The sequence below is a fragment of the Myxococcus qinghaiensis genome, assembly GCF_024198215.1.
Classification (GTDB): Bacteria; Myxococcota; Myxococcia; order Myxococcales; family Myxococcaceae; genus Myxococcus; species Myxococcus qinghaiensis.
Map to the genome: position 1 here is coordinate 56092 of NZ_JAKCFA010000028.1, position 93060 is coordinate 149151.

Consider the following 93060-nt stretch of genomic DNA (forward strand, 5'->3'; position numbering starts at 1 on the left):
GCACGCCGCCGGCCTCCACCACCTCGTTGGCGTCGATCTGCTCCAGCACGCGCATCGACGGCCAGGCGAAGCGCGGTGCACCGGGTGGCGACTCCGCGCCCGTGGGCGTCGGCGTAGCACTCGAAGGGGCGGGCTTCGAACTCGCCGCGGGCTTGCCGCGCGTGGAAACCGAGCCGGACTTGGGGGCGGGACTCACACCAGCCTCCACCTTCGGGCTCGACTTCGCGGCGCTCGCACCACCCTCGGGCACGGCGGACACGGGGGCCGCGCACAACAGCAACAGCGCGGCGAACACGGACCTCACCGCACCCGCACTCCACCCAGCCACCGGTTCTGCCGGGGCGTGTTGTACGGACGCCCCAGGTTCGGCGCGCTGAAGGGCGTCGTCTCCCAGACCGACTGGCCGCCCGCGTGCGTCCCGCCGATGTTCTCCTGGTAGCGGTCCTCCTCGCCCCGGAAGCTCATGAAGAACTGGTCCTCGTTCACCGACTCCGAGCCCACCAGCCCCGCGAGCGCCGAGCCCGCGCCACCACCGCCACCGTTCGTCCGATACACGCGCTCCGCCCAGAGGTAGTAGTCCCGGTTGCCGCAGACCGTCCCGCTGTTCACGCTCAACGGACAGGCCCGTCCCTCTTCCACTGTCGACAGGCCCCAGTCATCCAGGAGCAACCCGAACCGCCCCTGGCACTGGCCTCCCGACGCACGCCCCGCCGCGCAGACCCGGAAGGTCGCCGCCGCGCGCCGCTGTGACGCCTGGAAGAAGCTCGGCTCCATGAAGCGACCGATGCGCTCGGCGCGCAGCTGCGTGGAGGCCGTGCACCGCATGCCCTCCGTCAGCACCCGCATCGACGCCAGCGGCCCCTGCGCATCCGCCGGCCTCAGCGTGGGCACCCCCGCGGGCAGCTCCGCCTCGCAGTCCACCTGGATGGGCTGCGCGCGCGCAATCGCCAGCTGGAGCGGTACCCCACCCGAGCCATCCATGCGGCTGCGGCCGTCGTAGTCCACGTAGCGGCCGTTCGCCTCCGCCAGCGCTCCCGTCACCGCCGAGGCCCGCTGCCACTCCTGCTGCTCCGGGTCATGCATCACACGGCCCGTCGCGTTCCACATCGCGAAGTTCGCGGCCTCCTGCACCTTCAACGTCAGCGCCCCCACCTCCGCGAAGTAGATGCCGAACATGAGGATGGTGATGAACACCATCAACCCCAGCGACGTCTCGATGAGGGACTGTCCTCGTGCCGCTCGCGAGCGCATGTCAGTACCCTCCTCCCCGCCGACTGCCACCGCGATAGCCCGCCTGCTCCAGCTCCCGCAGCGTCCGGCCGTGCTCGGAGAAGCCCGCCGCCTCCAGGTTCGCCGCGGGCCTGTCATCCGTGGAGCCCTCCGGACTCACCAGCGTGGCGCGCCAGAAGGGGTTGAGGAAGTTGGGCGGCTCACGCCAGCCTCCACCCTGCCCCGCCGCGCGAGGCCGGTGGTAGTAGACGATGCCCGCCGACAGCGCGACCTGGTTGCGCTGCACGCTCTCACGCCCCGTGGGACGCGAGCGCCCCAGCGGAATCGCGAGGTCGAACTCCGTCGTGTTCTCCGCGGAGAAGCGGAAGCGGAAGAAGAGGTTCCACGGATCCGGGTTCCTCCGCCGCGCATCGCTGCCGTAGTCGCGGTGCAGCACCGAGTACAGCTTCGGCTGGCCATAGTGGTTGTTCGGCCCCTGCTGCAGCAGGTCCACGTTGTAGCTCATGGCGAACGGCCAGATGCCCGGGCACGACACGCACATTCCCAACGTGTGCCGCTCGAACAGCGGCTCGCCGGCCTCCGGCGCCTGTCCCGGCGGAAGGCGCAGGCCGTACACGTGCTGGTCCTCGGGCGTCTGCCGCTCGTCGGACATCACCCACGCGTCCGTCACCGGCACCGGGGCGGGGGGCGCATTGCTGGCGCACCGCGTGGGGACAATGGCCGTCGCGTGGTCATGCGCGGAGGAGTTGCGGCCCGACACCGTGGTGTACGTCGAGGAGTCCATCTCCGCGGACGCGCCGTAGCGCCGGAAGCCCGCGGACCGGGCGGCCCCACCCGTGCCAAACCCCGCGCTGCCCGTGGGCCGGTTGTGCACCCACGTCCACCCCATGCTGCCCATGGTGGCGTTGAGGTGCGCGGACGTGGTGCCACCCACCGGGCACACCGCGCCAGCGCTGCACCCTCCACCGCCCCGTCGCACCGCGTTCATCAGGTCTTCGTGGTTCGGCACCTCGTCGGCGCCGTTGAGCTCCTTGAAGCTCTTGCCCGCGCCGTCCGGCGTCGCCTCCAGCTCCGGGTTGGCCCCCCGGGCGATGCGCAGCGCCAGCCGCTGGTCGGCGATGTGCTCGCGCAGCAGGTGGCCGTAGATGTTCAGCCCCGCCCGGTAGAGGTTGCCCGCGCTGCCCTGGAGCACCTGCACCTGCGTGGCGGCGGCCTTGTCCATCACCTCCCACACCACCGGCGTGAAGGCGGGCGTACAGACGAGATGCGCCGCGTACACCTGGCTGCTGCGGCTGATGAGCGCCTGGGTGCCGGCCATGGCCACCATGTGGGCCACCTGCGCGCGGTTCATCACCGAAATCGCGTTGAACGTGCGCGCCGTCGCCACCGCCTGGCTGTACGCCGCCGCGTCCGCGGCCATCTGGATTTCGACGCGCTCCTTGGCGCGCATGCCGAAGCCCAGCGTCATCAACACCATCAACGCGAGCAGCAGCAGCGTCAGCGCGAAGAGGACCAGGGCCTGCCCTCGCGAGGACTTCAGAAGCCGGTGACGGGACATTCGGCGCCTCGCGAGAAGTTGTCGGCCATCACCGGCGTCATCATCCGCATCGCCGCGTGGACCTGGATGGGAAAGACGAAGTGGCCCCGGTTGCTCCACGTCACCATGCGCTCGTCCAGCGCGCCCCCCGGCCAGTCATTCGGCCCGAGCGGCGGCGCCTCGTCGTTCCACCAGTCCGAGCGCTTCTGCGCCGGCATCAGCGGATTGGTGGCCGTGTAGTTTCGCAACCCGAAGTGGGCCAGGAACATCCGGCTCATCACCCAGTTCGCGAAGGGGATGCGCATGTAGTACCAGGCCACCATGCGGATCTCCAACGTGCGGTTGTCGAGCGCCGCGTCGTTGTCCGTGGGCTGGTCGAAGAGCAGATCCTCGTTGCCCGCCAGCGCGTTCACCCACGCCGGATCCGGCGAGTCGCGGACAATCTCCACCATGGGCCCGTTGAAGAGGTTCCCGTAGGAGCTCATCACCCGGTACTCGTTGTCCCGCCGCAGCCGGAACGCTTCCGCCAGAATCTGCGGGCTGTCCGTGCGGACGATGGACGGCAGCATCGTCACCATCGCCGCGTGCATCATCGGCAGGCAGTCACCGTGGTTGAGGCTGCCCGCCCGAACCGCCCGGTACACCGCCACCTGAGCGAGGATGCGCGCCTGCAACATCATGAAGAGCTGCAGCGTCCCCAACACCAGGAACACCACCAGCGGGAGCGTCAAAGCCGCTTCCACCGCCGCCTGTCCGGACTGCTTGGATGTGGGTAACGTGGCGGGGGGAACCATACATCAATCAATTCCCTGAATCTTGTTGATTGAGGAATCGGTCAAGTGGACCGTAGCCAAAGTCAGCACCCAGTCCCACCGTGTGCGCCACAGTAGGACTGTCCGTCACAACTGGATGACACTCCGCGTCACGACTTCTCTTCCGCTGAGAGGCGTCTCAGCGGTTGATGACGAACCCGCAGGCGGAGTCGAGCGTCACCTTGGCCCCGTCCAGGGCCCGGAGCAAGCGCTCGTAGTGTGAGTGCTCCGCACCCAGCTGGGCCGCCAGGGCCTCGTCGGGCAGACCCAGGTGGTCCAGGGACAGGCGCAGGCGCTCCAGGGCGGCGTCCCGCTCGGCTTCAATGGCCTCGCGGGCGGAGGTGGTGAGCTTCTTCAGCGCGGCCTCCGCGGCGCGCTGGCCCACGGGCACCCCTGCGTCCACGAAGGCGTCGAAGCCCGGGAAGGCGCGCCCCACCTCGTCGCCCTTGAGCGACTTGCCGTCGGCCTCCAGCGCGGGGAGCAGGGAGTCGTCCGCCTTGGGGCCGCCCGCACCGCCCTCCACCACGGCCACGTGCAGCAGCGTGCGCTCCAGGAAGCGCGCCAGCTGGCGGCTGGGCACGCGCGCGCCCGGGGAGGTGTCCTCCGGCTCCGGGAGCTGCACGTGGTAGAGCAGCTCCAGCCCCCGCGCCTTCAGCGGCCCGCGCTTCTCGATGAAGCGGAAGGCGCTGCGGCCATAGGGCCCGTCGCGCAGGAAGCCGAAGAGGGCCTCCACCAGCGGGTGGCCGGTGGCGAAGTACTCCAGCTCCTCCGCCTCCACCGCCGTGTCGCGCCAGAAGGTGCCCAGGCGCGTGTGGTCCTCCGTGACGTCCAGCCCCGGCAGCCCGTCCACCTTCAGCGCGTGGCCGAACTGGAAGGCCACCTGGAAGGCCTCCACCTGCTCGTCGATGTCCACGCCGATGCCCACCCGGCGCGCCAGCTCGGCGACAGTCTCTTCCAGCCGCTCGTCCAAATCCCGGGCGATGCTCCACAGGCCGTCCTCCACGCCGGGCGCCTCGCCGTCCTCGTCCTCGTCGGGCTCCAGGCCCATCCGCTCCTGCGCGCGCTTCACCAGCCGCTCCACCGCGGGCCGGTCGAAGCTGCGCACGTCCAGCAGCGGGTCATACGCGCGCTTCACCTGCTCGCGCGCCGCTTCGACCTTCGCCTTCAGCTCGGCGGCGTAGGACACGCGCGCCTCGCGCGGCAGCAGCGCCAGCTCCGCGAGCCGGTCCTCCACCTCCTCCAGCACCGCGTCCAGGCCGCCCACCGTCTCGCCGAAGACGCCGACAGCGTCCGCCAGCAGCGTCAGCACGTCCGACGCCAGCGTGCCCACCGGGTCGAAGACGTGAATCTCCACCGGGTGCGTCTGGCCGATGCGGTCCAACCGGCCGATGCGCTGCTCCACCGTGGACGGGCTCCAGGGCAAGTCGTAGTGGACCAGGTGGTGCGCGAACTGGAAGTTGCGGCCCTCGCCGCCCACCTCCGTGCACAGCAGTACCTTCGGGCCCTCGGGTCCCCGGAAGCGCGCCACCTGCCTGTCGCGCTCCACCAGCGGCAGGTCACCGTGGTAGCCCAGCGCCTCCACGCCCTCGCGCCCCAGCTCCGCCTGGAGCATCTCCAGCGTGTCCCGGCTCTCCGTGAAGACGAGCACCTTCGCCGCCGGCTCCGCCTTCCACACGTTCCGCAGCACGCCCAGGAAGGCGCCGAACTTCGCGTCGCGCGAGGGCAGCTTCAAGTCCTCTGCCTGGGCCTTCAGCACCGGATTGGAGCGCACCGCGCCCGCGAAGGCCGCCGGGCTCGACTCCAGCCGCCGCAGCACGTTGCCCAGCGGCGCGCCTCGCAACGTCCCCGCCGCCAGCGTCGCCAGCGCCGCGTCGCGAATCTTGAGCTCCTCCGCGGGCAGCGTCACCGGATGGCGATGCAGCCTGCGCTTGGAGAAACCACCCACCACCGCACGCCGGTTACGCACCAGCCTGTCGCTCAGGCTGTACGTCTCCGCCAGGTGCTGGAGCAGGGCCTCCGGCTCCTTGAGTGTCTTGAGCCGCGCGTCCTCGGGGAAGCGCTTCGCCAGCGCCTTCACCGCCGCGTCGGGCTTGCCCTTGCCGCCCTCCATCAATGCGCGCACCGCGGCGGACAGCTCCTCCTGGCGCGCCAGGCGCTCCTCGAAGCCCGCCACGCTGGGCGCGGTGGCCGCGTCAATCAGCGTGAGCAGCCCGTGGTACTCGGCCGGGTCCAGCTGCATGGGCGTGGCGGTGAGCAGCAAGAGGCCCCAGGAGTTCTTCGCCAGGACGTCGGCCGCCTCGAAGGCCCGCTCACCCTTGAGGTGGTGCGCCTCGTCGATGATGACCAAATCCCAGAACGCATCCTCGGCGCCGAGCTCCTGGCGGTGCTCCTCGCTGCGGGAGAGCAGCTCCAGGCTCGTCACGACCAACGGGAAGCGCGCCCACGGGGAGACGTCCGGCGCCTCCTTGAGCGACTGCGCGTAGCGGTCCGAGTCCATCAGCGTGAAGAGCTGGTTGAACTTGTGGAACAGCTCCACCAGCCACTGCACCGTGAGGTGACTGGGCGCCACCACCAGACACCTGCGCACGAGCCCCGACAGGCGCAGCGCGCTGAACACCATGCCCGCTTCAATCGTCTTGCCCAGGCCCACCTCGTCGGCGAGCACGAAGCGCGGACGGCGCGCGGACAGCACGCGCTGCACCACGCCCACCTGGTGCGGCTTCACCATGATGCGGCTGGCCAGGAGCGCCCCCAGCGCGTCACAGCGGCGCTCGTCATCCAGGACCAGCGCCTGCTTGCGCAGCGTGAAGGCGCGGGCCTCACCCACCCGCCCCTCGCGCAGCGTGGACAGGAGGTCGGAGCGAGGGGGCAGCGCGCGCACCTCCGACTCCGGCAGCTCGTCCTCCTCGCCCGTGTCCGCGTAGCGCAGCACGTAGCGGCGCAGGCCGCGCGCGCCCGGCTCCTCGGCCACGACGAGGGCCAGCCGCCCCTTGTACGTCAGCACCGGCTCCCCCGGTGGCAGCGGATACGACACCAGGGCACCGCCCTTGGTGGACACCAGAATCGGGGCGTCCTCCCGCGCGGGGAAGACCACGAGCGCCTTGGCGCCTTCCTCGTGGAGCGACAGCAGGTGTCCCACACCCCATTCGGGCTGCGGGAGGTAGCGGACCTTCAGACCTTCGACGAGGGACATAGGCGGTGCGGGACGACCCGAGCAAAGAGGGGGCCCGCCTCATAACTCCCAGCCCCGGCGATGGCCACGGTTGATGAGGCGCCCCGCCCGTCACGCAACACCCCCAGTTGCCGCGCCCGACTCGCGCGGGCCCGCGAAACCCGGCGGAGCGTGGTCCAACTTCCACCCTGGGAGAGTCACGAAGCGCCCCCTGGGGCGACTCCGACTTTGTCCAACCGGGCAATGTTCTCGTCTCCTCGTATCAGGGATGCTGGCGGTCGCCTTCCTGATGCGGGTTCCCGCTAGGGATGGGGGGGAGTGCCACATGATGCGACGTTGGACGTTCGCTCAGCGAGTCGGGGCGGGTGTGTCCGCCTGCATGCTCGCCGGTCTGCTGCTCCTCGCGACTCTCCTGTCCGCGGCGCATGGACTGCTCAATCACACGGAGGCCGCGCGCGTCGCGCTGCAGCAGACGCTCCTGGCCGGCTGCGTGGGCCTGGCCGGAGTGGGCGCGCTGGGCTTCGTGCTGCACCACGCGCTGGCCCCGCTGCACGCCCGGCACGAGCACAGCGAGCAGCGCCTGCTGCTCTTGATGGAGGCCGTGACGGACTACGCGCTGTGCTTTTTGGACCTGCACGGCCGCGTCACCGCGTGGAACGCCGGCGCGGAGCGCCTCACCGGCTGGGCCGCGACGGACGTCACCGGCCGCACGCTGGAGCACCTGCACCCCGAGGACGCGGTGGCCGCGGGCGTCCCCCAGGCCCACCTGGAGCGCGCCGCGCGCGAGGGGCGCCTGTTGTCCGAGGGCTGGCTCGTGCGCCGCGACGGCACGCGCTTCTGGGCGGAGACGCTGCTCACCGCGCTGTGGGACTCGCGCGGCAGGCTGCGCGGCTTCGCCGAGGTGACGCGCGACATCACCGAGCGCCGCCGCATGGAGCGCGCCCAGGCCCTCTTCGCCGAGGCGGGCCGCGTCCTCCAGCCGCTCTCTGGAGCCCGCGAAGTCGGCGAGGCCCTCACGCGCCTGTGCGTGCCCGAGGTCGCCGACGCGTGCATCCTCTTCCTTCCCTCCGAGGACGGCCAGGTGCGTCCCCAGGCCGTCGCCTGCGCGGACGCGCAAGCCGCCAGCCGCCTGTGGGAGCCGCTGCTCCGAAGCCCGCACGGCGACGAGGTGGGGCCCAGCCACGTGGTGTGCACCGGCCGCGCGGAGCTCCTGCCGGAGGTGGACCTGGAGCGACTGCCCCTGGCCCTGGAGCACACCGCGCACGGCGAGCTCTTGCGCGTGCTGGGCGTGACGTCCGCGCTCACCGTGCCGCTGGCGGTGGGCCCGCGCGTGCTGGGCGCGCTGTGCCTGCTGTCCACCGGCGCGCGGCGCTACGGCCAGGTGGACCGGGCCTTCATGGAGGAGCTGGCCGCCAGGGCCGCCCTCGCCCTGGACAACGCGCGCCTGCTCGCCGAGGCGCAGGGAGCGCTGGAGCTCATCGGCGTGGCCGCGCACGATTTGGGCAACCCCCTGGCCTCGCTCCAGCTGCGGCTGCGACGGCTGCGCCTGCTGGACGTCACCGCGCACGAGCCCCGCATGCGCGAGGGCCTGGCGGGCGTGGAGGGCGAGGCGCGCCGCATGGGGCGGCTGCTGCACAACCTGCTGGACTTGTCGCGCCTGTCCGCCGGCCACATGACGCTGGACCGCGAGGACGTGGACCTGGCCGCGCTGGTGCGCGAGGTGGCCGAGCGCCACGCGGAGCAGGCCACCGCCGCCGGCTGCGCCCTCACCGTGCGCGTCCAGGAGGACGACGACGCCACCGGGAAGTGGGACCGGCTGCGCCTGGACCGCGTGGTGACGAACCTCCTGAGCAACGCGCTCAAGTTCGGCCACGGCCAGCCCGTGGACCTGAGCGTCCACGGCGATGCCACCCACGTGCGCGTCACCGTGAAGGACGCGGGCCTGGGCATCGCCCTTGGAGATCAACAGCGCCTCTTCCGCCGCTTCGAGCGCGTCCATGGCGACGGCCCGCACCACCCCGGCACCGGCCTGGGCCTCTACATCACCCACCAGCTCGTCGAGGCCCACGGCGGCTCCATCCACCTCCGGAGCCGAATCGGGGAAGGCGCGGAATTCACCATCGAACTTCCAAGGACCCTCCAGGGCAGGTCCTGCCTCGCCTTACAAGTCAGTGTCTAACCCCCTGGAATTCCTCCAGTGAATCAGGAAAATTCCGACAGTTGACACCTCCTGGGTTTGAGGGCAGCGGATTATTTTCCTAGAAGTTGAAGACATCTGTTCACTCCAGATATTCTTCGTACGGCTAAAAAGGCTCGAACCGGGGAAACCCGGAAACGGGAGAGACCCGGCCCACATCGTCCCCCCGACGACGGGCTACAGGGTCCGCTGGCCGGGGCGCCAATGGCGGTGCCCGAAACCACACGTACGAGGAGATTCACCCATGGGTGGACTTGGAGCACCCTGGTCCCAGCGCGAGGCGTGTGTATCCCGCTCGCTCGGTTACCCCACGACCAGCCGGAGGTTGCTGCTGGCCGCGGTGACGGGGTTGCTGGTGGCCTGCGGAGGACCGGACCTGGGCTCGGAAGAAGCTTTCGCGGTGGACTCGCTGGAGTCGGAGGCCCAGGCGTTGTCGGGGCTGGACGACTCGCGCCGCCCGCGTCCCCAAGAGCCCGTGGGTCTGGCGCTCGAGGTGGACAATGGCGTGGGCAAGCCCGTGCGCGTGCGCGCGGGTGGCACCTTCTTCATCAGCCAGATTGATATCCGCGCCGCCGTCATGGCCTTCGTCGACAACAAGGACATGAAGGCGCTGCGCACCACCAGCGACTTCGCCGGGCTGGGCTGGACGGGCCTGCGCGCGGTGGACGAGGAGCCGGTGCTGCTGGGCAGCCCTGGTGCGTATACCCGCCGCCGCTTCTACCGGGGCGCGGCGTGGATGGACGTGCCCAGCGTCTTCACCGTGGAGCCGGTGGACTCGCGCGGCCGCCTCACCGGCCTGCCCGTGCTCCTGAACATCGGCTCCGAGCACCAGCGCCGGGACCGCAGCGACGACTTCTTCATCCGCCGCCTGCGCGCCATCCACACCACGAGGGACTGCAGGACGCCCACCGACTGCACGGGCGCCAAGGACTTCGAGGAGGAGGCGATTGTCGAGGTCCGCAACGCGTACGAGCACGCCAAAGAGCGCGCCCTCACGCTGTCCTCCGGCACCACCGCCCTGCGCCTGCGCTGGAGCCTGCGCCCCTTCGCCCCGTACTCCATCCCCGTCGAGCAGGTGAAGAACCCGGACTATGCGTACGGCTTCGGCATCGATATCGCCGCGCTCACCCCGCCGCGCCGGGATGGCACGTACGCGCCCGGGTCCGAAATCACCTTCCAGGTCACCCTGCGGGACGGGGAGGGAAAACGCCTCCACCCCTCGGGGAGTCTGCCGGCCTACAATGAGGTCGCTCCCGTTGGCGGAAACGCGGCGGGCATCCAGTACTATCGGGCCTTCTTCGATGCGACGACGACGTACTACCGGCGCAAGCACCGGGAGCGGATGCTGATGACGCAAATCATCGGGCCCGCACAGAACATCCAGCCCATCCGCTCCATCATCGACATCGACGCGTTCCTGGACCCGGAGGTCGACGAGCAGGTGGTGGCCACCGAGGCGCGCGACGGAGTGTTCTCCCAGTTCGCGATCCTGCCCTTCGCCAACATCGTCTTCCGCGGCGCCTTCTTCCCTGGGGAGGGCCTCTGGGACCGTCCCAACACGGACACCTGGCAGTACACGATTCCCGCCAACGCCACGCCGGGCACCTATCTCGTGACGGTGAAGGGCCGCCGCGTGTACCTGGGCGAGGACATCCCCGGCTCGCGCACCATCGAAATCCAGGTGGGCTCCAAGAAGCGCACCGAGGCGAAGCTGACGACGGGCCCGTGCAACAGCTGCCACAGCGAGGGCGGAGAGCTGTCCGAAGTCCTCCACGCCAACGACAACCGCGCCGCGTGCAACGGGTGCCATGCGCCGCTGGGCTTCGAATTGGAAGGCCCCATCTTCGTGCGCACGCACTTCATCCACTCGCGCTCCAACCGCTTTGATGCGCCCCTGGAGAAGTGCTCCTCCTGTCACCTGACGAAGGAGAGCATCCAGCGCACCAGCAAGGCCGCGTGCCTGTCGTGCCACAAGAGCTACCCGGACAACCACGTGGCGAAGTTCGGGCCCATCGAGAGCATGTACGTCGGGGGAGGCAGAGAGTCCTTCCAGCAGTGCACCGGCGCCTGTCATACCCAGCATCCGCGCGCCGGCCTCTAGCCGCCGCCAGCCCCCCGGAGGTCCTTCATGGCACAAGTGAAGATGCAGACGGCTCGCACCACGCTGAAGGAGCCCGAAGCCGCCGCGGAGGACCTGTTGAGCCAGCTGGGCGCCATCAAGCCCGTGCTGGTGACGATGTTCGCCTCGCGGGACAGGGACCCCTACGCCCTGAACCGCGCGGTGCGCGCGCGGCTGCCACCGGGCACCCGGCTGGTGGGCGCCACGACGGCGGGCGAGCTGGACAACACCGGCATCCACGAGGGCAGCGTGGTGCTGTCCGCGCTCTCGGGTGATTTGGAGGTCGGCCTGGGCCTGGGCACCGGGCTCTCCCTGGATGCCATCAGCGCGGGACAGGTGGCCATCAAGCGCGCCTGCGAGGACCTGGGCGTGCGGCAGCAGGACCTGGACCCGCGCCGGTATGTCGGCCTCGTCATCGACGACGGCTTCCGCTACAAGAAAGAAGAGCTGCTGCTGGGCATCCTGGAGCGCAGCCAGACGCTGGTGCTCGTGGGCGGCGGCGCCAGCGACGACAACCGGGACCCGGCCAGGCAGTCCGCGCTGGTGCACGTGGACGGAGAGGTCGCCACCGACGCGGTGCTGGTGGCCCTGTTCCGCACCAGTGCGCCGTGGGCCGCGCTGCGCTCGCACTGGTACGTGCCCACCGGCGAGAAGCTCACCATCACCAAGGTGGACGAGAGCCACACGCGCGCGCTCGAAATCGACGGCCGCCCGGCCGCGAAGCGCTACGCCGAAATCCTGGGCGTGGAGGACGTGAGGGACTTGGAGTTCGGCACGCCCCAGGGCTTCGCGGTGCGCCCCACGGCGCTGCGCGTGGGCCGCGAGTACTTCATCCGCGCGGCGTGGAGGCCCCAGGAGGACGGCTCCATCCTCTTCGCCAACCTGCTGGAGGAGGGCACCGAGCTGGAGCTGATGAAGCTGGGTGACATGGCGGGGATGACGAAGAGCTTCTTCACGGACGAGATGCCCCGCCGGGTACAGAACCCCCAGGCCGCTCTCCTGTTCCACTGCGGCGGGCGCATGTGGTACGCGCATGCGACCAACACGGTTTCCCAGCTCGCGGAGACTTTGAAGGCCGCACCCACCGCCGCTGGGATGAACGTGCACTTCGAAATCTACTCGGGGTTCCACATCAACACCACGCTGACCACGCTGGTGTTCGGGGCGAACTGAGCCATGGCCACCTCCCTCACCTCCTCCGTCCCGACGGCGGCCACCGCCACCCTGCTGCTGGTGGCGAGCGAGCGCGAGTGCCAGCGCGTGGAAGAAGCGCTCGCCCAGGCAGGCGTCGTCTCCCAGGCGGAGCGGGCCACCAGCGCCGAGTCCCTGACGGCCGCGCTGGCGCGCCCCTGGTCGCTCGTCGTGTGTGGCTCGGAAGTGCCGGGCCTGGGCTTCGCGGAGGCACAGGCGCTGTGGCGCAAGCACTCGCGCGAGCTGCCCTTCGTCGTGCTGTCGCGCGAGTGGAGCGACGACACGCTGGAGGCCAGCACCCGGGCGGGCGCTCGCGACTACGTCAGCGAGGACCGCTTCAACCGCATGGCGCCCGTGCTGCGCCGCGAGCTGCCCCTGGCCGGAGACAGGCTCCGCCACGACGCCACCGCGGAGGAGCTGCACCGCACCAACTGGATTCTGGGCAACATCATCGACGCCCTGCCCTTCGTCCTCTTCGTGAAGGACGCGGCGACGCGCCGGCTCGTCGTCGCCAACAAGACCTTCGCTGACGCGTTCGGCGTCACCAAGGAGTGGCTGCTCGGCAAGCTGGACCACGACTACTTCCCGCAGGAGCAGGCGGACTCGTTCGTCGCCATCGACTCCGACATCCTCGCCAGCAAGAAGATGCGCTCCTTCGAGGAGGTGGCGCGCGCGAGCGGCGTGGACCGCATCTTCGCCACGCGCAAGCTGCCGCTGATGGACGACAGCGGCGAGGCCCGCTACGTGCTGGGCGTCACCGAGGACATCACCGAGCGCAAGCAGAACGAGGAGATGCTGCGCGCGTCCAAGGCGGAGCTGGAGGCGGCCAACAAGCAGCTCGCCGCCAGCCTGGAGGAGATCAAGCGCACGCGCGCCGTGTCCGCCCGCTCGCTGGCGTCCTACCAGCAGCGCGCGCTGCAGATGGAGATCATCCGCCAGCAGAACGAGGACCTGGACCGGCTGGCCCAGGAGCTGGCGCTGGCCAAGCGCAACGAGGAGGAGCGCGCCCGCGAGGCCGAGGCCGCCGTCCGCCTCAAGAGCGAGTTCCTGGCCAACTTCAGCCATGAAATCCGCACGCCGCTCAACGGCATCATCGGCTACTGCGACCTCTTGATGCGCGAGGAGGGCTCGCGCCTGACGGCCCATGGCCGCCGCGACCTCAACGTCGTCAAGACGAACGCGAAGACGTTGCTCGCGCTCATCAACGACATCCTGGACCTGTCCAAGATTGAAGCGGGCAAGGTGGACGTCGTCACCGAGCCGGTGGACGTGCAGGAGCTGGCCGACGAGTGCATGGCCACGGTGAAGGAGTACCTCAAGGGCAAGGACGTGACGCTGACGACGCACATCGACGGGCAGGCAAGCATGCTGCGCACCGATGCGCTGAAGCTGCGGCAGATCATGCTCAACCTCCTGAGCAACGCCGCCAAGTTCACCGACACGGGCGAGGTCGCCCTGAGCATGGTGCCCTCCGGCGACGAAGTGGTGATGACGGTGGAGGACACCGGCGTCGGCATCCCCGCGGACCAGCTCCCCTTCATCTTCGAGAAGTTCCGTCAGGTGGACGGCTCCACGACGCGCAAGGTGGGCGGCACGGGCCTGGGGCTGGCGATTGTCCGCGAGCTGTCACGCGTGCTCGGCGGCACCGTCAACGTGGTGTCCACGCTGGGCCGGGGCACCACCTTCACCGTGCGCCTGCCCAACACGGGGAACGCACACGCGCAGGTCGCGGTCCACGAGCGCGGCGTGCCGGTGGCGGAGGTCGCCCAGCACGTGAGCACGCTGGCGCAGCCCGGCAGCACGGTGCTGGTGGTGGATGATGATCCGCTCATCCAGCAGCTCGTCACCGGCCAGTTGGAGCCCGCGGGCTTCAAGGTGGTGGTGGCCGAGGACGGCATCGCCGCCCTCAAGCGCGCCCGGGAGCTCCGGCCGCAGGCCATCCTGCTGGACATCCACCTGCCCAAGCTGGACGGCTGGTCCGTGCTCAGCCAGCTCAAGGGCGACCAGTCGCTGGCCACCATCCCCGTCATCCTCATCTCCGTGGAGGAGCAGCGCGCGCGGGGCTTCTCGCTGGGCGCGTGCGAGTACCTGGTCAAGCCGGTGGAGCCCGAGCGCCTGGTCGAAGTCGTGCAGCGCTGCCTGGGCCAGCCGTCCGGCACCTCCGCGGGCGACGTGCTGGTGGTGGACGACGACTCCGCCACGCGGGAGCTGGTCAGCCGCAACCTGCGCCGCGCGGGCTTCTCCACCGCCGAGGCTCGCAACGGCGAGGACGCGCTGCTCAAGGCGCGCGTCTCACCGCCGTCCCTCGTCGTGCTCGACTTGATGATGCCCAACCTGGATGGCTTCGAGGTGCTGCGGCGGCTGCGCGCGGAGAAGCTCCAGGTGCCCGTCGTCGTGCTCACCGGAAAGTCGCTCACCCACGAGGAGGAGTCGCTCTTGCGCGATGGCTTCGCCGGCTTCGTGAAGAAGGGCGGCCACGCGCTGGAGGACGTCATCGCCCAGGCCAAGGGCCTGCTGTTGTCGCAGCGCGCCGCCACGGCCGGCAGGCTGCCTCGCATCCTGTATGTGGAGGACAGTGCCCAGAATCGGGATATCGTCCGCCGCTACCTGGGCGGACTGTTCGAAGTCATCGAGGCGGAGGACGGAGAGCACGGACTGGAGCGCGCGACGCGCGACAATCCGGACCTCATCCTGATGGACCTTTCCCTGCCACGGCTGGATGGTTGGGAGGCAACACGTCGCTTGCGTGCGGTACCCTCCGTGGCCAACGTGCCGGTCATCGCGGTGACGGCTCACGCGGGGCGGGAGTACCAGGACAAGGCACACGCGGCGGGCTGCACCGCGTACCTCACCAAGCCCCTTGATCGTGACCAGTTGCTCGAGATGATCCGCAAGCATCTAGGGAGAAGCCATGGCTGAAGAAAAAGCACGCGTCCTGGTGGTGGACGATGACCCGGACCTGCTCGACCTCGTCCAGCGCTCGCTGAGCTCCTATGGCTTCGAGGTGCTCACACACACCTCGGCGCTGGGCGTGTCGAACCTGGTGAGCGCGTCCGAGCCGGACTTCGTCCTCATCGACGTCAACTTCCCCGCCCTCAAGGGCGACAAGGTCGTCAACCTCGCGCGCCAGTACGCGTCCGCGAAGACGAAGTTCATCCTCTACTCGGCCTCGGACGAGTCGAAGCTGCGCTCGCTCGCGCTCGCCTCCGGCGCGGACGGCTACATCTCCAAGAGCGTCCAGGGGGAGGAGCTGGCCAACCGGCTGCGCACCTTCCGCCTCAAGCCGCGCCCGCCCTCGGGCACCTGAGCCGTTGTCTCTCCGTGCTCCGGGCCACCCAACGGCCCGGGGCACGGGCACCCGAAGCACCCACCGTCGTAGCGAGCCACGTCCGCTGTCCCAAGCAGGGCACGTCTCCTTCGCGCTCCCACCTCTGAATGCCCAACCTCTCCCTTCGGAGGGCACCATGCACACGCCACATGGTTACAGTTATGCGGAAAAGTTGCGGCAGGAACTGGATGAGCCTCTCTTCAACCCGATGCTGAAGAAGTGGGTGGGCCGCGGAGAGCTGGACTACGAGGTGTACCTCAAGACGCCGCAGCTCCTGGCGTTGCAGGCCCCGGAGGAGCAGCGCGTCTCGCATGACGAGCTGATGTTCCAGGTGGTGCACCAGGCGCAGGAGCTGTGGCTGAAGCTGGCCTCGCGCGAGGCGGTGGAGGTGGTGGCGGAGTTGGACCGCGACGCGCTGTGGGCGGCGTCCGCGCGGCTGGAGCGCCTGTCGCGCATCGTCCAGGGCCTGAAGACGGAGCTGGCCGTGCTGGAGACGATGACGCCGGACACCTATCAGGTCATCCGTCGCAGCCTGGGCAACGGCAGCGGGCAGGAGTCCCCCGGCTACAACATGCTGCGCAAGGCGGCGGAGGGACTGGAGCAGGCCCTGGAGCGGCTCCTCGCGCGCCGCGCGCGGACGTTGCTGGAGGTGTACCAGGGCGGCCCGGATGACCTGAAGCGGCTGTGCGAGCAGCTGGTGGACGTGGACGAGGCCTTCCAGGGTTGGTTGCACGCGCACTTCCAGCTCGTGCGGCGCACCATCGGCGTGGACCGCTCCGTGAAGGCGCTGGACGGGCTGCCCACGCAGGTGCTGGCGGGGCGGATGACGCTTCCCCTGTTCCGCCAGCTCTGGGACGTGCGCGTGGAGCTGACGGCCGGGTGGCGGCGCGAGGGCGGCCATGTGCCAGGCGCCCGTCGCGAGGGCTGCATGGAGGGCGCGATGGGGGCCTTCGCCACCGCGCCGAGGGGAGCGAGCGGGTGCCCGGTGCATCCGGGCTTCCCTCCTCGGGGCGAGTCGTGACGTCGGGGCAGCGCCCCCTGGCCGAGTCACCTCGCGCGCTGCTGCACCTGCTCTACAACGGCGCCAGGGCGGTGGACGTGGTGGAGGCGTCTCTCCAGCTGGGGCTGCTCGAGTCGCTGGAGGGCCCCGCCCCCGTGTCGCTGGCGGAGCTGGCGGCGAAGCATGGCCTGGTGCCAGGCCGGCTCTACAAGCTGCTGGACTGCCTGGAGAGCCTGGGCCTGGTGACGCGGGTGCAGGACACGGACGCGCTCGCGTCCGCGCGCTACCACGCGGTGCCGGGGCTGCGCGAGGCGGCCATCGCCGTGGCGGGCCGGGAGAAGGACCGCGAGAAGTTCCCCTGGCGCGCGCTGCACGGGCGGCTGGGCGACGTGCTGCGCGGACAGCACTCCATCTCCCCGGACGACTTCGACTGGCCGCTGCGCACGCAGGAGCAGTTGGAGGGCTTCGAGACGAGCATGGCCGCGGGCCTGCCGCCCATCCTGGAGTCGCTGCGCCCGCACTCAGCGCGGCTGTGGAAGGGCGACGTGCGCGTGCTGGACGTGGGAGGCGGCGACGGCAGCCTCGCGGCGCTGCTCACGCGCGAGCACCCCACCCTGCGCACGGACGTCTACAACCTGCCGGCGACGCGCGCGCTGGTGGAGCGCACGCGCGAGCGCTTCGGCCTGACGCCCTCCCAGCTGGGCTTCGTGGGCGGCGACTTCCTCACCGAGCCCCTGCCCCAGGGCTACGACGTGATGACGTTCGTCCGCGTGCTGCACGACTGGTCCGCGCAGACGGCGCAGTCGCTGCTGAAGGCCGCGTGGGCGGCGCTCCCGTCCGGGGGCCGCGTGGTCATCTGCGAGGAGTTCCGCACGCCGGAGCGCCTGGCCGCGCAGTTCTTCTGGACGTACTTCCTCATCGGCGTGGACTCGTGCGTCAGCCGGCTGCGCGAGGTGGAGCTGTACCTCCAGATGCTCCAGGACGCGGGCTTCCACGAGCGGGAGGTGCTCCGCGGCGGGCCCTTCGAGCTGGTGACGGCCGTGAAGCGCTGAAGACAGCACGGGCCAGGGCAGGCACTGCGCTCTTCCTCTGCCCTGGCCCGCTGGGGACCTTCCTCGCGACGACCCGTGCGCTGGGGGGAGGGGAGGAGCGCCAGGGTCTTCGCACCCTGACACGCCCGCGCGTGCCCGCCCATTGCCTGCAAGTGCCGGCCCCGGGGACTCAGACTCCTGCTGGCCGGTGAACACCCAGCTGACAGCCGAGCACCGCCAGCTGCGTGCGGTTCTCCGAGCCCAGCTTCTTGTAGATGCTGGTGATGTGCGCCTTCACCGTGCGCTCGGTGATGCTCAGGCACGCGGCGATTTTCAGGTTGTCCGCGCCCGCGGCCACGTAGCCCAGCACCTCCCGCTCGCGCGGCGTCAGGAGCCCCAGCTCCACGCCGCCCATGGGCACCTCCTCCTGCTGCACGAAGCCCGGCACGGAAGGCACCCAGGACAGCCCCGTGGGCATCAGCCGCTCTCCGCGCGCGACACGCGTCACCGCTTCGACAACCTCCGCGCAGCCCACGTTGTGCTTCCACAGATAGCCCGCGGCGCCCGCCTGCAGGCACTGCTCCACCACCTCCGGCTCGTGGTGGCTCGACAGCACCAGCGCCTTCACCGACGGATAGAAGTCATGCAGACACTGCAGCGCCGTCATGCCCGTGGCCGTTCCGTCCTGGTCCGGGGGTTCCAACCGCAAGTCCAGCACGGCCACGTGCGGCATCTGCTCCCGCACTCTCGCCAGGAAAGGCGGTGTCTGTGCGCAGCGCGCCACCACATCCATCCCGGCGCTCTCCAACACCAACACCAGACTCTCCCTGAAGACCTGCTGGTCTTCCAAGAGGGCCACTCGGATTCGCTCATTGGAAATGTCTGTCGTCATCACCACTCCAAATGTCACCAGCGCCTCCGCGATTCAGCACGGCGAGCGCCACACCAGCAGCCTTGTTCATCAGAGGATGTTCAAAGAGTGTTCAGGGAACGTTCAAGGTGAGCAGTGCCATCGCTCCAGGGGACCTCCATTCACAGGACGAAGCTGGGGGTGTTTCTTCACCCATATTCCAGACATCCAGACTCCTGGCAGCGCGGATTGGACACGCAGTCCACACAAGGCATACCCGTGCGGGCAAGACGTCCGCGCTGGTGGGTCCCCCTCTCTTGTCGCCGCTGGCGGCGTGGGTTACAGCTCAAGGCATGTCTCCCGCGTCTTCACCTGAGAATGAGCTCCAGGCCATCCTCGAAAAGGTAAGAAAGACACACGGCCCTGACTTCGAGCACGAGCCCCTGACCCCCGCCAGACATTCCTGGGCCCTGGAAGGCATCGCGGGCGCGCTCGCGGTGCTGCGGGGTGACGTGGTGCAGTGGGTGAACCTGCGCTGGCAATCCCTGACACTGGCGCGGGGCCCGTGGCGTCGGCTGACGGACAGCGGGCAGGAGGAGGGGCCCGCGCTGCTCACGTTGCGCAGCGTCGTCGCGGCGGAGGCTCGCGCGCTCGAGGGGGCTTCGGCGGAGGAGATCGCCCGCACCGCGCGCTACAGCTACGCGGGAGGTCACCAGCAGATGGAGGTGCGGGTCTGTCGCGTCAGCCCCGACGGGCCCGTGGTGCTGGTGCTCGCCCAGGATGTGACCGAGCAGGTTCGCGTGGAGGAGACGCTGGAGCGCGAGCGCCGAGCGCTGGCCGAGCGGGAGCACCTGCGCATGCTGAGCGAGCAGGCCTCCGGCATCGCACATGACCTGAGCAGTCTGCTGGTGGCGATGAAGCTCCGGCTGGAGATGCTCCAGCTGAGCGACGCCAGGCAGCCTCAGCAGGCCCCCGCCGCGGCGCCGCCCGCGCACGTGGACACGCTCTTGCGCATCGTCGCGGACGCCACCACCCGGCTGTCACGCCTGCGGGACTTCGCGCGCCAGCGGCCGGAGTCTCCGGTGGAGCCCGTGCAATTGGCGGACGTGGTGCGCGACTCGGTGGAGATCGCCCGCGACGAGCTGGAGTCCCGGGCGGCGCGGCAAGGACTGACGCTGCTGCTGGACGTGGACGTGCCCCGGCTGCCGCTGGTGGAGAGCTCCGCGGCGGACCTGCGCTGCGTCGTCCTCAACCTGCTGCGCAACGCGCGCGACGCCATGGCCCAGGGCGGCACCCTGCGCGTGCGCGGACGCCTGGCGCTGGGCCACGCCATCCTCACCGTGGAGGACGAGGGCACCGGCATCCCCGAGGAGCACCTGCTCTCCATCTTCCAGCCCTTCTTCACCACCAAGGGCCAGCACGGCACCGGGCTGGGGCTGTCCATGGCCCATGACGTGGTGACGCGCGCGCGGGGCACCCTCAACGCCGCCAACCGCCCGGAGGGAGGCGCCATCTTCACCATCACCCTGCCCTCCCTGCAGCGAAAGGCCCCCGCCCGGGAGCGCCCCGCCTCCTGGCGCTCCGGCTGACCGTCCCGTCCGAGTCCGGAGTTCCCGGGCGGGTGGAGTCCCACCCGGACCACCCGTCACGTCGTGCCGCCGTCACGTGAAAGTCGGGCCCCGCGAGGAAGGGGGGTGGCGACAGGGACGCGCACCTAGGTGATAATCCGTAGGCCACCCGGCCTGGTGGCGATATCCGGTGGGCGGCGGCACCCAATCCGCGCTCTCAAGGGGGAGGCGTCATGTCGGAGATGAAGATCCGCGTGCTGGTGGTGGATGATGACCAGGAGCAGCTCGACCTGGCGGAGCGCTCGCTGTCCGCGTTCGGCTTCGATGTTCGCACACACCGCTCGTCGTTGGGCGTCTCCAACCTGGTGCGCACGACGCTGCCGGACCTGGTGCTGCTGGACGTCAACATCCCCGCGCTCACCGGGGACAAGGTGCTGACGCTGGCGCGTGGACAGGCTCCGGCCGGGACGCGCTTCGTGCTGTTCTCCGCCTCCGACGAGGCCAAGCTGCGCGCGCTGGCCATTGCCTCGGGCGCGGACGGCTACATCACCAAGAGCACCCAGGGCGAGGAGCTGGCCAAGAAGCTCCACGCCATCCACGCCAAGGGCCGCACCGGCGTGGCCGCGCCGGCCCCGTAGGGCCCGGGCCGCCTCGCTTCAGCTCAGCAGCTCCGCCATCTCCAGGAAGACGCCGCGGAAGTCACCCCGCGCGCCGATGAGCCGCAGGTTCTGCGCGAGTCCCCCGGTGGAGCGGAAGAACATCACCGCTTCCGGCGGCGGCTTGATTTTGAGGAAGCGCGCCGCGTTGCGGGTGAAGTGGTTGCGCATGTCGCGGGTGATTTCGCAGGTCATGTAGTCGTACGGCGTCAGCCGCATGGGCCTGCCGGCGATGTGCAGCACCTCGCGAATCAACTCCGCGGCCTCCTCGCCGGGCAGCTCCACGGTGAAGCCCACCTCCTGGCTCAGCCGGAGGATGTCCATGGGCTCCAGCCGCATGGAGTGCAGGAACATGCGCCGGTTGGCGTCCACGAAGCGCGGGCTGAAGCGCTTGATGGAGCCGAAGTCCAACAGCCCCAGCCGCCCGTCCGGCATCACCATGAAGTTGCCCGGGTGCGGGTCCGCGTGGATTTCGCCCGAGCCGAAGAAGGGCCCGTACGTCGCGCGGATGAGCTGCCGCGAGACACGGAAGCGCTCATCGTTGGAGTCGACGGTGGTCACCCAGTCCTTCAGGGTGGGCCCCTCCAACAACTCCAGCGTCAGCACGCGCTCGGCGCTGTGGCTGGCGATGACCTTCGGGACGTACAAGTCCTTCAGGTCCGCCACCCCGCGCGCGAAGCCCTCCGCCAGCGAGGCCTCGCGGCGGTAGTCCAGCTCCAGCAGCAGCTCGTCGCGGAACTCGTTGAAGTAGGCGGAGCCGTCCATCAGCCGCGACGCCATCGAGACGGTCTTCACGACGAGGCCCAGGTTCTCCATGTCGTGGGTGAGCGACTCGGCGATGCCCGGGTACTGCACCTTCACGGCGACGACGCGGCCGTCCTCCAGCACCGCGCGGTGCACCTGGCCCAGCGACGCGGCGGCCAGCGGCTCCTTGCTGAACTCGCGGAAGGCGTCCTCGGGAGAAGCCCCCAGCTCCTGGCGCACCACGCGCGTCACCATGTCGTAGGACATGGCGGGCGCCTGGTTCTGCAGCCGCGCCAGCACCTGCCGCACCTCCGGGGTGAGCAGGTCCGGGTCCATGGAGATGGCCTGGCCCAGCTTCATGGCCGCGCCCTTGAGCTCTCCCAGGGTGGCGACGAGCTTCTCCGCGGAGCTCTTGCTGAGCAGCTCCGGCGTGCCGCCAGCCAGGCGCTTCGCGCTGCTCTTGAGCACGTCGGTGCCCACCTGCATGGAGAGGCCCGCCAGCTTGCGCAGCCGGGTGAAGCGCCCTTGAGGAGGAAGCGAGTCGTCGGAGTCGGAGGCCATGGGTCCCCTTGGATTAACGAGGAGGCCCCTCCGGGACGCAAGACACCGCCGTGCTTCCGTCAACGCCCGGCCGCCCGCCTAACGCGGTGTGGGCGTGTTGCGCAGCCGGGCCCGCATGGCGCGCCAGCGCTTGAGGCCCTCCAAATCCAGCGGATCCATCCTCACGGCCTGCTCGTAGGCGGCGAGCGCCTCCTGGAGCCTGCCCACCGAGGAGAGCGCGTCACCGGACAGCCGCTGCACGGCCGCTCGGCCGTCGCGGCCGGGGAACTCCGTGAGGAAGCGGCGGCGGCAGTGCTCCAGCGCGGTGGCGGTGAGGCCCGCGGCGAGGCAGCGCTCCACGCCCTCCACGTTGCCCAGCCTCGCGTCGTATTCGACCCGCCGCTCCACATGCCCCAGCACGTGGAGCGCGGTGGCCACCCGCTCGCCCACCCGCTCCAGCTGGGCGCGCTGGCCCAGGGACAGGTTGCGGCTCTTGAGCGGCTCCAGCGCGGCGCGCGCGCGGCTTGCTCCCGCGCGCAGCGTCTCCGGGGTGGCGTCGCGAGGCACCTCCAGCACCGCGTAGTGGTCACCCGCCAGGCGGGCCCGGAAGCCCTGGAGCACCCGCTCCGCCACGGCGTCCTCCTGCATGGGGGACGGCGGAGGCGTGGGCGGCTCCAGCCGCACGCCAGACTTCACCCGCGCCAGCGCTTCATGGAAGGCCGGCGAGTTGTCGCGAAGCTGCACGCCGAAGCCCGGCGTCATGCGCCACGCCCGGGCCTGCTCCTCCGTCACGTGACGCACCACCTGGCCCGTGCAGGCCAGCTCACCGCCGGGCAGCCGCAGGAGCAGGCCCACGTCGGACAGGAGCGGCGGCGGTGACGCGTGGGTGTGGAGGAAGATGCCGGCGCGGCCCACCCACTCGCAGCGCAGCTCCGTCGAGTGCGGCGTGCCCGCCATGCGCACCCGCGCGGTGAAGCCGGGGACGGTGGGCTCGGGTTCCGGCGCGAGCGCGGTGGCCAGCGCGGCGCGCAGGTCCGCGGCCTGGGCGAAGCGGTCCGCCGGGCGCTTGGCCAGCGCGCGCAGGAGCACGCGGGACAGCGCGGGCGGCACCCCGGGGCGAACCTCGTGCGGCGGCACCGGCTGCTTCTGGAGGTGACCGATGAGCACCTCCGCCGCCGTGCGCCCCGCGAAGGGCACGCGCCCGGTGAGCAGGAAGTAGCCCAGCACGCCCACCGCGTAGATATCCGTGCGCGCGTCCACCACGTCGTCGCCGCACTGCTCGGGCGCCATGAACTCCGGCGTCCCCAGGAGCACTCCCACTTCCGTGGTGTGCAGCCCCGCGGGACGCGACAGCAGCTTGGCGATGCCGAAGTCCAACAGCTTCACGCGCTGGCGGCCCAGCAGGCCCGGCACCAGGAAGACGTTGGCGGGCTTCAAGTCGCGGTGGACGATGCCGTGCGCGTGCGCGGCGCCCAGCGCGTCACACACCTGCGACAGCAGGTCCACGACGACCGGAGGAGCCAGGGGCCCCTGCGCGAAGGCCGCCAGGCTCTGCCCCTCCAGGTACTCCATGACGAGGTAGGGGCGCCCGTCGCGCACGTCCAGGTCATAGAGCGCGACGACATTCTCGTGCTGCACCACCGTCAGCGTGCGCGCCTCTGACAGGAAGCGGGCGACGAGGTCCGGGTCCTGCGCCAGGTGCGAGTGCAGCACCTTGATGGCCACGCGCTTCTGGATGAGCGCGTGCTCGGCCAGCATCACCGTGCCCATGCCGCCCCGGCCCAGCTCCTTCAAGAGCTTGAAGTGCCCCAGCTGCTGCCCCACCAGCGAATTGGCGGGCGTGGCGGGCACTGGCGTGGGCTCCACCAACATCGGCGGCGGAGTCCCCGCGTACAGCATCGTGTTGCCCTCCGCGGGCGTGGGCCGATGAGGACGCACCCAGGTCGGGCAGTCACTCGGGTCGGAGTGCGAAGGCACGCAAGAGCAGGTGGCGTTCTGGAGGAACACGGGGAGCGGGATGAAGCCGGCGGGGACAGGGGTCTATTGCGGCGAGTATCTGCGAGCCATGTGCCACCCGGAATTCAACCGCGCTGGCACCGGATCTTCATGCGGAAGGCCTTGAAGGACTTCGGGTTCCGAACAGTGGCGGGAGAACACCTCCCGTCTGGCTGAAATTGTCCCCTTCTCTCTCCGCAGAAACTACAGCCATTCGGTTGAAAACATTACCGCCAGCCTCGCTTTCGGCGGCCTCGTTACAGGGAATCCTTTTCTCTCTGTCGCACTGTCGTGTTTTCCGGAAGACGTTCCTCGCCTTTCCGGAGTCCGCCCCCCTCGCCCCTCGAAAAGACGCACGGGGTTGGGTTCCTTGAGTCGAAAGATGTGACGAGGGTGCACGAGCCGACGGAAGGCACCGCGCGACAGTTCACAGGGTGCGGTGCGGCGCGAACCTGGAAACGGGAAGTGCCTCCGAGCGGGAGCCCTTGGGGGCATCGCTCGGAGGACCTCGACCGGGAGTCCACGGCCCGATGAAGACGGCACACGCGAGGCGCGTGCTCACGCCCTGTCACCACGGAGGGAGGGCCGTCCCACCCGGGATGAGCAGGACGGACTCCTCAAGACACCTCAGCCGATCTGCGGCTCGCAGACACCCCTCGACGTGCAGGTCAGGTCCTCGCAGCACTCGGCGCTCGAGCCGCAAGCGCCCTCGGTGGGGACACACGCGGGGCCCGCGTCCGGCTCACCGCCAGGCCCCGCGTCCGGCTCGCCGCCGGGGCCCGCGTCCTGCGCGCCGCCACATGCGCCCAGCGTGTCGCCGTGCTTGAGGTGGGCCTTCACGGCGGGCGCGCCCACGACAATCGTGTGCGCGTTGGCCGGATTGCCCGGAGGAATGTGGCAGACAGCCAGTCTGGCCAGGCCGGGCACACCGTCCTCGGAGCCCGATGCGCCTTCCAGTCCGCCCGTCTGGGGGTCTCCCGGTGCAGCATCACCTTCGGGCCGGGGCGAGCCACCGCACCCGCTCACCAGCAGCGTGCACAAGGCCGCGACGAGCGCGGGCGTCGCAAGGATATCCAGACTTCGCATGAGCGTTCTCCAGTTCCGGGTGTACGGGCGTCGAGCGTCGCGTGCGTGAAACATCCGAGACAGGCGACAGTCCTTTCGCGCGCTCGTGCTCCACGGCCATTGCCGGGACCTGCACGTGCGTCACGTCTGGAACCAGGGCTCCGGCCCTCTCAACCGCCTGCCCCCGCGAGCACATCCACCACGCGAAAGAGACCCGCGACCGCGGCTCGCGGCCACGCCATCCAGGAGGCGCGGACAGTTCCGGACAGGGTGTGGGCGGACGAGTCCAGATGTCACCGCGCGTCCGTGGGAACCTTTCTCGCGGAGAGGGTGTCTGGCGCGCGGCAGGGGCCGTCATCGAGAGGTGGACGTGGAACACGCGCGAGGCTGGCGGCCGCCAGTCGTCTGGATGGGTTGTGTCTTCGGAGTGCTGCTGGGCCTGGGTGTCTCGGGGCGTGCACACGCCGCGGAGCCACCCGCCGCGCGCGTGAAGCCCGATGCGGCCCTGGAGAACGCCGCCGTCCTGGGGCGCGTCTGGGGCACGGTGAAGTACGCGCACCCCGCGCTCGCCTTCCGCGCGGTGGACTGGGACGCGGCCCTGGTGGAGTCACTCCCGGGCGCGCTCGCTTCGAGCACTCCGGAGGCGCTCGCCGCGTCGGTGGGCACGCTGTTGCGCCGGATGGAGGACCCGCTCACCCGCGTCGAGCCCGAGCCCTCCGCGCCGCCCGCGCCCCATGAGCCCTCAGGCCCGCTCTCCCGCTGGTCCGGTGACGTGCTGGTGTTGGACTTGGATCGGCGCTTCACGAACTTCAACGCGCTGTATCCCGCGATGACGGCGGTGGGGCCGGAGCTCGCCCGCGCGCGCCGCGTCGTCGTGGACCTGCGCGCCAGCGGGCCCGACGAGGCCGTCTGGATGGAGCTGGCGCTGGGCTTCCTGGAGCGCTCGCTCCCCTCCGACGTGGTGACAGCTCCGGCGGAGCGCTTCCGCGTGTACTCGGGCTTTCCCGTGCAGGTGGGGCCGAGCTCCGGGGGCTACAGCGCCTCGGTGGAGACGCGGCTGGCGCGGACCTTCACGCCCGCGCCCCAGACGCCGAAGCGCTCGCTGGTCCTCCTCGTCAACGGCCGCACGCCCCTGTCGCCCCTGCTGCTCGCCCTGCTCTCCTCCCCGCGCACGCGGCTCGTCACCCAAGGCGCGCTGGATGAGACCTCCGCCGTGAAGACGCGCACCCTGTCCCTGCCCGGAGGCCAGCGCGCGGTGGTGCGCGCCTCGGAGCTGGTGTTCCCCTCCGGCTCGTCGGGGCTGCGCGCGGACGTCACCGTGCCCGCCAGCGCGGACGAGGGCGACACCGGCCCCGCGTTCCAGGCCGCGCTCCGACTGCTGCGCACAGGCACACCGAAGGCCTCCGCGCGCGTCGCGGCGAAGGACTCGGGACTCCCCGTGGGCGGACCCGATGACGCGTACGCCGCCATGACGTACCCGTCCGAGCCCTACCGGATGCTCGCGGTCATCCGCTTCTGGAACGTGATGCGCTTCTTCCACCCGGACCCCAAGGCCCTGCGAGATTGGGACGCGGTGCTGCCGGAGTTCCTCGGCCAGGCCCGCGCGGCCCGGGACGCGCGCGCGTACACGCAGGTGCTCTACGCGCTGTCCGCGCGCGTCTCCGACGGCCACGTCTTCGTCGCGGAGAACGGCCAGCCCCTGCGCTCGCTCGCCGAGGCCACCGCGCCGCTCGTCCTGCGCGCGGTGGAGGGGCGCTTCCTGGTGGCGGAGCTGCCCGTGCCCGAGGCCGCGCGCGCCGCCGGCATCAGCGTGGGTGACGAGGTGTTGACCATCGACGGGGAGCCAGCGGCCACGCGCGCCTCGCGCTTCTCCGCCCTGCTTGGCGCCTCGCACGACGCGGCCCGCGCCGCCCGCGTGGCCAGCCTGCTGCTCGCGGGCGCGGACGGGAAGCCCGTGGAGGTGATGACCCAGGGCGTGGATGGACGCATGAAGGAATCGCGGCTGCCCCGCTCGCGTGACTTCCTCCCGTTCCTCCGCCCTCCCATCCAGGACGACGCGCCATGGAGGCAGCTCGACGGCGGCGTGGGCTACGTGGACCTGAGACGGCTGCGCGCCGACTCGGTGGACGGGATGTTCGAGGCGATGAAGGACACGCGCGCCCTCGTGCTCGACTTGCGCGGCTATCCCCAGGGCAGCGCCTGGGCGCTGACGCCTCGCCTCAACACCCGGGGCGCCACGGCGTCCGCGTTCATCGCCCGCCCGCTGCTGTCCGCGGGGGAGGTGCGGGAGGTGCGCCACCCGGACACGCTGCCCGCAGGCGACAAGCCGCGCTATGCCGGCCGCGTCGTCGTGCTCGTGGACGAGCGGACGCTGAGCCAGGGCGAGTACACGGCCATGATGATTCAAGCGGCCTCCGGCGCGCGACTGGTGGGCAGCGCCACGGCGGGCGCGGTGGGCGACACCACCAACGTCTGCCTGCCCGGCGACGTCTGCGTGCTCTTCACCGGTCAGCGCTTCGAGACACCCGACGGCCGCGCGGTGCAGGGCGTGGGGCTGCGCCCGGACGTGGAGGTCCACCCCACCGTGCGCGGCCTGCGCGCGGGACGCGACGAGGTGCTGGAGCGCGCCCTCACCCTGCTGCGCGAGGCAGGTGCACGGTGAAGACGGAGCCCACGCCCTCGCGGCTCTCCACCTCGATGCGACCGCCCATCGCCTCGACAATCTGCCGGCTGATGTAGAGCCCCAGGCCCAGCCCTCCGTAGTGCCGCTCCGACACCGCGCGCTCGAAGCGACCGAAGAGCCTCGGCAGCGCCGTCTCGGAGATGCCGATGCCCTCGTCCCGCACCGACAGCCGCACCTGGTCCTCGCCCTCCGCCGCGGCCGTCACCTGCACGGGCCTGCCGGCGCCGTACTTGGCCGCGTTGGTGAGCAGGTTCACCAGCACCTGGTCCAACCGCAGCGAGTCCCACCGGCCCTGGAGCGGCGCCGGAATGTCCACGCTCACCGAGCACCCCGCCACCGCGAACACCTCCTCCATCCGCTCCACCGCGTCGCGCACCGCCTGGCCCAGGTCCACCTCCGTGGGCTCCAGCGCCAGCCGTCCCAGCGACACGCGGCTGACGTCCAGCAGGTGGTCCACCAGCGAGGCCAGCCGCTGCACCTGACGCATCGCCGTGGACAACCGGGGCGCCACCTTCTCGCGCGACTCCACGCCGAGCGCCCGGTCGATGAGCCCATGCTGGAGCTTGAGGCTCGTCAGCGGCGTCTTCAGCTCGTGGCTCGCCACCGACAGGAACTCGTCCCGCAGCCGCACGGCCGCCTGCGCGTCCCGGTACAGCGACGCGTTCTCCAGCGCCACCGCCACCCGCCGCGCCAGCTCCTCCATCATCGACACGTCCGACATGGCCAGGGGCCGCTGCGGCGGCGACGTGCCCAGCGTGATGACGCCCAGCGTGCGCCCGCGCGTGCGCACCGGCACCACCAGGAGCGACGCGGGCCTCAAGGCCTCCAGGAGCGCGCGCTGGTGCTCGGAGCTCTCCGACAGCCGCTCGCACAGCGCCGCGTCCACGTCCGGCACGAAGCGCGGCTCTCCCGACTGGAAGCACTCGCGCGACAGGGACAGCGCGCCCTCTCCGCCCAGCACGGAGAGCACGGAGGCATCGCGTGAAGGCTCCTGGTGCGCGGACGCCACGCACCGCAGGGAGCCATCCGGCCCCACCAGCTCCACCAGACAACTGGAGGCCACGCTGCTCGCGGCCACGCGGGCCACGTGCTCCAGCGTCCACTCCACATCGTCCAGGTGCTCCGCCAGCGCGCGGCTCGCCTCCAGCAGGAAGAAGAGCCGCTCCTCGGCCTCCTTGCCCATCTGCAGCGCGTGGTGGAGCCGCTCGCCGCGCTCGCGCAGCGTCCCGTACAGCGCCGCGCGCTCCAGCGCCTGCGAGCACTGGTGGGCCATCGCCTCCAGGAAGGAGCGCTCCAGCGGGGCGAACGCGCGCGGCGCGCTCCACGCCAGCCCCACGAACCCCAGGAGGCCCCGCTCCGTCAGCAGCGGGAGGATGGAGCTCGCCCCCTCGCCCAGCGCCGACAGGTCCTCTCCGACGATGCCCGCGAAAGGAAGGATGTCCTCCAGCCGGGAGAACCACTGCGCCTCGCGCCGCTCCATCGCCAGCGCCAGCATGGGCAGGCCCGACACCCGCTGCCCGTCGATGGCGTCCATCCAGTCCCGCGAGTAGCCGATGGCGCCGAGCGCGCGCAGACAGCCCTCATCGGTCAGCGCAAGGACGACGACGCGCGTCGCGCCCGAGGCCTCCAGTCCGTCGCGCACCAGCACCCGCGCCACGTCCTCGGCGGTGGCCGCGCGGGACAGCGCCGCCGTCACCATCTGCAGCCGCGAGGAGAAGGACTGGGACGCGCGCGCCTCCTCGTACAGGAGCGCGTTGTCCATGGACAGGCTGGCGCGGCGGGCCAGCTCCATCGCCACGTCCACGTCCGGCGCATCGAAGGAGGCCACCCTGTCACCTCGCACCAGGGACAGGGCGCCGAGCACCCGCCCTCGCGCCACCAACGGCAGGATGAGCGCCGCCCGGCTGCCCAGGCTCCGGACGTTGTCGAGTGGGGCCCTGGCTCGCACCAGCCCCGGCAGTGGCTCGTCCGTCACCACCGGCAGCACCACCGGACGGCCGGTGCGCAGGGCCTCGGAGATGCCACCCGGTGACACCAGGTCCACGGGCCACAGCCGGGCCAGCTCGTGCACCAGCGCCACCTGCTCCGGCTCCCGGTGCGCCGCGGCCACGCGCTCCACGCGCCCGTCCTCGGAGATGACGTCCACCGCGCACCAGTCCGCCAGCACCGGCACCGCCAGCTCCGCCAGCCGGTGGAGCACCGTGCGCCACTCCAGCGACGTGCCCAACAGCTCGCCCGCGCGGGCCAGGAAGACCAGGCGCGCGTCCTCCGGGGAAATCGGCGGCTGCGCGTGGAGCTCGGGGGAGGGCTCGATGCGGCGGAGGTTCCCGGCGTCATCGGAGGAGGCGTCAGGGGACGAACCGGACTCGGCGGACATGGAGGCAGACCACGCTGGAAGAGAAGCGCCGCGCGACATCGGACCCCGAGGCTAGAGACGTCCCGGAGGTGTCAACAATGCTGTCTGTCTTCGCGGACAGGGAGACTGTCCAGTGTCGGACCGGTGAGTCGTTGAGTCCCGTTCGCGAGCCCCGCTTCGGACACCGCGCGTACGGAATGACTCGGGACTGGGAGGACGCGGACTCAGCGCGCGGCGGCGGCCGTCGGCGGGTTCCACCACACGCCGCCCTTGCCCTCCATGGCGGCCTTCGCGCGCTCGCGCACGTCGGTGAGCTCCTCCCTGGACAAGGGACGCGCCGAGTGGGCCGCGCCGAGCGCCGCGTCCTGCTCGTTGGGGTGGCTCATCCCCATCAACATGACGTCCGGGTCCAACGACAGCGTGTAGTGCACGCACTCCTCCACGCTCAGGTGCGGCAGGAGCGGCGCGTCCCGGTCCTCGCGTCCGCCGGAGCCCACCTTGCCGCGCGGCCGGAGCTCCAGCGGCCGGCCATACCCCTCCGTGTCGCCCAGGAGCTTGCCCGCGCCGAACGTCTTGAACGACACCACGCCCACGCCGCGCGAGCGCGCCAGCGGCAGCACGTCCTCCACGTAGCGCGCGTCCACGAAGGGCCCCAGCGGGAACATCACCACGTCGCACAGCCCGGAGCTCACCGCCGCGCGCAGCACGTCCGGGTGGTGGCTGGAGATGCCCCGGAAGCGCGCCTGCCCCGCGCTCACGCACCGGCCCAGCTGCGCAAGGCCTCCGCCCGGCGCGGCCAGTTGCTCCCACGCGGCCAGCTCCGACACGGCGTGGAAGGCGAACAGGTCCACCGTCGCGTGGCCCAGCCGCTTCAAGCTGGCCTCCACCTGCGGCGCCACCGGCGCGTCGAGCACGTCCACCTTGTCGATGAGGAACACGTGCTCGCGCCGGCCGCGCAGCGCCTCGCCCACCACCTCCTCGCTCAGCCCCTCCTCGTAGTTGGGCGCGGTGTCGATGACGTTCAGCCCCGCGTCCAGGGCGCGGCGCAGCGTGGCGACGAGCACCTCGCGAGGCGCCGAGCGGTCGGCGATGTCACCGATGCCCACCGCCGTGGCGACGAAGCCGGTGCGGCCCAGCGCGCGGCGGGGCGTGAAGCGGGGAAGTGGAGTCACGGACATGCCTCCGGTTGTGCAAGAGGCCCTCCCTCGTCGTCAAGGCACGCGGCGCGGGAAGGTTCAGCGGAAGGGCCCGGAGACCTCGAACGTCACGCCCGCGTTGATGGAGTTCGTCGTCCCGCGCTGCGAGCTGAAGTACAGCCTGCGTCCATCCGGGCTGAAGGCCAGCCCCGTCAGCTCCGAGCCCGCGTGGCCCCGCACGCGCAGGAAGCTGGCGACGATGCGCTGGGGGCCCGGGGTGATGAGACAGATTTCCAGGTTGCCGCCGTCCTCCGCGACGAAGAGGTCACCCGAGCGGGACACCACCACGTTGTCCACGCCGGACAGCGGCGAGCCCGGGTGCAGGGACGCGGCGTAGAGGACCTCCAGCTTCCCCGTGGCCGGCGTGTGGGCCCACACGCGGTTGTCCCCCTTGGTGGTGAAGTAGACGACGCCGCTGTCGTACCAGCATCCCTCGCCGCCGTTGAACCCCGTCGTCCGCGCCGCCACGTCGGGCTGGAGCGACGCGGACCTGTCCGTCGCGCACCGCACCCAGCGCACCATCGCCGCGCCCGTCAGCGCATCGCCCGTCACGTGGGCCGCCTCCAGCGTGCCCGCCGCCAGCACCGGCCACGCGGACGGAGTGAAGCGGTACAGCCGCCCGCTCGGGTGGTCCTCCGTCAGGTAGAGCCGGCCACCGTCCGGGTCCACCGCCACCGCCTCGTGGGGGAACGTCCCCAGCGCGTCGCGCACCACGCCCTGCGAGGCCTTGACCGGGTTGCACTCCCAGACGCGCCCGCCGCCGTGCTCCTCGCACGACAGCCACGTGCCCCAGGGCGTCGGCCCCCCCGCGCAGTTCATCCGCGTGCCGGCCAGGATGCGGTACGCCGCCACCACGCTCCCACCGCCGTTGAAGCGCAGCGCTCCGACACCTCCGGGGTTGCCCTCGCTGTTGGACACGTACACCCAGCCGCCGTCGGGCCGGGGGAAGCAGGCGCCGCCATCCGGCGCGGGGTGCCACACGTAGCCGGTGTTCCCCACCGCCTGTCCCGAGCGGGCCACGATTCGCGAGGTGAAGCCCGCCGGCAGTCGCAGCCCGTTGACGTCAGGGCTCCCGGACATCGCCCCATAGGGACTGGCGCCCGGCTGGGCCGGCGCCGCATAGGCGTCCCTCCAGAACGACGGGCCCCAGGCGAGCGCTCCACTTCCGAGCGCGGAGAGACGAAGGAAGCCACGGCGACTCAGACGCATGTGCGGGTTCTCCTGTGCGAGCAGGAAAACCACCCACGCCGCCCCTCACCACTGAACGCGGCGCGAGCGTGAGGCCCGCGACATCAGCCGCGTCGACCCGCGCGGTTCTTGTCCCAGATGGCGTAGAGGATGATGAGGAAGGCGACAAGCCGCGCCACGTAGAGGTAGTAGCGGCGCTCGTCCATCGACTCCATCAGCGCGGACGCCACCGAGTTCGCCCCCAGCAGCGTGAACGCCAGCGCGAAGAAGCCGAACAGGCGCTCGTGCGACTGCTTCCAGAAGCGCAGGAAGAACAAGGCGCACGCCATCCACCCCATCGCCGCCGCGCCGTTGAGCATGGACCTGAGCATGGGCGAGCTACCTCACGAGGCGTCCCAGATGAGGCCGTACAGCAGGACGGAGACACTGGCCAGCCCGGTCAGCAGGCGCGGCATGTACAGGTCGATGGTGGTGGGCAGAATCACCAGGTCCACGAAGAGCAGCACGTTGCTGACCGCCAGCCCCACGAAGCACAGCCCGCTCCACAACAGGAGCCGGGACTGGCTGCTCTTCCACGCGCGCAGGAGCAGCACCGCGCACGCCACGCTGGTCAAGGCACAGAGGATGTAGACCGCCTCAGCCATTGTCGCCGTCCTTGTCCTTCTTCAGCACGAAGGCTTCAGCGAAGCCCCGGACCTTGTCCAACGGCCGGGAGAAGATGAAGGAGATGACACTCACCCGCCGCGCACCGTACACCGCCGCCAGCTCCGTCACCGCCTGCGCGTCTTCCGAGCTCGCGGGACTGAAACGATAGACGGGCGCGGCTCCGCCGTCGCTCACCAACAGCTTGCGCGCGGTGAGGTCCGTCAGCCTCGCGGCCGCGGAGAGTTCTGTGATGCGCAGCTCCAGGCTCACCGATGACGCGGTCCACTCCCGTCCCGGATGGGCGCGGAGCAGGAGAAGCACCTCCAGCTTCTCCAGGGAGTCGATATGCGTCGTGATGAAGCGCTGGACCCGCGGGGGGAGTCCGGCGTCGCTCACCTGGCCAACATGCGCCCATTATTTTGTGCGTCAACCTTTTCCCGCACGAGGGTGTTCAGCTTCGGGTGAAGGGAGGTCCTCCGGTGGGTCGCGGAGCCTCGCGGGGAGGCCCTGCCCGGCTCCCTGCTCCGCTGGGGTCATGCCGAGGGGGACCAGGTGTCGCAGGCCCTCGACGAGCTGCTGGGTGGCGCTGGGGCCCGTCACGTCGAGCAGCGCCAGCAGCACCGTCTCCGGGCGCCCGTACATCTTCGGCAAGAGCGTGCTGAAGGCGCGCACCGAGCCGCGCTGCTCACCCAGCTCCCAGTCCACCTGGAGGCCCTGGAGCGTCTCGCCCCGGGCCGCGCGCATCAGCGGCTGCGCCTCCTGCGGCAGGGGGCTGCCATCCTGTCCCCGGACGATGACGTCCGCGTGGAGGCCCTGCGCCTCGCGATATGCCAGACACCCACCGGCCAGTCCCTGGGCGGCCCGGTTGGCCAGCAGGGTGTGGCCGCTGCCCGGCTCCACCAGGGCCAGGGGCGTGGGCAGCGCCGTCAAGACGGCCTCCAGCCAGCGCTGCTGGTTGCGGTGCGACTCCATCTCCCGGCGCAGGTGCTCCTCGCGCGCGCGGGAGCGCTCCGCCTCCATGCGCCGGTGGGCCTCCGCCAGCTCGCTCTCGTGCTCGCGCCGCTGCGTCTCGCGCAGCGCCTCCGCCTGGCGCCGCACCAGCTCCGTCTTGCGGAACAGGTCCACGAAGACGCCCACCTTCGAGCGGAGGATTTCCGGCTCGTAGGGCTTGAGCAGGTAGTCCACCGCGCCCACCGCGTAGGCGCGCAGCTCCGGGAGCTGCCCGCGCGACAGGGCGGTGAGGAAGAGGATGGGGGTGTTGCGGCTGCGCTCGCGCTCGCGGATGAGGCTGGCCGTCTCGAAGCCGTCCATGCCCGGCATGACGACGTCCAGGAGGATGGCGGCGAAGTCCTGGGTGAGCAGGTGGCGCAGCGCCTCGCGGCCGCTCTTCGCGGTGATGAGCTTCTGTCCCAGCGGCGCCAGCGTCGCCTCCAGCGCCAACAGTCCCTCCGGCTGGTCGTCCACGAGGAGGATGCAGGCGGGCTCCAGGGAGAGCACCGGGCCGCGAGCGGACGCGGAGCTCATGGCTGCACCCGGCCGCGCGCCGCATAGGCCAGCCGCGTCAGCCACCCTCCCACGTCGGCGAGCGACAGGCGCTCCACCTCGCCCTCCTGTCCCTCGCCGCTCTCGGACTCGCCCCGCACCACGGCCACGCGTCCGCCCCGCGCCTGGAGGAGCCCCAGTCCCTCCTGGCCGTCGTCATGGCCGGCGAAGAGCAGGCCGGCCGCGGCCGCGCCGTAGCTGTCCGCCGCGGACTCGAAGAGGGCGTCGATGGCGGGACGGCAGCCGTGCTCGGGGGGCTCCACGGACAGGGCCACGCTGCCCCGGTCCACCAGCAGGTGGTAGCCGCCCGGCGCCAGGTACACGCGGCCGGGCACCAGGTCGTCCTTGTCGTCCGGCTCCACCACCGGCAGCGCGCAGCGGCGGCCCAGCGGCGGGGCCAGCACGTCATGCGGCCCCCGGTGCAGCACGACGACGACGGGCGCGGGCAGGTGCGCCGGCAGCATGGACAGCAGCGTCTCCACGTCCGCCCCCGCGCTCCGGGGCGCCCCCACCACCAGCAGGCCCACGCTCATGTCACCCTCCGGAAGATGTGGCCACTGCCCTCCAGCTCTTCGTAGGCGGCGGCGTGCGGCGTGCGCGCGAGCGACTCCTTGCGCCCCAGGCACAGGAAGCCGAAGCGGGCCAGGCTCTCGTACAGCCGCGCGTGCACGCGGTTGTGCAGGGCGCGGTTGAAGGACAACAGCGTGTCCCGGCACAGGATGACGTGGAACTCGTTGAACGAGCCGTCGATGGTCAGGTTGTGCTGGGTGAAGAAGATGCCGTCGCGCAGCTTCGGCTGGAGCAGCGCCCAGTTGCCGTCGCGCGTGTAGTAGTCCGACAGCGAGCCCCTCCCGCCCGACTCGGCGTGGCGGCGCGCGTCGTCCTCGCCGGGCAGCGGCAGCACTCCGGTGCGCGCGTCCGCCAGGAGCCCCTCGCTGGCATCCGACGCGTAGAGCCGGCAGCGGCCCCACAGGCCCTCCTCGTGCAGCAGGATGGCCAGGGCATAGGTGTCCTCTCCGGTGCCGCAGCCCGCGTGCCAGACGCGCACGGACGGCCAGGTGCGCAGCACGGGGACGACGCGCGCGCGGAAGTCGCGGAAGAAGGCCGCGTCCGCGAAGAGGCTGGTGGGCGTGCTGGACAGCGCGCGCAGGAGGCCCTCCAGCGCCTCGCTGTCGTGCAGCACGCGGGCCTGGAGCGCGGAGAAGGACTCCAGGCGCTCCTCGCGCAGGTGGCGCCGCAGCCGCCGCAGCAACTGCGGCCGGGAGTGGCTGCGCAGGTCGAAGCCCCAGTGGCGGGCCACGCCCTCCAGGAGCAGGTCCGCCTCCAGCGCCTCCAGGGCCGCCGCCGACGCCGCCGCGCTCACCCGGAGACCTCCGTGCGCGGGCCTCGCACCGAAACGCCTCGCGGCGCGTGCAGCCACACGCGCAGCAGGCTGAGCAGCTTTTCGATGTCCACCGGCTTGGTGATGTAGTCGGACGCGCCCGCCTCCAGGCACTTCTCGCGGTCCCCCTTCATCGCCTTGGCGGTGAGGGCGAGAATCGGCAGGTGCGCCACGCGCTCCATGCGGCGGATGGCGCGCATGGCCTGGTAGCCGTCCATCTCCGGCATCATCACGTCCATCAGCACCAGCTCGATGTCCGGGTCCGTCTCCAGCTGCGCCAGCCCCTCGCGCGCGCTCTCCGCGAAGGCCACCTTCATGCCGTAGCGCTCCAGCACGGTGTTGAGGGCGAAGATGTTGCGCACGTCGTCGTCCACCACCAGCACCTTGCGGTTGACGAGCAGCGGGTCTCTCTCGCGCGCCTTCTCCAGCATGCGGCGCTTGGACTCGGACAGGTTGGCCGGCGAGCGGTGCAGGAAGAGGCTCGTCTCCTCCAAGAGGCGCTCGGGGCTCTGCGCGTCCTTGACGACGATGGCCTCCGCCACCCGGCGCAGCTCCGTCTCCTGGGCGCGCGACAGCTCGCGGCCCGTGTAGACGATGATGGGCGGTCCGCCCGCGCCATGGGCCTCGCGCACGCGGCGGATGAGCTCCGTGCCGGGCAGGTCCGGCAGGCCCAGATCCAACACCATGCAGTCGAACCGTCGCCCGGCAAGCGCGGCCAGCGCGTCCGCCGCCGTGCCCACCGCCACCGTCTGCACGTCATCGCTGCCCAACAGCTCCAGCAGCGTCTGCCGGTGCACGGCGTCGTCCTCGACGATGAGCAGCCCCCGGCCCTTGCGCTCCACGAAGTCGCGCAGGGAGGCCAGCGCCGCCGCGGCGGCCTCCGGGTCCGCCGCCGCGCGCAGATGGCCGATGGCGCCCAGGTTGAGCGAGCGCTCGCGGTGGTCCGCGTCGGACACCGTGTACACGGGCAGCGCGCGCGTGCCCGCGTCGTGCTTGAGCCTGTCCAGCACCACCCAGCCCGCCATCTCCGGCAGGTCCAGGTCCACCGCCACGGCCACCGGCCGCGCGTTGCGCACGGCGTCCAGCGCGCCCTCCACTTCCGTGGAGACAATCACCTTGAAGCCCGCGCCTTGCGCCGCCGCGCGCAGCCGGGCCGCGTGGTCCGGCGCGTGCGTCACCGCGAGCAGCACCTTGTCCCCGGGCTGGATGGACAGCCGGTCATCGTCGATGCCCAGCGACGCCAGCGAGACGGGGGGCACCACCTCCTCCAGGTGGAGCGGCGGCACCAGCGAGGCCGTGTGGGCCAGGGCGGTGGCCGCGGGCACCGTCCGAGAGGAGTCCTGCTGTCCCGGCCGGTCCGCCACGAAGTCCAGCGGCAGGTACAGGGTGAAGACGCTGCCCTGGCCTGGCTCGCTCTCCAGCCGGATTTCGCCGCCGAGGAGCCTGGCGATTTCACGGCTGATGGACAGGCCCAGGCCGGTGCCGCCGTACTTGCGCGCGGTGGAGCCGTCCGCCTGCTGGAACGCCTCGAAGATGATGTGGTGCTTGTCCTTGGGGATGCCGATGCCGGTGTCTCGCACGGAGAAGGCCACCACCGAGGGCGCGGTGGAGAGCACCGGGTGGTCCGGCGTCCAGCCTCCCTGGGCCATGCCGATGTCGAGCGCCACCGAGCCGGACTCGGTGAACTTGAAGGCGTTGGACAAGAGGTTCTTGAGCACCTGCTGGAGCCGCTTGGCGTCCGTCTCCACCTCGCCGGCCATGCCCCGCGCCAGGTCGATTTCGAACTGGAGGCCCTTCTTGTCCGCCACCTGGCGGAAGGTGCGGTCCACGAACTCGCGCAGGTCGCTGAAGCGCAGCGGGCCCACGTCCACCGTCATGGTGCCGGACTCAATCTTCGACAGGTCGAGGATGTCGTTGATGAGCTCCAGCAGGTCCGCGCCGGAGGAGTGAATCGTCCGGGCGAACTCCACCTGCCGCCCGGTGAGGTTGCCTTCGACGTTGTCGCTGAGCGTCTGGCTGAGGATGAGCAGCGAGTTGAGCGGCGTGCGCAGCTCGTGGCTCATGTTGGCCAGGAACTCGCTCTTGTACTTGGAGGTGAGGCTGAGCTGCTCCGCCTTCTCCTCGAGCGCGCGCTTGGCCTGCTCGACCTCGCCGTTCTTCCGCTCCACCTCCGTCTTCTGCTCGGAGAGCAGCTTCGCCTTCTCCTGCAGCTCCTCGTTGGTGCGGCGCAGCTCCTCCTGCTGCCGCTTGAGCAGCTCCTCGGACTGCTGGAGCGACGTGGCCTGCTGCTCCAGGCGCTTGTTCGTCTCCGTCAGCTCCTCCTGCTGCTTGCGGAGCTCGTCGGTGAGCGCCTGCGACTGCTTGAGCAGCGCCTCCGTGCGCATGTTCGCGGCGATGGTGTTGAGGACGATGCCGATGGACTCCGTGAGCTGCTCCAGGAAGCCCAGGTGCACGTCGCTGAAGCGGTGGAACGAGGCCAGCTCGATGACGGCCTTGATTTCACCTTCGAAGAGCACCGGCAGCACGACGATGTTGCGTGGGACTTCCTCGCCCAGGCCGGAGGAGATGCGGATGTATGTGTCCGGCACGTCGGACAGGAGGATGGGTTCCTTCTCCAGCGCGCACTGGCCGACCAGCCCCTCGCCCAGCTTGAAGGTGTTGGAGAGCCCCTTGCGCTCCCGGTACGCGTAGGACGCCAGCAGCTTGAGAATCTGTTCCCCTGCCTCGGCGCGCTCGGAGATGTAGAAGACGCCGTGCTGCGCGTCCACCAGCGGCGCCAGCTCCGACAGGATGACCTTGGACACCGTGAGCAAGTCACGCTGCCCCTGGAGGACGCGGGTGAACTTGGCCAGGTTGGTTTTGAGCCAGTCCTGCTCCGTGTTCTTGCGCGTGGTGTCCTTCAGGTTGCGGATCATCTCGTTGATGTTGTCCTTCAGGGCGGCCACTTCGCCCTGCGCGGACACGGTGATGAACCGCGTGAGGTCACCCTTCGTCACCGCCGTGGCCACCTCGGCGATGGCGCGCACCTGCGTCGTCAGGTTGGCGGCGAGCTGATTCACGTTGTCGGTGAGGTCGCGCCAGATGCCGGCCGTGCCGGGCACGCGCGCCTGTCCGCCCAGCTTCCCTTCGATGCCCACCTCGCGGGCCACCGTCGTCACCTGGTCGGCGAACACCGCCAGCGTGTCAATCATCCCGTTGATGGTGTCCGCCAGCTCCGCGATTTCGCCCTTCGCGTCCACGACGAGCTTGCGCTTCAAGTCACCGTTGGCGACCGCCGTCACCACCTTGGCGATGCCGCGCACCTGCGTGGTGAGGTTGGAGGCCATGGAGTTCACGTTGTCCGTGAGGTCCTTCCACGTGCCCGCCACGCCCTTCACCTCCGCCTGTCCGCCCAGCTTTCCTTCCGTACCCACTTCGCGAGCGACGCGCGTCACCTCCGAGGCGAAGGAGGAGAGCTGGTCCACCATGGTGTTGATGGTGTTCTTCAGCTCCAGGATTTCACCCTGCACGTCCACGGTGATTTTCTTGGAGAGGTCTCCGCGAGCCACCGCCGTCGTCACCTCGGCGATGTTGCGCACCTGCGCCGTCAGGTTGGAGGCCATGGAGTTCACGTTGTCCGTGAGGTCCTTCCACGTGCCCGCCACGCCCTTCACGATGGCCTGACCGCCCAGCTTGCCTTCCGTACCCACTTCGCGCGCGACGCGAGTCACCTCGGACGCGAACGAGTTGAGCTGGTCCACCATCGTGTTGATGGTGTTCTTCAACTCGAGAATCTCGCCGCGCACGTCCACGGTGATTTTCTTGGACAGGTCTCCGTTGGCGACGGCCGTCGTCACCTCGGCGATGTTGCGCACCTGCGCCGTCAGGTTGGACGCCATGGAGTTCACGTTGTCGGTGAGGTCCTTCCACGTGCCACCGACGCCGCGCACCACGGCCTGGCCGCCCAGCTTTCCTTCCGTACCGACTTCGCGAGCGACGCGGGTCACCTCGGACGCGAACGAGTTGAGCTGGTCCACCATCGTGTTGATGGTGTTCTTCAGCTCCAGAATCTCGCCGCGCACGTCCACCGTGATTTTCTTCGACAGGTCTCCGCGGGCCACCGCCATCGTCACTTCGGCGATGTTGCGCACCTGGGACGTCAGGTTGGAGGCCATCGAGTTCACGTTGTCCGTGAGGTCCTTCCACGTGCCACCGACGCCGCGCACCACGGCCTGCCCGCCCAGCTTGCCCTCGGTGCCGACCTCCTTCGCGACGCGCGTCACCTCCGAGGCGAACGAGGAGAGCTGGTCCACCATCGTGTTGATGGTGTTCTTCAGCTCCAGCACCTCGCCGCGCGCATCCACCGTGATTTTCTTCGACAGGTCGCCCTTTGCCACCGCCGTCGTCACGTCCGCGATGTTGCGCACCTGGGCCGTCAGGTTGGAGGCCATGGAATTCACGTTGTCGGTGAGGTCCTTCCACGTGCCACCGACGCCGCGCACCACGGCCTGTCCACCCAGCTTGCCTTCCGTACCCACTTCGCGAGCGACGCGAGTCACCTCGGACGCGAACGAGTTGAGCTGGTCCACCATCGTGTTGATGGTGTTCTTCAGCTCCAGGATTTCACCCTGCACGTCGACGGTGATTTTCTTCGACAGGTCTCCGTTGGCGACGGCCGTCGTCACCTCGGCGATGTTGCGCACCTGGGACGTCAGGTTGGAGGCCATGGAGTTCACGTTGTCCGTGAGGTCCTTCCATGTACCGGCCACGCCCTTCACCACGGCCTGACCGCCCAGCTTGCCCTCGGTGCCGACCTCGCGAGCGACGCGAGTCACCTCGGACGCGAACGAGTTGAGCTGGTCCACCATCGTGTTGATGGTGTTCTTCAGCTCCAGGATTTCGCCGCGCACGTCGACGGTGATTTTCTTGGAGAGGTCTCCGTTGGCGACGGCCGTCGTCACCTCGGCGATGTTGCGCACCTGGGACGTGAGGTTGGAGGCCATGGAGTTCACGTTGTCCGTGAGGTCCTTCCACGTCCCGCCCACGCCCTTCACCACGGCCTGTCCGCCCAGCTTTCCTTCCGTACCGACTTCACGCGCGACGCGAGTCACTTCCGAGGCGAAGGACGAGAGCTGGTCCACCATCGTGTTGATGGTGTTCTTCAGCTCCAGGATTTCGCCGCGCACGTCCACGGTGATCTTCTTCGACAGGTCCCCCTTGGCCACCGCCGTGGTCACCTCGGCGATGTTGCGCACCTGGGACGTCAGGTTGGAGGCCATGGAGTTCACGTTGTCCGTGAGGTCCTTCCATGTACCGGCCACGCCCTTCACCCGGGCCTGACCTCCGAGCTTGCCCTCGGTACCGACCTCGCGCGCCACGCGCGTCACTTCCGAGGCGAACGCGCCCAGCTGCTCCACCATGCCGTTCACCAGCCGGGCGGTGCGCAGGAACTCGCCCTTGAGCGGACGGCCATCCACCTCCAGGGCCACCGTCTGGGACAAGTCACCCTTGGCCACGGCGCCGATGACGCGGCCCATCTCCGTCGTCGGCTGCACCAGGTCCGCCACCAGCGTGTTCACCGACTCCACGCAGTCGGCCCACGAGCCCACGGCGCTCACCACGTTGGCGCGCTGGGTGATGCGGCCCTCCTTGCCCACCACGCTGCCAATGCGCTCGAACTCGTGCGCCATGCGCTCGTTGAGCTCGATGATTTCATTGAGCGAGTCGGCCACCTTGCCGGCGTTTCCCACCTTGTCCACGGGCATGCGCACGGAGAAGTCGCCCTTGCGCACGGCGGTGAGCACGCGCAGGAGCTGGCGCGAGTCCAGGGTGTCCGAGTCGTCCTCCACGGAGCGCGATGGCGGAGGACTCGCGGCGGCGCGGCGGGAGACCACCTTCTTCACAGTCATTGAGAGCCCCAGCTCATTCCCGGGAGGGACAAGGCCCTCTGCTGCCGGGAACGGAAACTTTCGGAAGGGCTCTGTTCTCCCGCGACTCCCCGGAGCGGGGATAGTCCCCTCGGGAGGGCTGGTTGACCGGCACCCGACACTGCGGCCCCGCTCCGTAAGCCAGCCAACACTTGCCCCGCGGGGCCCATGACTCCCCGTGAAGTGCGGAACGACTTGCCGGAGCCCGGAGCCTCGGAGGCCTAGTGCCGCAGCCGGGGCGTCGGGGCCCGCACGTGGACTTCCATGCGCGCATCCCCCGCCACCACGCTGCTCAGCACTTCCTGCTGCTCGGGAGACAGCCGAGCGACGGCGCGCAGCGCGGCCACCAGCAGCAGCGCCTCCACCGACGACGGCACGCCCACGCCGTCCTTCCCCGTCTTCAGCGGCATGGGCAGCCGGGGCACGCGGTGGGCGGAGGTCAGCGCCTCCACGGCATAGGCCGGCGTCGTGTCCAGCGTGACGGCGATGGCGGGCAGCTCCTGCGCGGCCTCGGCCTGCCCTCGCGCCTGCATCTCCATCAGCATCTGGAGCGCGCCCGGCTTGAAGTACAGCGCCAGCCCCGCCCGACCGTCATCCATGTGGAAGACGCAACCCTCGAAGGTGTGGTTCAGGGGCCCTGAGACCGCCACCTCGAAGGGCTGGCTGTCGTCCCAGTACGTCCACGGGCGCGCTTCCCAGAACTCGGTGGCCGCCTGGACGAAGAGCAGCGCCTTGTCCGAGCCCAGCGCGGACAACCCCCGCTGCCCCCAGGCCAGGAACGTGGCGATGGCCGCGCGCGAGGAGAGCGCCGCCGCCGGGGGCTCCTCCACCGCCACGCCCAGCGCCGCGCCGGCCTCCGCGAGCGCGGGCTCACACCGCACCCCGCTCAGGTCCTCCAGGCCCTCCAGCAGCACCCGCAGGCCCGCCGCGTCGTCCTGCTCGAAGACGGGCTGGGACGGCTCGCCGCTGTCGGTGATGCGCAGATAGACCTGCGTGCTCCCCTGGGAGAGTGGCACGGGACCGAGCTTGAGCAGATGGAACATGGGGCCTAGCCGGAGGCGGCGCGCTTGCCATCCAGCGCCTTGCGGACCTGCTTCATCAGCGCGGGGATGTCGAAGGGCTTCTGGAGGAAGGGGATGCCAGGGTACTGGACCCGCAGGGGGGCGACGTCCACCGCGCTCATCCCCAGGAGCGACACCCCGGCCCAGCTCGGCTCCGCGCGAATGCGGTCGATGAGGGCGGGGCCGTCCAGCACCGGCATCATCCAGTCGGTGAGGACCAGGTCCGGCCGCAGCTCGCTCATGCGCTCCAGCGCCTCGCGGCCATGAGAGGCCGTCAGGACGCGGTAGCCCTCCTCCCTCAGGAGGTCCGCGAGGGCTTCCAGGATGCCCTGCTCGTCATCCACCACCAGGACCGTCTCCATACGGGCGGGTTTCGCTCCTCACGAATCAGGGATGGCCACCGGTCCGGTGTCGGGCAAGGCCCGTCAACAGGGTGTCCAGGGCAACGTCGAAGGGAGGCAGCACCTCGATTCCTTGTCGGGAGATACGAAACTCCCGGATGGACGGGTCGTACTCGGTGTCCCGCAGCTTGAAGATGGTCAGCAGGCGGCGAAGACGCCCTTCCAGCTCTACGTGCCTCAGGAAGAAGAGGTTCTCCGCCACGGCGGAGGGACCCACTTCCATGGGCACGTCGAGCACGGGCCCGAAGAGGCGGGGCGTCTCCAGGCTGAAGATGGTGGTCGCGCACGACAGCCGCAGCTCCTGGGTGAGCGCCGCGAAGAAAGAACCCATCCGCGAGCTGTCCGGCGCGGCCTGGCTCATCGCGCTCAGCCCATCCACGAACACCCGTGTCACCTGGTGTTTGCGCACCGCGCTCAAGAGTTGGTCCGCCAGCACATCCAGGATGGACTCCGCGGGAGGTTGCCAGAGGATGTGCATCCTCCCCTCCTTCACGGCCTCACCCAGGTCCATGCCGGCGGACGCCACCTTGTGGAGCAACCGCTCGGGCGACTCGTAGAAGCCCATGAACAGGCAGTGCTCGCCCCGCCTCAGTCCCTCGGCGAGCAAGCTGCTACCCATCATCGTCTTGCCGCTGCCGGGAGGCCCGAGCATCAGCGACGTGGAGCCCTTCGCCAGCCCCCCCGGGAAGAGCGCATCCAGCGAGGGGACTCCGAAGTGCACCCGCTCGCTGCCAGGGTCCGGCGGCGGCGTGCGCTGCATGCGCGCCTCCAGCCGGGGGAAGACCTCCAGCCCGTCATTGGAGATGCGGAAGGTGTGCACGCCGCTCAGGGTGGCGCCGCCCCGGAACTTGCGGACCTGGAGCTCTCGCCACGAGCGCACGCCCAGGGTGCGCTCGCGCAGCTCCAGGATGCCATCCACCATGGTGTATTCCGGGTGGACGGTGGGGCCGTTGGAGCTGGTGAGCATCAGCGCGGTGAAGCGCGACAGGCTGGCGGACACCTGTAGCTCGTGGATGAACTTCTTGAAGTCGCGGCTGCTACCGGCCGCCTCCTGCGCCTGCACCAGGCCATCCAGGATGAGGATGCTGGTGTTGTGGTTGCGCACCTCGCGCCGCAGCAGCTCCAACAGCCCCGGCAGCCCCTGCTCCTCCAGCGTGCGGAAGCCGCTGACGTAGTAGACGCTCTCGGGCAGCAGCGCGGAGTCGAAGAAGGCCATGTCCCGCATGTTGGCGAGCATGCGAGCGTGCGACTCGGCCAGCAGCGTGACGTAGAGGCACCGCGCCCCTCCACGTGCCTGGTGGTAGCAAAGCTGGTTGGCGAAGAGCGTCTTGCCCGCCCCGGGCTCACCCACGACGATGTAGACACCCGAGGTGACAAGGCCACCGCCCAGCACGCCATCGAGGCCGGGCACGCCAGTAGTCACGCGCGCGTCCTGTCGCGGCGCTTGCTCGGAAGGAGACATAGAGGGGCTCATACCGCAAAACCCGGCGTCCGCGCCCCTGGATTGCTTACAGGGTCGCGTGCAGGGGGGAGAAGAGGGTTCAGGGGTCGGCGACCACGACGAAGTGCTCCTGGACGTGCCGGACATCGGAGGCATGCGACACCCGGAATTCATAGCGCCCTGGCTTGTCGATGCGCACCCTCAACAGCGTGGCGGCGTCGCCGGTCCGCACGGTGAAGGCATGGACGCAGCGGTCCTCGTCGCAGTCCACCAGCCCCCGCGAGAGCACGTCGAGCGGGTGGGGGTGGACCGTCAGGGGAGGCGAGGTCTCCAGCCGGACGGTGGCGGGCTCTCCAGCGTGGACTCGATGCGTCCAGGGCAATTCCAGCCAGCCCGCTCCATCACCAGGAAGCTGGAAGGCGACCTCCCGGGCCGGCAGCAGCTCCGGACCGGCGGGAGGTCGAGGAAACAGCAGCAGGACCAGGGCCCCCGTCAGCACCGCGCCCACCAGCACGCGCGTGGCGGGGTGGTGGGCCAGGCGGAGGCGGGGTGGAGGCTTTGTCACGGGCGGCGCGTCGGCCTGCTCAGCCCGGGCGAGCGCGGCCTGGAGCCGGGCCCTCAAGTGGGCCGAGGGCTTCTCCGCCCGGAGCGCCCGGAGGGCCGCGTGGACCTCCTCGGGGAGCGGAGGTGGCCTGTCCTCATCCTCCGCGCTCATGGACGGCCTCCTTCGCTGAAGGCCTGAGCCTGGGGGTGGGAGGCGGCCATGAACAACACCCCCAGCCGCGCGCGCCCCCGGGAGTGTCGACTCTTCACCGTGCCGAGCGGCACCCCGAGCACCCGCGCCACCTCCTCGTAGTCCAGGTCCTCCACGTCACACAGGAGCACGACGAGGCGGAACTTCTCCGGCAGCGCGTGAAGGCACGCCAGCACCCGCTCCGCCTCCTCCGCGCCGCACAGCCGCGCCTCCGGGTCCGGCTCTTCGATGCCGCCCGCGAACAGCGAGCCCAGCACCGACGAGGCCCCCTCCAGCACCGAGTCCAGCAGGGAGCGCCGCCGCGCCTGCGAGCGCCGCTGCTCCAGGAACTGGTTGCGTGCGATTCCACACAGCCACCCCAGCCACGAGCCGGAGCCCCGGGAATCCCGGTGCAGGTACGCGCGCACCAGCGAGTCCTGCAACAGGTCCTCCGCCTCCTGCCGGCTCCGGCATAGCGCCAGACAGAAGCGGTGGAGCCGGGGCAGCAGCGGCTCCACGGCGGCCTCGAAGCACTCCCGCGCGCTCGGCGCCGCGAGCCCCCCACTCTGTTTCATTTTCAATCCAGACACGACCCCATCCCCCGAGAAAACAAGACATCCCATGCGGGCAATGGATTGCTCATGGAATCAATACAAGCCCGGGAACCGGAGCGCGCCTCGTTCCATCTCTCGCTGTCGAGGGGGAGTCGTCATGCGAGGCTCGCAGTCCAATGTCAGTCATTCTCCTGAGACCCGGGGACAAGCGCCCTGGAAGCAAGACCTTGTCTCGGGCTTTCTCGTCTTCCTGCTCGCGTTGCCGCTGTGTCTGGGTATCGCCATGGCGAGCGGCTTTCCGCCCGTGGCCGGCATCCTCACTGCGGTGGTGGGCGGCCTGTTGTCGTCCTGGGCGGGCAGCGCGCGGCTGACCATCAAGGGGCCCGCGGCGGGGCTCATCGTCATCGCGCTGGGGGCGGTGACGGAGCTGGGCGGAGGTGATGGCGTGCTTGGCTACCGGCGGGCGCTGGGGACCATTGTCGTGGCGGCGTGCCTGCAGATGCTCTTCGCGGCGCTGCGCGCGGGACGGCTGGGGGACCTGTTCCCGTCAGCGGTGGTGCACGGGATGCTCGCGGCCATCGGCGTCACCATCTGCGCCAGGCAGGTCCACGTGCTGCTGGGAGTCTCTCCCGTGGCGCGGGCGCCGCTGGGGTTGTTGGCGGAGGTGCCGGGCAGCGTGGCGCGGCTGAATCCGGAGATTGCCCTCATCGGAGGGCTGGGCCTGGGGTTGCTGTTCGGCCATGCGGCGCTCAGTCGGCGGGTGACGTGGCTGCGGCGGATACCGGCGCCCCTGCTGGTGCTGGCCGTCGCGGTGCCGCTGGGGCTCGGGTTCGATTTGGAGCACGCGCACACGTTCACCTTCTCGCACGCCGTCTTCTCGGTGGGGCCGGACCACCTGGTGAACCTGCCGAGCAACCTGCGCACGGCGCTCACCTTCCCGGACTTCTCCGGGGTGCTGTCGGTGCTGGGGTTCAAGTACGTGGTGATGTTCGCGCTGGTGGGCAGCGTGGAGTCGCTGTTGACGGTGAAGGCGGTGGACCTGCTGGACCCGGAGCAGCGCCGCTCGGACCTGGACAAGGACTTGTTCGCCACGGGGCTGGGCAACCTGGTGGCGGGGCTCCTGGGGGGACTGCCGATGATTTCGGAGGTGGTGCGCAGCTCCGCCAACCTGAGCCAGGGTGCGAGGAGCCGGCTGTCCAACTTCTTCCATGGCCTGTTCCTGTTGTTGTTCGTGGCCTTCGCGCCGGAGCTCATCCACCGGATTCCGCTGGCCGCGCTCGCGAGCATGCTCATCTTCACGGGCGTCCGGCTGGCGTCGCCGGGTGAGCTGGTGAAGGCGTACCGCGTGGGCGCGGAGCAGGTGCTCATCTTCTGCGTCACGCTGGTCGTCACGCTGGCCACGGACCTGCTGGTGGGCGTGACCGCGGGCATCGTCCTGAAGGCGGGGGTGCACCTGCTCAATGGGGCGTCGCCCAGGGAGTTGTTCCGTCCCGACATCGAGGAGCAGGTGGGCGTGGACCGGGTGGTGTTGCGCGTGCGCAGCGCGGCGGTGTTCACCAACTTCCTGGCGTTCAAGAAGCTGCTGAACCGACACGCCCAGGCGCCGCGCATCGAGGTGGACCTGACGGAAGCCCGACTGGTGGACCACACGGTGATGCAGCGGCTGCATGAGCTGGCGGTGGAGCGCGCCCGGGAGGGGCGGCAGCTCCAGGTGCTCGGGCTGGAGCAGCATCGGGGGATGTCTTCGCATCCGCTGTCCGCGCGCAAGAAGGCGCCGGCCGGAGACCTGGGCCTCACGCCCTGAGGCGAAGCCATGAGCCACGTCACCTGTCTGACTTCGCCCTCGGAAGACCGGGGCACGAGGCTGCGCGTCGCACTGGCTCGCGCGAGCCACGTCCTCCCCGCCCAGGGTCCCATCGGCGTGTTCGTGCACCACAACACGCTGCACGCGCTCCAACACCTGCCCTTCCACGAGGCGGTGGCCACCGCGAGCCGGACGTTCGGCGCGGAGGGATATCTGTCCGAGGCGCGCTTCCTGGAGCTGTACCGACAGGGCCGCATCACCGACGAAGACCTGCGGGCGGTGCTCGCGGAGCCGGGTGCGCCCCGCGTCGCGCCACCCGAGGAGCTGTCATGGGATGCGACGGCGCTGACGTTGCTCGCGCTGCTTCATCCGATGGAAGCGGAGTCGGAGGCCTCGCTTCGCTGGCAGCTGGAGGAGCGCCACGCGGCGGACCGGCTCCGCGCGGACCTGTCCACCAGCACTCGGCAGGCGCTGCTCCAACGCTCGACCGAAGGAGTGCGCGCGTGGCTGGAGCGCGTGGGCCGGGACTGGACGATGACGGAGCTGGCGTGCGCGCTGCTCGACCCCGAGCTCGGGTCCACCGTGCGCGCGGAGGACTCCAGGGTCACCGCCGAGCTGGCTTCAGTGTTCGGAGGGGACGGCAGCCCGCGCTCGCTCCGTGAGCAACTGGAGCACGCGCCGGAGACCTTCGCGGTGCGAGCCCTCTGGTCCGCATGTCGCATGACGAAGATATCCGTCCCTCCGCGAACGGCGGAACAGCTCAGCCATCGCGAGCTGCTGCTCGAAGCCACGGGCGAGGATGTGAATGACCTGCTGCACCCCCTCCTCATCCGTGCCTGCGCGGCCTTCCTGGATGAAGGCGTCGCGCATTGGAGCCTGCCGGGCCGGGAGCACGGCCTGCATCCCGCCTGGGTGGCGATGATGCGCGAGGGGCTCGGCGTCGCCCCCGACTGGCTGGCCGGATTGGAAGACGACCTGGTGGCCGAACCGGAGGAAACGGTGCTCGGCGTACTCGACGAGTTGGGCGTGGCCGAGGCCGACTGGGAGCCCTACCTCGTCCGCGTGCTGCTCGCGCTGCCGGGGTGGGCGGGGATGATGCATCGACTGGAGCACCACCCCGGGGACCGCGCCGAGGGAGCACCGCCCGCGCGGTTGCTGGACTTCGTCGCGGTGCGGCTCACCCTGGAGCGACGTGCCCTGCGCGAGGTCGCCCGACGACGACTCGACTACACCGGCCCGCTGTCCGGGTTGGCGCGACTCGCGAGCCCCGCCCGTGAATCCACTCAGGCCGCGAGCTGGCGACTCTTCCAGTGGGCTCAGCTCCTGGGGCTGTCCGCGATGGACGTGGAGACACTTCCACTTCGAGCCCGGCATGAGCTGCTCGCAGGGCTGGAGGCCTTCGACGACGGTGCGCGGCGTCGCGTGTGGCAGGAAGCCTACGAGCACCACTATCGAAGCGAGGTGTGCCGAGGTCTCGCGCGCAACCGCCTCCGCCCGGAGTCCGAGCGCGTGGTGACGGCGCCGCGCTTCCAGCTGATGTGCTGCATGGATGACCGGGAGGAGTCCTTCCGTCGCCACTTCGAGGAGCTGGACGCGCGACACGAGACGTTCGGCATCGCCGGGTTCTTCGGCGTGGCCTTCGACTATCGAGGGCTGGACGACGCGAGCCCTGTCTCGCTGTGCCCCATCGTCGTCACCCCGGCGCACATCGTGGAAGAGCAGGCACGCGCTGAGCATCAACCCCTGGCGGAGACCCGAGCCAGACGACGGAGCCTGTGGGCACGCCTCGACCAGGCCTTGCAGCAGGGCACCCACGCCCTGGAGCTCTCCTGGCTCTTCGTGCCGCTGCTCGGCCTGTTGTCCGCGCTGGTCCTGCCCTGGCAGCTCCTCCTTCCGCGAGCACGGGGTCGGCTGAGACGGGCCCTCTCCGCGAAGTGCCTGCCCAGGCTCTCCACCCGACTCACGAGCCTGCGTGAACCCGAGGCCCACCGTGCCGCACCGATGCTGAAGGCGCGGGGCTTCACCCTCGACGAGAAGGCGGCGCGGGTGGCGGCATCGCTGGAGAGTCTGGGATTGATGAGGAACTTCGCGCCGCTGGTGGTGGTGCTCGGCCATGGGGCAGGGAGCGTCAACAATCCCCACCAGGCGGCCTATGATTGTGGCGCATGCGGTGGCCGGCACGGAGGTCCGAACGCGCGCCTCTTCGCGGAGATGGCGAACCGCCCCGAGGTCCGCGCGAGGCTCCGGGAGCGCGGCCTCCTCATTCCAGACTCCACCTGGTTCATCGGCGGGCTGCACAACACCACCACCGATGAAGTGAGCCTGTATGACACGCAGGCCCTTCCGGAGTCCGCGCGTGAGGAATTCGCGGGGCTGCGCGCGGCCCTGGACCAGGCCCGTGCACTGTCCGCCCAGGAGCGCTGTAGACGCTTCGAGTCCGCGCCCCTCGGGCTGTCCGCTCCGGCGGCGCTCCGGCATGTCGAGGCGCGCGCGGAGGACCTGGGGCAGCCTCGGCCGGAGCTGGGGCATGTGACCAACGCCGCCTGCATCGTGGGCCGCAGGGCGCTCACGCGAGGACTGTTCCTGGACCGGAGGGCCTTCCTCCTCTCCTATGACGCGAGCCAGGACGCGAGTGGAGCCATCGTCGAGCGCATCCTCCTGGCGGCGGGCCCCGTCGGCGCGGGCATCAGCCTGGAGTACTACTTCTCTTGCGTCGACAACGAGCGTCACGGCTGCGGCACCAAGCTGCCCCACAACCTCACCGGCCTGCTCGGCGTCATGGACGGCGCGGAGAGCGACCTGCGCACGGGGTTGCCTCGGCAGATGATTGAGATTCACGAGCCGATGCGACTGCTCCTCATCGTCGAGGCGAGCACCGGCGTGTTGTCTTCCATCCTCGCGCGACAGCCCGCGCTCCAGGAGCTCATCGGTCAGGAGTGGGTGCAGCTCGTGAGCGTGGACCCGGTGACGGGAGAACAGCACCGCTTCACGCGACACGGCTTCCAACCGCTCACACCGCCGGAGACCGGCTTGCCGGAGGTGGCCTCTTCGGCCCACTGGTACCGAGGCCACCGCGACTTCCTGCCTCCGGCCCTCATTCGCGGGCCAGCGCCGCGTCGATTGGGAGAAGACCGTCATGCCTCGTCCTGAACTCGCGGAGCTTGCCTGGACGTGGCTCGCGGCGATGGTGCCGCTGAGTCCCCTGCTCGCCTTCTTCAGCCTGGGGACGGTGATGTTCCTGCACCGAGCGCCCAGCGAACGTTGGGTGGTGCGCCAGGTGATGGGGGCGTTGTGGCTGTCATGGAGTTGCGCGGTGGCCACCGTCTTCCATTGGCTCTCCCGACCCGAGGCCGTGCGAGTCATCCGGCTGTGCCCATGGTTCTCCTCGGGCGAGTCGAGCTTCGACGTGACGCTCCAGGTCGACCCGCTCTCGGCGACGATGTGGCTGCTGACGAGCCTGCTCACCCTGCTCATCGGCCGCTTCTCGGTGAGCTACCTGCACCGGGAGCCGGGCTTCGCGCGGTTCTTCCTGCTGTTGTCGATGTTCTCCTCGGGAATGCTGCTGTTGGTGGGAGGAGGAAGCCTCGACATGCTCTTCGTGGGCTGGGAGTGGGTGGGGCTCGCGTCGGCGCTGCTCATCGGCTTCTTCCATGAGCGGTCCGCGCCCCTGAACGCCGGGCTTCGGGCCTTCGGCACCTATCGAGTCTGTGACGTGGGTTTGCTCGCGGGCCTGGTGCTGCTGCATCACCTGACAGGCACGACGGAGTGGAGCGGCACATTCAGCCCGCGCCGCTCCGCGCTCCCGGCCACCGCGCTGGGCCTGTGTCTGTTGCTGGCCGCCATGGGGAAGTCCGCGCAGGTCCCCTTGGGTGGCTGGCTGCCTCGCGCCATGGAAGGCCCCACGCCGTCCAGCGCGCTGTTCTATGGAGCGCTCTCCGTGCATGCGGGGCTGTTCCTGTTGCTGCGTTCGGAGCCGCTGCTGGAGCAGGCACCGGTGGCGAAGGGCGTGCTCGTCGTGGTGGGGTTGCTCACGGCGATACACGCCACCGTGGTGTGGCGAGTGCAGACGGATGTGAAGAACGCGCTCGCCCATGGAGTCCAGACACAGGTGGGTCTGATGTTCATGGAGGTGGGCCTGGGGCTGTACACGCTCGCGCTCGTGCACCTGGTGGCGCATGCCTGTCTGCGCTGTCTCCAGCTCCTCCGCGCGCCTTCCGCCCTGCGCGACGTCCAGGCACGACGTGCCGCGCTCCAGGACACACGCGCACCGTCCATCGTCACGGCGCACCGACTGTTGCCGACGCGGTTCTACCGACTGGCGCTGGAGCGCTTCGCAATCGACGTGTTGCTGGAGCGCTGGCTGGTGAAGCCCGTGCTGCGCCTGGGGCACTGGCTGGATGGAGCGGAGCGTCGCTGGGTGGACGCACTCGATTCAGGTGTGCCGCGCCCGGCAGTCGCTCCCGCGCCGCGTCCCGCTGAGTCCGCGCCGAGCAATCCCACCACGGGGGCCGCATGAGTCCCACCCTGTTCCTCTGCTTGCTGGTGTCACTCCCTCTCGTGGGCGCCGTGCTGCTCACCGTGTCGCGGCAACCCACGCGGGCTCGCCTCATGGCCACAGGCACAGCAGCCCTCACGTTGCTGCTCGCCGTCGCAGCGCCACACCTCGCCGGAGGCACTTCAACCAGTACCGGCCTCGCGGTGCCCTGGCTCAGTGCGACCGTCCACCTCGGCGTGGATGAACCGAGCGCACGAGCACTGCCGCTCATCGCGTTGCTCACGCTCGTCACCCTCATCGCGAGCCCTCGCCAGGACTCCCACCGGCAAGTCCTCACCGCGCTGCTCCTCACCGAGAGCGCCACGCTGGGCTTCTTCTGCGCACACGACGTGCTACCGCGGCTCCTCTTCTTCCTCGCCATGGCGGTCCCCATTGCTCGCGGGAGACACACCCCCTCCGCCGGGCGCGCGGTCCGGGTGTACCTGCTCATAGGCACCCTGCCCGTCCTGTTGAGCCTGGCGATGCTGGGCTGGCATGCGGGGACGAGGACTCCCTTCCTCTCTCCCGAGGAGTTCGCGAGCCGCCTGCCTCACGGCTGGCGCCCGGGACTCTGCGCACTGCTCCTCATCGGCATCTGCGCGCGGCTGGCGGTGGTGCCCTTCCACTCCTGGCTGCCCGTGGTGCTGACGCGAGGCCCGCTCGGCGTCGGCGTCCTCTGGATGAACCTCGCGGCGAGCCTCCATCTCCTGACGCACGTCATGCGACCGCTCTTCCCAGCCGAGTGGGACGCGGTGGCTCCCGTGCTGGGAAGTCTGGGTGCCGGTGCGGCGTTGTATGGCGCGCTGCTCGCGCTCGTGCAGACGGACCTGCGCCGCATGCTGGCCTTCCTGCTCGTGAGTCAGTCGGGGCTGCTGCTCGCCGGAGTGGCGCTGGGTGGCTCCACGGGACTCCCTGGTGCCTGGCTCCAGTGTCTCGCCATGGGCATCGCCTTCACGGGCCTGGAGTTGCTCGTCCGCGCCATCGAGGCTCGCACCGGCACCACGGACCTGGATACACGGCACGGGCTCATCACTCGCGCTCCGCGCATGGCCACCACCTTCCTGCTGCTTGGCCTCGGCGCGCTGGGCTTTCCTGGCACGCTCGGGTTCGTCAGCGAGGACCTGCTGCTGCGCGGAACGCTCGGAGCGCACCCCCTGCTCGCGCTGCCGTTGCTGCCGGCGCTCGCGCTCAATGCCATCACCCTGGTGCGAGCCTTCCAGCGCGCCTTCCTGGGCCCGCGCCCGCGCGGCACGCCGTCCACCGAGGACCTGCTGCCCCGTGAGCGCTGGACGACCCTTGCCCTGGTAGTGCTCCTCTGCGTGGCTGGGTCTCCACCAGCCCAAGACAGCTCAGGGCCGATATCGCTCCGCCTCCTTGAAGAATTGGGTGAGCGAGTAGTCCAGCAGCGACTGGCGGGACTGCATGTACCGGCGGGCGCGGAGAAAGGGCAGCCAGACGCGCTTGCCAACGCGCACCTGGGACTCTTCCATCTTCTGCCGCGGCACCCACGTCCCTCCCAGTCGCCGCACCAGCACGTCACCCATGAAAGCCCCGAGCGCCGGAGCAGTGTGACTGTCGATGAGTTGCCGCTCGTATCTCTCCGGGAAGCTCTCTCGCCAGAAGTAGAAGTCCAGGTCCGTGAGTGACTCGGGCGACGAGTCCATGATGGACGGCACCTTCGTGTGCAGCCCTGCCACGAGTCCCTCGGACAGATCTCCATAAGAAGTGAGGACGCGCTCCGGGCTCTCCACATCTGACGGCAGGGCGACCGGAAGCCACTCCTCCGACTCTGGAGGCCGGAAGGCGTTGAGTTCGGCGATCTTCCGTTGTCGCTCACTGAGGCCGAATTCGAACGGCAGTCGTGAGAGGAACGGCGCCACGTCCGGATGGAAGCGCGGCTCCACGGGGGCGAGTGCGGCGCTGCGCTCCCTCAGCGTGCGTAGCACCGTGTCGAAGTCGAGGTCCGGCCGCAGGTGGACATGGGCGCGAGCCTGCACCACACGCGCCTCCTCACTGTCGAATTCGGCGGCAGTGGGCCGCAGCACCAGGAGGACGGAGCCGTTGGGGAGTTCCTCCACGAGGTGCGCAGGCGTCGAGAGCATCCGCTCTCGTCCTACGGACTCGACCCACTTCGGACCGAAGATGTTCAGCCACGATACTTCTTGAATCCTGTCGCCTTCATTCTGCTCCGAAGCCTCCACATCGTGACCAAGACTGGATGCCTCCGCCAACTGGTCCTCGGCAAGACTACTAGCCGCAGCTCCAGTCACTGGGTAACGAGATGCCCAGGCGCGGACCATGTCCACGAACGCAATGCAGCGCGCTGCCTCACTGAAAACTGAAAGCGGCTGGACAGAGACCCAGACATACAATCTGGGGGCTGATGGCGGCAGCGAGAGCCTGATGGACATGTCCAATGAGGGCCACGTCACACGAGAGAGACCAACGGACATGCTTTTCTTTCCGCGCTTCTCGTTCAGCGCCTTCAGGAAAGAAGCGCGGGAGTAGGGATACTGCTGTTTGCCTTCGACAACTTCCGGCATCCACGCACCCGCGTACGTCTCAAGCACCTTGAGCAAGGGCTCCAATGCCTGCGTCAGGTCTACGGCCTGTTCGAAGGAGGCCTCAAAGGAGAGACGAAGACGGTCGTCGGTGTTGGGTTCGTGTTTCTCTGTTCCATTCATTGGAACGACACCTCCACTCCCTCTACTTCATTCTGAGCATCTCGCACCGCCGCTCGCGATGCTTTCGGATCCGCGGGCTTGAGCATTCCGCCCTCATATATAAGGCGGACCTTTTGGATCTGTGCCGTCTGTTCGATTCCGGGGCGGCGGATGTTCAGGGTCTCCCCGTAGTACCTCAAGGCAGCGCTAGCGTCCTCGATCATTTGCGCCGTGAGCGCCTCGGCTCCGAACCGCGAAAGGTCCCGACTCTTGAAGCTGAACGTCTCCACGCGGGGACTCGGGCCAGCAGAGAGCGCCTCTTCAATGACGAGCACATCCGCGAACCGGATATCCGCCTTCGCCACCCCGACGTGCGTCTCGATGCGCGGCTGTTCGAAGTCACCCAGCCAGCGCCGCTGTGCACGGGGCAAGGCAGCGTCCGCCTCCAGGATGGCGACCATGGTCTTCTCGAAGGCCATGCCCCGAGCATAGTAGGCGCGCATCCCCTCGTAGCCTTCCCACTTCAGGGGACCCTCGACGGCGTCACCGTCCTGAATCTCCTTCAGCCGCCTCTTGCGGTAGGCAACGTACTCCTGCCAGAGCGGCGCCCCCTGCTCGACTCCTGGCGGCGGTTCATTCAGCTTGGGCGCCAGCTCCTTCAGCAGCTTCACATCCTTCGGGAAGCGGGGGCCCGTGAACTCCAGTTCGGCCTGGAACAGCTTCGTCTTCGCGGCCTCCGCGGCGCTCTGTGCGAAGAGGTCCGAGCCGCCGCCGCGCTTCCCTGCCGCGCCCTTTGTCGTCGCGTGCCCGGCGGACTCGCGACTGGCCTCTGCCAGGACCGCCTGCGCCTTCGCTGGCTTGCCGCGCGCCTCGTACAGCGCCAGCAGCCCCGCCTCGCCCCACTCGGCGGCCAGCAGCGCCCCCTCTCGGCTCGCTTGGAGGTAGCGCAGCAAGTCTCGCGCGGCGTTGACGCCCAACTGCTCCTCCAGGCGTCCCATCAGCGCCTTCATCCCCTCCACGTCGAGCGCCGTCAGTTGGAGCCGTCGCAACCCTCCGCGCGCCTCCACCAGGGCCCGAGCGCCCTTGCCCCCGGCGTACAGCGCCACCGCCAACGCGGCCGGCGCCAGCTCGCGCGTGGCCTGCTCGTACTTGCCCTGCGCCAACGAGTACGTCCCGTGTCCCGTCCCCACTGCCAGGTGGTAGAAGCCCACCGGCACGCCGAAGGTCAGGTAATCGAACGCCCCGACCGAGACACTTCCCGGCGCGTAGTGCCGCTCCATCAACGCCTTCCGCACTTCGTCGAGGGCGGCCTGGTACGGCGGTGGCAATTGCCCACGCAGCGCCATGAGCTCCGTGTACCGGGCCTCACCACTCACCAAGGTGCTGGAGAGCATGTCCCGGCCCGCGCGCCCCAACCCGCGCAGCACGTCGCGAGCCCGCTCTCCCCGCTCCGCAAAGCCATCCAACTCCAGACCCCGCCGCTTCAGCTCCTCGCGGACGGCGGCCATCGCGCCCAGCGTCTCCCCCAGCTGTTTGTCGCGGGCGAGCAGTCGCACCAGCTCAGCCAGTTCGTCGTCGAAGGCCGAGTGGAGGACGAAGAGGGCGAGCACCTCGGCATACGGCACGCCGTACTTCTCGGTAGCGCCAACGAGGAAGGCCGCGCGCTTGTGGCCGAGCACTTCCGACGCCCGCGCATCCAGCGGTCCCAAGGCCCCCAGGCGGACAGCGTCCCATTCATCGAGGGACTCCACCAACGCGGCCAGATCCACCCCGCGCTGCATGGCCACGAACTCCGAGGGCGAGGCACACGCCAGGAAAGGCGCCAGCACCGCCTGGCTTGAATCCAGGTGGGGCCATCCCGAAGGCATGGCCTTGCCACCGCAGGCAAAGGCGCCGCGCTCCTCGCTCGAGGCTCGTGTTCCCTCCCTGCTGACAGTCGCTCCCAGAAGCCCGCGTCGAAAGCCCATCGGCGCCGCCACGGACGGCCCACCCGCGGAGCCCGACTCCTCCTCCTGGTACACCCCCGCCGCCTGGGAGGGCACGGAGAGGGGACTGAAGGCCAAGGCCGGCCTCGTCGGCAACGAGGCGCACCCAGAAGCCATGAGCGCCACTCCCAGCACGAGGACGAGTCCGCCGCGCCAACGCCGCTCAGCGCGCATGGTCCACCCCCAGCCCCACGGAAGCGAAGGCGCCAGGCCTCAGCGTCCCTTCCGCCGTCGGGAACAGCAGCGTGCCCCCCTGCCCCACCGCGTACAGCGTCCCTCCCAAGAAGCGCCACCGCGCCTCGCCCGAGACGAGGTAGCGCGCTCCTGGCTGGCCCGCGCCCACCGCCAACCCACCCACCGCCACGGTGAGGTTCCGGCGGAAAGCCTGCACCTCCAGCCGGCCGTCTGCGTCCACCCGGCCCCAGCCGAAAACCTCGGCTCCCATCGTCAGACGGAAGTGGCGCTGCCCCAACACCCCCAAGCCCTCCGCGTCCCAGTCGATAATCACCTCGCCGTGGGCCGAGTACCCGTCCGGAAAGGGCGCGTCCGCCTGCGACAGGGCAGCCGGCCCCGCCACCTGGAAGCGGGCCAACTCGTAGTCCGGGCCGAAGGCGCCCTGACGGAAGCCTCCGCGCTGGCTGCGCCCCTCCAGCCGCACTCGCAGGTCCATCCTCGAGGACATGTACTCCGCGCCCAGTCCCGCTACCGCGCCCCACGCACCGTCGTCGCCAGGGCGCCCTCCCCAACCCCCATTCGCCTGCAGCTCGAAGCCGCCTTCGTCGCTTCTGCGCCGGACGAGAATGGCCGTCCCGTCCACATGGACCAGCGTCACGGGCTCCAACGTCCCTCCGGCCTTCCCCCAGTCATGCACCGCCGACAGCGACACCATGTATTGAAACGGATGCGGAGCCGGGCCGAAGAGGAGGTGCCGCATGTCCAGGGCGACTTCCGCCCCCATCAGCCGCGCGCCCAGCACATCCGAGGCGAAGGCCTCCACGTACAAGGGCCTCAACATGCCTGTCACCACCACTCCGGCGGGGTGGTAGTCCGGGTTGCCCCGGTTGTTGTAGCGGCGCACCAGGTGCCCGGACAGCAGCGTGTAGGACTCCAGCGCGCCCGCCCATAGGAAGTTCGGTGCATCGCCTCCCACCGTCAGCGTTTGCAGCCATTGGCCCCAGTCGGACCGCGTGTCCCAGTCCTCCTTCCGCACCAGGCTGGCGCCCTCTCCTCCGCCCCACATGCGCAGCCGTACCGGGGCGCCCAGGCCAAGGTGGACCACTCCTGGCCTGGCCACCACCCAGCTCGGCTCCACTTGCAGAAAGCCTTCGCCCCTCCCGGCCCCACGACGGGGCAGCAACGTCCACGTCGTGGTCTCCAGGCTCAGCCGGTTCAGCCATTGAGAGTCCGAGCCGGACGTGGCTGGTTTCTCAGCCAACCCCACTCCAGGGAAGAGCAACAGAAACACGACGGTCCAGCTCCGACGCATGAACATCGACGCCTCCCGAGAAGCTCCCGACCGGGGCCTCAAAGGACAGATGTTCCCCGTTCGGTCCGACAGGATGCCGGGCCACGGGCGCATGCGATGGTCACCCAAACGAAAGGCCCCCCAGCAGCCGCTGGAGAGCCTTCATGGGACGACGCGGACCAGCGTTGGGCTCCCTCACAACACCCGGAGCCCCACCTTCGGCCCTACTCCTCGACTTCCGTCTCCGTCCACTCCTGGTGGTTGAGGTTCGGGTCGCGGTTCGGGTTGTAGTTCGGGTCCTTCGACGGCACGTACTGGCCATTCCCATTCATCCAGTACTGATTCGCGCCCGACTCCACCTGGTGGCGCTTGCCATCCTTGGGGTTGCGGACCGTCTCCTCGTCCTTGATGTAGTTCATGAACCGGTGGTGGTTCCGGTCCGAAGCCGCGTTGCTGTTCGCGTAGTTCGAGGCGATGGCCTGGTTGATGGCGTCGTTCTTCTCATGGAAGGCGCGCTGCTGCGCCTCGAAGGCCGCCTTGTTCGCCTGCATGCGCTGGTTGTGCGCCGCCCAGCTCGCGCGCTCCCGCGCCATCTCGTTCTGGTTGTACGCCTGGACGTACTCGGGATTGTAGCGGGTGTTCGCCAGGGCGTTGAGGACGACCTCCTTGCTCTCCTCGTACCGCTCCTTCGGAGCATCCAGCGCATGGCTGTAGTAGCTCCAGTTCACCATGTTGCCCATGTCCGTCGCCGTCAGGTGGGTGACCATCATGTACGGGGCGCCGTTCTTGTCGGCCCACTCCGTCACCTTCGCGAGGAAGAGCTGCCGCATCGGACCGACCTTGTAGAGCAGGTCCGAGAAGCTCTTGTCGGAGGCGGCGATGGGCGGAGCGTCGTACTGCTTCACCAGCTTCGCGCCGTCCTTCTTCGCAATCGGCACCAGGTCCTGCTGGATGACCTGCTCGATGGAGTGGAAGGGCCGCATCGCCTGGCCGCTCCGCGCGTACACCTGCTGCATCATCGGGTCCCCGGAGAACATGAACGTCTTCAGCGGCAGCATGTAGACATTCACGTTGCCCGGGCCGCTCATCGCCGCCCTGCCGTTGTTGACAATCCAGTTGTCCGGGAGCGGCATCATCGCCATCTCCATGAACTTGTCGTCGAACAACTTGTGGGGAACGAGCTTGCCGTTCGGAGGGACCTTCATCTTGACCTCGGCCTCGGGTGAGTCGGCTTTCGGGGAATCGCCAGCGGCCTTGTTCTCGCGACAGGCCAGCGCCAGCACGCACGAAGCCACGAGAGGAATCAGGAGAGATTTCATCGATGTCCCGGTTGTCCGCCTAGGCGCCCAAAACTAACAGAGGACCGCCCGGCCTCGAAAGCGCCCGCCACCCCGCCACGTGACAGGGCGGAGAGGGGTGTCTGACATCACTCAGGGGCGTGCCTACCGTGAAACACGAAGCCACGTGAACCAGGAGGGGACGTCATGATTCAGGCGAGCAGACCAAGGGTCCTGGGAGGAGTCCTCGCGGCCCTCCTGCTGGGAGGCGGCTGTAGCTCCAGCCACTCCCACAAGAAGGTGGAGACCGCGAAGGTGGAGGACTCGTGGATGGCGAGGGTGCCCTCCGACCAGATGGACGACGTGCGTCAGGCACAGCTCGTCGTGAGCACGGCGGAGGAACACCAGAAGCGCGCGCAGGTGTCCCTGGAGGACGGCAAGCGAGACCTGCAGGTGGCCCAGGAGCGACAGAAGGCCGCGGAGGCCCGCCAGCAGGCCTCGGTGGATGCGCTGTCCGCGGCCCAGGAGACAGGGCGGGCCGATGATATCGACCTGGCACAGAACGACCTGGCGCAGGCCAACACGGAGGTGGCCGCCGCGAAGGCGGAGACGGCCCTGCGCGAGAAGACCGTCACCACGCGCGAGTCGATTGAGAAGGCGCGTGAGAGCGAGCTCAAGGTCGCCGAAGCGGAGCTGGCGCAGACTCGCTTCCTCACCCTCCAGCGCACCGGCGACGTCCGAGCCCAGGAGGTGGATGGCGACGAGCTCGCGCGGAATCTGGAGGAGGCACGCGCCAAGGCCCGGTCCGACGCGGAGCAGGTGGACGCGAACATCAACGAGCAGCAGCAGGCCCAGGCCACGTGGGAGAAGCTCGACGCGCAGACCCAGGCCTACGGCGGCAGCGGCGAGCCGTAGCGCGGTGAGTCAGGCGCCGCGCGGACAACAGTGGTCGCCGCGCGCGGGGATGCCGTAGAACGGGCGGGACACCATCCAGGAGCGCCCGCCCGCGTGGAGACCCTCGTTCGCATCGCCGAAGCCCTCGGCCGCTTCTCCGCGCGCTTCGTGCCCAGCGCGTTCTCCATCGCCGTCCTGCTGAGCCTGCTCACCATGGGGCTCGCCATGGGCTGGGCGGACGCGCCGGCGCCCAAGGTGCTGGACGCGTGGGGTGGTGGCTTCTGGGAGCTGCTCACCTTCTCCATGCAGATGGCGCTGGTGATGTTCACCGGCTACCTGCTGGCGCTCACCACGCCCGTGCGCGCGCTCCTGGAGAAGGTCTCTGGCCTGGCGCGCACGCCGCGCGGCGCGGTGGCGCTGATGGCCTTCGTCTCCATGGCGCTGGCGTACATCAACTGGGGCCTGTCCCTGGTCGCCAGCGCCATGCTGGTGCGCTACGTCGCGCGGCGAAGGCCGGACGTGGACTACCGGCTGCTCGTCGCCTGCGCGTACTTCGGCCTGGGCGCCACGTGGCACGCGGGCCTGTCCGCCTCCGCGCCGCTGCTCGTCGCCACGCCGGGCCACTTCCTGGAGAAGAGCATCGGCCTCATCCCCATCGACCGGACGCTCTTCTCCCCCTTCAACATCGTGCTCACCGTGTCCGTCGTCGCGGGACTCACGCTGCTCGCGTGGGCGCTGCATCCCAGCCCGGAGCACGTGGTGCGCGTGGACCCGGCCGTGCTGGAGAAGCTGGGAGACTTCGTCCCGCCCGAGCGCCCCGCGGAGAAGAGCCTGGCCATCTGGCTGGACCACGCGCGACTGCTCAATGTCATCTTCGGCGTGCTGGGCCTGCTGTGGCTGGGGCGCTACCTGTGGCTCAACGGCGGCTGGCGCGCGCTCAACCTCAACGTGGTCAACTTCACCTTCCTGGTGCTCGCGGTGCTGCTGCACGGCACGCCCGCGCGGCTCATCAAGGCGGCGGAGGAGGCCGGGAGCGTGCTGCACGGCATCGTCCTCCAGTTCCCGCTCTATGCGGGCATCTACGGCATCTTCAAGACGACGGGCCTGACGGACCGCATCGGCGAGCTGTTCGTGTCGCTGTCCACGAAGGAGACGTTCCCCGCCATCGTCTATCTCTACAGCGGCGTGGTGAACTACTTCGTCCCCTCGGGCGGCTCCAAGTGGGCCATCGAGGCGCCCTACCTCCTCGACGCGGCAAGTCGACTGGGCGTCGCGCCGGAGAAGGTCGTCCTCGCCTATGCCTGGGGCGACATGGCCACCGACCTCATCCAGCCCTTCTGGGCGCTGCCGCTGCTGGCCGTCGCGCGGCTCGAGTTCAAGGACATCCTCGGCTTCCTCCTGGTGGCCTTCCTCGTGTACCTGCCGCTGGTGACGCTGGCCTTCTTCCTGCTCGGGTGAGGCTGGCAGAAGGCCCCTCCTTTCGTGCTACACAGGCCCCTGGGCGGGCCGGGGAAGGCCCGCCGAACTCACCCAACGAGGGGACCCCGAGACATGAAGAAGCTTCTGACGCGGAGCATGGTGTGCGCGGTGCTGGGGATGTCGTCGATGGCCTTGGCGCAGGACGCGGCGCCGGAGGCTCCGGCCAAGGAGTCCGCGAAGGCGCCGAGCGCCGACGCCGTGCGCGACACCTGGAACTATTTCTACAAGGGTCAGGGACAGGGTCCCGTGCTGGTGGAGGCCAAGCTCTGCACGGAGGTGGCCAAGGACGGCCCCAACAAGTACGAGTGCACCGCCGAGGTGGGCGCCGAGGGCGTCAAGGCGAACACCACGGTGATGCTGTGGCAGGCCTACCTGGTGCCCCAGGGCGACTCCGTCGAGGACGTCATGGTGCAGACCAAGCAGGGCAACGTGGTCCGCGAGACGAAGGACGTGAAGCTCAAGGGCGACGGCTGGCGCGCGCGGCAGTGGACGGGCGTACGGCTGAACAAGCCGGGCACCTGGAGCATCACGGTGATGCGCGGCGACCAGGTCCTCAAGGAGCTGCAGGTCAAGGTGAACTAGTCCCCGCCGGGCCCGGATGGGCCTGACACGAAGCACGCGACGCCCGCCGGTGGCCAGCAGTGGCCCCGAGCGGGCGTCGGTGTTTTCAGCGTCCGTCGTCTTCAGACCGAGCCATCGGAATCGCCAGCGACGGCTGCTCCGGCGCCTGGGCCGCCCACGCCCACGCTCCGGGAGGCTCCTTGGACGCCGTGCTGGATTCAACGCAACACAAGGTGCCTGAATGGACAGACATGCGATGACTCCACTTCGTCAACTCCACGACAGGCCCCCGTCACACCGGAGATGACACCCAATCCGTCGCCCCCCCGTGTTCTTCATCGAATCGTGATGTTCCATCCGACCCGCGCTCCGGATGTGCGCGAGGCCGAAAACTCGGGCCTCGCGCACATCCGGAGCGCGGGTCGGATGTGCGCGAGGCCGAAAACTCGGGCCTCGCGGCGCCTGTCACCCCCATGACAGATGAGGGCCGCGCGCCACGCCCACCCGCCCGCCTGCTCCTCCCTGGAGTGCTACGGGCCTGTCTGCCTTCCGGCCGGGCGCGTCGTTTTTCCTCTCGTGTTGGCTGGTAGACAGGGATTTTTTCAGGAGAGCGGACACATTTCTTGCCCTCCAGGCCTGGGTCCCCATCGCGCCCAGAGGGAAGCGCCTCCAGGAAACAGGGCTGGCAATCGCCTTGCAGAAGCATCCCCCCGGTTGAAGGGCAGGGGGTCGTCGGGGGCGGGTGGCGGGGGAGAGGTCGGGGCGGTCATGGTGGGGTGGCGGTGGGTGAGCGTGGTGTGTCTGGTGGGTCCTCTCCTCGTGGCGTGCGGGGAGCAGGCTCTGGCGGCCCCACGTGCTCCGGGCTTGAGGGTGGTGAGGGCGGCGGGGGCGGAGGGTCGTGGCGAGGGCGAGGGGGCAGTGGCGTGGTCTTTCCCGTTGGCGAGCGGGGACAGCGAAGCGCCACATGCGGTGGTAGCCCCCGACGGGGACGTTCTCGTCGCGGCGACATACCGAGAGCCTATGGACGTGGGGGGCGGCCCCCTGCCTTTCAACCAGGGTGTTGCGAAGGCTCATTTGATGGTGGCGCGCTTCTCCCCGGACGGGGCCCTGCGCTGGGCGCATGGGCTGCTTCCGGGTGAGGGCTCGTCCGCCGCGCGCGTGGGCGGACTCATCATTGATACGCAGGGCAAGCTCTGGCTGGGCGGCGCCACATCAGGCTCCCAGTGGGGCGACGTGCGCCTGCCGGACGGTCCCTTCATCGCGCGACTGTCGGCCGACGGCGCCGTCGAGCACGTGAAGGGCTTCGCCGGAGAGGGCACGCTCACCGTGCACGCTGTCGCCCGGGACGACGCGGGCGTGGTGGTGGTGGGTGACTTCTCCGGAGCCCGCGACTTCGGCGACGCCGTGCGCGAGCCGCCTGACGGCGAACGCGGCGCCTTCGTGGTGCGGCTGGGCCCGGATGCCCACACCCGCTGGAGCCGCGTCTGGTCCGCCGGGCCGCAGGGCCTGGTGACGGCGCGCGCGACGGCGGTGGACGCCTTCGGCGGTATCTATATTGGAGGCGCGTACGCGGGCGCGGTGTGCTTCGGCGGGGGCTCGTTCCTCACCGTGCGCCAGCGCACCCCCTTCGTCCTCAAACTTCATCCGGATGGCACCCACGCGTGGAGCCGGGACTTCCGCGGCGCCACCGGCGCTGTCTCCGCGCTGGCGGTGGGCCCGGACCGCGTCTTCGTGGCGGGCTCCTTCTCCACCCGCTTCTACTTTCAGAACAAACCTCATGACGCGGGCGCCCATCACGGCTTCGTGGCGGCCTTCAACGCGGACGGCCACGAGCGCTGGGCGCGCTCCTTCGCCGCCACCGCCACGGCGCTCGCCACGGATGACGCGGGACAGCTCACGCTCACCGGCACCCATGACGGCGGTCTGGATTTGGACCCCAAGCCCTCTCCCGCCGGCCTCTATGTCGCCCGCCTCCTGCCTGAAAAGGGAGACTCCCTTTGGGTGCGAGGCTTCTCCAGCCCCCTCCCCCCGACAGCCCGCTCGGTGTCAGTGGATGGATCTGGCAATACCCTGGTCGCTGTCGCACTGCGGCGCGTCCAACCTGTGGGAACCCCTTACCCGCATCCCCAGGATGGCTTCCTTTTCCGTCTGAAGCCCTGACATACACACACCACCTGACGGGTTGCGGGGCTCCCAGCTCCCCTGGCAGTTGGATCTGCTTGTGGACAATCACACCCCGCAATTCGACTTTCAGCGCCTGTCCATGCTATTCGCGAGCCCGCCTTCAGGCGTGTGACGTTGCACCCTGAAGGGCGAGGCTGTGCTGAAGCGTCGGCGCGCGGCAACTTCGCTCGCAGGCGGCCAACCCCTCGACACCACTCCCTGTTCACTCCGGGGCGCGGCGTTGTGGGCCGCGCTTTGGACGAGCCTCTGTGAGGAGTTGCACCCCCATGACACGCACTGTTCCACGGATGGACGCCCTGCGTAGGGGCGTCACCGGTGTCGCCGTCAAAGCCCTCGGGCTGCTGACGGTGTTCGCCGCCAGCGCCGCCCACGCCAGTGAGGCGGACCTCGTTCTCCCCGACTTCGCCTCCAAGTCATTCTTTGGAGGTAGCATCAACGGACACCAGCTGTTGCTGTCTGGCATCGCGGTCTGCGTGCTCGGACTGGTGTTCGGATTCATGCAGTACGCCACGCTCAAGAACCTGCCCGTGCACCGGGCGATGCTCGAGATTTCCGAGCTCATCTACGAGACGTGCAAGACGTACCTGATGACGCAGCTGAAGTTCATCGGCGTGCTGTGGGCGCTCATCGCCGTGGTGATGGTGGGTTACTTCGGGTTCCTGCGTCACATGGGCGCGGACCGCGTGGTCATCATCCTGGTGGCGAGCCTGGTGGGCATCGCCGGCTCGTGTGGCGTCGCCTGGTTTGGCATCCGCGTCAACACGTTCGCCAACAGCCGCACCGCCTTCGCCAGCTTGCGCGGCAAGCCCTACCCCACGTACGCCATTCCGCTGCAGGCGGGTATGTCCATCGGCATGGTGCTCATCAGCACCGAGCTGTTGTTGATGCTCGCCATCCTGCTCTTCATCCCGGCGGACTTCGCGGGCTCGTGCTTCATCGGCTTCGCGATTGGCGAGTCGCTCGGCGCCTCCGCGCTGCGCATCGCCGGCGGCATCTTCACCAAGATCGCCGACATCGGCTCCGACTTGATGAAGATTGTCTTCAAGATCAAGGAGGACGACGCGCGCAACCCGGGCGTCATCGCGGACTGCACCGGCGACAACGCCGGCGACAGCGTGGGCCCCTCGGCGGACGGCTTCGAGACCTACGGCGTGACGGGCGTGGCGCTCATCACCTTCATCCTGCTGGCGGTGGGCGAGGGCTTCCGCGTCGAGCTGCTGGTCTGGATTTTCGTGATGCGCATCGTCATGGTGCTCGCGTCGCTGGCCGCCTACGGCCTGAACAACGTGTTCCAGTCCGCCAAGTACAAGAACGCGGACCACATGAACTTCGAGCACCCGCTCACCGCGCTGGTGTGGGTGACGTCCATCATCTCCGTGGCCTTGACGTTCCTGGTCAGCTACCTGCTCATTCCCAACCTGAACGGCGACCCGTCGCTGTGGTGGCAGCTGTCCCTCATCATCAGCTGCGGCACGCTGGCGGGCGCCATCATCCCGGAGGCCATCAAGGTCTTCACGTCCACGGAGAGCCGTCACGTGCGCGAGGTCGTCACGGCCAGCCGCGAGGGCGGCGCGTCCCTGAACGTCATCTCCGGCCTGGTCGCGGGCAACTTCTCCGCGTACTGGATGGGCCTCATCATCGCGGGCCTCATGGGCCTGGCGTTCTGGTTCAGCGGCTCCGGCGTGCCCGGCGAGGGCGTGGGCCAGTTGATGATTGCCGCCCCGGTGTTCGCCTTCGGCCTCGTCGCCTTCGGCTTCCTGGGCATGGGCCCGGTCACCATCGCCGTGGACTCCTACGGCCCGGTGACTGACAACGCGCAGAGCGTCTACGAGCTGTCCCTCATCGAGAACGTCCCCAACGTGCAGGCGGAGGTGAAGCGCGACTTCGGCTTCGACCTCGACTTCGAGAAGGGCAAGCAGTTCCTCGAGGAGAACGACGGCGCGGGCAACACCTTCAAGGCCACCGCCAAGCCGGTGCTCATCGGCACGGCCGTCGTCGGCGCCACCACGATGATCTTCTCCATCATCGTGCTGCTCGTCGGAATCACCAACGGCCAGCTCAACACCGAGAAGACGCAGTTCCTCTCGCTGCTGCACGCCCCGTTCCTCCTGGGCCTCATCACCGGCGGCGCCATCATCTACTGGTTCTCCGGCGCGTCCATGCAGGCGGTGTCCACCGGCGCCTACCGCGCGGTGGAGTTCATCAAGGCCAACATCAAGCTGGAGGGCGTGGAGAAGGCCAGCGTGGCCGACTCGAAGAAGGTCGTCGAAATCTGCACCCAGTACGCGCAGAAGGGGATGATCAACATCTTCCTCGCCGTCTTCTTCAGCACGCTCGCGTTCGCCTGCCTGGAGCCGTACTTCTTCGTGGGCTACCTCATCTCCATCGCCATCTTCGGCCTCTACCAGGCCGTCTTCATGGCCAACGCCGGTGGCGCCTGGGACAACGCGAAGAAGCTGGTGGAGGTGGAGCTGAAGGCAAAGGGCACGGAGCTGCACGCGGCCTGCGTCGTCGGCGACACCGTGGGCGACCCGTTCAAGGACACGTCCTCCGTGGCGCTCAACCCGGTCATCAAGTTCACCACCCTCTTCGGCCTGCTGGCGGTGGAGCTGGCGGTGGAGCTGGAGGCCGCGGGCCAGGGCAACCTGACGCGCATCTTCTCCGTGGTGTTCTTCGTCCTGTCGACGGTGTTCGTCTACCGCAGCTTCTACGGGATGCGCATCCAGAGCGTCAGCGGCGGCGCGTCTTCGTCCGACCTGAAGCCCCAGGCGGCCGTGAAGACGGCCTGAGCCGACGCCTGGCGTTCGTGAAGTGATTGAAGCGGCGGGGTGCCTTCACGAAGGCCCCGCCGCTTTGCTTTTTCACGCGCCAATGCCTTCCGGGTCCGTGCGCAGCTCCCCGCCCAGGTGCATGCCCGTCTGGCAGCGGTAGTCCGTCACCAGCGCCACCGCCAGCGACGACAGCCCCAGCAGCACGTGCACCGTGGCGACGATGGGGCTCTTCCGGGCGTACCCCAGGACGAAGGGCGCCAGGACTGACGCCGTGCCATGGACGTAGTCGAAGATTTCGTGCGCCTCGATGGGGATGAGCCGGGCCAGGCTCAGCCGGGCGTCGGTGAACAGGGACACGCCAATGGCCGACGCCCCCAGCACCCTCCCCGCGCGGCGCGCCCGCCTGTCCTTGGACAGCTGCCCGGCCACCAGCGCCGCCACGCCCCCTCGGTAGTCCAGCAGGGTGTGGACCTCGGAGGGCACCCACCGGCGCAGGGGAAGTCGCTCGAGGAGCGGCCGGGAGAGGATGCCCGCCCGGGCGCTCGTGTCCGCGACGTGCCGCGCCATCCGGCGGAGGGCCGGCTCCCTTCGGGGTGGGACGGACGACACCGGGGGAAGGGTGGGAGTCGGGGGGCTGGGCACGGCCATGGGACGCTCCTTTCCAAGGGAAGCCAAGGGCTTCCATGACGGTAGGCACGCGGCCGCCGGAGCGCGCGGCGCCTGTCCATGCCCTGGAAGCAGGAGTGGCTGCTGGCAAGCAGCCAAGGGGGCTTCCACTCGGACGGTGAGCCCGGGCAAACTATGTCCCGCCTTACGGCCTCTAGTTTCTCAAAGGCCGATAACCGCGGCGCGCCGCACCACCCGAGAGAACGCGATACATGGCAACTGGTACCGTGAAGTGGTTCAACGATGCGAAGGGCTTTGGGTTCATCGTGCAGGACGGTGGTGGTGAGGACGTGTTCGTCCACCACACGGCCATCAACATGGATGGCTTCCGGACGCTGCAGGAAGGCCAGAAGGTGGAGTTCGAGGTCGGCCGCGGCCCCAAGGGCCTGCAGGCGCAGAACGTGCGCGCCGGCTGAAGCAGCCCGGCACGGAGTTCCCTGAAGCCCGGCATCCGCGCGCGCGGGGTCGGGCTTCTTCCTTTTGCTGTTCGGCGGCGCGGGGGCTTGAGAGGCTGAAGAGGCCATGCGTCTGCCCCGCTTCCCCCGAGTCATCGGCTTCGACGATGCGCCCTTCGCCCGCCGCGCGGGCTCCGCCGTGCAATTGGCGGGCGTGGTGTGCGCGGGCACGCGCTTCGAGGGGCTCGTCTGGGGCCGCGTGCGGCGCGACGGCTGGAACTCCACGCGCGAGGTGTGCCGGCTGCTGGAGGGCGGCAAGTTCCTGCCGCAGCTGCACCTGGTGCTGCTGGATGGCATCGCCTTCGGGGGCTTCAACGTCGTGGACCTGCCGGAGCTGGCGGCGCGCCTTCGCACGCCCTGCGTGGCGGTGATGCGGCGGCCTCCGGATTTGGACGCGGTGGAGCGCGCGCTGCGGCGCCTGCCTCGCGCGGACGCGAGGTGGGCCAGGCTGCGCGGTGCGGGCGACATCCATCAGCTGGGTGGCTTCACCTTCCAGGCGCAGGGCGCGGAGCCCGCCTTCGTCGCGGACGCGCTCGCGCTGGTGACGGACAAGGGCCGCGTCCCGGAGGCGCTGCGGCTGGCGCACCTCATCGGCTCGGCCGTCATCACCGGCGAGAGCAGTCAGCGCGCCTGAGTCATCCCGGACTCGATTTCACATCCGGCTTGGAGCATTCGCGTTGGCGTGGAAAGCGCTGTGGGGTGGCGGCAATCTTCCGCCGGGCCGGGTCCAACCCGACACAATTCCTTTCGACTATTCCAGGGCTGACAGAGTCGCGGGGGGGTGTATCGAGCGGGCCCGGATGTTTGTTATTGTTTACCCTCCCCAGGAGGGAGGGCTCATGTTCGAAGTCTCCAACGATACGAACCGTCGCACGGTCACCGTTCGGTTGAAGGGCTTTGTCCGACCCAATGAGATGAAGGATTTCGCCACGGCCTATCGGGCCGCGACGGATACGTATGCGGGAGGCCGGCACCTGGTGCTGGCGGATATGCGGGGCTTGAAGGCGCTGGAACCGGAGTCCGCCACGATTTTCGGTGAAGTCGTGGCTTACGGTCGCCAGCGTGGCTGTCTGATGTGCGCGCACCTGTCGGACTCCACCATCGCCCGATTGCAGACGGCGCGCGTGGCATCCGAGGCAGCGCCCAACGACGACATCACCGTGGATTGTGTGTCCCCGGAGGAGGCGGAGCGGCAGCTGACCAAGGCCCGCACCCGCCACTTCCTGGTGAACGAGCCGGCCGCCGCCCACGCTCGCTGACGTCGGGTTCTTCTTCCCGCGCGCGGCCCCCTCCTCGACTTCTTGTCGCGTCGCGCGCGGTTGTCTTCACAGGCTGTCTCGACTGAACGGCGCCGCGCCGGATGGCGAAGCCTTGCATCGAGACATCCATTCCTGTCGCACTCGGGGGTGATTTACTTCCGGCGCTGACGCGCGTGCTCCAGGTATGCCCGCACCAGCGGGGAGACAGGAAGTCTCAGCGCGGTGTCCAGGTCGATGAACTCCGCCCAGGTGACCTCGCGGTCATCGATGGTGAGGCTGGGCTCTGCGTCCCTGGCATCCAGGTCCAGCTCCAGGAAGCGGACGTGGTCCTCCTTGTTCTCGGAGGTGCCCACGGTCTCGAAGACGGGCTTCAGCGACGCGGGGCCCACGCGGAGGCCCACTTCCTCGTGGAGCTCGCGTGCGCCGGCCTCGGCGGGGGACTCGTCCCGCTCCATGCCGCCGCCCGGCATGCTGAGCTGGTGCTTGTAGGAGTTCTGGAGGAGCAGCACGCGGCCCTGGTGCCAGACACCCACGAAGACGCCGTGCGTCCGGGGGTGGCGTACCAGCCAGTACACCCGCGCCAGCGTGTACGCGCCCCGGTAGCCCGTGCGGGCGAGCGCATTGACCCAACGCTTCACCGGCGGCTCCGAATCTCAGGCATCCGCCCGTCATACCAGGAGACGGCCGCGCGCGGCGCGAGGGGCCCTCCAGCGAGTCCGCACCGCCTCGGACACCTGGGGACCAGCACGCCCCACAGGCCCAGCAGGAGACGGCCTCGCGCGGCGCGAGGGGCCCTCTAGCGAGCCCGCACCTCCGCGGGCACCTGGGCAAGCCAGCCCACCTCCAGCACGCCCCACAGGCCCAGGAGGATGGCCTCCGCGGCGTCATGGCGCAGCGAGGTGGGCCTGGGGGCGTGGGACCAGGCGATGACCTTGCGAGCGAGGCCATCCGCGGCGTCCTTCGCCTGGCCGCCGCTGCGCTGCTCGCGGGCGTAGAGCAGCCGCTCGCGCCAGTCCTCGGCGGAGACGCGCAGCACGGGCAGCGCGCGGCGGGCGGCCTCGCGCTCCCAGACGTCGGCGACGGGCCCGCCGCCCTCCAGCACCAGGAAGGCCAGGGGCCCGATGTCCGCGAGCACGGCGGGCACGGCGCGCTTCAGCCGGGACTGACTGCCGAAGTTCTGGGAGCGGTACGTGCGCAGGCGGCCGTCGCGGCCGTAGAGGGCCAGGCCCGAGCGCAGGCCCAGGTCGACGGCGAGCAGGCCGGGCCCGGTGGACGACTCAGGCTCCGAGTCCATCGCGCCAGGTGCAGCGGTAGGTGACGTCGGCGGGGGTGAAGTCGCGCACGGTGACGACGGGGTGGATGGCGCCAGTGGCGCGCAGGCCCGCGAGCACGGCGCCCTGGGTGAAGTAGCGGATGGGGCCGGCCTCGTTCATCCAGAGGTCGACCTCGGTGGTGGACACGTCGTCGACGCGGGCCTCGGTGTAGTTGTTGCCGGAGCGGAACATCTGTCGGGCGCGGCCCACGCCCCGGCGAGGACCCAGGAGTTGGATGACGCTGAAGAGGGCGCGGCCCATCACCGTCTCGCGGTAGCCGTCCACCATGCGCTCGCCGAGCAGGGAGTAGGCGACCTCCGCTGATACATCCGGATGGAGCTCATGGGCGGCGACACGGACGGCGGAGCACCACGTGTCGAAGACGTAGGCGGGCTGGAGCTTGTTCTCCAGGTCCAGGCCCACCTCGCGCAGCCGGGCTCGCAGGGCCGGTGTGACACGTCCCGCGAGTCCGCGAACGAAGAGGCCTTCGAAGGTGTGCTCGAAGACGAGCTTCTCCGGCATGTTCACCAGTGTACTCCGGTCCCTTAAGCTGTGGCAGCGGGGTACGGAATTCCATGGGTCTACAACGAGAGCTGGCCGTGATGGCCATGAACGCGACGCCGTTGCCGGGCAAGACGAACTTCCTGGAGGAGCTGGGTGTGGCGACGCCGGTGCCGCGCATCCGGGGGTCGATTGGAGCGGTGGCGCGCGAGCCGTTCCTGGCGTTCGACAACAAGCGGCTGTTCGACCTGCTGGTGGCGTTCACCATCGCGGACTTCCCGGATGGCGCGGGGTGCTCGGACTACTTCAATCCACACAGCCCCTGGTACAACGTCTTCTATGGCGCGTACGGGGTGCGTTCGTACAAGCGCGACGGCAATCCGTGGGGCTTCCGGAGTGACGGGCGGCCGGACGTGGAGGAGATGCTGGAGATTCCGAGGCTGGACTACAACTTCCTGACGGCGGGGGAGCTGGGCTGTCCGGCGTCGCGGATGTGCTTCGAGGTTCGCGAGGTGACGACGGGCCGGCAGGGCGCGTGGCACAGCGCGGACGTGGCCTGCGTGATTCCCAGCGGGCTGCACCGCACGGAGGACGCGGACTCACCGGACCTGAGCTACTACGCGGTGTTCGGGATGCCAGAGGAGGACTACCTCGCGGGCGGCCGGGAGAGCTACGAGCCGGTGGCCATGCGAGGACGCATGTACTGGCGCCCGGTGGCGGACCGCCTCACGCTCGTCTGGGGCGGACTGTGTCCGGACACTCCCGACGGCCAGAGCCTCATGCACGCCATCATCGACGCGATGACGCCGGTGTACGCGGGCGGCTGAAGCCCCGAGCGCTCACGAGCAGACAGGTGCTGGCGTCTGCGCTGGGCCGCATCAAGGCCCATCGATACGCTGGGCCCCATGACCTGGCGGGCACGAAGCAGGCGCCGCATCCTCGCGCTCGTCCTCTTCTGTTGCGCCCTGCTCTCCTGCGCCCACGTCGATGACGGGAGCGGAGGCGGCTTTGGCCGCAACAGCGCGGAAGCGCGAATCACCCACCTGATTTCGGAGGGCCATTTCGCGCAGGCCGAAGCGCTCGTGGCTGAATCGACCTCGTCGGGTCTGCTGGAGCAGTCCGCGGCAGCGGCCTTGCGCAGACAGATTGCCGACCTCTCCATGAAGCTGGGAGAGATACCCGCCCGGCTCCAGCGCGTCCCGAGCTTCCCCTCCCGGCTCAAGGACTTCACACGCCACGAGCTTCAGAAGATGTATGACGCGGAGAACTTCAGCATCGCGACGAAGAAGGAGCTTCAGACCGCGCTGAAGCTCCTGAAAGATGTGGCGAAGGACAACTCTCGATTGCTTCAGAAGCTGTGAGCCCTCATGCACCCGAGCCCCCACGAACTGCTGGAGCTGCTGTCGGAGGCGAAGCGCCTGGAATGGGGGAGCGAGGAGCAACTGAAGCTGCTCGAACGCCTGCGCGTCCTCTGTCCCGCCCATGTGCCAGGACTGCTGCTCTCCAGCAGGGCGCTGCTCTGGGGGAAGGAGGACCTCCCGGACCCCGCCGCTTTCTTCGCGGAGGTCGAGCAGTTGCTCCTGGGCGCCGTCGACGCCTCGGACAGAACGCCTGAAGCGCTCATCGGACTGGCCCGCTTCAAGAGCGTCGTCCGGGACTCTCCGCTGGAGGCGGAAGCCCTCTACCGGGAGGCCGCCACCCGCGCGTTGAGCGTCCTGGAAGAAGCCTGGGTCGGCCTCGTCGAATCCCTCGGGGAGCAGGGAAAGACAGAGGGCGCGGCACGCACGGCCGACCTCGCCAGCAAGCTGTTCCCCAACTCCAGCGCGCTCGCCGAGGCGCGCAAGTTCGCCGGGCTCAAGGACTGAGCCACCGTCGGACACCGGACCCGAGTCACTCGCTCGGGCCCGGCGCCGTCGTCACGCGGCCGGGCTGGGCCCGGGTGACACGGGGACCTCTTCGGGCACGGGCGCCTCCGCCTTCGTCGTCCGCCAGAACCCGACCTTCTCCATCGCCGCGAACACCACCGGCACCACCAGCAGCGTCAGGAACGTCGAGGTGATGACACCACCAATCACAGAGATGGCCATGGGCGCGCGGAACTCCGAGCCCGTCCCCGAGCCCACCGCCGTCGGCACCATGCCAATCGCCATCGCCGCGCTCGTCATCAGAATCGGACGCAGTCGCCGCGGCCCCGCCTTCATCAGCGCCACGTCCACCGAGTCCCCCTCACGCAGGTGCTGCAACGCACCGTCGATGAGCAGAATCGCGTTCTTCGTCACCAATCCCATCAACAGGATGACGCCAATCATCGCGCCCATCGACAGGTGATACCCCGTCACCACCAACCCGAGCAGCGCGCCCACCAGCGCCAGCGGCAACGACGCCATGATGGTGAACGGGTGCTTGAAGGACTCGAACTGGCTCGCCAGCACCATGTAGATGAAGACGAACGCCAACCCGAACGCCAGGCTGAAGGCCTCGTTCTGCTCGTCCAGGCTCTTCATCTGCCCGTCGTAGACAATGGCATAGCCAGACGGCAGCGGTGACTGCTTCACCTGCTCCCTCAACGCCTTCGCGATGTCTCCCAGCGCCGCCCCCTTCGCGAGCTGCGAGTACACCGCAATCTGTCGCTCCCGGTTCTCGTGCTCGATGACGCTCGGCCCGTCGCGCAGCTCCACCTGAGCCAGGTCCGACACCGGCCTCAATCCGCGCGGCGTGTACACCTCCAGCTGCCGCACCCGCTCTGGCGTGCTCCTGTCCCGCTCCGCCAGCCGCACGCGGATGTCCGTCTCGTTCGTCCCCTCGCGCAGCTTCGCCACCACGTCGCCGCTGATGGCCAGCCGCAGCTGCGTCGCCAAACCCGCCGCGTTGATGTCCGCGTCGCTCGCGCGCGCCCGGTCGATGCGAATCTGGAGCTCCGGCTTCGGCGGGTTCGCCTCCACCCGCACGTCCTCCGTGCCCTTCAGCCCGCGCAGGATTCCCGCGACGCGCTCCGCCTCCTGATTCACCCGCGTCAGGTCCGGCCCGGTGATGCGCACCATGATGGGGTAGTAGTCGCCCAGGCCCTCAATCGTCGGCGGGTCGCTCAGGTTCACCCGCGTCGCCACCAGCGGCGTCAACAGCGCGCGCGCCTCGTCCTTCAACACGGGAATGCCCTTGGTGCGCTCGCCCTTGCCCACCGTCAGCACGCGCAGGCGCGCCTTGTTCACATCGCCGTTGGTGCCGACGATGGAATAGATGGCCGTGACTTCCGGCAGCTTGCGCAACAGCGCCTCCGCCTCTCCCGTGCGCGCCTCCGTCTCCGACAGGCTCGCCGAGTCCGCCAGCTGCAAGTCCACCAGGAACTGCGAGCGGTCCTCTGGCGAGATGAACTCCGCGCCCAGCCGGCTCGCCGCCCCGAAGGACAGCACCAGCACCACCACGGTGATTCCCGCCGTCGCCCACTTGTGCGCCAGCACCCAGCCCAGGATGCGCGCGTAGACGCGCTCCGTGCCGTCCAGGAAGCTCCGCAGCCCGGCCGCCACCGCGTTCTCCTTGTGGACCTCTCCCGGCACCCGCTTCTTCGCCAGCCGCGCCGACAACATCGGGTCCAGCGTGAAGGAGATGAACAGCGAGACGAGCACCGCTGCGGAGATGGTGATGCCGAACTGCTTGAAGAACTGCCCCACGATTCCGGGCATGAAGGCCACCGGCACGAACACCGCCACCAGCGACAGCGTCGTCGCGAGCACCGCGAGCCCCACGTCGTTGGTGCCGTTGGCCGCCGCGCTCATCGGGTCTTCGCCCTTCTCCAGCCGGTGCGTAATCGCCTCGCGCACCACCACCGCGTCGTCGATGAGCAGACCGATGGCCAACGACAACCCCAGCAGCGTCATCTGGTTCAGCGTGTAGTCCAGCAGGTACATCACGAAGAACGTGCCGATGACGGACGTGGGCAGCGCCAGCGAGGAGATGAACGTGCCGCGCCCGTCCAACAGGAACATCAGGATGATGAGCACCGCCATCGCGCCACCGAAGACGAGCGCAATCCACACCTCGTGCGCGTTCTCCCGGATGAGCTCCGACTGGTCGATGAGCAGCGTGGCCGTGAAGCCCTGCCCCACCTCCGGCGCCATCTCCTTGAGCACCTGCTTCACCGCGTCACTCACCGCCACCGTGTTGGAGCCCGGCTGCTTCACCACCTCCAGGATGACCGCGTCCTGGCTGTTGAGCCGCGCCACCGTGCGCCGCTCCGCCACGCCGTCCGTCACCGTGGCGATTTCACTCAGCCGCACCTGCGAGCCCGTCCGGCTGCGCGCCACGGGCAGCGCGCGAATCTCGTCCACGTCGCGGAACTGGCCCAAGGAGCGCACCGTCAGCTCACTGGCCCCCAACGCCAGACGCCCCGCCGGCAGGTCCAGGTTCTCCGCGCCCACGCGCTGGGCGATGTCCAACGGCGACACCCCCGCCGAGCGCGCCTTGTCCAGGTCCACGTCGATTTGAATCTCGCGCGTGTCGCCACCGGTGATGCGCACCTCGGCGGCGCCCTCGAGCTGCGCGAGCGCGGGCTTGATTCGGTCGTCGATGAGCCGGCGCAGCGACTGCGACGGCATGTCCGCCGACACGGCGTACGTGAGGATGGGCGTCGCGGAGAGGTCCACGCGCCCCACCACCGGCGCATCCGCCGTCTGCGGCAGCTTGTTCGCGATGCCGGCAATCTTGTCGCGCACCTCCTGCACCGCGCGGTCCACGTTGGTGGACAGCGTGAACTGCACCACCACCGTGCTCAGGTTCTCCCGGCTCCAGGAGTGAATCTTGTCCACGCCGCTGATGCCGGCGACGGCGTCCTCCACGGGCTTGACGACCTGGGTCTCGATTTCACCCGGGCCCGCGCCCTTGTACACGGTGGTGACGACGACGACGGGGAAGGACACGTCCGGATACAGGTCCGTGCCCAGGCGCCCCAACCCCATCAGTCCGAGGACGATGAGGCAGAGCGACAACATGGCCGTGAACACCGGCCGACGAATGGAGACGTCGCTGAGGAACATGGACGCCCCCTCACTTCACGGTGACGCGCGAGCCCTGTGACAGGCCCGGCGTGGGGTGGTCGATGACGGACTCGAACGGCGAGCGGGCCAACACCACCACCTCGCGCTCACGTCGCTCCAGCACCTGCACGTCCACGCGGCTCACCTCGCCGCCACTGCCCACCACGAAGACATGGTCTCCGTTGGAGGACGACAGCGCCGTGCCCGGCAGCACCCGCGCGTCCTGGTCCTCGCCCAACAGCAACACCGCGCGCGCCAGCGTGTGCGCCACGAAGCGGCCATCCGCGTTGGGCACCGCCAGCTCCACCGGCACCCGACGCGTGGCCGGGTCCGCGGAGGGGAGGATGGTGCGCACCGTCGCGTCCTCGGTGAACACACCCGCGCTGCCAATCGACTCCACCCGCACCTTCGCGCCGGGCTTCAGCCGCGAGCGCAGCGACTCCGACACCGTCGTCTTGAGCAGCAGCGTGTCCAGGTTCTCCAGGTTGAACAGCGGCGTGCCCGGCCCCACCGTGGCGCCCGTCTGCTCCGGCGCGTCGATGAGCGTGCCCGAGAAGGGCGCTCGCAGGTCATGCCGCCGCCGAGCCGCCCGCGCCTGCGCGAGCTGGGCCTGCGCGGCCAGCAGCTGCGCCCGCGCCTGCGCCGCCGTCGCGGAGCTGGAGCGGTTCTGCAAGTCACTCACCCCGCCCTCCTTCTGGAGCGCCTCGTTGCGCGAGGCCACGTCGGAGGCCATCACCGAGCCTGCTTCGGCGGCCGCCACCGCCGCCTGCGCCTGCGCCACCTGCGCGTCGACAATCTCCACGTCGAGCTGCCCCAGCACGTCCCCCTTCTTCACCGCCGAGCCCTTGCCCAGCTTCACGGCGGCGAGTCGGCCTCCCACCTCGAAGCCCACCTGGAGCGCCTGCGCGGGGAACAGCGTGCCCGTCACTTCTTCGCGCGGCGCCGCGCGCACCGTGCGCGTGGCGACCAGCTTCACCGTGGGCACCGCCGCGTCCGTCTTCGCGACGGCGGCTGGCGTGGAGGAAGCATCCGCCTTGCCACAAGCGGGCAGCGACAGCGCCGTGACGACGACACCCAGCGCCGCGAGCGCGCGCGGGGCAGAAGGTTTCCAGATGGAGTTCACGGGCTTTTCCTCGGGGTGTGACGGGTCTTCGCGCGGGCGGGAGGCCGGCGCTGGGAAGTCGTGGGGCGCTTGGCCCGGGAGACCACGGGCTCGGACACGGGCGCGGGGACATCGAAGCGGGGCAGCGTGCCGCCCTCACACAGGCGCTGGAGTGTGTATGCCCAAGCGGACATGTCTGGCTTCTCCTTCAGGTGCACCATGCGCTGGGACAGCAGCACGTACGCGCCGACGATGACGGAGGCGAACAGCTTCGCGTCCATCTCCTGGTCCGCCGCGCCCGCGCTCTGCATCCGCCGGAAGTCCCCGGCGACACGCTCCACCTGCGCCTCCGTCATCTGCCACAGCAGCGACTCGAAGGGCGTGCCCTGGCTGCCGCTGACGAGCACCGAGACGACGTCGCGGTAGGACCACATCAGCTCCAGCGACTCCAAGTCGAACGCCGTCTCCAGCTCGACGAACCGCCGATAGCGCTCGCTGCGCTCCAGCCTGTCGCGAGAGCCCATCACGCCCTGCCCGAGGAAGTGGCGCTCCACCGCCGCCATCCGGCGCCCGTTCACCTCGTTCAGCTGCGCCTCGAACCGGGCCAGCACCTCCCCGAAGAGCGCCTCCTTCGAGGGGAAGTGCAGATAGAAGGCGCCCTTGGAAAGCCCGCACGCGGCGGTGATGTCCTCGATGCGCGCCCCACGCAGCCCCTTGCGGGCGAACTCCGCCCGGGCTGCGTTCATCAAGGCTTCCCTGGCATGAGGGTCAGCGGGTCTCGGCATGGCGGCCCCGTTACTAACCCGGCGGTCATTAATGGCGCAACCTGGCTGACCGACGGGTCAGAAATCCGCCAGTCATTCCAGTCCAGGCGTCCGAATCAGCCCTGCCGCGCACCACCGCCCACATTCATCAGGGCGGTGCAGAGGGGACACGCCGTGGGCCCGTGGGGCACGTCGCGGCGGTGCAGGTCCAGCACGGCGCGGGAGATTTCCGCCAGCTCGCGGCGCACCTCACGCCGCGCGCCCTTCACGCGGGCAATCTTCAGGTTGTCGTAGCTCGTCGTCTGGTGACGCATCCACGCGATGACGGCGGCCTCCGCGCGGCGCTCCACGGGGATGCGCTCCGTGCGGGCCACGGTGCCGCTGCCCACGGGCGTGGCATGCGCGGCGACGAGCACGGCCAGGCGCTTGGCGTGGGGCAGCCACGCGGGAGAGAAGGCGAGGAAGCGCAGGACGGCGTTGGCGAAGTCGACCTCGTACTGCTCCTGCTCGCGGGCGCGGCGATCTCTTCCGGCGGCCAGCTTCTTCGCATAGGCGGGCGTGGCGCGCTCGGACTCCAGCGCGGCGCGGGCCTGGTGGATGTGCGGCTCGGGGGCCCACACGCCTCGGGAGAACAGCTTGCGGCCCACCTTCTCCACCACCGTCCAGGTGGGGCCCGCGGCCTTCACACGGCGGGTGAGGCCGGCGTCACCGGGGGGGAGGAGGGCCCAGCCCTCCGGCACGGAGAGCACGCGTCCATCCGGGGCACGCACGCGGCGAGGGTCGGGGGTGGGAGCGAACGTCAGGGATTCAGGCATGGCGGTGTCTGGGACGGCGGCCTCATAACACGGGCGGCTCCAAACCCTGCTAAATGGCGCCTCGCGCCGTGGGTGTGGCGCGGGAGACTCTCTTCGCGTGGGAAGTGCCGGCATGTCCCTCCTCAAGCTCACGTTCCTCGGCACCTCCGCCGCGCAGCCCACCCTGCACCGCAACCTGTCCGGGCTCGCCGTGAAGGCGGACACGGACCTGCTCCTGTTCGACTGCGGCGAGGGCAGCCAGCGACAGATGGTGCGCTTTGGCACCGGCTTCACGGTGGACGCGGTCTTCTTCACGCACTTCCACGCCGACCACTACCTGGGAATCATCGGCTTCCTGCGCACCCTGGGGATGATGGGGCGCGAGCACGCCATCCACCTGTATGGCCCGCCGCCCGCGCGGCGCCTGCTGCATCAGGCCGTGCACCTGGGCGTGGAGGCCATGTCCTTCCCCATCGAAATCCACGAGGTGAAGGACGGCGACGTCATCCGCCGCGAGGGCTACTCGCTGCACGTGGTGGGCGTGGACCACCGCATCAACGCGCTGGCGTACGCGCTGGTTGAGGACGGCCGGCCGGGGCGCTTCCACGTGGAGAAGGCGCGCGAACTGGGCGTGCCCCCGGGCCCCAGCTTCGGCAAGCTCCAGAAGGGCGAGGCCGTGACGCTGGAGGACGGGCGGACGGTGAAGCCGGAGGATGTGCTGGGCCCGCCGCGCCCCGGACGCCGGGTGGTCATCTCCGGGGACACGCGGCCGTGCGCCGCGGTGGTCAACGCGTCGAAGGACGCGGACCTGCTCATCCACGAGTCCACCTTCTCCGATGACGAGCAGGAGCGCGCGCAGGAGACGCACCACTCCACGGCCCGGGAGGCGGCACGGGTGGCGCGAGAGGCGGGGGCACGGCGGCTGATTCTCACCCACCTGTCCAGCCGCCACGACACGGACCCCGCGAAGCTGCTCACGCAGGCGCGCGAGGAGTACAAGGGCCCGCTGGAGGTGGCGTACGACGGCCTCACCCTGGAGCTGCCGCTGCGCGACGAGTAGCGCGCGTCAGCGGCGGCTCGCGGGGAAGAAGCGTTACTGGACCTTGTCGGCCTCGGCGCGCAGCGTCGCGGCGGACTCGGCGTCCACCTTCTGCAGCAGCTCCCACTCCATCTCCGCGTCGCGGTTGATGTTGCCGCCGTCGGCGCGGACGCCCGGGTCATTCAGCTCCTGGGAACGGCCGCCGGAGCTCGCGCTCTTGGTTTCCGTGGCGAGTTGCTTGTGGAACTCGATGGCGCACTGGCCGGGGCCGCGCTCGGTGCCCTTGACGTGGTAGCGCACCTGCGTGGTGCCCAGCGACGAGGGGGCGCCGTGCATCAGCCACTCGGAGGTCGCCTCGAAGCCCTGCGTGCCCACGCGCAGCGAGTAGCCCTTCTCCTTGAGGAGGGCCAGCGCCTGCGGCCACACCTCGGCGATGGGCTTGCGGTACACGTGGGTCCGCGTCTTGTCGTGCAGGAAGGCCTCGCGGCGGCGGCCGGCGCAACCCGCGGCGGTGGTCAGACAGAGGGCGGCGACGACCAGCAGCGCGGTGGGCCCGAGCCGGGACTTGGACAGGTTCAGGTTCATGACGACTCCAGGGAACGTGAGACGTCGCAACATCCCTCACGCCCCGGCTCGCCGCCAAGTCCCCCGCCCCACCCGTCAAGCCCCCCGGTCAGGAAGCTTGCGTGGGGCAACTATCTTTTCCCCGGCCCGCCTTCGCTCGGGGTGCGGCCGATGGTTGGCGCTCCAGGTGTTCGAGAATCTCCGAGGCCACGCGCTCGGGCGCCTCCAGCGGCGGGAAGTGGCCCACGCCCGCCAGGTAGCGCACCTCCGGGGGCTGCTCGAAGTACGGCTCCAGCCCCACCGTCAGCTCGCGGCCGAGCGCGGTGTCCTCCTCCCCCCAGACGAGGAGGAAGGGCGCGCGGATGCGCGGGTAGGTCCGGAGCAGTCGCCTGGCCCCGCCCGGAGTGAAGAGTCCTCGCAGGGCCTCGCGGTAGTAGTCCACGGCGGCCCGGGCCGCGTCCGGGTGGGCCAGGTTCCTGGCGTAGGGTGCCAGGCGCGCGTCACTCACCTGGGCGCCCTTCGCCATGCCCCGGCGCATGAGCGCGGGCACCCGCCGGCCCCCTTCCGCGGACAGGGCGCGCTCCGGGAGCCAGGGGAGCTGGAAGTAGAACATGTACCAGGAGCGCTTGAGCTGCGCGGGCCGCCAGATGCGCCGGGCCAGCACGGACGGGTGGGGACAGTTCACCACCGTCAGCGTGGCCACGAGGTCCGGGTGCATGGCGGCCATGTGGTAGGCGATGCCGCCGCCCCAGTCATGTCCCACCAGGTGCACGGGCCGCCCCGGCTGGAGGTGGCGGGCGAGCTGGTAGACGTCGTCGGCCAGCGTGTCCAAATCGTAGCCCTTGCGTGGCCGGTCCGTGCCGCCATAACCGCGCAGGTCCGGCGCCACCGCGTGGTAGCCCGCCGCGCCCAGGAGCGGCAGCACCTCGCGCCAGCTCTCCGACAGCTCCGGGAAGCCGTGCAGCAGCAGCACGAGGGGCCCGTCGGACGGCCCCGCCTCCAGCGCCTGCATGCGCAGCGAGGCCAGCGGAATGGACAGGGAGGCGAGCGTGGAAAAGTCCATGGGCGCGCACGTTAGGCGCCGCGAGCAGGGACGCGGAGGCCTTCGTGCCGCCGCGCGTTGAACGCCGGACGCTGGCCCGCGCGGGGCGGGTGCGCCAGAGTGTCGCGCGCCCGTCCCAGGCTCGGGGCGGACTCCCAGGCAGGTGCGCGAAACGATGCTGCGACGACTCGGCGGACTCCTCGGTGCGGTGCTCCTTCTCTCGGCCTCGGGCGGCTGCAAGCGCAACACGCCAGGCTCCGAAGCCACGGGCACGTCGGTGTACGTGGCGCGGCGCATCCGCACGCTGGACGCGGCGCGGCCCGTGGTCCAGGCGCTCGCGGTACGCGAGGGCAAGGTGCTGGCCACGGGCACGCGTGACGAGGTGCTGGCGGCCGCGGGCCCCGGCGCGCGCGTGGTGGACCTGGGCGAGGCCACGGTGGTGCCGGGCCTGACGGACTCGCATGGCCACCTGTCCGTGCTGGGCCAGTGGGAGGCGACGGTGAGCCTGCTGGGGGCGACCTCCAGGGAGGAGGCCGTGGCGCGCGTCGCCTCGGCGCCGAGCACCTCCTACCAGGGCGAGTGGCTGGTCGGTCAGGGGTGGGACCAGAACGACTGGACGGACAAGGCCTTCCCCACCCGGCGGGACTTGGATGCGAAGCACCCCGGCGTACCGGTGATGCTGACGCGCATCGATGGACACGCGGCGTGGGTCAACAGCGAGGCCCTGCGGCGCGCGGGCGTCACCCGCGACACGAAGGACCCGGAGGGCGGGCGGATTCTGCGCGGCGCGGACGGCGAGGCCACCGGCATCCTCGTGGACAACGCCATGGGCCTTGTCTACGCGGTGCTGCCCCCGCTCACGGACGAGCAGCTCTCCGGGCAGCTCACCGCGGCGCTCGCCCGGGCCGCGAAGGCGGGCCTCACCGGCGTGCACGACGCGGGCATGGACCTGCGCACCTTCCGCCTCTTCCAGCGCTGGGACAAGGAGGGCAAGCTGCCCCTGCGCGTCTACGCGATGGCGGATGGACAGAACCCGGACCGCGAGACGTACCTGCGCGAGGGCCCGTACCAGGGCGAGCGCCTGACGCTGCGCGCGGTGAAGCTCAGCCTGGATGGCGCGCTGGGCAGCCGGGGCGCGGCGCTGCACCAGGACTACAGCGACGAGCCCGGGCACAAGGGCCTGTTGATGATGGCGCCGGAGGAGTACGAGCGGCGCGTGAGGGCCTTCATGGCCGCGGGCTTCCAGGTGTGCACGCATGCGATTGGAGACCGCGCCAACACGCTGGTGCTGGACACGCTGACGCGCGCGGCGGAGGCCACGGGCACCAAGGACGGCCGCCACCGCGTGGAGCACGCGCAGGTGATGCGGCTGGAGGACATCGACCGGCTGGGGCGCGGCGGCTTCCTGGCCAGCGTGCAGCCCACGCACGCCACCAGCGACATGCCCTGGGCGGAGGCCCGCGTGGGCGCCGAGCGGATTCGAGGCGCGTACGCGTGGCAGCGCCTGAAGGCCTCCGGCGCGGTGCTGGCGCTGGGCAGCGACTTCCCGGTGGAGCAGCCGGACGTGCTCGCGGGCCTCTACGCGGCGCGCACGCGGCAGGACGCGCGCGGCGCGCCCGAGAACGGCTGGTACGCGGACCAGCGGCTGAGCGGCGAGGAGGCCCTGGAGGGCTTCACGGTGGGCGCGGCGTACGCGTCCTTCGCGGAGGCGCGGCGCGGCCGGCTGCAGCCCGGCATGGACGCGGACTTCGTCGCGCTGTCGGTGGACCCGGTGGACGCGCCCGTCGCCGAGCTGCCAGGAGCCCAGGTGCGCCTGACAGTCGTGGGCGGCGACGAAGTCTACCGCGCGACGGAGAAGTGAGCGCCGCCTAGAAGGCGGCTTCGGAGCTGAGCGACTGGACGCGGCGGTTGAGCTCTTCTTGAGCCGACTGCCGCTCCTTCGCCAGACGCTCCAACTCACGGGTGATGGCCTCCAGTCGGTCCTCCTGCTCGTTGAGCTTGGCCACGAAGCGCTCGGCCAGCTCGCGCTGGGACACGCCGCTCTTGAGCGACTCGATGTTGGCGCGGATGCGCTCCTGGTCCTTGAAGAGCTGGGCGCGCTCGGCGGTGAGCTGCTGCTCGTCGCGCGTCAGCGCCGCCACGCGCTCGCGGATGGCAATCACCTCGCGCAGCGCGTCCGCCATCTTCGCGTCCACGTAGCGCTGCGACAGGAAGAAGGCCACCTCGTCCGGGCCCGCGCTGGAGATGGAGTACTGCCGGTGGCCGCGCGTGCGCTCGGACACCACCAGCTCGTCCTGGGAGCCCGGGGCCAGCTCGCGCTTGAAGCGCCAGAAGCCGTCCGTCGTCTCCGCGGGCGCGGGCATGTCCTTCTCCAACTCCCAGCCCTGGCGGGGATGCTCCACGTAGAGGACCTGCGCCCGCTTCGCCTTGTTGCGCACCAGGTACTTCGTGCGCTTGACGTGGAAGTACTCCACCACCAGCGAGCCCCGGCTCACCACCGCGCGGAACACCGGCCCGTCCTCCGTGCGGTCCTCCACGGAGACGACGCAGCCCAGCTCCACCGCGTACGGCACGAAGCGCGTGTCCAGCGGCTTCATGGTGTCGAGCATCGCCTCGCCCACGTACCGCTCGTCCTCCGTCACCGTCACCGGCCCGCCCTCCAGCGTCAGGCCCGTGGTGTTCTTCAGCTCGATGCACGCCATGGGGTTCTTCTCGCGCGTCGTGCGGTTGTAGAGGAGCACCCGCCGGCCCTCGAAGGGCTTGTGGAGGATGGGCACCAGCGCGCTCTGGTTGCGATGCACCGTCACCGGGCGGTCCACGCCGTACTCGAAGAGGTCCCCCACCTCTTTCGTCAGCGTCGTCACCTGGTTGCTCTGCTCCATCACCTCGCGCAGCCGGGGGCCACCGCCACCGCCCGGGCCGCCCACGAAGCTCACCTCCTTGCGCATCTTCTTGGAGCGTCCCGGCGCGGAGGCGGGCGCGGCCATCATCGGCATGGCCTCCTCGCTCTCCATCATCATGTCCCCCGCACTGCCGAAGCTCTCCTCCGGAATCACCGGCGCGGCGGCGGCCTCCGTGCGCACCTCCACCACCGGCCGCTTCATGTAGCGGGGGTTGTAGAGGTCGTGCACGAAGGACACCGGCAGGCCCGCGACGAGCGCCAGCGACACGTCCACCCAGTCCTCGTCCCCCGTGTTGTCCACCAGCGCCCAGCCCTGGAGCAGCGGCGACTCGCCCTCGTCCAGCAGGATGCGGTAGCTGGTCTTCCACACCGGCGCTTCCAGCACGTAGCTGACGAAGACCTCCCGCTCGCCCTCGCCGGAGGTGAGGATGGACATGCGCTTGCTGTCCTTCTTGTACGAGGACAGCACCGTGGACAGGTAGAACTCCAAATCCTTGCGCACCGCCTCGTCGAGGAACTCCAGCTCGGCGATGTCGAGCACGTCGAAGGTGCGCAGCGAGGCGCCCACCAGCAGCGTGAGGAAGGGCCGCACGACGCTCGTCTCCCCGGCCGCCACCGCGAGCGACTCCAGGCCGATGATGGCGCCCTCCACCTGCCCGCCGCCCACCCGCGCCCGCACGCGCGCGCCCTTGATTTGACCGAGCAGCGCCGTGAGGCTGCCGTCCTCCGGAATCCGGATGGTGGCCTCCGAGAGCAGCTGCTCCAGGGGCTTGGTGGAGTCGTAGCTCACCGCCGACACCGAGCCGCCCGACAGGTCCAACACCGTCAGCGACTTCAGCACGTCGTTCATGTCGCGCGCCTTGAAGTCCAGGTGCAGCGTGTCGCTGCCCGTGACGTCGCCTCGGCGCTCGAAGTAGCCGACGCCATGCTTGTAGAGGACGACGCGACGGATGGGCAGGTTCGTGGCCATGAGCGATGGAACTCCAGGAAGTTGGGGACAGCCTGCGCTCCGGTGTATCAAGCCCGCCCAGGGGTCGCGCAATGCCGCGCTCAAGCCCCGCGAGAGGTGTCGCCCGAATGCGAAAGCCCACCGCAACCTTCCTGTCCCGTTCCGCGCTGATGTGCGCGGCGCTGGCGCTTGGCGCCGGCTGTGAGAGCACGAAGCCGCGCGCCGTGAGTCCCACCGACGGCGTGCCCGTGACGCTAGGCGGCGCGGCGGAGGCGCCCACCGGCACCGCCACACCGGAAGCTCCCGCGGCGGCGCAGGGAAAGTCCCCCTGGCATCGCGCCCGGGTGGGAGACCGGGTCGTCTATTCATTCTCCGCGATTCGCACGCCGCCCCGCGAGGCACAGGGCGGCTCGGCCGCGGCGGGGAAGCTGACGCTGGAGGTGGCGGCGGTGGAGGGCTCGCGCGTGTGGCTGACGCTCGACATCCTCGACGACGCGGGCAGCCCGTTGACGCTGCCGAAGCTGGGACGGCGGCTGGTGCTCCCCATGCGCGTGGACGCCTCGCGGCCGTTGGAGGTGGCGCGTGAGGGCACGGAGACGACGGAGCAGCCCTCGGCCGCTGGCCGCACCTGGGAGGCGAAACGTTACCTGCGCGACAATCGCCCCGTGGATGGTCCGCTGGAGAACCGGCTGTACGCGGTGGACGCGGGGCCGCTGTACCTGACGAACGGGCTGCTCGACGCGAGCACCACGCTGTCGGGCTTCGGCGGCGCGGGCAGCCATCAGCTCACGCTGGTGTCGATGCGTCAGGGCGCGGAGGGCGCGGGCATGGCGCCGGACCTGGAGTGGCCGCTGGGTCCTGGCACGTGGTTCGACCGGGAGATGGAGGTGGACGGCGCGAAGACGGTGCTGCGCACGTGTCAGTCGGCGGAGGCCGGGTATGTGCTGCGCACGGAGGCGCCGGTGAATCCCGCGACGGATGAGGCGCCGTGCCAGGACTTCTCGCAGGCGAGCGTGCAGCCGCTGGAGGAGGTGCTGCTGTCGTTCATCTCGCTGGGGCTGGAGCCCAAGCAGTGGCCGCCGGTCGTCCCCAACTCGGCGCCCGCCGTGCGCGAGACGCTGGCGGTGGGCACCAAGCGGGTGCCGACGCTCCAGGTGGACTCCACGGAGGGACCGGCGAACGCGAAGCAGGTGCGCACGCAGTCGTACGCCGCGGACCCGTGGGAGAAGACGCTGGGCGGGCTGGCGCACGAGGCTCGCTTCGAGCCGCTGTCCGACTTCACCTATCGCGTCTCGCCCAAGGGCAAGCGTGAGTCTCAGGGCGGCGCGAGACTGACGGGCTTTGGTGCATGGCAGCCGTGACGGCGCTCTACACGGTGGTCATCGAGGTGGAGCCCGGCGCCGAGGACGCGTGGAACCAGTGGCACGAGGGGACGCATGTCCCCGAGGTGCTGCGGGAGCCCGGGTTCCTCGGCTGCCGCAAGTGGCGCGACACCGAGCCCGCCAAGGACGGGTGGGCCCGGTACGTGTGTCACTTCGAGCTGGCCAGTGAAGCGGACTTCCAGCGCTACACGGTCAGCGACGCGGCGAAGCACCTGCGCGCGGAGTCACTGGCCCGCTTCGGGACGGTGACTCGACATTCGAGGCAGGTGCTCACCGAGGTGAAGCGGTTCTGACGCCCAAGGCTGCCCACCAAGTAGCCCCAGGGCAGCTCGGCGAGCGCTCCCTGAGAGATCCTCTGCACGAGTACCGCACGCTGGGTGCTCCCAGATACGGAACCGGTCGTTCATTCAATGCACATAGCAGCCAGGGCGCGCTGGGCTACATCGCCCAGCGCGCCCATCAGCTAGGGCCGACCGAAGCTATCGCATCATGGCGAGCGCACCCGACGCGCCCTGAACTCCGCCACGAAACCGAGGTACTTCTGGATGGCCGCCAAGTGGTCTCCATTGAAGTCCCGCAGGTACTTGCTGGCCCAGCCTTCTGAAGGAAACTCATTCTTCTCGTCATGAAGCCACAAGGAGAACTCAGAGTATTCGGTATCTTGGATTCCATTGTCATCAAGACACGCTAGGTAACCTGCCACGAATCCCACGAGCACGTATGCATTCGCGGAGCCTATGTGCATCGCGAGCCGGCCGGCTTCGCAGTCCTTCTGCATCCGGCTCAAGGCATCCATCAGCACCACCTTATCCTTTTCCATTCATGCCCTTTCATAAACCATTAATGGCTTCCCACGTAAAACCGTGCCTTGCCTGCAGTCGGGTCGTATACTCAGCGATCGACATGCCCGTGGGACCTGTGAATGCATCATAGATGCGGTCCTTTACCTGAACGACAAAGTGCAACCCATTCCCGGTGAGTCCAATGTTTTTCCCATCCGGTGTGTCAAACGACATGAAGTCGTATCCCGTCGCCCTGATTCTGATGAACTGCGGACTCTGCCCCAGGAATGTAAAGCCCTTGTGAATGTCCTTGGCAACCTGCTTACAGGGCCCTCCGACCTGGTTCGCGACGTTGAATGCATTTTGTAGTGCTTGTAGCGCACGTGGGATTTTCTCCGTATTATTCTGCAACTGGTAATATGCAATCGCCCCCGCAACGTCGCCCCTGGCAATCAGCGCCAGCATGCGCGCATTTATCGAGTCCATGCCCGGGCGCGGCATGTTGCCAGTCGAATCGGTGAAGTTTATCGGATTGTTCAGGGCATAGCTGTAGGCGGGTAGTGAATATCCCTGCATCGCCGACGCGACGACCACTTGCGAGACATTCAGCATCGGCTCTGGCTGCAGGTATCGTCCAATGCCCGGGTCGTAGAAGCGATTCCAGTTCTCGAAAAAGTCCGTCTCCGCGTCGTGGTACTGCCCTGGCATGCGCAGGGGAATCCAGAAGGGTTGAGCGCCCTGCTGGTAGCGCTGATACTCATACGCCTCCACCACTACACCTGTGTAGGCGTTGGGCTGAGGGCCAGCAGGGCTCGCGAAGAACTCCACGACGAGTTCCCCATTGGCTGGCTGCACCCAGTTCGTCACAACCCGTCCCTGGGCAGGACCGCTGTGGCTCGCGAGTGGGACTCCCGTCGCGGTGTCCCGCAGCATCACCGAGTCAGTGCCATTCGCATCAGCCTGCGTATCCAGGAGCTGATAGATGGCGCGCATCCGCACCTTGACCTGGCTCGTGTCCAGAGGTTGGCGGAAGCCAGCAATCGATTCGAGATCATCATCTAGGTACGGGTGGCCCGTAGCCGCTCGCACCGCCCTTCGGTTCACATGGCCGAACGGCTCATAGTCCGCCGCTCCCGCCACTCGCCCGCCGGAATCCAGCGCCAGCACGGGTCTACCGATGTGGTCCGTCACGATGAAGCGCTCGCCGCAAGCCACCTGCTCTCCGTCGCGTCCACACTCCGTGGAGGAGTCCGGCAGCCGTACGTTCGTGTTCGCCTCGAGACGGCCACGCACCACCACCACCGGACGCCCTCCCAGCCACACGTAGTCATCCACCGTGCGGTAGTCCGGGTCCATGACGTCCTTCCAACCCTGGTCCACCAACAGCCCGATGGAGGCGTCGTGGAAGAACTCGTCCTTCACACCGTTCACCGGGTGCAACTTGGCGCGGCGACGACCGAAAGCGTCATAGAAGTACTGGTACGAAAGATTGTTGACGGACACGGTGCGGAACACAGTCTCTCTCGCCGAACCCCTGCCCGTGGCCATGGCTGGCCCGTAGTCCATGTTCAGGACGTGAGCGAACAGATTCGAGCCGTAGCGTCCCGACTCTTTACGCTCAACACGGCCGTCCGCGTCGTATTCATAAACCACTTTCTGATGGGCATCATGGTGCGGCGTCACACTTAAGAGCCAATCCACGGAAGTCGGAGACGTGCCGTACTCCAGCGTCGAGGTGATACCCATTTCCGAGTAGTAAGCTCGGTTCCCACGCCGGTCATGTTGGAAGACTTGCGATTCGAAGGCACCTCCCGTGTCGTAGGCGTTCGAACTAGGCCTCGTGGCCATCGTCAACCGCAGGGTTCGGTCATAGCTATACAGCTCCGTGCGAGGCGTCGAGGCCCCCAGGAGACAGGTGTCGATGCGCGCCACCTGGTCTGCCTGCCACGTGTAGCTGCGCTTGTAGATATTTCCAGCACCCGAGCCTGCTACGAAGGCCCCCGAAGACACTCGAAGCGAGCGCAAGCGTCCCGTCAGGTCCGAGGACGTAGACGAAGGGAAAGCGGCGGCGCAGCCCGAGGGCGTCACTGAGCCATCATCTCCCAAGGCATACTCCACGGCACTAGCACCCCCATTCGAGTGGTGGACCTGATACCCGCGCAGCCCACCGAGTGGCTCCCATGCGATATTGCTGAGCACCGTCCGTTCCTCGACGCCGCCAACAGCGGTGAAGAACGAAACAGAGATGGAAGCAAGTCGGTGCGCTCGTGCTCCCGCCCCGTAGCCATAGCGAATGGCCCGTCCATACGGATGTGCCTTCCCGACCATCCGCCCAAAGGAGTCGTACAAGTACGCCGTCTCCAGCATGCGCGTGCAGGAGGACTCCCCCTGCCGCTGCCGCATCTCCCCCACCAGCCGGCCAGAGGTGTCATAGCGGTACCAGGTACGGCCGAAGGAGTCCTCGGCATATCGCATACGGCCCATGGAGTTCTGATTCACCACCTCGCCGTCGTACCGGTTGCAGGACGCCGGCAATCCCACTCCCTCCGAGTCATGAGCCAGCTGGTAGAGCAACTCAGCGCCCTCGACGCTGCCGGGCGCCTCGCGGGTGACGGACTTCAGTCGAGACAGCAGGTCGTACGAGTATGACTGCCACTCGCTAGCCCGCCTCATCGTCTCTGTCTGCTTCACACGAACATTGCCGCGCGAATCGTAGGCATAGCGCACTGGCCCAAGACTATTGGGAAGCTGCGTCCGCAACACGCTTCCAAAGTCGTCGTATTGGTATGTCGCCGAGGGGGCTTGACAATTCGCCGCGCTGCTACAGCCTGTGCGCACCTCGCGAATTTGGCCATGGGCGTCATAGGCAAAGGTGGACGCCTGAGTGACACCTGCCGTGGGCGTTTCGGTGACACTGCTGAGCCGACCGCCCCCGTCATAGCCCATCCTCGTGCAAACCTCCGACAACCCCTGCGTCTGGGGATCGAGGCAGAAGTCAGGGGCATTGTTGAATGGCAACCCAAGGGCGGTCTGACTGTCGTCCCTATCAAAGGCGGCAATGCTCGCGAAGGCTCCACTGCCCGTGCCGACGCGCTGATAGGTAGGCCGTCCCTGCGGGTCCGGGTGATACTCCACCACCCGCCGCGTCTCCACCACACCACTGGCGCTGCGACCGCGATACTCCGCCGTCTTCAATGGCGCATCCGCTGTCGCCCAACGCGTGTAGATGACAGCCTCGCTCCAGTCGACCCCCTGCGCATCTGCGGAAATGGCTTCCCACTGCACCTGGCTCGTCTTAAAGCCCGTACTGCAAGCAGTCCCCGGTTGGGTCCACTTCCGGTAGCAGCGCACCATGTAGCTTCCCGTCGGCAACTGCACTGCGGTGATGTCCGCGCCTTCGTAGAGATAGTTCGTCACGAGGCCATTCACCGTCGCCCGGTCCAGCCGTCCCCCCGTATACAGCAACGAAGTCACGACCCCTGATGGGTCAGTCAACTGGGTGGCATTGCCTCGTGGATCATAGCTATTGAAGACCGTCTCATGCGCGGGTGAGCCTGCACAGGACGTGGCACCACCATGACTCACGAAACTCTTGACCTTCCACAGGCGGTTGGCACGATTGGAGAGTTCGATGCCCGTCGGCCCATAGTAGTGGTACTGCGTGATGGGGAAGTCCGTGCCCGTGCACTCGGTGGAGCCCGGGCCGCTGACGTCACAGGGGCCATGAATCTCCAGGACTCGCGCATCCCCCATGTCTGCCTGGCCCGAGCACTTGTGGTGGTTGAGGTAGAAGGTGCCCACGTAGGTCTTTACCGGACTGCCCCACGTGCCCACCAGGGAGTCGAACTTCTCCGTGTAACCCTCCTCGATGACCGACTTCAGACGGTGCGTCAGACCGTCATACGAGCGCGTCACCACCGTCTCCTGCCCCGGCACCAGGACGGAGGCCCGCACATCCCGCTCCGTCACCAGTGGCTTGAACGGCTCCGGCGGCGCACCCACGGCGAAGTTGCCATATATATACTCCGTCCGCTCGAAGTACACGGCCGTCTGTGCATTGCCCGGCCCTGTCGCACCGAAAGAGCGCGATTCCAACGCCAGTTGTTGCGGCACCGCTGACACCGCAGTGCTGTTGCTGGCCACCACCGGACTGAAGACGTCGCTTCGTCCTGATTTTCTCTTGTCATACCAGTGGTAGAGGAAGCTCCCTAGCAAGTCCTCTCGCAGCGAGACAAAGTTCCCTGATGCAAAGCTCGCGCAGTTGCCCGAGACACACGTGTCGGTAGCTCCGTTGACGTCCAGGTAGGGTAGCTGTTGGAGCCACCGGGTAGAGTACGTCCGCCGGACTTCCACCTGGGTGCCCGCGCTGTCACCTGCGAGCTTGGACTGAGTGGCCGTCGGTGTGCAGTCGGTGGAGCCCGTGGATTGGGCGAGAGAACACCCTCCCGTTGAGGTGCCCATCGACATCGCGCCGCCCGAGGCCGTTACAGCGGCAGAAACCTTGCCATCCAGATAGGCGTGAGAGCCCACTTCTTCCTGGTTCGCGCTGACCGACCAGGTCGTGCCGCCATCTTCGGCATATGTAAGGACATCCCCCGTCTCCGGGTACGCGACAGACTGGAGTGCTCCTGCGTACTCCAGCACTCCAATCGTAACCGTTCAGGGGTGGTGTTGAGGCCGTCGTCGCGGTGTGCAACCCGTGGCGGATGCAACCGAAACCCACTGCGACGCTGGAATCGAAGATTGAACGACTGGTCCACGAGCACCTGGTGGAGCA

At 69.3% G+C, this 93060-nt stretch carries 69 protein-coding genes and 1 pseudogene (1 of these 70 only partly in view); 29 read left to right on the forward strand and 41 right to left on the reverse strand.

Features of this window, described 5'->3' with window-relative positions:
- The 5 genes from LZ199_RS38490 to LZ199_RS38510 all read right to left on the reverse strand — a co-directional run.
- Positions 1 to 304, reverse strand: the 5' portion of a protein-coding gene (locus LZ199_RS38490; protein ID WP_253998782.1) for a superantigen-like protein SSL4. It extends 554 nt beyond the left edge of the window; only the first 304 of its 858 coding nucleotides appear in the window; it begins with the start codon at positions 302 to 304; the stop codon falls past the left edge of the window.
- Entirely contained in the window at positions 301 to 1251 is a 951-nt protein-coding gene (locus LZ199_RS38495; protein ID WP_253998783.1) for a hypothetical protein, read from the reverse strand. The genes LZ199_RS38490 and LZ199_RS38495 overlap by 4 nt, the downstream gene beginning before the upstream one ends.
- A gap of 1 nt (position 1252) precedes the next feature.
- Complete coding sequence (locus LZ199_RS38500; RefSeq protein WP_253998784.1) at positions 1253 to 2788, reverse strand: pilus assembly protein; 1536 nt, start codon at positions 2786 to 2788, stop codon at positions 1253 to 1255.
- Positions 2767 to 3561 (reverse strand): TadE family protein, encoded by a 795-nt coding sequence (locus tag LZ199_RS38505; protein ID WP_253998785.1) that lies wholly within the window; start codon positions 3559 to 3561, stop codon positions 2767 to 2769. The genes LZ199_RS38500 and LZ199_RS38505 overlap by 22 nt, the downstream gene beginning before the upstream one ends.
- Positions 3562 to 3718: 157 nt before the next feature.
- Positions 3719 to 6772: a helicase-related protein gene (locus LZ199_RS38510; protein WP_253998786.1), complete on the reverse strand. Its 3054-nt coding sequence runs from the start codon at positions 6770 to 6772 to the stop codon at positions 3719 to 3721.
- Positions 6773 to 7076: 304 nt separating this feature from the next.
- Between LZ199_RS38510 and LZ199_RS38515 the strand changes: the two genes are divergently transcribed.
- The 7 genes from LZ199_RS38515 to LZ199_RS38545 all read left to right on the forward strand — a co-directional run bounded on the left by LZ199_RS38515 (position 7077) and on the right by LZ199_RS38545 (position 17638).
- Positions 7077 to 8930 (forward strand): sensor histidine kinase, encoded by a 1854-nt coding sequence (locus LZ199_RS38515; RefSeq protein ID WP_253998787.1) that lies wholly within the window; start codon positions 7077 to 7079, stop codon positions 8928 to 8930.
- 262 nt (positions 8931 to 9192) lie between these two features.
- Positions 9193 to 11049: a cytochrome C gene (locus LZ199_RS38520; RefSeq protein ID WP_253998788.1), complete on the forward strand. Its 1857-nt coding sequence runs from the start codon at positions 9193 to 9195 to the stop codon at positions 11047 to 11049.
- A gap of 27 nt (positions 11050 to 11076) precedes the next feature.
- Positions 11077 to 12240 carry an FIST signal transduction protein gene (locus LZ199_RS38525; protein ID WP_253998789.1) on the forward strand — a complete coding sequence of 388 codons (1164 nt, stop codon included), beginning with the start codon at positions 11077 to 11079 and terminating at the stop codon, positions 12238 to 12240.
- 3 nt (positions 12241 to 12243) lie between these two features.
- Positions 12244 to 15177, forward strand: coding sequence for a response regulator (locus tag LZ199_RS38530; protein ID WP_253998790.1), 2934 nt, complete (start codon positions 12244 to 12246; stop codon positions 15175 to 15177).
- Positions 15170 to 15565 carry a response regulator gene (locus tag LZ199_RS38535; protein ID WP_253998791.1) on the forward strand — a complete coding sequence of 132 codons (396 nt, stop codon included), beginning with the start codon at positions 15170 to 15172 and terminating at the stop codon, positions 15563 to 15565. Before LZ199_RS38530 ends, LZ199_RS38535 begins: the two co-directional genes overlap by 8 nt.
- Positions 15566 to 15722: 157 nt before the next feature.
- The gene (locus LZ199_RS38540) at positions 15723 to 16607 is read left to right on the forward strand and encodes a tryptophan 2,3-dioxygenase family protein (protein ID WP_253998792.1); all 885 of its coding nucleotides are present in this window, start codon (positions 15723 to 15725) and stop codon (positions 16605 to 16607) included.
- Between the two features lie 17 nt (positions 16608 to 16624).
- Positions 16625 to 17638, forward strand: a complete 1014-nt coding sequence (locus LZ199_RS38545) for a methyltransferase (protein WP_253998849.1) — start codon at positions 16625 to 16627, stop codon at positions 17636 to 17638.
- 169 nt (positions 17639 to 17807) lie between these two features.
- On the opposite strand, the gene LZ199_RS38550 is transcribed toward LZ199_RS38545, so the two are convergent.
- Complete coding sequence (locus LZ199_RS38550; RefSeq protein ID WP_217911167.1) at positions 17808 to 18509, reverse strand: response regulator transcription factor; 702 nt, start codon at positions 18507 to 18509, stop codon at positions 17808 to 17810.
- Positions 18510 to 18820: 311 nt separating this feature from the next.
- Here LZ199_RS38550 and LZ199_RS38555 point away from each other — a divergent pair, with 311 nt between their 5' ends.
- Together LZ199_RS38555 and LZ199_RS38560 are read left to right on the forward strand one after the other, a co-directional pair.
- Positions 18821 to 20056: a sensor histidine kinase gene (locus LZ199_RS38555; protein ID WP_253998793.1), complete on the forward strand. Its 1236-nt coding sequence runs from the start codon at positions 18821 to 18823 to the stop codon at positions 20054 to 20056.
- A gap of 212 nt (positions 20057 to 20268) precedes the next feature.
- A complete protein-coding gene (locus LZ199_RS38560; protein ID WP_253998794.1) occupies positions 20269 to 20673 on the forward strand; it encodes a response regulator in 405 nt (134 codons plus the stop codon).
- A gap of 18 nt (positions 20674 to 20691) precedes the next feature.
- Here the strand turns inward: LZ199_RS38560 and LZ199_RS38565 are convergent, their stop codons facing one another.
- From LZ199_RS38565 to LZ199_RS38575, 3 genes are all read right to left on the reverse strand, one after another.
- Positions 20692 to 21996, reverse strand: coding sequence for an ABC1 kinase family protein (locus LZ199_RS38565; RefSeq protein WP_253998795.1), 1305 nt, complete (start codon positions 21994 to 21996; stop codon positions 20692 to 20694).
- Positions 21997 to 22074: 78 nt separating this feature from the next.
- Positions 22075 to 23952 carry a protein kinase domain-containing protein gene (locus LZ199_RS38570; RefSeq protein ID WP_253998796.1) on the reverse strand — a complete coding sequence of 626 codons (1878 nt, stop codon included), beginning with the start codon at positions 23950 to 23952 and terminating at the stop codon, positions 22075 to 22077.
- Between the two features lie 645 nt (positions 23953 to 24597).
- The gene (locus LZ199_RS38575) at positions 24598 to 25056 is read right to left on the reverse strand and encodes a hypothetical protein (protein ID WP_253998797.1); all 459 of its coding nucleotides are present in this window, start codon (positions 25054 to 25056) and stop codon (positions 24598 to 24600) included.
- Positions 25057 to 25405: 349 nt separating this feature from the next.
- Here LZ199_RS38575 and LZ199_RS46840 point away from each other — a divergent pair, with 349 nt between their 5' ends.
- Positions 25406 to 27697 carry a S41 family peptidase gene (locus tag LZ199_RS46840; protein WP_253998798.1) on the forward strand — a complete coding sequence of 764 codons (2292 nt, stop codon included), beginning with the start codon at positions 25406 to 25408 and terminating at the stop codon, positions 27695 to 27697.
- Here LZ199_RS46840 and LZ199_RS38585 read toward each other — a convergent pair.
- The 15 genes from LZ199_RS38585 to LZ199_RS38655 form a co-directional block, all read right to left on the reverse strand.
- A complete protein-coding gene (locus LZ199_RS38585; protein WP_253998799.1) occupies positions 27666 to 30095 on the reverse strand; it encodes a sensor histidine kinase in 2430 nt (809 codons plus the stop codon). The genes LZ199_RS46840 and LZ199_RS38585 overlap by 32 nt on opposite strands.
- Before the next feature lie 203 nt (positions 30096 to 30298).
- A complete protein-coding gene (locus LZ199_RS38590; RefSeq protein WP_253998800.1) occupies positions 30299 to 31252 on the reverse strand; it encodes an aldo/keto reductase in 954 nt (317 codons plus the stop codon).
- A gap of 57 nt (positions 31253 to 31309) precedes the next feature.
- On the reverse strand, positions 31310 to 32479 hold the full coding sequence (locus tag LZ199_RS38595) for an alkaline phosphatase PhoX (RefSeq protein ID WP_253998801.1): 1170 nt from the start codon (positions 32477 to 32479) through the stop codon (positions 31310 to 31312).
- 83 nt (positions 32480 to 32562) lie between these two features.
- Complete coding sequence (locus tag LZ199_RS38600) at positions 32563 to 32829, reverse strand: DUF5985 family protein (protein WP_253998802.1); 267 nt, start codon at positions 32827 to 32829, stop codon at positions 32563 to 32565.
- Positions 32830 to 32841: 12 nt separating this feature from the next.
- Positions 32842 to 33102 carry a DUF5985 family protein gene (locus LZ199_RS38605; RefSeq protein ID WP_253998803.1) on the reverse strand — a complete coding sequence of 87 codons (261 nt, stop codon included), beginning with the start codon at positions 33100 to 33102 and terminating at the stop codon, positions 32842 to 32844.
- A complete protein-coding gene (locus tag LZ199_RS38610; protein WP_253998804.1) occupies positions 33095 to 33499 on the reverse strand; it encodes a hypothetical protein in 405 nt (134 codons plus the stop codon). The genes LZ199_RS38605 and LZ199_RS38610 overlap by 8 nt, the downstream gene beginning before the upstream one ends.
- A 30-nt stretch (positions 33500 to 33529) precedes the next feature.
- On the reverse strand, positions 33530 to 34627 hold the full coding sequence (locus tag LZ199_RS38615) for a response regulator (RefSeq protein WP_253998805.1): 1098 nt from the start codon (positions 34625 to 34627) through the stop codon (positions 33530 to 33532).
- Positions 34624 to 35178, reverse strand: coding sequence for a chemotaxis protein CheB (locus LZ199_RS38620; RefSeq protein WP_253998806.1), 555 nt, complete (start codon positions 35176 to 35178; stop codon positions 34624 to 34626). The genes LZ199_RS38615 and LZ199_RS38620 overlap by 4 nt, the downstream gene beginning before the upstream one ends.
- Complete coding sequence (locus tag LZ199_RS38625; RefSeq protein WP_253998807.1) at positions 35175 to 36008, reverse strand: CheR family methyltransferase; 834 nt, start codon at positions 36006 to 36008, stop codon at positions 35175 to 35177. The genes LZ199_RS38620 and LZ199_RS38625 overlap by 4 nt, the downstream gene beginning before the upstream one ends.
- Positions 36005 to 41914 carry a HAMP domain-containing protein gene (locus LZ199_RS38630; RefSeq protein WP_253998808.1) on the reverse strand — a complete coding sequence of 1970 codons (5910 nt, stop codon included), beginning with the start codon at positions 41912 to 41914 and terminating at the stop codon, positions 36005 to 36007. The genes LZ199_RS38625 and LZ199_RS38630 overlap by 4 nt, the downstream gene beginning before the upstream one ends.
- A 239-nt stretch (positions 41915 to 42153) precedes the next feature.
- Positions 42154 to 42975 carry a hypothetical protein gene (locus tag LZ199_RS38635; RefSeq protein WP_253998809.1) on the reverse strand — a complete coding sequence of 274 codons (822 nt, stop codon included), beginning with the start codon at positions 42973 to 42975 and terminating at the stop codon, positions 42154 to 42156.
- 5 nt (positions 42976 to 42980) lie between these two features.
- Positions 42981 to 43355 (reverse strand): response regulator, encoded by a 375-nt coding sequence (locus LZ199_RS38640; RefSeq protein WP_253998810.1) that lies wholly within the window; start codon positions 43353 to 43355, stop codon positions 42981 to 42983.
- 25 nt (positions 43356 to 43380) lie between these two features.
- Positions 43381 to 44817: an ATPase domain-containing protein gene (locus LZ199_RS38645; protein ID WP_253998811.1), complete on the reverse strand. Its 1437-nt coding sequence runs from the start codon at positions 44815 to 44817 to the stop codon at positions 43381 to 43383.
- Positions 44818 to 44935: 118 nt separating this feature from the next.
- Positions 44936 to 45550, reverse strand: coding sequence for a hypothetical protein (locus LZ199_RS38650; RefSeq protein WP_253998812.1), 615 nt, complete (start codon positions 45548 to 45550; stop codon positions 44936 to 44938).
- Complete coding sequence (locus LZ199_RS38655; RefSeq protein WP_253998813.1) at positions 45547 to 46143, reverse strand: RNA polymerase sigma factor; 597 nt, start codon at positions 46141 to 46143, stop codon at positions 45547 to 45549. The genes LZ199_RS38650 and LZ199_RS38655 overlap by 4 nt, the downstream gene beginning before the upstream one ends.
- 136 nt (positions 46144 to 46279) lie before the next feature.
- On the opposite strand from LZ199_RS38655, the gene LZ199_RS38660 reads away from it, so the two are divergent.
- From LZ199_RS38660 to LZ199_RS38675, 4 genes and pseudogenes are all read left to right on the forward strand, one after another.
- On the forward strand, positions 46280 to 47926 hold the full coding sequence (locus tag LZ199_RS38660) for a SulP family inorganic anion transporter (protein WP_253998814.1): 1647 nt from the start codon (positions 46280 to 46282) through the stop codon (positions 47924 to 47926).
- A 9-nt stretch (positions 47927 to 47935) separates the two neighbouring features.
- Entirely contained in the window at positions 47936 to 51076 is a 3141-nt protein-coding gene (locus LZ199_RS38665; RefSeq protein WP_253998815.1) for a YbcC family protein, read from the forward strand.
- Positions 51063 to 52442: a proton-conducting transporter transmembrane domain-containing protein gene (locus LZ199_RS38670; RefSeq protein ID WP_253998816.1), complete on the forward strand. Its 1380-nt coding sequence runs from the start codon at positions 51063 to 51065 to the stop codon at positions 52440 to 52442. Before LZ199_RS38665 ends, LZ199_RS38670 begins: the two co-directional genes overlap by 14 nt.
- Before the next feature lie 398 nt (positions 52443 to 52840).
- Positions 52841 to 53611, forward strand: a pseudogene (locus LZ199_RS38675) (proton-conducting transporter transmembrane domain-containing protein); the annotation flags it as partial.
- A gap of 198 nt (positions 53612 to 53809) precedes the next feature.
- Here the strand turns inward: LZ199_RS38675 and LZ199_RS38680 are convergent.
- The 4 genes from LZ199_RS38680 to LZ199_RS38695 form a co-directional block, all read right to left on the reverse strand.
- The gene (locus LZ199_RS38680; RefSeq protein ID WP_253998817.1) at positions 53810 to 55144 is read right to left on the reverse strand and encodes a hypothetical protein; all 1335 of its coding nucleotides are present in this window, start codon (positions 55142 to 55144) and stop codon (positions 53810 to 53812) included.
- Positions 55141 to 57282 (reverse strand): hypothetical protein, encoded by a 2142-nt coding sequence (locus LZ199_RS38685; RefSeq protein ID WP_253998818.1) that lies wholly within the window; start codon positions 57280 to 57282, stop codon positions 55141 to 55143. The genes LZ199_RS38680 and LZ199_RS38685 overlap by 4 nt, the downstream gene beginning before the upstream one ends.
- Positions 57272 to 58600, reverse strand: a complete 1329-nt coding sequence (locus LZ199_RS38690) for a hypothetical protein (RefSeq protein WP_253998819.1) — start codon at positions 58598 to 58600, stop codon at positions 57272 to 57274. The genes LZ199_RS38685 and LZ199_RS38690 overlap by 11 nt, the downstream gene beginning before the upstream one ends.
- A 197-nt stretch (positions 58601 to 58797) precedes the next feature.
- Positions 58798 to 59892 (reverse strand): hypothetical protein, encoded by a 1095-nt coding sequence (locus LZ199_RS38695; protein ID WP_253998820.1) that lies wholly within the window; start codon positions 59890 to 59892, stop codon positions 58798 to 58800.
- Positions 59893 to 60057: 165 nt separating this feature from the next.
- On the opposite strand from LZ199_RS38695, the gene LZ199_RS38700 reads away from it, so the two are divergent.
- From LZ199_RS38700 to LZ199_RS38720, 5 genes are all read left to right on the forward strand, one after another.
- Positions 60058 to 60765 carry a hypothetical protein gene (locus tag LZ199_RS38700; RefSeq protein ID WP_253998821.1) on the forward strand — a complete coding sequence of 236 codons (708 nt, stop codon included), beginning with the start codon at positions 60058 to 60060 and terminating at the stop codon, positions 60763 to 60765.
- A 93-nt stretch (positions 60766 to 60858) separates the two neighbouring features.
- On the forward strand, positions 60859 to 62202 hold the full coding sequence (locus tag LZ199_RS38705) for a short-chain fatty acid transporter (RefSeq protein WP_253998822.1): 1344 nt from the start codon (positions 60859 to 60861) through the stop codon (positions 62200 to 62202).
- A gap of 93 nt (positions 62203 to 62295) precedes the next feature.
- Positions 62296 to 62805 (forward strand): hypothetical protein, encoded by a 510-nt coding sequence (locus tag LZ199_RS38710; protein WP_253998823.1) that lies wholly within the window; start codon positions 62296 to 62298, stop codon positions 62803 to 62805.
- Between the two features lie 1056 nt (positions 62806 to 63861).
- Positions 63862 to 64944 carry a hypothetical protein gene (locus tag LZ199_RS38715; RefSeq protein ID WP_253998824.1) on the forward strand — a complete coding sequence of 361 codons (1083 nt, stop codon included), beginning with the start codon at positions 63862 to 63864 and terminating at the stop codon, positions 64942 to 64944.
- 290 nt (positions 64945 to 65234) lie between these two features.
- Positions 65235 to 67757: a sodium-translocating pyrophosphatase gene (locus tag LZ199_RS38720; protein ID WP_253998825.1), complete on the forward strand. Its 2523-nt coding sequence runs from the start codon at positions 65235 to 65237 to the stop codon at positions 67755 to 67757.
- A gap of 72 nt (positions 67758 to 67829) precedes the next feature.
- Here the strand turns inward: LZ199_RS38720 and LZ199_RS38725 are convergent, their stop codons facing one another.
- On the reverse strand, positions 67830 to 68306 hold the full coding sequence (locus tag LZ199_RS38725) for a hypothetical protein (protein WP_253998826.1): 477 nt from the start codon (positions 68304 to 68306) through the stop codon (positions 67830 to 67832).
- Between the two features lie 311 nt (positions 68307 to 68617).
- Here LZ199_RS38725 and LZ199_RS38730 point away from each other — a divergent pair, with 311 nt between their 5' ends.
- From LZ199_RS38730 to LZ199_RS38740, 3 genes are all read left to right on the forward strand, one after another.
- On the forward strand, positions 68618 to 68821 hold the full coding sequence (locus tag LZ199_RS38730; protein WP_046710823.1) for a cold-shock protein: 204 nt from the start codon (positions 68618 to 68620) through the stop codon (positions 68819 to 68821).
- A 106-nt stretch (positions 68822 to 68927) separates the two neighbouring features.
- The gene (locus tag LZ199_RS38735) at positions 68928 to 69494 is read left to right on the forward strand and encodes an endonuclease dU (protein WP_253998827.1); all 567 of its coding nucleotides are present in this window, start codon (positions 68928 to 68930) and stop codon (positions 69492 to 69494) included.
- A 205-nt stretch (positions 69495 to 69699) separates the two neighbouring features.
- Positions 69700 to 70119 carry a hypothetical protein gene (locus LZ199_RS38740; protein ID WP_163863366.1) on the forward strand — a complete coding sequence of 140 codons (420 nt, stop codon included), beginning with the start codon at positions 69700 to 69702 and terminating at the stop codon, positions 70117 to 70119.
- Between the two features lie 152 nt (positions 70120 to 70271).
- Here the strand turns inward: LZ199_RS38740 and LZ199_RS38745 are convergent, their stop codons facing one another.
- The 3 genes from LZ199_RS38745 to LZ199_RS38755 all read right to left on the reverse strand — a co-directional run bounded on the left by LZ199_RS38745 (position 70272) and on the right by LZ199_RS38755 (position 71954).
- Positions 70272 to 70757: an NUDIX hydrolase gene (locus tag LZ199_RS38745; protein WP_253998828.1), complete on the reverse strand. Its 486-nt coding sequence runs from the start codon at positions 70755 to 70757 to the stop codon at positions 70272 to 70274.
- A 158-nt stretch (positions 70758 to 70915) separates the two neighbouring features.
- Positions 70916 to 71413, reverse strand: a complete 498-nt coding sequence (locus LZ199_RS46545) for a hypothetical protein (RefSeq protein ID WP_267145177.1) — start codon at positions 71411 to 71413, stop codon at positions 70916 to 70918.
- Positions 71397 to 71954: a DUF2378 family protein gene (locus LZ199_RS38755; protein WP_253998829.1), complete on the reverse strand. Its 558-nt coding sequence runs from the start codon at positions 71952 to 71954 to the stop codon at positions 71397 to 71399. The genes LZ199_RS46545 and LZ199_RS38755 overlap by 17 nt, the downstream gene beginning before the upstream one ends.
- A gap of 53 nt (positions 71955 to 72007) precedes the next feature.
- Between LZ199_RS38755 and LZ199_RS38760 the strand changes: the two genes are divergently transcribed.
- From LZ199_RS38760 to LZ199_RS38770, 3 genes are all read left to right on the forward strand, one after another.
- Positions 72008 to 72760, forward strand: coding sequence for a hypothetical protein (locus LZ199_RS38760; RefSeq protein ID WP_253998830.1), 753 nt, complete (start codon positions 72008 to 72010; stop codon positions 72758 to 72760).
- Between the two features lie 78 nt (positions 72761 to 72838).
- On the forward strand, positions 72839 to 73294 hold the full coding sequence (locus LZ199_RS38765; RefSeq protein ID WP_253998831.1) for a hypothetical protein: 456 nt from the start codon (positions 72839 to 72841) through the stop codon (positions 73292 to 73294).
- Positions 73295 to 73300: 6 nt separating this feature from the next.
- Positions 73301 to 73798 carry a hypothetical protein gene (locus LZ199_RS38770; RefSeq protein WP_253998832.1) on the forward strand — a complete coding sequence of 166 codons (498 nt, stop codon included), beginning with the start codon at positions 73301 to 73303 and terminating at the stop codon, positions 73796 to 73798.
- A gap of 51 nt (positions 73799 to 73849) precedes the next feature.
- Here LZ199_RS38770 and LZ199_RS38775 read toward each other — a convergent pair whose 3' ends face one another.
- The 4 genes from LZ199_RS38775 to LZ199_RS38790 all read right to left on the reverse strand — a co-directional run bounded on the left by LZ199_RS38775 (position 73850) and on the right by LZ199_RS38790 (position 79644).
- Entirely contained in the window at positions 73850 to 76963 is a 3114-nt protein-coding gene (locus LZ199_RS38775) for an efflux RND transporter permease subunit (protein ID WP_253998833.1), read from the reverse strand.
- Positions 76964 to 76973: 10 nt separating this feature from the next.
- Positions 76974 to 78086 carry an efflux RND transporter periplasmic adaptor subunit gene (locus tag LZ199_RS38780; RefSeq protein ID WP_253998834.1) on the reverse strand — a complete coding sequence of 371 codons (1113 nt, stop codon included), beginning with the start codon at positions 78084 to 78086 and terminating at the stop codon, positions 76974 to 76976.
- Positions 78083 to 78811 carry a TetR/AcrR family transcriptional regulator gene (locus LZ199_RS38785; protein WP_253998835.1) on the reverse strand — a complete coding sequence of 243 codons (729 nt, stop codon included), beginning with the start codon at positions 78809 to 78811 and terminating at the stop codon, positions 78083 to 78085. Before LZ199_RS38785 ends, LZ199_RS38780 begins: the two co-directional genes overlap by 4 nt.
- Positions 78812 to 78945: 134 nt before the next feature.
- Positions 78946 to 79644: a DUF2293 domain-containing protein gene (locus tag LZ199_RS38790; protein ID WP_253998836.1), complete on the reverse strand. Its 699-nt coding sequence runs from the start codon at positions 79642 to 79644 to the stop codon at positions 78946 to 78948.
- Between the two features lie 112 nt (positions 79645 to 79756).
- Here LZ199_RS38790 and rnz point away from each other — a divergent pair, with 112 nt between their 5' ends.
- Positions 79757 to 80683 carry a ribonuclease Z gene (gene rnz, locus LZ199_RS38795; protein ID WP_253998837.1) on the forward strand — a complete coding sequence of 309 codons (927 nt, stop codon included), beginning with the start codon at positions 79757 to 79759 and terminating at the stop codon, positions 80681 to 80683.
- Positions 80684 to 80716: 33 nt separating this feature from the next.
- Here rnz and LZ199_RS38800 read toward each other — a convergent pair whose 3' ends face one another.
- Both LZ199_RS38800 and LZ199_RS38805 read right to left on the reverse strand, forming a co-directional pair.
- Entirely contained in the window at positions 80717 to 81247 is a 531-nt protein-coding gene (locus LZ199_RS38800) for a hypothetical protein (protein ID WP_253998838.1), read from the reverse strand.
- Positions 81248 to 81335: 88 nt separating this feature from the next.
- Positions 81336 to 82289 carry an alpha/beta fold hydrolase gene (locus LZ199_RS38805; protein WP_253998839.1) on the reverse strand — a complete coding sequence of 318 codons (954 nt, stop codon included), beginning with the start codon at positions 82287 to 82289 and terminating at the stop codon, positions 81336 to 81338.
- Between the two features lie 154 nt (positions 82290 to 82443).
- Between LZ199_RS38805 and LZ199_RS38810 the strand changes: the two genes are divergently transcribed.
- Positions 82444 to 84129 carry an amidohydrolase gene (locus LZ199_RS38810; RefSeq protein ID WP_253998840.1) on the forward strand — a complete coding sequence of 562 codons (1686 nt, stop codon included), beginning with the start codon at positions 82444 to 82446 and terminating at the stop codon, positions 84127 to 84129.
- A 7-nt stretch (positions 84130 to 84136) separates the two neighbouring features.
- Here the strand turns inward: LZ199_RS38810 and LZ199_RS38815 are convergent, their stop codons facing one another.
- On the reverse strand, positions 84137 to 86140 hold the full coding sequence (locus tag LZ199_RS38815; protein WP_253998841.1) for a hypothetical protein: 2004 nt from the start codon (positions 86138 to 86140) through the stop codon (positions 84137 to 84139).
- Positions 86141 to 86247: 107 nt separating this feature from the next.
- On the opposite strand from LZ199_RS38815, the gene LZ199_RS38820 reads away from it, so the two are divergent.
- Positions 86248 to 87480, forward strand: coding sequence for a DUF6068 family protein (locus tag LZ199_RS38820; RefSeq protein ID WP_253998842.1), 1233 nt, complete (start codon positions 86248 to 86250; stop codon positions 87478 to 87480).
- The gene (locus tag LZ199_RS38825) at positions 87468 to 87794 is read left to right on the forward strand and encodes a DUF4286 family protein (RefSeq protein WP_253998843.1); all 327 of its coding nucleotides are present in this window, start codon (positions 87468 to 87470) and stop codon (positions 87792 to 87794) included. The genes LZ199_RS38820 and LZ199_RS38825 overlap by 13 nt, the downstream gene beginning before the upstream one ends.
- Before the next feature lie 194 nt (positions 87795 to 87988).
- Here LZ199_RS38825 and LZ199_RS38830 read toward each other — a convergent pair whose 3' ends face one another.
- Positions 87989 to 88321, reverse strand: coding sequence for a hypothetical protein (locus LZ199_RS38830; RefSeq protein ID WP_253998844.1), 333 nt, complete (start codon positions 88319 to 88321; stop codon positions 87989 to 87991).
- Positions 88322 to 88331: 10 nt separating this feature from the next.
- Complete coding sequence (locus LZ199_RS38835) at positions 88332 to 92927, reverse strand: RHS repeat-associated core domain-containing protein (protein WP_253998845.1); 4596 nt, start codon at positions 92925 to 92927, stop codon at positions 88332 to 88334.
- Positions 92928 to 93060 lie beyond the last annotated feature (133 nt).

Coding starts and splice junctions, on each gene's coding strand:
- LZ199_RS38575 (WP_253998797.1), bottom strand. CDS start 25,056: ATGCGAAGTCTGGATATCCTTGCGACGCCCGCGCTCGTCGCGGCCTTG.
- LZ199_RS38515 (WP_253998787.1), top strand. CDS start 7,077: ATGATGCGACGTTGGACGTTCGCTCAGCGAGTCGGGGCGGGTGTGTCC.
- LZ199_RS38720 (WP_253998825.1), top strand. CDS start 65,235: ATGACACGCACTGTTCCACGGATGGACGCCCTGCGTAGGGGCGTCACC.
- LZ199_RS38725 (WP_253998826.1), bottom strand. CDS start 68,306: ATGGCGCGGCACGTCGCGGACACGAGCGCCCGGGCGGGCATCCTCTCC.
- LZ199_RS38735 (WP_253998827.1), top strand. CDS start 68,928: ATGCGTCTGCCCCGCTTCCCCCGAGTCATCGGCTTCGACGATGCGCCC.
- LZ199_RS38785 (WP_253998835.1), bottom strand. CDS start 78,811: ATGAACGCAGCCCGGGCGGAGTTCGCCCGCAAGGGGCTGCGTGGGGCG.
- LZ199_RS38565 (WP_253998795.1), bottom strand. CDS start 21,996: ATGGCCTCCGACTCCGACGACTCGCTTCCTCCTCAAGGGCGCTTCACC.
- LZ199_RS38800 (WP_253998838.1), bottom strand. CDS start 81,247: ATGAACCTGAACCTGTCCAAGTCCCGGCTCGGGCCCACCGCGCTGCTG.
- LZ199_RS38550 (WP_217911167.1), bottom strand. CDS start 18,509: ATGACGACAGACATTTCCAATGAGCGAATCCGAGTGGCCCTCTTGGAA.
- LZ199_RS38590 (WP_253998800.1), bottom strand. CDS start 31,252: ATGTCCGTGACTCCACTTCCCCGCTTCACGCCCCGCCGCGCGCTGGGC.
- LZ199_RS38615 (WP_253998805.1), bottom strand. CDS start 34,627: ATGAGCTCCGCGTCCGCTCGCGGCCCGGTGCTCTCCCTGGAGCCCGCC.
- LZ199_RS38740 (WP_163863366.1), top strand. CDS start 69,700: ATGTTCGAAGTCTCCAACGATACGAACCGTCGCACGGTCACCGTTCGG.
- LZ199_RS38640 (WP_253998810.1), bottom strand. CDS start 43,355: ATGGAGACGGTCCTGGTGGTGGATGACGAGCAGGGCATCCTGGAAGCC.
- LZ199_RS38765 (WP_253998831.1), top strand. CDS start 72,839: ATGACCTGGCGGGCACGAAGCAGGCGCCGCATCCTCGCGCTCGTCCTC.
- LZ199_RS38760 (WP_253998830.1), top strand. CDS start 72,008: ATGGGTCTACAACGAGAGCTGGCCGTGATGGCCATGAACGCGACGCCG.
- LZ199_RS38635 (WP_253998809.1), bottom strand. CDS start 42,975: ATGTTCCATCTGCTCAAGCTCGGTCCCGTGCCACTCTCCCAGGGGAGC.
- LZ199_RS38755 (WP_253998829.1), bottom strand. CDS start 71,954: ATGCCGGAGAAGCTCGTCTTCGAGCACACCTTCGAAGGCCTCTTCGTT.
- LZ199_RS38805 (WP_253998839.1), bottom strand. CDS start 82,289: ATGGACTTTTCCACGCTCGCCTCCCTGTCCATTCCGCTGGCCTCGCTG.
- LZ199_RS38695 (WP_253998820.1), bottom strand. CDS start 59,892: ATGAAATCTCTCCTGATTCCTCTCGTGGCTTCGTGCGTGCTGGCGCTG.
- LZ199_RS38525 (WP_253998789.1), top strand. CDS start 11,077: ATGGCACAAGTGAAGATGCAGACGGCTCGCACCACGCTGAAGGAGCCC.
- LZ199_RS38495 (WP_253998783.1), bottom strand. CDS start 1,251: ATGCGCTCGCGAGCGGCACGAGGACAGTCCCTCATCGAGACGTCGCTG.
- LZ199_RS38820 (WP_253998842.1), top strand. CDS start 86,248: ATGCGAAAGCCCACCGCAACCTTCCTGTCCCGTTCCGCGCTGATGTGC.
- LZ199_RS38685 (WP_253998818.1), bottom strand. CDS start 57,282: ATGCGCGCTGAGCGGCGTTGGCGCGGCGGACTCGTCCTCGTGCTGGGA.
- LZ199_RS38700 (WP_253998821.1), top strand. CDS start 60,058: ATGATTCAGGCGAGCAGACCAAGGGTCCTGGGAGGAGTCCTCGCGGCC.
- LZ199_RS38500 (WP_253998784.1), bottom strand. CDS start 2,788: ATGTCCCGTCACCGGCTTCTGAAGTCCTCGCGAGGGCAGGCCCTGGTC.
- LZ199_RS38830 (WP_253998844.1), bottom strand. CDS start 88,321: ATGGAAAAGGATAAGGTGGTGCTGATGGATGCCTTGAGCCGGATGCAG.
- LZ199_RS38680 (WP_253998817.1), bottom strand. CDS start 55,144: ATGAATGGAACAGAGAAACACGAACCCAACACCGACGACCGTCTTCGT.
- LZ199_RS38555 (WP_253998793.1), top strand. CDS start 18,821: ATGTCTCCCGCGTCTTCACCTGAGAATGAGCTCCAGGCCATCCTCGAA.
- LZ199_RS38520 (WP_253998788.1), top strand. CDS start 9,193: ATGGGTGGACTTGGAGCACCCTGGTCCCAGCGCGAGGCGTGTGTATCC.
- LZ199_RS38505 (WP_253998785.1), bottom strand. CDS start 3,561: ATGGTTCCCCCCGCCACGTTACCCACATCCAAGCAGTCCGGACAGGCG.
- LZ199_RS38730 (WP_046710823.1), top strand. CDS start 68,618: ATGGCAACTGGTACCGTGAAGTGGTTCAACGATGCGAAGGGCTTTGGG.
- LZ199_RS38620 (WP_253998806.1), bottom strand. CDS start 35,178: ATGAGCGTGGGCCTGCTGGTGGTGGGGGCGCCCCGGAGCGCGGGGGCG.
- LZ199_RS38715 (WP_253998824.1), top strand. CDS start 63,862: ATGGTGGCGCGCTTCTCCCCGGACGGGGCCCTGCGCTGGGCGCATGGG.
- rnz (WP_253998837.1), top strand. CDS start 79,757: ATGTCCCTCCTCAAGCTCACGTTCCTCGGCACCTCCGCCGCGCAGCCC.
- LZ199_RS38630 (WP_253998808.1), bottom strand. CDS start 41,914: ATGACTGTGAAGAAGGTGGTCTCCCGCCGCGCCGCCGCGAGTCCTCCG.
- LZ199_RS38690 (WP_253998819.1), bottom strand. CDS start 58,600: ATGTTCATGCGTCGGAGCTGGACCGTCGTGTTTCTGTTGCTCTTCCCT.
- LZ199_RS38815 (WP_253998841.1), bottom strand. CDS start 86,140: ATGGCCACGAACCTGCCCATCCGTCGCGTCGTCCTCTACAAGCATGGC.
- LZ199_RS38585 (WP_253998799.1), bottom strand. CDS start 30,095: ATGTCCGCCGAGTCCGGTTCGTCCCCTGACGCCTCCTCCGATGACGCC.
- LZ199_RS38770 (WP_253998832.1), top strand. CDS start 73,301: ATGCACCCGAGCCCCCACGAACTGCTGGAGCTGCTGTCGGAGGCGAAG.
- LZ199_RS38665 (WP_253998815.1), top strand. CDS start 47,936: ATGAGCCACGTCACCTGTCTGACTTCGCCCTCGGAAGACCGGGGCACG.
- LZ199_RS38670 (WP_253998816.1), top strand. CDS start 51,063: ATGCCTCGTCCTGAACTCGCGGAGCTTGCCTGGACGTGGCTCGCGGCG.
- LZ199_RS38710 (WP_253998823.1), top strand. CDS start 62,296: ATGAAGAAGCTTCTGACGCGGAGCATGGTGTGCGCGGTGCTGGGGATG.
- LZ199_RS38810 (WP_253998840.1), top strand. CDS start 82,444: ATGCTGCGACGACTCGGCGGACTCCTCGGTGCGGTGCTCCTTCTCTCG.
- LZ199_RS38775 (WP_253998833.1), bottom strand. CDS start 76,963: ATGTTCCTCAGCGACGTCTCCATTCGTCGGCCGGTGTTCACGGCCATG.
- LZ199_RS38510 (WP_253998786.1), bottom strand. CDS start 6,772: ATGTCCCTCGTCGAAGGTCTGAAGGTCCGCTACCTCCCGCAGCCCGAA.
- LZ199_RS38655 (WP_253998813.1), bottom strand. CDS start 46,143: ATGAAACAGAGTGGGGGGCTCGCGGCGCCGAGCGCGCGGGAGTGCTTC.
- LZ199_RS38825 (WP_253998843.1), top strand. CDS start 87,468: ATGGCAGCCGTGACGGCGCTCTACACGGTGGTCATCGAGGTGGAGCCC.
- LZ199_RS38790 (WP_253998836.1), bottom strand. CDS start 79,644: ATGCCTGAATCCCTGACGTTCGCTCCCACCCCCGACCCTCGCCGCGTG.
- LZ199_RS38605 (WP_253998803.1), bottom strand. CDS start 33,102: ATGGCTGAGGCGGTCTACATCCTCTGTGCCTTGACCAGCGTGGCGTGC.
- LZ199_RS38560 (WP_253998794.1), top strand. CDS start 20,269: ATGTCGGAGATGAAGATCCGCGTGCTGGTGGTGGATGATGACCAGGAG.
- LZ199_RS38535 (WP_253998791.1), top strand. CDS start 15,170: ATGGCTGAAGAAAAAGCACGCGTCCTGGTGGTGGACGATGACCCGGAC.
- LZ199_RS38650 (WP_253998812.1), bottom strand. CDS start 45,550: ATGAGCGCGGAGGATGAGGACAGGCCACCTCCGCTCCCCGAGGAGGTC.
- LZ199_RS46545 (WP_267145177.1), bottom strand. CDS start 71,413: ATGGACTCGGAGCCTGAGTCGTCCACCGGGCCCGGCCTGCTCGCCGTC.
- LZ199_RS38660 (WP_253998814.1), top strand. CDS start 46,280: ATGCGAGGCTCGCAGTCCAATGTCAGTCATTCTCCTGAGACCCGGGGA.
- LZ199_RS38600 (WP_253998802.1), bottom strand. CDS start 32,829: ATGCTCAGGTCCATGCTCAACGGCGCGGCGGCGATGGGGTGGATGGCG.
- LZ199_RS38530 (WP_253998790.1), top strand. CDS start 12,244: ATGGCCACCTCCCTCACCTCCTCCGTCCCGACGGCGGCCACCGCCACC.
- LZ199_RS38540 (WP_253998792.1), top strand. CDS start 15,723: ATGCACACGCCACATGGTTACAGTTATGCGGAAAAGTTGCGGCAGGAA.
- LZ199_RS38595 (WP_253998801.1), bottom strand. CDS start 32,479: ATGCGTCTGAGTCGCCGTGGCTTCCTTCGTCTCTCCGCGCTCGGAAGT.